We start from the raw sequence: 113,686 nt of genomic DNA, 5'->3' as shown, positions 1-113,686 counted from the left end.
CGACGCGCTGGCGGTTTTCCTCGACATAGGCCTGTGCGACCTGATTCGAGCTGTCGAGCACGGTCTTGACACGGTCGGAGAACCAGAACTGGACGCCGAACTGGAACAGCAACGACGCGAAGATGACGACGAGGATGGTGGGGACGGCGGCGATGCCGGCGAATAGCGCGACCATGCGGACATGGAGCTGGGCGCCGGCAAGGCCGTTGCGGCGATTGGCGAGCAGGATGGCGACACGGCGAGCGATGAGCACGACGAGGACCATGACCGGGAGCAGATTGGCGACGAGGAGCAGCGTCACTAGCGGCGGCGAAACGCCATTTGCCGGCGCGGCCTGGCCGGTAAGGAGCGCATAGCTCGACCAGCCAAGGACGATGGTCAGGACTGCTGCGATGATTTCGAGCCGGGGATAAAGATCGACGCGCTTGACCCAGCGGCTGTAGCGTCGGCGCAGCACTCGCCACCGCATGGACGGCGATGCGTCGGCGACGTGCAAGGCGGTGGTATCGAGCATCAACAGCACATCCTATGCCATAATAGTGGCAGAAGGAACACAGGCGTTGCGGCGATGTGACAGATTTGGGCGGTAATTAGACGCGGCGGGATTCGACCGCGAGATCGGTCAGTTTCTTGCGCAGGGTGTTGCGATTAATGCCGAGCAGCTTGGCGGCTTTGAGCTGGTTGCCGCCGGTGGCATCGAGGCAGGCGGCGATCAGCGGCCGTTCGACTTCGGCGAGCAGGCGATCATAGACCCCATCGGGGGGCAGATTGCCGGCAAAATCGGCGAAATAGCGCGCGATATGGACAGCGGCCGCCTCGCCGAGACTGGAACTTTCAGCGGCGGGGGCCGGCGGCGGGGTCCGCTGGCCGATACCGGCGCTGACGGCCGTGGCGGTTATGGTGTCGCCGCGCTCGAGGACGGCGAGGCGGCGCATGAGATTTTCGAGCTCGCGAACATTGCCGGGCCAGGCATGGGCACGGAGCGCGTCGATCGCGAGCGGGTCGAGCTGTTTGCGGGGCAGGCCTTCGGAAGCAGCGATTTCGAGAAAATGCCGGGCGAGCGCAGCGACGTCCTCGATGCGGGCGCGCAAGGGGGGGAGTTGCAGCGGGACGACGTTCAGCCGGTAATACAGGTCCTCGCGGAAGCGCCCGGCTTGGGTCAGCGCGTGGAGATCCTGGTTGGTTGCCGTCAGGATGCGGACATCGGCGCGCTGGGTCCGGGTGCCGCCGACGGTGGTAAATTCGCCGGTCTGCAGGACGCGGAGCAGCCGCGTCTGGGCTTCCAGCGGCATGTCGCCGATCTCGTCGAGGAACAATGTGCCGCCCTGTGCCTGTTCGAACTTGCCCGAAGCTCGCGCGGCGGCACCGGTAAAGGCGCCGCGTTCATGGCCGAACAGCTCGCTTTCGATGAGTTCGCGCGGGATGGCGGCCATGTTGAGGGCGATGAACGGCCGGTTTGCGCGCGGGCCCATGTCGTGGATGGCGCGGGCAACCAGCTCCTTGCCAGTGCCGCTTTCACCAAGGATCATCACCGTCAGGTCGTTCGGGACGACGCGGGCGATGAGGCGATAGACCTCCTGCATGGCCGGCGAGCGGCCGATGAGCGGGGTGTCGTCGCCGCCGAATTCGCCGGTGTCGGTCTGGGCGCGACCTTCGAGTGCGGCGGCAACGGAACGCGTCAATTCTTTGAGATCGAACGGTTTTGGCAAATAGTCGAAGGCGCCTTGCTCAGTCGCGCGGACGGCGGTGGACAGGGTGTTCTGCGCGCTCATCACGATCACGCGCAGGCCCGGGCGCAAGGCGAGCAGCTTGGGGATGGTATCGAGGCCATTGGCGTCAGGAAGGATAACATCGGTGACGACAACGTCGCCGCGGCCCTCGCTGACCAGCTTGACGAGGCCGGCGGCGGTTTCCGTCAGGCGAACCTGGTAGCCGGCGCGGGTCAATGCCTGGCGAACAACGGTGCGGATGGCGGCGTCGTCGTCGGCGACGATCACGGTTGCGGTCATGCGGCCCTTCCCGAGGTGCGTGCGACCGGCAGGCGGACGCGGAAGACGGTTTCCGCAACTTCGCTGGTGCGTTCATATTCGACTACGCCGCCATGATCGGCGATGATCTTGGCGACCAGCGCGAGCCCCAGGCCCGTACCTCCGCGCTTGGTGGTCACGAACGGTTCGAAGACATGGTCGACAAGGTCGTCGTCGACGCCGGGGCCATTGTCGATGATGCGGACTTCAAGGGGGAGCGAGATCGGCGGGCCGCCGCCTTCGGGACGGAATTTGAGGCCCGGGCGGAACGCGGTGGTGATGCGAATACGGCCGGTGTTGCCAGTCGCTTCGGCGGCATTCTTGAAAAGATTCAGGAAGACCTGGACGAGCGCGTCGCGGTTGGCGGCGACGAGGGGCAGCGACGGGTCGTAGCTTTCGGTGATGGCGATGCCGCTGCCGAAACCCTGTTCCGAAAGCTTGCGGACATGGCCGAGGATCTCGTGGATGTTTTCGGGACGCAGCGTCATCGGGCGGGTGTCGGTGAAGCTCTCCATCCGGTCGACAAGCTTGGCGATGCGGTCGACCTCGGCGACTATGAGGTCGGTTAGCTCGCGCCGATCCTCGAGGCTGTTGGCGCTGTCGGAGCCGCTGGCGAGGAGCTGCGCGGCGCCGCGGATGCCCGACAGCGGGTTCTTGATTTCATGCGCGAGCATGGCGGCGACGCCGACGGCCGACCGCGCCGCGCCCTGTTGGTGGACCTGGCGATCCACGAGCGTCGCGACCGAGCGGGTCTGGAAGGCGACGGTCAGCCAGTCGGGGGCCTCGCCGACAGGCGATACCAGCACGTCGGCGCGGGCAATACGGCCGCCTGCGAAATGTAGCGGCAGGTCATACGCCGCGCAGCCGCTGCCGTCGGCCCGGGCGCGGAGGACAAGGTCGTCGACGACGCTGTCATGGCCGAAGGCAGCACTCCAACCGCGCTCGGCTAGCGCCTGCTGGCTGGCGTTGAGGAAGATTTCGGCAGCGAGGTTGGCCTGGACCGGAATGCCGCCGGGATCGATGAGGACCGCCGGAACCGCAAGGCCGGCAAGCAGCTCGGCGGCGCCGGCCATCAGGCCGCGATCGCTTCCAGCTGCATCTGCTCGTCGTAAAAGCGGTCAATCATTGCCGTAACCTGCGCCGGGTCGGCCAACTGGTTGACGGCGTTACGGAACTGCCCTGAGTCATGGAGGCCCTTGGTGTACCACCCGAGATGCTTGCGCGCGAGATTGACGCCGATGACGGTGCCGTAGAGATCGAGCATCGCAGCGTAGTGTTCGCGAACGAGCGCATGCTGCTGGACAAGCGACGGGTCGCCGGGGACCGGGCGGCCGGTGAGCGCCGCCATGACCTGTGCGATCAGCCATGGCTTGCCATAAGCGCCGCGGCCGATCATCACGCCGTCGGCGCCCGATTGGTCGAGCGCAGTCTCGGCATCGGCAATCGAGCAGATATCGCCATTAACGATTACAGGGACTTTGACGGCATCCTTGACTGACCGCACAAAGGCCCAGTCGGCCGTGCCCGAATAGAGCTGGCAGCGCGTTCGACCGTGGATGGTGATCAGCTGGATACCGAGGTCCTCGGCGACGCGCGCCAGTTCGGGGGCGTTGAGGCTGGCATGATCCCAGCCCATCCGCATCTTGAGCGTTACCGGGACCTTGACCGCCTTGACCGTCGCCGCGATCAACCGGGCCGCCAGTTCTGGTTCGCGCATCAACGCCGACCCGGCATGGCCGTTGACGACCTTCTTCACCGGGCAGCCCATGTTGATGTCGATGATCGCGGCGCCCATGCCTTCGTTGAGCTTGGCGGCTTCGGCCATGCGATCGGGGTCGCAACCGGCAAGCTGCATCGATACCGGGTCCTCGCTCGGGTCCCAGGCGGCCTTTTGCAGCGACTGGCGCGTCTCGCGGATCATCGCCTCGCTGGCGATCATCTCGGTAACGGTCAAACCGGCACCGAAGCGCTTGACGAGGGTGCGGAATGGCCGATCGGTGACGCCCGTCATCGGCGCCAGGATAACCGGCATTTCGAGCCTGACAGGGCCGATTGAGATGGGATGGATGCGCGACACGATTATGCCCAAAAAACAGGCACGGCCCATATCGGCTTTCCCCCTGTTCGGCAAGCTTGCGGCGCGCTAGACGGCGATGGTGAACGTTCATGCCCTTATCGTCGCTGCTGGTCAGGGCTTCCGCGCTGGCGGCGATGTGCCCAAGCAATATCAGCTTGTGGGCGGCCAGATGCTGCTACGCCATGCGATCGAGGGATTGCTGGCGCACCCCGCGATCGACGCGGTGACGGTCGTGATCAATCCGGCGGACCGGCTGCTTTATGACGCCGCTGTCGCTGGTCTGGCGCTTCCCGAGCCGGTGGCGGGCGGGCCAACACGGCAGGTTTCGGTTCGCAATGGGCTGGAGGCACTGGCAGGCACCCCCCCTGCCCTTGTGCTTGTCCATGACGCGGCGCGCGCTTTCTTGCCCAGCGCTGTGATCGACGGCCTGCTCGCGGCGCTTGCCATCCCGGCCAACGACGGAGCGGTGCCGGCGCTTGCGGTCATCGACAGCTTGCGCCGTGGCAACGACCATTATGACGCGGCCGTCGATCGCGACGGCCTGTGGCGCGTCCAGACCCCGCAAGCGTTCCGGTACACGCCACTGCTCGCCGCGCACCGCAATGCTCCCGACGGCGCTACCGACGAACTGGCCATCGCCATGGCCGCCGGGCTGCGCGTCGCCATCACGCCGGGCGACGAACGCGCTTTCAAGGTGACCGGGCCACAGGATTTTGCCAAGGCTGCAGCGATGATCGTCATCCCCCTCACCTCGCGCACCGCCAGCGGCTTCGATGTTCATCGTTTTGGACCCGGCGACCATGTCTGGCTGTGCGGCGTGCAGATCCCCCACAGCCACGGCCTGGTCGGCCATAGCGACGCCGACGCGGGGCTCCATGCCCTGACCGACGCGCTGCTCGGCACGATATCGGCGGGCGATATCGGCGATCATTTCCCGCCCAGCGATCCGCGGTGGAAAGGCGCCGCGTCGGACATTTTCCTCGCCCACGCAGCGAAATTCGTGCGCGAGGCCGGCGGGGTCATCGACCATGTCGACGTGACACTGATCTGCGAGCGGCCAAAGGTGGGCCCGCACCGCCTGACCATGCGCGAGCGTATCGCCGCGATCCTCGAAATCCCGGTGGCGCAGGTCAGCGTCAAGGCGACGACGACCGAGTTGCTGGGCTTTACCGGGCGCAGCGAAGGTATTGCCGCACAGGCCATCGCCAGCGTGCGACTTCCGGCGTAAGGCGGGCGCCATGGACCCTGAACTCCTCGCCGTCGCCGAACGCGTCCTCGACGCAAACCGCATCGCCGGACGGATGCTCGTGGTTGCCGAAAGCTGCACCGGCGGGCTGGTCAGCGCCGCCCTCACCGAGATTGCGGGCGCATCTGACGTCTTCGATCGCGGCTTCGTGACCTATTCGAACGAGGCCAAGCTGGACGCCATCGGGGTCAACCAGGACATTCTCGAAACCTTCGGCGCGGTCTCGATCGCGGTGGCCTGGGCGATGGCACAAGGCGCACTGAAGCACAGCGTCGCCGATACGGCAGTCGCCATCACCGGCATCGCCGGGCCGGGCGGCGGCACGGCCAAAAAGCCGGTCGGCACGGTAGTGTTCGCGCGCGCCATTCGCGGCGGCGATCCCGACCGGGTGACCGCCGACGTCCGCCATTTCGGCGACCTCGGCCGCAGCGAAATCCGCCGTCAGGCGGCGCTGGTGGCGCTCGAACTGCTGATGCCCGAGCCCGACACAGCAGCGACCGCGGGGCCATAGACCGCGGCGGCGCGGGTTTCGAACGAAGCGACCATGCGGCGGAAGGCCTCGGCGAAGAACATGCCGGCGAGACGCTCGAACATCTTGTTCTTGAATTCGAAATCGACGCTGAAATCGATATCGCAGCCACCGCCGGGTGCGGGGCGGAAAATCCAGTCGTTGGTCAGGTATTTCAGCGGCCCCGAGATATAATCGACATCGACGCGGCGCGGCCGATCGAGCGTCACCCGGCTGGTGAAGCGCTCGCGGACCATCTTGAAGCCGACAACCATGTCCGCGGTGACGACATTGCCCTCGATGCTGCGTATCCGCATCGCCTGCACCCATGGCAGGAATTCGTGATATTTCCCGATGTCGGCGACAAGGTCGAACATCTGTTCCTGCGACCAGGACAAATGCCGGGTTTCGGAATGGCGCGGCATCAGGCTGGCGTCACAGCAGCGAATTTAGCGCTGTCTGCCGTGCTCGCCTTCGCTCGGCGCTTCGCCTGCATCTCGGCGAAATCCTTGCCGGCATGATACGACGAGCGCGTCAGGGGCGACGCCGCCACCTGGAGAAAGCCCTTCGACCGCGCCACCGAGCCATAGGCCGCAAATGCCGCCGGGGTGACGAAATCGATGACCTTGGCGTGGCGCGGCGTCGGCTGGAGATACTGGCCGACGGTGAGGAAATCGACGCCGGCCGAGCGCATGTCGTCCCAGACCTGGTGAAGCTCCTGCGCGGTTTCGCCGAGGCCGACCATGACGCCGGACTTGGTAAAGACCTGGTCGTTCAACGACTTGACCTGGTCGAGCAGGCGCAACGAGTGGTAATAACGCGCGCCGGGGCGGATCGTCGGGTAGAGCCGCGGCACGGTTTCGAGGTTGTGGTTGTAGACATCGGGCCCGGCGGCGACGATCATCTCGACCGCGAGCTTGGCCTTGTTGCGAAAATCGGGGGTCAGGATCTCGATCGTCGTGCGCGGTGCGTGCTTGCGCAGTTCCTCGATGACGCGGACGAACTGGCGCGCGCCGCCATCGGGCAGGTCGTCACGGTCGACCGAGGTGATGACAATATGTTCGAGGCCAAGGGCGCCGGCGGCTTCGGCGACGTGCATCGGTTCCAGCATGTCGACGGGGCCGGGCATGCCGGTCTTGACGTTGCAAAAGGCGCAGGCGCGGGTGCAGGTGTCGCCGAGAATCATCACCGTAGCGTGCTTCTGGCTCCAGCATTCGCCGATGTTCGGGCAGGCGGCTTCCTCGCAGACGGTATTGAGGTTGAGCCGGCGCATCAGCGCGCGGGTTTCGGCGAACGTCGGCGAGGTTGGGGCGCGGACGCGGAGCCAGTCGGGCTTGCGGGCGCGGACTTCGGGGAGGGTAACGATCGGGGTCGCGATCGGACTGGCGGCAAATTCACTCATGATGTGCAGATAGCCTTTGCTGGGCGCGATGCCAATGCGGCACGGGGCGCATGCGACCTATGCGGGGACGGCATGAGGTCATTCGCGGGCCGCGTCGAAAATGCGGCCGCGAGGGTCCCTGGCGCCGGCGCGTTGTTCGACCCAGGATTTGTGACGCTTGAAGCCGCAGCCCGACTGGCCGGCCGAACCCGCTGTCGAGCAGCTGTGCATGCCGCCGGCGTCATGGTCGAACAGCGCGTTGCGTTCGCGCGAGATGCTGATCGAATTGCGGCTTTCGGGGTCGGGTTCGAGGGGGAGCGGCAGGCGGTAGGGTGACTTGGGGCGCTCGACATCGGCGCAGACGACGATCTCGCCGGGCGCGGCCTTCGGGCACAAGGCGCTAAGCGACGGCGGGACCGCCGCAAACCTGGGCGCCGGGATTTGTGCGGACGCGATTTGCGCGAACACGGCGATGGCCCACAGGCTAGAAATGCAGCGCGCGGCCGTACGCACCAAGGACGCTTTCGTGCATCATTTCGCTCAGCGTCGGGTGGGCGAATATTGTGTTGATCAGCTCCTGTTCGGTGGTTTCGAGCTGCCGCGCGATGACATAGCCCTGGATGAGCTCGGTGACTTCGGCACCGACCATATGGGCGCCGAGAAGCTCGCCGGTGGCGGCGTCGAAGACGGTCTTCACGAAGCCTTCGGCCTCGCCGAGTGCGATCGCCTTGCCGTTGCCGATGAAGGGAAATTTGCCGACCTTGACGTCGTAGCCCGCCGCCCTGGCATTGGCTTCGGTCATGCCGACGCTGGCAACTTGCGGCCGCGAATAGGTGCAGCCGGGGATGGCGGCCTTGTCCAGCGGGTGAACATGGTGCCCGGCAATGGTCTCGACGGCGATGATGCCTTCGTGGCTAGCCTTCTGCGCCAGCCAGGGGGCGCCGGTGACGTCGCCGATCGCCCACAGGCCGGGGACGTTGGTGCGGCCGAAGCCATCGTTGACGATATGACCGCGATCGGTGGCGACACCGAGCGCCTCGAGGCCGATGTTTTCCGTGTTGGGGACGATGCCGATGGCGACGATGACGTGGGAAAAGCTTTCGATGGTGGCCTTGCCGTCGACGGTGGTGATGGTGGCTTTCACTTCGGTGGCGCCGGGGGTCACGTCGCTGACCTTGGCAGCGGTGATCAGCCGCATTTTCTGCTTGGTTAGCGCCTTTTGCATGAAGGCGGAGACCTCCTCGTCCTCGACCGGCAGGACGCGATCGAGCATTTCGACGATGGTCACCTCGGCGCCCATGTCGGAGTAGAAACTGGCGAATTCGACGCCGATCGCGCCCGAACCGATGACCAGCAGTTTCGTCGGCATTTCGGGGGGGACCATGGCGTGGCGGTAGGTCCAGATGCGCTTGCCGTCGGCGACGAGGCCGGGCAGATCGCGCGCGCGGGCGCCGGTGGCGACGATGACGTTCTTGCCATCGAGAACGCGGGTCTGGCCGGTGGTAACGGTGACCTGGGTGGCGGCAGTGAGCGTGCCGTTGCCCTCGACGACGGTGATCCTGTTCTTCTTCATCAGCGATTTGACGCCGGAATTGAGCTGGCCGGCGACCTTGCGGCTGCGTTCGGTGACTTTGGCGAGGTCGAAGGAAATGCCGGTGGCGGACAGGCCATAGGCGTCGGCGTTCTGCATGTAATGGTAGATTTCGCTGGTGCGGAGCAGGGCCTTGGTCGGGATGCAACCCCAGTTCAGGCAGATGCCGCCGAGGCGCTCGCGCTCGACGATGGCGACGCTGAAGCCGAGTTGTGCAGCGCGGATGGCGGCGACATAGCCGCCGGGGCCGGAACCGAGGATCACGAGGTCGAAGGATTCAGCGGTCATGGTGCGCGACTTTCTTCCCTCTCCCCTTGCGGGAGAGGGCGACTCGGCAACGCCGAGCGGGGTGAGGGGTCGGCCAGCGCGGCATGAAGCGTATCGAGGACCGTGCGGCGCTGGGTCAGAATCTGACTGTTCCAAAATCGAAGAACGCGAAAGTCCTGCGCTTCAAGCCATAAGGTTCGGCTTTCGTCGTAGGCGCTTTCCGCGTGCTGGCCGCCGTCGGCTTCAACGATCAGGCGCGCCGAGTAACACATGAAATCTGCAATGAAGCGGCCGACCGGGACCTGGCGGCGGAACTTGTATTCCGAGAAACGGCGGTCTCGCAGGATCGACCAAAGCAATCGTTCGGCGACTGTCATTTCCTTGCGCATTGAGCGGGCGTGCAATTGCAGGGGTGAGCCCCCCTCACCCCGCTCGCCAAGTGGCGAGTCGCCCTCTCCCGCGGGGGGAGAGGGGCGGGTCACGCCACGAGCCCAAGCGGGCTCTCGATCAACGCTTTCACCGCGCTCATCAATTCCGCGCCGTCGGCGCCATCGATCGCCCGGTGATCAAAACTCCCCGTAACCGTCATCACCGTCGCAATCGCCAGCGCATCATCCACGAGATACGGCCGCTTCTCACCCGCCCCAACCGCCAGGATCATGCCCTGCGGCGGATTGATCACCGCATCGAACTGCTTGATCCCATACATGCCGAGATTGGAGACACTCGCCGTCCCGCCCTGGTATTCATGCGGTTGCAGCTTGCCTTCGCGAGCCTTGGCAGCGAGCGCCTGCATCTCGGTGGCGATGACCGACATCGGCTTCAAGTCGGCGCCGACGATGATCGGCGTGATCAGGCCCGACGGTGCCGCCACGGCGACGGAAATGTCGGCGCGCGAGTAGCTGATCAGCGTGTCACCGGCGAACGAGACATTGGCCTTGGGGACCTGGCGCAGCGCGAGGGCGAGCGCCTTGATGACCATGTCGTTGACCGACAGCTTGATCTTGCGCGGTTCGAGCGCCTTGTTGAGCTCGCCGCGCAGCTTGAGCAGCGCGTCGATGCGGATGTCGCTGGTCAGGTAGAAATGCGGAACGGTCTGCTTGGCCTCGGTCAGGCGGCGGGCGATGACCTTGCGGACATTGCCGAGCTTTTCGGATGTTTGCGGGATGTCGGCAAAGCCGGGAGCCGGCGTTGCGGCGGGCTTGGGCGCCGGGGCTTCGGCGATGACGGTTGCTGGCGCTGCAGCGGCAGCAACCTGAGCGGCGGCGGCGGGCTTGCCGGCAGCAGCGTCGACATCGGCGCGGACGATGCGGCCATTGGGTCCCGTCCCGGTGACGCCGGCGAGCGCGATGCCCTGCGCCTCGGCGATCCGGCGCGCCAGCGGCGAGGCGTTGACGCGGGCTCCCGTATCGGGAACTGCGGCGGGCTGGGCTGCAGCAGCGGGCGGCGCCGCAGGCGCGGCGGCGGCCGGGGCAGCCGGCGCAACAGGCGCGGCCGGAGTTGTCGGCGCGGCGGCTGGCGGCGTCTCGGCTGTCACCAGCGAAAGCTTCGGCGCTTCCAGAGCAACCGGGGTTGCCTTGGCCGCGGGAGCAACATCCTCCCCTTCCCCGGCAAGGCGCATGATCACCTGCCCGACGGGAACGCCCTCGGTGCCGGCGGCGACCACGAGTTCAGCGACGGTACCTTCGTCGATGCTCTCGACTTCCATCGTCGCCTTGTCGGTCTCGATTTCGGCAAGCACGTCGCCCGACTTGACCACGTCACCGACAGCGACAAGCCATTTCGACAGGGTGCCGGTCTCCATGGTCGGAGACAGGGCCGGCATGTTGATGTCGATCATTTGTAGCAGACCTTTTTGGCTGCCGCGACGACATCCTCGACCTTGAGCAGCGCCAGCTTCTCGAGGTTCGCGGCATAGGGCAGCGGCACGTCGATGTTGGTCACGCGCAGTACCGGGGCGTCGAGGTCGTCGAAACCCTGTTCCATCGCCACCGCGATGATCTCCGACGAGATCGAGCAAGTCGGCCAGCCCTCCTCGACGACGACCATGCGGTTGGTCTTCTTGAGCGAGGCGAGCACGGTGGCGGTATCGAGTGGCCGCAAGGTGCGCAGATCGATGATCTCGGCTTCAATGCCTTCCTCCGCCAGCGTTTTCGCCGCTTCGAGCGCAACGCCGACGCCGATCGAGTAGCTGACCAACGTCACGTCCTTGCCCTCGCGAACGATCGACGCCTTGCCGATCGGCACGACGACATCGTCACCTTCGGGAACGTCGAAGCTCTGGCCGTAGAGCAGCTCGTTTTCGAGAAACACCACCGGATCCGGCGAGCGGATTGCCGCCTTGAGCAGCCCCTTGGCGTCGGCGGCGCTGTACGGTGCGATGACGATCAGGCCGGGCACGCTGGCGTACCAGGGGCCATAATTCTGGCTGTGCTGGGCGCCGACCCGCGAGGCAGCGCCGTTGGGGCCGCGGAAGACGATCGGGCAGCGCATCTGGCCGCCGCTCATGTAATTGGTCTTGGCCGCCGAATTAATGATGTGGTCGATCGCCTGCATGGCGAAGTTGAAGGTCATGAACTCGACGATCGGCTTCAATCCGCCCATCGCCGCGCCGGCGCCAAGCCCGGCAAAGCCATATTCGGTGATCGGCGTATCGACGACGCGCTGCGGGCCGAATTCTTCGAGCAACCCTTGCGTGACCTTGTAGGCGCCTTGGTATTCGGCGACTTCCTCACCCATCACGAACACTTCGGACGTGGTGCGCATTTCCTCGGCCATGGCATCGCGAAGCGCCTCGCGGACGGTCTGCCGCTTGGTCGGCCCGGCGGCGACGGCGACGACGGGCACGCCTTCGGCCGGGACCAGCGGGCTCACCTTGGGCGGCGCCTGTGGTGGTTCGGGAGCGGGCGGCGCGGCGGCGGTAATTGCTTGCGCCTGCTCCGGTTCGGCGGCTTTTGCCGGTGCGGCTGGTTCCGCAGGCTTCTCCGCCGGCATTTCCTCGCCTTCGCCCAAAATGGTCGCGATCAGCGTGCCGACCTTGACGCCTTCCGACCCCGCCGCGACGTGCAGCTTCGCCACCACCCCGCCGTCATCGACCTCGAGTTCCATCGTCGCCTTGTCGGTCTCGATTTCCGCCAGCACGTCGCCCGGCTTGACGGTATCGCCCTCGGCGACCAGCCATTTGGCCAGCGTGCCTTCTTCCATCGTCGGCGACATGGCGGGGAGCTTGATCTCGGGCATCAGTATTTTCCCACCAGGACGTCGGTGTAAAGCTCGGCGGCATCGGGCTCGGGCGCGCCTTCGGCGAAATCGGCAGCGGCGGTGACGATCTCGCGGACTTCCTTGTCGATCTGCTTGAGCGAGGCCTCGTCGCCGTAACCGGCCTCGATGATCTCGCGCTTAGCGTGCTCGATCGGGTCGGACTTCTCGCGCATCGCGGCGACTTCCTCGCGGCTGCGATACTTTGCCGGGTCGGACATCGAGTGGCCGCGATACCGATACGTCTTCATTTCGAGCAGCAATGGCCCCTTGCCGGCGCGAACCCATTCGACCGCGGTCTGGGCGGCACCGCGAACGGCGAGCACGTCCATGCCGTCGACCTGGAGGCCCGGCACCCGGAAGCTTTCGCCGCGGCGATAGAGTTGGTCCTCGCTCGACGAGCGATTGACGCTCGTACCCATGGCATACTGGTTGTTCTCGATCACGAAAATAACCGGCAGCTTCCACAGCTCGGCCATGTTGAAGCTTTCATAGACTTGGCCCTGGTTCGACGCGCCATCGCCGAAATAGGTCACCGCAAGCCCGCCATCGCCGCGATATTTATGCGCGAACGCCAAACCCGTCCCCAGCGGCACCTGCGCCGCGACGATGCCATGACCGCCGTAAAAGCCATGCTCGACGCTGAACATGTGCATCGAGCCGCCCTTGCCCTTGGAGATGCCGGCGGCGCGGCCGGTCAACTCGGCCATAACCGCATTGGCTGGAATACCTGCCGCCAGCATATGGCCATGGTCACGGTAACCGGTGATAACCGAATCGGTTGCCTGTAGCGCCGCTTGGATGCCGACGACAACAGCTTCCTGGCCGATATAAAGATGGCAGAAACCACCGATCATCCCCATGCCGTAAAGCTGTCCGGCCCGTTCCTCGAACCGCCGGATCAGCAGCATCTGGCGATAATAATCGAGCAGCTCGGTGCGGGTCGGCTTGTGCCGTATAGGTTCCCCGGGGCGTGGCCAGTTGGTCACGGGAACCGTATTGGACGGCGCGGGCGCCTTAGTCGAAGCGGGACGAGCCAATTGAACACCTCCGGAAACCGGTTTCCCGTATAGGAGCCTGACCCCCGCCGCTTCAAGCGCTAGTTCGGGGCTACTTGGTATCGAGCGGGATTATGACCTCGTCGGGCTTTACGACATTCAGGTTCTTGCGGACCAGTTCGTCGGCGAGATCGGGGTCGACCTTGCGCGGATCGAGCAATTGCACCTGCCGATCGAGCGCGGCCTTGGCGTCGGCGCTCTGCTCGGCCTGCTTGGCCAGGGCCGCACGCTGCGCCTTATAGTCCTTCCAGGCGATGACGCCGGTCGGACCGGTGATGGCGTGCGAGACGAAATAGCCGATCAACAGGATGCAGATCGCCGGCAGCGCGGCGCGGCGCAGATAGTTCATCAGGCTGGCGCGATTTTCCATATCTCAGCATTAGCCCCCCTCCCCCTCGCATTCAAGAGAGGGCCTCGCCTGTTCCCTCCTGCCGCCAGCCTGCTATGACCGTCCCAAACAACAGCCTTGGGAGAGCGAGCATGACCGCCATCAATAGTGTCGTCGACCTGCGCAAGGATGGCGACATCGCCATCGTCACGATCGACTCGCCGCCGGTGAATGCGCTGTCGGCGGATGTCCGCGACGGGCTCGACGGCGCGTTCAAGGCATTGGCGACCGATGCGTCGGTCAAGGCCGTCGTGCTCGTCTGCGCCGGGCGGACCTTCATCGCCGGCGCCGACATCTCCGAATTCGGCAAACCGCCGCGCGGTGCCTCGCTCCACGGCGTCCAGGATGCGATGGAAGCCTCGCCGGTGCCGGTCGTCGCCGCCATCCACGGCACCGCACTCGGTGGCGGGCTCGAAGTGGCATTGTGCGCGCACTACCGCGTTGCCGATGCCAAGGCGCGGCTTGGCTTGCCCGAGGTCAAATTGGGTCTGCTCCCCGGCGCCGGCGGCACCCAGCGGCTGCCGCGAATCGTCGGCGCCGCCAAAGCCGTCCAGATGACCACGAGCGGCGACCCGATGCCGGCCAAGGCCGCACTCGCCGCCGGGCTGGTCGACGCCATCGTCGAGGGCGATTTGACGGAAGGCGCGGTGGCATTCGCGCGGAAGGTCGTTGCCGAGGGCCGGCCGCTGACCAAGGTTCGCGACGACAGCTCGCGGCTCGGCGGTGATGCAGCATCGCTGGCGCCGATGTTCGCCGAATTCCGCAAGGCCAACGCCCGCAAGTTTGCCGGGTTCGAGGCCCCCGAGGCCAATATCAAGTGCATCGAGGCCGCGGTTGCGCTGCCGTTCGAGGAAGGCATGCGCGTCGAGCGCAGCGAATTCATGAAGCTGATGGGCGGGCTGCAATCGGCGGCCCAGCGTCACGTCTTCTTCGCCGAGCGCCAGGCTGCCAAGATCGACGGGCTCGACCCCAAGGCCGCGCTGTTGCCGGTCAAGTCGGTCGGCATCATCGGCGCCGGTACGATGGGCGGCGGCATCGCGATGAACTTCCTGTCGGTCGGCATCCCGGTGACGATCGTCGAGACCAAGCAGGAAGCGCTCGACAAGGGCGTCGCGGTCATCCGCCGCAATTACGAAAACAGCGCCAAGAAGGGCCGCTTCAGCATGGAGGAAGTCGAAGCCCGCATGGGCCGGCTGACGTCGACGCTGGCGCTCGAGGACCTCAAGGACGCCGATATGATCGTCGAGGCGATCTTCGAGAACATGGAGATCAAGAAGCAGATCTTCGGGCGGCTCGACACCATCGCCAAGCCCGGCGCGATCCTGGCGTCGAACACCAGCTATCTCAACGTCGACGAGATCGCGGCGAGCACGTCGCGGCCCGAAAGCGTCGTCGGCATGCACTTCTTCTCGCCGGCGAATGTCATGAAGCTGCTGGAGGTCGTGCGCGGGGCGAAGACGGCACCCGAAGTGCTGGCCACGGCGATGGCGACCGGCAAGGCGATCGGCAAGATCGGCGTCGTCTCGGGCGTCTGCCATGGCTTTATCGGCAACCGCATGCTCGGCAAACGGCAGGAACAGGCCAACAAGCTGATCCTCGAGGGTGCACGGCCTTCGGACGTCGACCGCGTGCTGACGGATTTCGGCTTCCCGATGGGGCCGTTCCAGATGAGCGACCTGGCCGGGCTCGATATCGGCTGGTCGGCGGAGACGTCGAAGGGCCTGACCGTGCGCGACCGGCTGTGCGAGGCCGGGCTGCGCGGCCAGAAGAACGGCAAGGGCTTCTACGACTATGACGCGGAGCGCAACCGCACACCGTCGCCGGTCGCCGAGCAGATCATCCTCGATTATGCCGCCGAACAGGGCATCAACCGCCGCGAGATCGGCGACGAGGAAATCCTCGAGCGCTGCCTGTACCCGATGGTCAACGAAGGCGCCAAGATCCTCGACGAGGGCATGGCGCAGCGCGCGAGCGACATCGATATTGTCTGGATCAACGGCTATGGCTGGCCGGTGTACCGCGGCGGGCCGATGTTCTGGGCCGAAAACGACGCCGGCCGCGAGAAGATCGCCGCCGGGTTGGAGCGGATGGGGATGGATGTGTCACCGCGGTTGAAGGCGGGGTTCTAGCGCCGCGCCGCGAGCGCGCAACGCCGCGCGTTGCTCGCCGACAGGCGCAAGCTCGGCCAGCGGGGCGGTCGGCGTAAAGCCGACCGAACCCGTCTGACGTCAGCCGCGGCTTTGCCGCGGCCTTCACCTGGCATACTGCGACATGCTGCCGATCCTCTTGTAACCGCAGCGCATCTCCACACGTATATGCAGTCATGAACAACCGCCGCACACTCCTCATCGCCGGTCTTGGTGCCGCCGCCGCCCTGCCCTTAGCGCGCAGCTTTGCTGCCGCGCCGGTCCCCAAGGGCAAGTTCCCCTACACCCTGACCGATGCCCAGTGGCGCGCGAAGCTGCCGGGCAGGTCCTACGACGTGCTCCGCCACGAAGCGACCGAGCGGCCGTTCTCTTCGCCGCTCAACGACGAGCACCGCGCCGGGACGTTCACCTGCAAGGGCTGCGCGCTGCTGCTGTTCGCATCGAAGACCAAGTTCGACAGCGGCACCGGCTGGCCGAGTTTCTACGCACCGCTGCCGAAAGCCGTCGGCACCACGACCGACACGGCGTTGATGATGGAGCGCACCGAGGTCCATTGCAGCCGCTGCGGCGGGCATCTCGGGCATGTGTTCGAGGATGGCCCCAAGCCGACGGGGCTGCGATATTGCATGAACGGCGTCTCGCTCAATTTTATTCCTGCAAAGGCATAGATCGATGATCGTTCGCAGTTTGATCGCCGCCGTCTTGCTCGGCACTGCCGGCTGCTCGCTCGCTGCCGAACGCATGGTGAGCGCCCCTGCACCCGCCGCCGATACTTCGCTCAAGGCCGGCCCGGTGCAGACCGCCGTGTTCGCCGGCGGCTGTTTCTGGGGCCTCGAAGGCGTCTTCGAGCGCATCAAGGGCGTGCAATCGGTGCGCTCGGGCTATGCCGGCGGCGATAGGCGCACGGCGTCGTACGCAATCGTCGGGTCGGGAATGACCGGCCATGCCGAGGCCATCGAGGTTCGCTACGATCCGGCCCGCGTCAGCTATGGCACGTTGCTGCGGATACTGTTTTCGGTGGCGCACGACCCGACGCAGCTCAATCGCCAGGGTCCCGACAGCGGCACGCAATATCGCAGCGCCATCTTCCCGCAGACGCCCGAGCAGGCGCGGCTGGCGAAGGCGTATGTGGCGCAGCTGACGACGGCGAAGACCTGGCCGGGCAAGATCGTCACGACGCTTGAGCCGGGGAAATCCTTTTACGCGGCCGAGACCTACCACCAGAATTACCTGCGGGCGCATCCGAACGAGCCCTATATCGCGATCAACGATGTGCCCAAGGTCGAGGGGCTGAAGGCGCGGTTTCCGCAATTGTGGAGCGACAAGCCGGCGGTTTGAACCCTTAAGGATTCGTCATGCTGAACTTGTTTCAGCATCCGTCGCGGGGTCGGCACAGGCTGACTTTGCTGAGGGGTGGATGCTGAAACAAGTTCAGCATGACAATCGAATTTCCCAAGTTCAGCGCGCGATATTCGCCCAGCATTCGAGCTCGACCGCAGCGCCGCGCGCCAGCCCATTCGTCCCGAACGCACTCCGCGACGGAAACCGCCCCGGCTTGAAATATGTCACATAGATCCGGTTGAACGCATCCCACTGCTTCATGTCGGCAAGCATGACTGTGCACTTGAACAGATCGTCGTAGGTCAGGCCACGCTTGGCCAGCACCGCGCCGATGTTGGCCATGACCTGCCGGGTTTCAGGCTCCAGACCGCCGGAAACGACCTTGTCTGCCCCCGGTTCGGCGCCGATCTGGCCCGACAGATAAAGCACCCCGCCGACCTCGGTTGCATCCGAAAACGGCCGGTTGAGCGCGATCGATTCAGGCGACGTGACGTGCACCGTCGGCGCAGCCGTTGCCGACGTGGCGACCAGCAGCGCGAGCGCAGACGCTCGGATCAATGCGCCAGGGCTTTCACGATGTTCTCAACCATCTTCTTGGCGTCGGCGAGCAACATCATGGTGTTGTCCATGTAGAACACCTCGTTGTCGACCCCGGCATAACCGACGCCGCCCATCGAGCGCTTGATGAACAACACGGTCTTGGCCTTTTCGACGTCGAGCACCGGCATCCCGTAAATCGGCGAAGTCTTGTCGGTCTTGGCCGCCGGATTGGTGACGTCGTTGGCGCCGATGACGAACGCCACGTCGGCCTGGGCGAATTCGCCGTTGATGTCCTCGAGCTCGAAAACCTCGTCATACGGCACATTGGCTTCGGCGAGCAGGACGTTCATGTGTCCCGGCATGCGCCCGGCGACCGGGTGGATGGCGTATTTGACCGAGACGCCTTCCTTGCGCAGCAGGTCGCCCATTTCGCGGAGCGCGTGCTGCGCCTGCGACACCGCCATGCCGTAACCCGGAATGATGATGACGCTTTCGGCGTTCTTCATGATGAATGCGGCGTCCTCGGCCGACCCGGCTTTGTAAGCCTTGGCGACGCCGCCAGCCTTGGCTCCGCCGGCGTCGGACTCGGCGCCAAACCCGCCGGCGATGACGCTGATGAAGCTGCGGTTCATCGCCTTGCACATGATGTACGACAAGATGGCGCCCGACGAACCGACCAGCGCGCCGGTGATGATCATCGCGGTGTTCTGCAGCGTGAAGCCCATCGCCGCCGCCGCCCAACCCGAATAGCTGTTGAGCATCGAGATGACGACCGGCATGTCAGCGCCGCCGATCGGCACGATCAGCAGGAAGCCGATGATGAAGGCGAGCACCATCACCGTCCAGAAGATCCACTCGGCCTGGTCGGTGACAAAATAAGCGATCAGCCCGATGATGCCGGCGAGCAGCCCGAGGTTGATGACATGGCGGCCCGGCAGCAGGATCGGCGATCCGCTCATCCGGCCCGAGAGCTTGAGGAACGCGATGATCGACCCCGAGAAGGTGATCGCACCGATGGCGACGCCAAGGCCGAGCTCGATGCGGCTGACCGGGTGAATAAGCCCGGTGACGCCGTCCACGATGCCGAAGGCGTCGGGGTTGAGGAACGCCGACGCGCCGACAAGCACCGCCGCGAGGCCGACGAGGCTGTGGAAACCGGCGACAAGCTCGGGCATCGCCGTCATCTTGATCTTCTGCGCGATGAACCAGCCGATGCTGCCACCGATGGCGATCGCGGCGATGATCAATGGCAGCCCAACCGGGTGGACGATCAGCGTCGTCACGACCGCGATGGCCATGCCGACCATGCCATATTGATTGCCGCGCTGGCTCGATTCAGGCGACGAAAGCCCGCGGAGCGACAGGATGAAGAGGACGCCCGCGACGAGGTAGAGCAGTTCGGCCCAGGCGGGGGTGGCGGCGACGGCGTGTTCCATGGTGATGCTTGCCCCTTACTTCGCCGCGGCCGTGACCGGCTTCTTGTCTTTTTTCTTGTACATCGCGAGCATCCGGCGCGTCACCGCGAAGCCGCCAAAGATGTTGATGCTGGCCAGCACCACCGCGAGCAGGCCGAGCCACTTCGAGATCTCGGAGCCGCCAACCGCCGCCGACGACGCGATCAGCGCGCCGACGATAATCACCGACGAAATCGCGTTGGTCACCGCCATCAGCGGCGTGTGCAACGCCGGCGTGACGCTCCAGACGACGTAGTAGCCGACAAAGCAGGCCATCACGAAGATGGAAAGGATCGAGATGAAACCCATGGTCCTGCTCCTAAGCCGTCGCTGCGGTCGTGGCCGGGGCGGCCAGCAGCCGTTCGTGGACGATCTTGCCACCCTCGGTCAGCTTGATGCCGATGACGATTTCGTCATCGGCGGGAAAAGCGACAGTCTTCGCGTCCTTGTCCCAGAAAGCATTGATCAGGTTGAACAAATTGCGCGAGTAAAGCGCCGAAGCATCCGCTGCCAACCGCGCCGCGGCGTTCTTGTGGCCGATGATCTTGACGCCGTGGACGACCGCCGTCTCGCCGACCCGCGAGCCCTCGACATTGCCACCGCTTTCGACCGCAAGATCGACGATGACACTGCCAGGCCGCATCGAGGCGATCTGGGCATCGGTTATCAGTCGCGGTGCCGGGCGGCCGGGAATCAGCGCCGTCGTGATGACCACGTCCTGCTTGGCGATGTGGCTACTGACCAGTTCCGCCTGGGCCGCCTTGTATTCGTCGGACATTTCGGTGGCATAGCCGCCGCTGCCCTCGCCCTCGATGCCCTTCACGTCGGCAACGAAAATCGCCTTTGCGCCCAGTGATTCGATCTGCTCCTTCGTCGCCGAACGCACGTCGGTCGCCGATACCAGCGCCCCCAGCCGCCGCGCCGTCGCGATCGCCTGCAGGCCGGCGACACCGACGCCCATGACAAACACCCGCGCCGCCGAAATCGTCCCGGCCGCCGTCATCATCATCGGAAAAGCCCGGCCATAAGCCTCCGCCGCGTCGATCACCGATTTGTAGCCGGCGAGGTTCGATTGCGATGACAACACGTCCATCGACTGCGCGCGGCTGATGCGCGGCATGAATTCCATCGACAACGCGGTCAAATTCGCCGCCGCATAGCCGTCGATCCGCGCCCGATCAGCCAACGGCGACAGGATCGCCGCGAGCATCGCGCCGGCCTTGGTGCCGGGCAAATCGGCCGCAACCGGCCCCTGAACGCCCAGGATCAGATCCGCATCACCAAGAATGGCACCGCGATCTGCAACCCTCGCGCCGGCATCGCCATAGGCGGCGTCCGAGATATTCGCACCGACCCCGGCCCCTGCCTCGACCGAAACCTCGGCACCAAGGCCGATCAGTTTCTTGATCGTTTCCGGCGTGGCGGCAACGCGATATTCAGCGTCCGCGGTCTCGCGAAGCACGGCGATTTTCATGTGCCCATCCCCAAATCGTAATCTTGCGTCTTCAGGCGAAACTATCGCCCCGATTCGTCTTCAGGCGAGAAAGATCGCCATCAGGATCAGCACGACCGAAACCCCCGCGACGCCCCATTTCGTCACCGACATGAAATTGTCATAGGTCGAGCGGTGGTCGGTCTTGACCGTTTCTATATCGCCGTTCGGCTTGTCGTTCGCCATTGTCGATCCATTAGTCATGAAACCGCGCCCCGTTGCGCCAACGCCTGATAGCAGATGCAACACTGGTGTGAAGATGTCACGCGGCAACGCATAGCTGACGATTTTGGGTCAATTCTGAGCCGCCCGCCACACCGTCAGCGCCTGCACCGTTTCCGGCACATCATGGACGCGCACGATCTGCACCCCGCAAGCCGCCGCGTGCAACGCCAGCGCCAGGCTGCCGGGCAGACGCTGATCCGGCGGCGCGTCCCCTGCAATCCGGGCGATCAGCGCCTTGCGGCTCGCCCCCAGCAGCAGCGGCACACCGAGCCCGTGGAACAGCGTCAACCCGCGCAGCAGCGCCAGGTTGTGCGCCAGCGTCTTGCCGAAACCGATCCCCGGATCGGCGATGATCCGCCCCCGATCGATCCCCGCAGCCTCGCAGTCGGCAATCCGCGCCGCCAGCCAGTCATACACATCGGTCAGCGCGTCCACATAGGTCGGCGCGTCCTGCATCGTCTCCGGCGACCCCTGCGCGTGCATCAGCACGATTGGGCAACCCCGCGCCGCGACCAGCCCCAGTGCCGCCGGATCATGCCCCAAAGCCGAGACATCGTTGACCAGCGCCGCGCCGCCGTCCAGCGCCTGCCGCATCACCGTCGCCTTGCGGCTGTCGATGCTCCAGTTGAGCCCGACCAGCCCCGGCAGCACCGCCGCCAGCCGCGCCGTCTCGGTTTGGAGGTCCACCGTCGCCGCCCTTGGCCGCGTCGATTCCGCGCCGACGTCGATGATGTCGGCCCCTGCCCTCACCATCGCCTGCGTCGCCGCCATCGCAACAGCGGGTGCCGCGTGCCGGCCGCCATCCGAAAAACTGTCGGGCGTCACGTTCAAGATGCCCATTATCGCAGTGCGATCGCCCGGCAGCCCGGCCACGCCCAGCCGCGCCCGCGTCAACGGCCCCAGCACCGCGTCGCCAAGGCTTTCTGCCGGCACCGTGCGCGGCGGCTCGCCCCGCGCCAGTATCTCCACCCGCGCAAAGCGCAGCGGGCCGCCGGCAAGCGGCAGCCCGTCGCCCAGCCCGGTGGGACGATACCAGGCGCCTACCAGAGCTTCAGCCGATCGGCCGGGGCAAGGTACAGCTTCTCGCCGGGCTTGGCACCGAACGCGGCGTACCAGGTGTCGAAATTGCGTGCGACATAGGGGCGATAATTGCCCGGCGTATGCGGATCGGTGGTCAGCCCGCGCAGCATCGCGGCATCGCGGTACTTCTGCCGCCAGATCTGCGAGGCGCCGAGGTAGAAGCGCTGGTCGCCGGTAAAGCCGTCGATAACCTTGTCGGGCTTGCCGCCCAATGATCGCTGATAGGCGTCATAGGCGATGGTGATCCCGGCGAGATCGGCGATGTTCTCGCCCAGTGTCAGCTCGCCGTTGACCTTGGATCCCGGCAGCGGCTCATAGGCGCCATATTGCGCGACGACCTTGTCGGTCAACGCTTTGAAACGCGTGATATCGGCGGGCGTCCACCAGTCCGCCAGACGCCCGCGCTTGTCGAACTTGCGGCCCTGGTCGTCGAAATGGTGGGTGATCTCGTGGCCGATGACCATGCCGATGCCGCCGTAATTGACCGCGGCGTCGGCATTCGCATCGAAGAACGGCGGCTGCAGGATGGCGGCCGGAAAGACGATCTCGTTCCACAGCGGGTTGGCATAGGCGTTCACCGTCATCGGCGTCATGCCCCATTCGGTGCGGTCGACGGGCTTGCCGATCTTGGCGAGCTGGCGGTCGTATTCGAACCGCCGGTACCGCATGGCATTGCCGACCGAATCGCCGCGAACGACCTCGAGCTTCGAATAGTCGAGCCACTTTTCCGGATAGCCGATCTTGGGCGTGAACGCCGCCAGCTTCTCGCGCGCCGCGACGCGGGTCTTGGGGTCCATCCATTCGAGCTTCGACAGCCGCTCGTCCATCGCCGCGATGATGTTCTTGACGAGTTCGTCGGCCTTCACCTTGGCCTCGGGCGGGAAATACTGCGCGACGTACAGGCTGCCGACCGCCTCCCCGAGCGCGTTGGACGTCGCATCGGTGGCGCGTTTCCAGCGCGGCTGGTTCTCGGGCTGGCCGCCCAACACCGTGCCGTTGAAGGCGAAATTCTCGTCGACAAAGGCCTTCGACAGCAGCGGCGCGGTCGACTCCAGCGTCCGCATCGTCAGATAATCCTTCCACACCGGCAGCGGCTCGGAGGCGATCAATTTCGCGATGCCCGTCACCGCGCTCGGCTGGGCGACGATCAGCTCCTTCTGCGCCGACAGCCCCAGCGACGCCAGCAGCGGCGCCCAGTCGACGCCCGGATACGTCGTGGCAATGGCGCTGCTCGCCACCGGATTATACAGTTTCTCGACCTGGCGCTGCTCGACCTGGCTCCAATGCACCTGGGCAATCTTGCGCTCGAGGTCGTACACCGCCTGAGCGCGCGCCGGTGCATTCGTGAGCCCCGCCAGCGCCAGCATGCGGCCGATATGCTCGACATATTTCGTGCGAACTTCGGCGAACTTGGGGTTCTTGGTGTCGAGGTAATAGTCGCGATCGGGCAAGCCCAGCCCGCCCTGCCCGACATAGGCGGTAATGACATCGGGGTTCTTCAGGTCGCCCATGACCTGCGCGCCGATCGGCATGTCGATGCCATCGCGCCCGAGCGTGCCCATTTCCGCCGCCAGCGCCTTGCGGTCCTTGATCGCATCGATACCGCTCAGGATCGGCTTGATCGGGGTAATGCCCTTCGTTTCCGCAGCAGCCTCGTCCATGAAGCTGGCATAATAATCGCCGACTTTCTGGGTTTCGGTGCCCTTGGCGGCGGTGCTGGCCGCGGTCGCCGAGCCCTCGATGATCTTGCGGGTCCGCTCCTGGCTGAGATCGCGCAGCTTGGTGAACATGCCGAAGTTGGTGCGATCGGCGGGGATGACGAGCTTGTCGGTATAGCCGCCGTTGGTGAAGCGTACCCAGTCGTCACCGGGCTTGACGCTGCGGTCCATGCCGGCGGTGTCGAAGCCGAAACTGCCCAGTTCGGGCTTGGCGGATGCGGCAAAGGCCGGCGCCGCGGCGGCCAGCAGCGCCATTGCCGATGCGCACAGTAGAATGGAACGAGACATTACGACTCCCCGGGATATTTCACTGGAGGCGTGTTATCCGGTCAATACGGTTGGTGTAAAGGCTGTCTGCTGCCTTAAATGTTGGTCACACGGTCCCGACGCTGGCGCGATAGACGTCGCGCTTGGCATCGAGCGGGACCAGCTTGCCGGCTTCCTCGATGTGCCAGAACGTCCAGCCGTTGCAGCTCGGCAGGCCCTGCGCCGCGGCGCCGAGCTGGTGGATCGATCCGGTCTTGGTGCCCATGCTCAGCGAGCCATCGGCGCGGACTTCGGCCTGGTGGCGGCGCTGCGGATCGATAAGCCGGGTGCCCGGACGGACCAGCCCCGATTCGACCAGCGAGCCGAACGGGATGCGTGTTTCGCCGCGCTTGCCCTGCGTCACGGTCATGTCACCGCCCGACAAGGGCAGCAGCGACGCGATCCGCACCTCGGCGACCTTGACGTACTTCTCCTCGCGCTCGATGCCGATGTAATGCCGGCCGAGCAGCTTGGCGACAGCGCCGGTGGTGCCGGTGCCGAAGAACGGATCGACAATCAGGTCGCCCGGCTCGGTGCATGCCAGCAGCACACGATACAGCAGCGCCTCGGGCTTTTGCGTCGGGTGTGCCTTGACGCCATCGGTCTTCAGCCGCTCACCGCCCGTGCAGATCGGGATCAGCCAATCCGACCGCATCTGCAGCTCTTCGTTCATCGCCTTCATCGCGTGATAGTTGAACTTGTACTTGGAATTCTCCGATTTCGACGCCCAGATCAGCGTCTCGTGCGCGTTGGTAAAGCGCGTGCCCTTGAAGTTCGGCATCGGGTTGGCCTTGCGCCAGACGATGTCATTGAGGATCCAGTAGCCGGCATCCTGCAGCGCCGCCCCGACGCGGAAAATGTTGTGATAGCTGCCGATCGTCCAGATCGCCCCGTCGGGCTTGAGGATGCGCCGCGCCGCCGTCAGCCAGGCGCGGGTGAACTCGTCATAGGTCGCATAGCTGGCGAACTTGTCCCAATCGTCGTCGACCGCGGCGACCTTGCCGCCTTCGGGGCGGTGGAGGTTGTGCGCCAGCTGCAGATTATACGGCGGATCGGCAAAGACGAGGTCGGCACAGCCCTCGGGCATGGCGTTCATGGCTGCGATGCAGTCCCCCATGATGATGCGATCGATCTGCAAGGCGCGTTCCCGGGTTGCCACGTAGAATCGCCATGAATCACAAGTGATTCGCCGTCAAGAGTCCATCGAATCAACCGATTGTAGCGATCGGGTACGAAACGACTGGAAACCGCTAGGGGTTGAGTCTCGGTCTCTACCGACCCCCCAGCGTTGGCGTGTTGCCGAAAAGACTCTAGCCGATCGAAAGTCGGGCACGCACCGGTGCGAAGCTGCGGCGGTGATGCGGCGTAACCCCCAACGCCGCCAATGCTGCCTGGTGTTCGGGCGTGCCATAGCCCTTGTTGGTGCGCCAGCCATAGCCGGGATGCTCGGGGCAAAGCCCCTCCATGATCGCGTCGCGGACGGTCTTGGCGATGATCGACGCCGCCGCGATCGACAAGCACAGCGCATCGCCGCCGACGATCGCCGTCGCCGGATGCGACCAGCGCGGCAGGCGATTTCCATCCACCAGCGCATGACCGCACGGCTTCGGCAACGCCGCGATGGCACGCTCCATCGCCAGCATCGTCGCCCAGTGAATGTTGAGCGTGTCGATCTCCTCGACCGACGCCATGCCGACACCGATCTCGGCACAATCCTCGAGCAGCAGTCGCAACGCCGCGCGCCGTTCGGGGGTCAGCAGCTTGGAATCGTTAAGCCCGTCAGGATAGCAGTCCGGATCGAGCACGACCGCCGCAGCGACAACCGGCCCCGCCAAAGGCCCACGCCCGGCCTCGTCGACGCCAGCAACCCGCCCGCCAATCCGGATCTCATGCCGAAAACTGATCCCCTCTCCTGCGGGAGAGGGCGACTCGGCGCCCTTGCGGCGAGCGGGGTGAGGGGCAACTTTCTTGATCACAGCGGAAAAAACCCCAGCGGCCCATGCCCCCCGCCCAGCCCCGGCGCCCGCGCAATCGCCTGCATGACGAACGCTCGTGCCCGCACCACCGCCTCCTCCAGCGTCATCCCCTGCCCCAGCCCGCACGCCAGCGCCGACGCCAGCGTACACCCGGTGCCATGCGTATGCCGCGTCACCACCCGCGGGCCAGTAAATGCCACATGCCCACCGCGCGTCACTAGCCAGTCGGTGATGACATCGCCCTCGAGATGACCACCCTTGGCCAGCACCGCCCCCGGCCCCTGCAACAACAATTCCTGCGCCGCGAGCAGCGCATCGGCAACATCCTCGATCTCGGTCCCCGCCAGCGCCATCAATTCGGGCGTATTCGGCGTCACCACCGCCGCCAACGGCAACAGGCACTCGATCAACGCCGCGATCGCATCGTCCTCGAGCAGATTGGCACCGCCCTTGGCCACCATCACCGGATCGAGCACGATCGGCACCCGCACCTCGGCCAGCACCCCCGCCACCGCGCGCACCGTCTCCGCCGACCCGATCATGCCGATCTTGACGACATCGATGCCGATATCCTCGATGCACGCCCGCATCTGCGCCGCGACAATTTCGGCCGGCACCGCATGAATACCCGTCACGCCGAGCGTATTCTGCACCGTCACGGCCGTAACCGCCGTCATCGCATAGCCCCCAAGGCAGGTGATCGTCTTGATATCGGCCTGGATACCCGCCCCGCCCCCCGAATCCGACCCGGCAATAATCAGCACCCGCGCCACTTTATCCACGAAACCGCCTCGCCGAAGACGCCGGGTTCCGCGCCAATGCCGCACCCACCCGCAGCGGCCGCGCCTCGAAGCCACCGCCGCAGTTCGGACAAACACCCTCCAACGGCCCCGTCACGCAAGCGGCGCAGAAGGTGCACTCGAACGAACAGATCATCGCCCCCGCCGCATCCGCCGGCAGATCAATCCCGCACCGCTCGCAATCCGGGCGCATATCGAGGCTCATGCAGCCACCACCGCCGCGCAGATGTCGTCGACCACCGCCTTGACCAGCCGCTTGTCCTCGCCCTCGGCCATGACCCGGATTACCGGCTCGGTTCCCGATTTGCGGATCAGCAACCGCCCGCTACCATTCAGCCGCGCCTCGCCGTCGGCGATCACCGCCTTGACGCGGTCGCTATCGAGCGGCGCGCCGGCAAAACGCACACTCCGCAGCACTTGCGGCAGCGGGTCGAACAAATGCAGCACCTCGCTCGCCGGACGGCCACTCGCCACCAGCGCCGCCAGCACCTGCAACGCCGCCACCAACCCGTCGCCGGTCGTCGAATGATCGGCCAGGATCAGATGCCCCGACTGCTCGCCGCCGATATTGAAGCCGCCGGCCTTCATCGCCTCGAGCACATAGCGATCGCCCACGCCCGCCCGGTGCAGCGCCAACCCGCGCCCGCCAAGCCAGCGCTCAAGCCCCAAATTCGACATCACCGTCGCCACCAGCCCACCGCCCTTGAGCGTGCCGGCCTCCTGCGCCCGCCCGGTAACCAGCGCCATCAGCTGGTCGCCATCGACGATCTGGCCCTTTTCATCGACGACGATCAACCGGTCGGCGTCGCCATCGAGCGCAATGCCGATATCGGCGCCGGTCTCCAGCACGCGCATCTGCAGCGCCTTGGGATAGGTCGATCCGCACTGGTCGTTGATGTTGAAACCGTTGGGCGTAACGCTGATCGCATCGACTTCGGCGCCGAGCTCCCACAGCGCCTCGGGCGCCACCGCATAGGCCGCGCCATTGGCGCAATCGATGACCACCTTCAGCCCGTCGAGCCGCAGATCCTCGGGGAACGTCGCCTTGGCAAAATGGATATACCGCCCGCGCGCATCCTCGATCCGCCGGGCCCGCCCGATCGATTGCGGCTCCGCCAGCGCCACCTCGGCATCGATCATCGCCTCGATCTCGGCCTCGTCGGCATCCGACAATTTGAAGCCATCCGGCCCGAACAACTTGATGCCATTGTCCTGATAGGCGTTGTGGCTCGCAGAAATCATCACCCCCAGGTCGGCCCGCAGCGACCGCGTCAGCAGCGCCACCGCCGGTGTCGGGATCGGACCGGCCTGGATGACGTCCATGCCCACCGAGGTAAACCCCGCCGTCAGCGCCGATTCCATCATGTAGCCCGACAGCCGCGTGTCCTTGGCGATCACCACCCGGTGCTTGTGGCTGCCGCGCAGGAACTTGGTCCCCGCCGCCTGCCCGACCTTCATCGCGATCGCCGCGGTCATCGGGGCACTGTTGGTCAGCCCGCGAATGCCATCGGTACCGAAATATCTGCGTGTCATGCTGGCTTTGCCCTCTTCATGCGTTGCTGTTTACGCCAGCAGGATTAGCTTGTCGAAGGGCTCGTTGACCCGCCGAGGAGGAGAAATACACATGCAGACACGCAAACTCGGCACCCAGGGCCTCACCGTTTCGGCGCTTGGCCTCGGCTGCATGGGCATGGCCGGCACCGCGGGCCAGGCGGCGATGTACGGTATCGTCGATACCGATGAAGCCGTCGCCACCATCCACCGCGCGCTCGAGAACGGCGTCAACTTCTTCGACACCGCAGAGGTTTACGGGCCTTTCCTCAACGAGGAACTCATCGGCCGCGCCCTCGCCGGCCGCCGCGAACAAGCCATCATCGCCACAAAATTCGGCTTCCGCATCAAAGACGGCAAGGTCGCGGGCACCGATTCAACCCCGGCCAACGTCCGCGCCGTCGCCGAAGCCAGCCTCAAGCGCCTCGGCACCGACCATATCGACTTGTTCTACCAGCACCGCGTCGATCCCGCCGTGCCGATCGAGGATACCGTCGGCGCGATGGCCGACCTCGTCCGCGAAGGCAAGGTCCGCTATCTCGGCCTGTCCGAGGCCGGCCCCGGCACTATCGCCCGCGCCCACGCCGTCCACCCGATCAGCGCACTGCAAAGCGAATGGTCGCTGTGGGAGCGCGGCGTCGAAGCGGAAATCTGGCCGCTGTGCCAGCAGCTCGGCATCGGCTTCGTGCCCTATTCACCGCTCGGACGCGGCTTCCTGACCGGCAATCAACCCCGCGCCGAAGACCTCCCCGAAACCGACTATCGCAAGCGCGATCCCCGCTACCAGGGCACCAACTACGACGCCAACATGGCCGCCGTTGCCATCGTCAAATCCATCGCCGACATCCACGCCGCGACCGCCGCCCAGGTCGCGCTGGCGTGGCTGCTCGCCAAGGGCGACGGCGTCGTGCCAATCCCCGGCTCCAAGCGCCGCGTCACCCTCGACGACAACGCCGGCGCCGCCGCGCTCGCTCTCACCGCCAACGACCTCGCCCGCCTCGACGCCGCCCTCCCCCCCGGCACGACAGCCGGCGACCGCTACGGCTCCCCAGCCATGATGGCGATGGTAAGGCTCTAACCTTGTCCTCCCCCTCAAGGGGGGAGGCGACTCGCACCCCTTGGTGCGGCGGGTGGGGGTGTTCCCCCTCCCCGATTGACTCCCCCTCTCCGCCCCAGCACCTTGCCGCCAAAGGGGACCCCATCATGCCAATCGATCGCCGCCTGTTCCTGACAGCCGCCACCGCCCTCGCCGTCCCCACCGCCGCCCGCGCCGCAATCACCGCCACCAACGCCACCCCCGTCCAACAGGTCGCCCTAAAAGCCATCTCAGCCTACCTAGAAGCCCACCGCACCTGGTTCGCCCTCCCCGCAATCGGCATGGTCGTCACCGACGGCGACTTCACCGCAATCATCCAGTCCGGCACCACCTATCACGAGCAACACCCCCTGACCGGCAAGGAGCTCTGGCAAATCGGCTCGATCAGCAAGTCCTTCGTCGCGTTGGTCTGCCTGCAACTCGCCAGCGAAGGAAAACTCGACCTCGAAGCCGATATCCGCACCATCCTGCCCGAAGCGCCGCTCCCTCCCGGCGCCCCCTTCACCATCCGCGACCTTCTCGACCACACCACCGGCCTGCCCGATTTCGCACCGGTTTTCGCCATCGATGGCAGCCCGCTCTGGCGCGGCTTCGAACCCGGAACCCATTGGTCGTACAGCAATGTCGGCTACAATCTCGTCGGCCAGGCCATCGAGCGCATCGAAGGCAAACCCCTGCGCCAATCGATCATCGCGCGCATCATGAAGCCGCTCGGCATGGCCGACAGCGACGGCGCCATCCGCTGGCCGGATCGCAGCCGCTATCCGGCCCGCTTCGGCACGCTACGCCCCGACCTCCCTGTCCTCCGCCAGAACCGCCTCGTCCCCGCCGCCTGGGTCGACGCCAACCTCGCCGCCGGATCAGTCGCCGCGACGCTGCCCGACATGGCGCGCTACCTGCGCTTCCTGATCGGTGTCGGCACCGGCGCCGGCAAACCCCTGATCTCGGACGCAATGGCAAAACTCTGGCTGGCCCGGCCCGCCCGCCAGGACCCCGAGGCACCCACCGAAACCTATGGCCTCGGCCTGATGCACCGCGTCGACGACGGCCGCGCCCTGCTCCACCACACGGGCGGCATGGTCAGTTTCTCCTCATCCTTCCACGTCGACCCGGCCGCCGGCACCGGCGCCTTCGCCAGCTGCGCCATCGGCGGCACCGGCTATCGCCCGCGCCTGCTCACCCGCTTCGCCGTCCAGGCGCTGCGCCTGGCGCGCGAGGGCAAGCCCATCCCGGTGCCGCCGGCGCTCGGCCCCAAGCCGCTCGAAAAGCCCGCCGATTTCGCCGGTCGCTATGCAGGACCGGCAGGAACACTGACCATCGGTGGCAGTCCCGCGCTCGGCGTCACCAGCGCCGGCACGACCGCGGCGCTGGAAAGCCAGGGCACCGACCAGTTCGCCACCTCCCACCCGGCCTTCGCCGATTTCGCGCTGCTATTCGTCCGCAGCAACGCCCAGGTCGTCGCCATCGACCACGGGCTACACCGTTTCGTCCGCGACGGCGCCAGCGCCCCCCTCGCCGCCACCCCGGCGCATATCGCCGCCCGCGCCGGCTGCTATCGAAGCGACGACCCATGGCTCGGCGGTCTCACGCTCGTCGCGCGCGGCGACCGGCTGATATTCGGCGGCACCGACCCGCTCATCGACATCGGCAACGACGTCTGGCGGCTGGAGGCGCCGGACTGGAATCCCGAGCGCCTCGGGTTCGGCGGCTTTGTGGGCGGCCGCCCGCAGATCGCGATATTCTCGGGCCGTACCTATGAGCGGCGCGACGCCTGACGCAGCACCACGCAGCGGTCACGCCCGGCAAGGTCGCGGCGCACCTCGCCGGCCAGCCCGGCATCGGCGACCAGCGCCAGCACCGCCGCCGCCTGCTTCCAGCCGATCTCGATGATGGCGGTCCCGCCCGGCGCAAGCAGCCCCGGCAGTTGCGGGATCAAGCGCCGATAATCTTCGAGGCCATCGGGTCCGGCGAACAGTGCCTCGCCCGGCTCATGATCACGAACATCAAGCGATAGTTCAGCGTCATACTCGACATACGGCGGATTGCTCAGGACAAGATCGAACTGCCGATCGATCCCTTGCCCCCAGTCACCCACCAGGAAATCTGCCCGCCCTCCGAACCCCAGCCGCTCGGCGTTACCCTGCGCCACTGCCAGCGCTGCCGCCGACCTGTCGACGCCTAACCCCCGCGCAGCAGGCCATTCACTCAACGCTGCCAGCAGCAGCGCCCCGCTCCCGGTCCCCAGATCGAGTATCGTTGCCGGTGCTGCGCAGACCGCCAGCGCCGCCTCTATCAACGTCTCCGTATCCGGGCGCGGGATCAGCACATCGGGCGTCACCACCAGGTCGAGCGACCAGAATTCGCGCCGCCCGGTGATATACGCCACCGGCTCACCAACCTCACGCCGCGCCACAAGTAGGTCATAGGCTTGCGGGTCGATGCTGCGATCGCCGCTCAACAGCAATGCCCCGCGGTCGACCCCGAGCAGATACCCAAGCAGCACCTCGGCATCGAAGCGGTCGATCCGCAGCGCCGCCGCTCGCAGCGCTTCGGCAACAATCACCCCAGTTCCGCCAACCGCGCCGCCTCATCCTCCGAAATCAGCGCCGAAATCATTTCGTCGAGCGCCGGCCCCTCAAGAATTTCGGGCAGCCGGTGCAGCGTCAAATTGATCCGGTGGTCGGTCACCCGCCCCTGCGGGAAATTATACGTCCGGATCCGCTCCGACCGATCGCCACTGCCGACCATGGCCTTGCGATCCGCCGACCGCGCCTGGTCGACCTTGCTGCGCTCGAGATCATAAAGCCGCGAGCGCAGCACCTTCATCGCCTTGGCCTTGTTCTTGTGCTGCGATTTTTCGTCCTGCTGCTGGACCATCAGCCCCGTCGGAATATGGACGATCCGCACCGCGCTATCGGTCGTATTGACCGATTGCCCACCCGGACCAGAAGAACGAAAAATGTCGATCCGCAAATCCTTGTCCTCGATCTGGACATCGACTTCCTCGGCTTCGGGCAGCACCGCGACCGTCGCCGCGCTGGTATGGATGCGGCCCTGCTGCTCGGTCGCCGGCACGCGCTGCACCCTGTGTACGCCGCTTTCGAACTTCAGCTTGGCGAACACACCTTCGCCGTTCACATTGGCGATGATCTCCTTGAAACCGCCCATTTCGCCCGCCGACATCGAGATCGCCTCGACCCGCCAGCCCTGGCTGACCGCATAACGCTCGTACATCCGGTACAGGTCGCCGGCGAACAGCGCCGCCTCATCGCCGCCAGTCCCGGCCCGAATTTCAAGCATCGCCGGCTTGGCATCGGCACGATCGCGCGGCAGCAATTTCAGCGCCAGCGCACGCTCGGCGGCGGGCAATTTGTCCTCGATCGCGGACAATTCCTCCTGCGCCATCTCGTACATCTCGTCGCCGGCCGGAATCCCGCGCAAGTCAGCGGCCTCCTCGCGCAAAGCTCGCAGCGCCCCAGCCGCCTCGACCACCGGGCTCAACTCGGCATAATCCTTCGAAAGCTGGACAAATTTGTCCGCCGCCAAATCCGGGTTGCCCATCTGCGCCGCCAGATCGGCATGCCGCCGCTCCAACTGCCCAATCCGCTCAGCAGAAATAATCACGCGTCATCACCCGAAAGTTCACGATAAGGCCCAGGAAGCCATTCAAGAACCTTGAGCAACAACATGGATGCTGCTTCGGTGCCACCAATATGGGTCAAATGTAGTCGATCTTTCGCACGCGATCCTTCACGAACAAAAAGAATTGCATCGTATCCCGACTTTTTCGCCAGTTCGACGCGTCGTTTAGCATTGCCTTTGTATGCAATATCAATCGTAGTGCTGAGTTTACCGCGCCGTAAATTGTAGGCAATAGCAGTAGCTTCCTCCAACATACTTGGAGAATCCGGCACAACGACTATCCGCGCGAAATCTGGAGCCAAGTCAGGGATAAGCATCGCCAGCCGCTCAATTCCCCCGGCCCAGCCCACCGCCGGCGTCTCCGGCCCACCCATCGCCCCAATCAACCCGTCATACCGCCCGCCGCCGATCACCGTCCCCTGCGCCCCCAGCGCATCGGTCACAAATTCGAACGCCGTATGCCGGTAATAATCGAACCCGCGCACGAGCGATGCTGCCCGCACGAATCCAACCCCCGAAGCCTGCAACCCCTTCTGCACAGCCTCGAAAAACGCCCCAGCTTCCGAGGTCATAAACGCATCGATCCGCGGCGCATCCGCAACCAGCGCCCGATCGCTCTCCGCCTTGGAATCCAAAATCCGCAGCGGGTTCTTCTCCAACCGCTCCCGGCTTTCCGCCGACAGCACATCGAGATGCCCCGAAAAATGCGCCACCAGCGCCTCACGCCAGGCCCCGCGCGTCTCCGCATCCCCCAGCGTATTCAATTGCAAAACCACCCGGTCATCGACCCCAAGCTCGGCCAGCACCTGCGCCGCCAGCGCGATCACCTCGACATCCGCCGCCGGTTCCGCTGCGCCAATCACCTCGGCATCCAACTGGTGAAACTGCCGGAACCGCCCCTTCTGCGGGCGCTCATAACGAAACAGCGGCCCCCAGGTCGTCACCTTCAATGGCGCCAACTGCTGCCAGCCATTCTCGATATACGCCCGCGCAATCCCCGCGGTGAATTCCGGTCGCAGCGTCAGCGAGTCGCCGCCGCGATCCTCGAACGAATACATTTCCTTCGAAACCACATCGGTGGTCTCACCCAGCGACCGCGCAAACACCGACGTCGCCTCGAACACCGGCACTTCGATCCGCCCAAAGCCATAAAGCTTGCGAACGCGATTGAACGTCTCGACGACGTGATCGAACCGAGCCGCCTGCTCGCCGATCATGTCCTGGGTACCGCGTGGTCGTTGTTGTTTCGTCATACTCCGGCGCGGATAGGCGACACACGCGCGCTTGTCATCAGCGCACGCCGACGATTATCAAGGGTCCAAAGGGGATTCCATGCTCAAGTCGTTTCTGCTCGCCGGCCTCCTCGCCACGTCCGCGCACGCCGCCGAACTTTCCCGGCCCACGCCGCTGCCGTTCACCAACACCATCCCGGTCGCAAAAGACCTGCCCTTCCCCGGCACCATGACCCTGAAAGTCGACGCCACCGACAACCTCCGCGGCGTCTTCAAGGTGCGCCAGACCATCCCCGTCCCGGCATCCGGCCCGATGACGCTGTTGTTCCCCAAATGGCTCCCCGGCAACCACAGCCCACGCGGTGAAATCTCCAAGCTCGCCGGCCTCGTCATCACCGCCGGCGGCAAGGAACTGACCTGGAAGCGCGACGAGATCGACGTCTACGCCTTTCACATCGATGTCCCCGCCGGCGCCCGCGCCCTCGATGTGCGCTTCGACTTCCTGTCGCCGACCGCCATCAACCAGGGGCGTATCGTCGCGACCTCCGACATGATCAGCCTGCAACCCAACCAGGTCTCGCTCTACCCCGCCGGTTGGTTCACCCGCCAGATACCCGTGGCCACCACCATCACTTGGCCATCCAACTGGCAGGCCGGCGGCGCGCTCCGCATCAAGTCACGCGCCGGCAACGCCATCACATACGAAACCACCGACTACGAAACCCTCGTCGACAGCCCCTTCCTCGCCGGCCGCTGGTTCAAGCAATGGGATCTCGGCCACAACGTCATGCTCGATGTCGTCGCCGACGCCCCGCGCTACCTCGAGGCCAAGCCGGCCCAGATCGAGGCCCATCGCAAGCTCGTCGACCAGGCCATAAAGCTGTTCGGCACCCGCCAGTTCGACCATTACGACTTCCTGCTGTCGCTGACCGAGAACCTCGGCGGCATCGGTCTCGAACATCATCGCAGCAGCGAAAACGGCGTCAACGCGGCGTATTTCACCGAATGGGACAAGGGTCCCGGCCGCCGCAACCTGCTGCCGCATGAATTCACCCATAGCTGGAACGGCAAGCACCGCCGCGGCGCCGATTCGATCGTTCCGAATTTCAACACCCCGCTGCGCAACTCGCTGCTCTGGGTCTATGAGGGCCAGACCCAGTTCTGGGGCTTCGTCCTCGGCGCGCGCTCGGGGCTGTTCAGCAAGCAGGAGACCCTCGACAGCTTCGCCGCCACCGCCGCCAGCCTCGACAATCGCCCGGCGCGCGGCTGGCGCTCGCTCGACGACACCACCAACGACCCGGTCATCGCCGCCCGCGCCCCCAAGGCCTGGCTCAGTCAGCAGCGCAGCGAGGACTATTACGCCGAAGGCATGCTGATCTGGCTCGAGGCCGACAACATCATCCGCACCGCTACCCGCGGCGCCAAGGGCATGGACGACTTCGCCCGCAGCTTCTTTGGCACCGGCGAAGGCGACTGGGGCGTCGTTCCCTATGATTTCAACACGCTCGTGGCCGGCCTTAACGCGGTAACTCCATACGACTGGGCCAGCTTCCTCACCAAACGCCTGACCGAAAAGGCCGCCGGCGCACCGCTCGCGGGCTTCACCACTTCGGGCTACAAGCTCATCTACACCGACACGCCCACTGCCACCTTCGCCGACGGTATGCGAACCGGCAAGAACAACAACCTCAGCTATTCGGGTGGCATCTTGATCGGCAAGGAAGGCCAGATCGACCAAATCATCTGGAACAGCGCCGCCTTCGAGGCCGGGCTCACCGTGAGCGACACCATCATCGCGGTCAACGACAAGCCCTTCACCGACGACCTCATCAAGGCCGAAATCGCCGACGCCAAGGGCCAAAAAGCCCCGATCCGCCTGCTGGTAAAAACCGGCGACCGCCTGCGCACCGTCGACCTCGCCTGGAACGGCGGCCTCCGCTACCCGCGCTTCGAAAAGACCGGCAGCACCGACACCTCGCTCGACAAACTACTGATGCCAAGGCCCTGACTTCGCTTCCCCCCTCCCTTCTTCAAGGGAGGGGTCGGGGGCGGGTCGCTTTCTCCCTACCCCTTCAACAGCTTCAACCCCACGATACACCCGATCAACCCGATCAGCAGCAGCCCCCGCACCAGCCCCGCCGCTTCCCCGAAAAACACGATCCCTACCACCGCGGTCCCGGCCGCCCCGATCCCCGCCCAGATCGCATAAGCCGTCCCCAGCGGGATCGTCCGCCCGGCATATTCCAGCAATCCCATGCTCAGCGTCACCGAGACCAGGAACGCCGCCACCCAAGGCCAATTTCGAAACCCGTCGACGAACCGCAGCGACGTGGTGAACCCCACTTCGAACAACCCGCCGAGTACCAATGCGGCCCAGCCCATAACCTCATCCTTCCCATAGACGAATCGCAGGGGGTCGCTTACCCCGCACCGCGGAACAGGAGACTATGAATGCGGATCGATCAAATCCCCATCGGCGTGAACGTGCCCTACGACGTCAATGTCGTCATCGAATGCCCGCTCGGCGGAGAACCCGTCAAATACGAACTCGACAAGGCCTCGGGCGCGCTCTTCGTCGACCGCATCCTCCACACCGCCATGCGCTATCCAACCAACTACGGCTTCATCCCGCACACGCTCGCCGAGGACGGCGACCCCATCGACGCCCTCGTCGTCGCGCGCACGCCATTCGTGCCCGGCTGCATCAGCCGCGTCCGTCCGGTCGGCGTCATGATGATGGAAGACGATGCCGGCGGCGATGCCAAGCTGCTCTGCGTGTCGGTGAACAAGGTCCACCCCTACTACAACAACGTCAGCGAATACACCGACTTGCCCGACATTCTTCTCAACCAGATCGAGCATTTCTTCACCCACTACAAGGATCTGGAGCCCGGCAAGTGGACCAAGTTCCTCGGCTGGCAAGGCAAGGCCACCGCCGAGCGCCTGATCCTCGAATCGATCGATCGCTACAACAACGCCGAGCAGGGCCACGACGTCCCCGCCCCCCGCGAGCACCCCGGCGCCCCGCGCGCCTGATATCCCCGTCATCCCGGGCTCGACCCGGGACCCAGCTGCTTCTCCGCCGCGAAAGCAGCCGGGTCCCGGACCAAGCCCGCTAATCCAGCCCCAACAACCACCCCCGCAGCACCGCCAGATACGCTTCCGGATTGTCGTTCATAACTGAATGCGCCGCGTCCGCGATCTCGGCAAAATCCGCCCCGCCCGGCACATCCCGCGCAAAGCCCGCAACCGTCCCCGGCCGCGCCTCGTCATGCTGCCCCGCGACGAACAGCGTCCGCCGCCCATCCAGCCGCTTCAACAACGCCCGTCCATCATAGTCCTTCAGCGTCCCCGAGGCGGTGAACTCCGCCCGCCCCCACATATGATGATAAATATCGTCACTGAAACTGCGCGGCAGCGCCGACTTGTACGCAGCGATATCCGCCGTCGGCTCGGCCATCCGCACATGCCGCGCATAAAAGGCCGCCGTCGCCGCATCGCAATCCGCTTGCGGCGCCGCCCCCGCCACGTCGCATTTGTCGAGCAGTTCCCGCACCCCGGCCGGCATCGCGTCCTTCAACGCCCGGGCATCCGCCAGCCACGCCGCCGTCGACACCAGCGGCGACTGCAGCACCAGTCCGGCCAATTCCCTGGGCCTTCGCGCCGCATACTCCAGCGCCACGGTCGCCCCCCAGCTCGCCCCCAGCACATGCCACCGCGCAACCCCCAACGCCGCCCGCACCGACTCCAGTTCCGCCACAAACCTCGGCACCACCCAGTTCGCCGCATCGCCAGGCGCTTCCGATCGCCCGCTATCAAGCTGGTCATACAGGATCACCGCCCGCTCATCCGCCAACGCCGTCGCATTGAGGAAATACCAGTGCGAACTCCCCGGCCCGCCATGCAGCATCACGATCGGCGGCCGCGGTCCCTTCAGGTCACCATTGACCCGCACATAGACCCTGCCCCCCGGCACCGGCACCATCATCTCGAAATCGGGCCTGATCCGCACGCCGCCGGGCGCCGCGGCCCCGAGCAGCCCGGCTCCCAACAGCCCTGCTCCCGCCGCCATCACGGACCTCCGCGTAAACGTCGCACTAACCCCCGGCCAGCCGCTTGAACGTCGAATACCGCGGATTATCCACCGCCACCTTCGCCAGCACAGCCGTCGTCAGCGCTTCGAGCAAGCCCGGCGTTTCCGGCGTCAACTGCCCCATCCGCAACCGCCCGCACAGTTCCGCGCGCAGTGCATCGAGCCCCGATTCATGCCCCAGGAACCCACCCAGCGCCGCCGCCTCGGCCTCGCGCGGCTTCAGCGTCAACTCGCGCGCCACGATCGCCATCGCATTGCTCGCCACCTTGGCATGAAACGCCTGCTGCCCGGTCAATGCCGGCTCGATCGACTTGAGGAAATCCGCCACTACGGCCACCAGCGCCGCCGCTTCGATCTGCTCGGCCATCAGATTTCCCCAAACCGGATCAAATGCACCAGGTCGAGCTCGACCTCCGAAACCCGCCGGCCGATCGCCGCCCTCTCGACCGAGATCACCCGCCCCGAAACATGGTCATGCCCAAGCTGCAGGCACGACAGCCCCCAGCGCAGCGTCCCCCAAACCTCCCACATATGCGCCCGCGCCCGGTCGATCCGCGCGCCGCCCGCCGCCGCATAGGCGTCGTACAGCTCCTCGCGCTCGCCGAAGCCGCCGACCGGCTTCTGCCAATTGCCGAACCGCCAGGCGTTGGCGCACAACCAGCCCAGATCCTCGGCCCCCTCCCCCAGATGCGCCAGCTCCCAATCGAGCACCGCCGCCAGTCCCTGCTCATCGACGATGAAATTGCCGCTGCGAAAATCGCCGTGGACCACCGACGTCGGCTCGGCATCGCCGCAACGCTCCGCCAGCCAGGCAAACGCCATGTCGAACACCGGCGATTCGACCCCATAGGCCCGATATCGCTCAAACATCTGCTCCCGCGCCGCCGCCGTCCGTCCACCCGCCAGCGCCAGTCCGGCAACCTCCGCCAGCGGCACCGAATGCAGCGTCGCCAGCACCGCCGCGCATTGCCCGGTCATCGCCGCGCGTGCCGCTGCGTATTTCTCGTCGCGCAGATACCGCGGCGCCAACGCCTCGCCCGCCACCCGCGTCATCACGAACCCGTGCCCCAGCCCGTCCTCGGGCGTCAGCACCGCGACCACATCGGCAACCGGGATGCCCCGCCGCCCCGCCAGCATCTGCAACGCCGCCTGGTCGGCCTTGGGAAAGCCGCCGGCCACAACTTCGCCCGCCGCCGCGCGTTGCAGGATCAGCGGCCACGCCGCGCCATCCCGCACCGCGTCCACCGCATAGGTCGCCGACGACGCCCCGCCGGTCAGCACGGTCACCGTCTCGACGGAAACCCCGACGCCACCGGCCCGAACGAGAACCGCCGTCAGCCGCTGGACATCATCTTCATTCATGCCGCCAGCCTATGACAGCGTATCCGGCGCCGCCAATCGAAAACCGGCACCCCTGTTCAATCCCGCAGTCAGTCCCGGATTACTCGCGCAGCCGGGCGTAGCAGAATTCATCGAACCATTCGTCGCCGTCCTGCCAGCTCCGCACGAAATGTCCCTCACGCCGAAACCGCAGCCGCTCGAGCAGCCGCTGCGCCGCCAGGTTGCGCGCATCGGTCAACGCCGTCACCCGCGCCCGCCCGCTGGCGAACAATGCCGCCATCATCGCCGTGCACGCCTCGACCGCCAGGCCTTCGCTCCGCCGCACCGGGTCGAGCGCAAAGCCGATCTCCGCCTGCCGCACCCGCGGCGTGTCGAAATTGACCCCGATGTCGCCGACAAAGCTGCCGTCGGATTTGTCGATGATGGCGAACTGTCCCCAGCCCTCGGCATCGACTGCCGGCCGCGTCACCATCGCCGCCACCAGCGCGCGGCTTTCATCGAGGCTGCGGTTCTGCGGGTCGAACGGCATCAGGCCACGCACCCGGTGATAGGCATCGGCGTCGGACACCCGGATCGGCCGCACCCAAAGCCTTGCCGTTTCCAGGTTCCAGACAAAATCGGTCGGGAGATCGTTGCGCATCGTAGCCATTCGGACGGCATAGAACTTTTCGGCTTCGAATGTCTTCATTTCACGTGCCGAGCGGCGGCATTCCGGCACATTCGTGCAAATTCGCGGTAAACCGGTTGCATTTTCAACGCATCGCCCGCCGCCCGTGCCGGACAGCTTGCCACTCCCCGATTTTCCGTGCAGACGCCGCATCACCGTGCTCGTGTCGTTCGGGAAATTTGCGTTCCGCCTCACGACTCACCGACGCTTTATAGCAAACGACGGGGATTCGCCCCGGACCGTCACCCGACCAACAGCGCATGCGACCGGATAAACCGGCGCCTGCATCGTGACTGCGAAACCATCGCGGCATCCATCTCGCTCCTTGGAGGACAAACGCATGCGTATTGCCACGCCAAAGCTGAAGACTATCCTGCTCGCATCGATCGCCGCCACATCGTTCACCGGCTTTGCCGCGGCTCAGACCGCCCCGGCCACGCCCGAAGCCGCAGCTCCCAAAGCCGCCGCTCCCGAAGCCGTAGCCGCTGGTTCGGCCCAGGATGACGAAGGCCTGATCATCGTCACCGCTTCCAAGCGTGCCGCCACCCTCCAGGACACGCCGATCTCGGTTGCCGTCACCACCGGCGCCGTCATCGAGCAGGCGCAGGTCCGCGATCTCCTCGACCTGCAGACGTTGGTCCCCTCGCTCCGCGTCTCGCAGCTGCAAAGCTCGGCGAACACCAACTTCATCATCCGCGGCTTCGGCAACGGCGCCAATAACCCTGGCATCGAGCCATCGGTCGGCGTCTTCATCGACGGCGTCTACCGGTCGCGCTCGGCTGCCCAGATCGGCGACCTGCCCAACCTCGAGCGGGTCGAAGTCCTGCGCGGTCCGCAGTCGACCCTGTTCGGCAAGAACGCGTCGGCCGGCATCATCGCGATCGTCACCCGCGAGCCGCAGTTCGAATTCGGCGGCCAGGCCGAAGTTTCCTACGGAAACTACAACGCCATCATCGCCCGCGCCGACGTCACCGGCCCGATCACCGACAAGATCGCCTTCAGCCTCGCCGGCAACATCAACAAGCGCGACGGCTATGCCACCGACCTCGTCACCGGCTCCGAATTCAACGAGCGCGACCGCTGGGGCGTCCGCGGCTCGCTGCTGTTCAGGCCCAGCGACGACTTCAAGATCCGCTTCATCGCCGACTATGACAAGCTCGACGAAAATTGCTGCGCCGTCGTCAACGTCGTCGATGGCCGGACCGGCGCCATCGTCCGCGGCCTCGGCGGCCGGATCGATTCGAACAAGTTGCTCGCGCTCAGCAGCACGACCAATTTCGATTCCGAGAACAAGATCGAAAACTTCGGCGTCTCGGCACAGGCCGACTGGAACGTCAGCGATTTCGACGTCACCCTGATCGGTTCGTATCGCGGCGTGCGCAGCTTCACTAACCAGGACTCGGACTTCACCAGCGCCGACCTGATCAGCGCCAACCGCGCCGATACCGACATCGATACCTTCACCGGCGAAGCGCGGGTCGCCTCCAACTTCGACGGCTTCTTCAACTTCCTGCTCGGTGCCTATTATTTCAACGAGAAGATCGACTACCGCCCCACGCTGACGACCGGCGCCGATTTCCGCAACTATGCCAACGCCCTCACCGGCGGCGCCTTCCTCAACGTCGAGCGCCTCCTGGGCTTCCCGACCGGCACGTTCGGCCGCAGCGGCCAGGGCATCTTCGAACAATATGACTACAGGAACCAGGCAATCTCGGCCTTCGGCCAGGGCGATTTCGCCATCACCGATCAACTGACCTTCACCGCCGGGTTCAACTACACCCGCGATCGCAAGGATGTCGGCGCGAACGTCGTCAGCACCGATGTCTTCTCGGGTCTCGACCTGATCGCCCTCGGTACGCGCATCGGCGTGCCGCCGACGCTTGCTGCCAACCCGCAGTTCAACCCGCTGCTGGCGCTGCGGCCGTTGCAGTTCCTGCCGCCGTTCCTCAACTTCCCGAACGCGGTCGAAGACGGCAAGACCAGCGACGACGACCTGTCGTACACCCTGCGCCTTGCCTACAAGGTCAGCGAAAACCTCAGCACCTATGCAACCTATGCGACCGGCTTCAAGGCATCGTCGTGGAACCTGTCGCGCGACAGCCGGCCCACTCCTGCCAACTTCATCCCCGGCTCGCCGGCACAGGTCCCCGCGCCCGCCGGTTCGCCGATCCGTGACGCCGGCCTCGCCGTCAACAACCTGTCCACCGGCACGCGCTTCGCCGGCCCTGAAAACGCCGAAGTCTATGAAATCGGCCTCAAGGGCCAATTCCCCGGCTTCGGCTTCAACCTCGCGGTCTTCCAGCAGGCGCTCGAGGGCTTCCAGGGCAATATCTTCACCGGCACCGGCTTCGTCCTCGCCAACGCCGAAAAGCAATCGACCTTCGGCTTCGAGATCGACACGTCGTTCACCCCGATCCGGGCGCTCAACGTCACCGCGTCGCTGACCTACCTCGATCCAAAGTTCGACAGCTTCACCGGCGGCTCGGCCCTCAACCCCGGCTTCACCACGTCGCCGACCGATCTCAGCGGCCAGCGTCCGGCAGGCATCCCGGAGTTCTCGATCGCGGTCGGCGCCACCTACACGGCCGCCATCACCGAAGCCGCGAAGATGATCTTCCACGTCGATTTCAACCACGAAAGCAACGTCGCCATCGCGCAGGGCTCGAACATCAGCCGCGAAGTCGAATCGCTCAACGCCGCCGTCACGCTGGCGCTCGGCAACGGCCTCGAAGTCACCGCATGGGGCCGCAACCTGACCGACGCCGCCTATCTGACCACCATCTTCCCATCGGTCGTCCAGGCCGGTAGCCTGTCGGGATATCGTAACCAGCCACGCACCTATGGCGGCAGCCTCCGCTACCGTTTCTGATGATCACGCCCCTCGTGCCAACCGGCGCGAGGGGCACGCCAGGCTCCAGAAAGGCCCCGGTCCACCGCGACGATGTCCCTTCTCGAGCTTTTCGCTGCCGGCTTCGGCCTGGTAAATCTCGTGCTGGTCGCGCGGCGCACGGTGTGGAACTTTCCCTTTGGCATCATCATGGTGTGCCTGTATTTCGGCGTCTTCCTCGATGCCCGTCTCTACAGCGCCGCCGCGCTCCAGGTGTTTTTCCTTGGCGCCAATATCTATGGCTGGTGGTACTGGCGCCAATCGGCGACCGGCACCGACATCGTGCCCGTCGCCCCGATGTCCCCCACCGGCCGCGCCATCGCCCTCGCCGCCGGCATCTTCGCCACTCTCGGCCTCGGCCTCGTCATGAGCCGCTTTACCGACGCCGCCGCACCCTGGTGGGATGCCACCAACGCCGGCTGGAGCATGGTCGCCCAATTCCTCACCGCCCGCCGCCACACCGAAAGCTGGCCGCTCTGGATCGGCATCAACATCCTCTCGGTCTGGCTCTATGCCTCGCAAGGCCTGCTCGCCACCGCCGGCCTCTACGCAATTTTCCTGTGCATCGCCTGCTGGGGCTGGGACCAATGGCGCCGCGCTGCTACCAGCCGCTGATGAGCTTTCCCGAATGATCCGAATCTGCCTCACCGGCGTCGAAAGCACCGGCAAATCGACCTTGTCATGGGAGCTCGCCAAGCACTTCGGCGCGGGCGGTGCCGGCGCCGGCGACAGCCAGCGCGTCGCGGTCGTGATGACCGAGCTCGGCCGCAGCTGGGCCGAACTCCACGGCACCGATTTCAACATCGCCGCGCTCCGCGAAATCGCCGCCGGGCATATCGTCGCCCGCGACGAGCTCATCGCGACCGGCCCCGACCTGCTGATCGAGGACACCGACATCGTCATGACCAGCGCCTGGGCCCAGATGCTCCACGGCACTCGCGACCCGTTGCTGACCGCCGTCCCGGCCACCGCCAATCTTTATCTGCTGTTCGCCCCCGACACCCCGTGGATCGACGACGGCACCCGCATGTTCGCTGGCCCCAAGCGCGCGCGCTTCCACGCCATCGTCGCCGACGAACTCGCCCTGCGCGGTATCCGCCCGGTCAACATCTCCGGCCCCTGGCAGCAACGCTTCGACACCGCCGTCGCCGCCATCGCGCCCCTGCTTCGCTCACGAGGATCGCTCGCCTGATGGCCAATATCCTGCTCACCGGCGCCTCGCGCGGCATCGGCGCCGCCGCCCGCACCGCGCTCACCGCCGCCGGCCACAACGTCATCGGCCATTCCACCGCCGGCGGCGACGGGCTCCTCGCCGCCGATTTCGCCCTCCCCAACGCCGCCGACGCGCTCTGGGAACAGGCCCTGTCCCTTGCGGGCGGCCGCATCGACGTGCTCGTCAACAACGCCGGCGTCTTCGAGCCCGTCGACATCGCCGACCCCGCCGCCTTCGCCGCGACCTGGGCGCGCAGCCACGCCATCAACCTCCAATCCGCCGCCGACCTCTGCCGCCACGCCGTCCTGCATTTCCAGCAATCGGGTGGAGGCCGCATAATCAACGTCGCCAGCCGCGCCGGGCACCGCGGCGACAGTCCCGCGCACTGGCACTACGCCGCCGCAAAAGGCGGCATGCTCGCCATGACCAAGTCGATCGCCCGCGCCTACGCCAGCCAGAACATCCTCGCCTTCGCCATCGCCCCCGGCTTCACCATGACCGGCATGGCCGAGGAATACCTCTCCTCCCGCGGCGGCGACAAACTCCTCGCCGACATCCCCCTCGGCCGCGTCGCCGACCCCTGCGAAGTCGCCGAAACCATCCGCTGGCTCGCGGCCGTTGCCCCCGCCTCCCTCACCGGCACCACCCTCGACATCAACGGCGCCAGCTACGTCCGCTAGAACTCCCCCCTCCCTACTTCTAGGGAGGGGTCGGGGGCGGGTTCCTTACTTCCTACTTCCAAGGCAATCATGACCCCTCACGCCCTAACCTTCGCCTGCAACCGCGCCGACGCCGAAGCCATGCCCGAAATCGGCGACATCTTCCCCGACCTCCTCGATCCCCCCACCCTCAACGTCGAGGAACCCGACCCAGGTCATCCCGATGCCTGGCTTCTCACCGCCTATTTCAACGAATACCCCACTCCCGATCTCGTCACCCGCATCACCGCCCTTTTCCCCTCGGCGACCGAAATCACCCTCGCCCCCCTCCCCGACGAAGACTGGACCATTCTCAGCCAGCGCAACCTCGACCCCGTCCGCGCCGGCCGCTTCCTCGTCCACACCGCCGCCCACGCAAACGCCATCCGCATCGGCGACATCGCCATCGCCATCGAAGCCGGCCTCGCCTTCGGCACCGGGCAGCACGCCACCACTCACGGCTGCCTCCAGGCCCTCGACGCCCTCGCCAAACGCCGGCAATTCCACAAGATCGCCGATCTCGGCACCGGCACTGGAGTCCTCGCCCTCGCCGCCGCCAAACGCTGGAAAAAGGCCGCCACCATCGCCACCGACATCGACCCGATCTCGGTCGCCGTCACCCGCAGCAATTTGCGCGACAACCACGTCCCCGAAGGCCGCGCCGCCGGCCACATCGAGCTCGCCGAGGCCACCGGCATGAGCCACCTCCGCCTCGCCGCCCGCGCCCCCTACGACCTTATCATCGCCAACATCCTCGCCGCCCCGCTCATCGCCATCAGCCGCGACGTCGCGCGCGCACTCGCGCCCGGCGGAACCTTGGTCCTCGCCGGGTTGCTGCAGTCCCAGGCGCGCCGCGTGCGCGCCGCCTATCGAAATCATGGATTGGTGCCGCTCGGTCAACACCGGCGGAGCGAATGGCCCCACCTGGTGTTGACACGGCCTCTACGCTCACCGCGCAGGCCTCAACACGTTAGCGCCTAAAGCGCGTGAAACAGTCGGAGTTCCGACTTCACCGGGTTGAAGCGCAGGCGCGACTTGCGAACCACAGGCTTGACGACGGCTTCACCGATCGCCCGAACCTGAGGCTCATAGTCCTGAAGAATAACCTTCATCGCTGCTCTCCTCACAAGCCACCGGGTCAATCCCCAGCGACGAAGTAGGATATATGACAATCCTGTGAAATTGTGCACTGCACAAAAAATAACACCAGCCATGCAAAAACCGCATGGCGAAACGATTACAGAACCTTCCGGTCCGTCTTCTCAGAATGGCGTCGGCTGAACCCCGCCAACTCAGTTCGCGCCATTCCCCACCGTCCCACGCACCCGCTCTTCGATCCGCCCGGTCCCCGCCACATCCCAAATTGTCAGCGTTTCGCCGGTTGCCGCATTCTCGATCGCCACTTCATCGAACGTCGCCAGCACAATGCAGATCGGCCGTTGTTCCGCGCCGCCTGGCTGCCGGCAGGCGACCAGGCTTCCGTCCGGCGCGGCCGCAATGCGCCCACTCAATCGCACGCGAAAGCCCTGCTCGCCGCGAACTGCATCCGCGGTCATGCGGAGAACACTCGTGTATGCCCGTCCGTCGCGGCGACCCTGGCGAACATCCTCGCTGCCGAAAAACTCGCCGATGGCGAGCGTTTGCCCCGGCAACAGCACCGGATAAACACCGCTGGCGGCCACCGGGTCATTTGTCGGGCAGGCCTCGCTGTTTGCCCAGGGCCTGGCGATCCAGAAACCTTCAATGGTTTCGCCATCTGTTACCGGACCTGCCGCCAACCATTCGCCCGGTGACCAGGCAATCGGGGCCACATGCAGGCGGAGCGCGCCAGCCTTCTCGTCGTATCGCCAACGCATCGCCGCATCGCTGTCGGCAGTCGACGGCCCCCCACATCCAAACGGCAACTCTATCGAAAATCGCCTGCCCACGGCAACACCGGCTTCTGCCGGCCCAGTCCCGCGCGTCGCGGCATCGATAGCAGTCCCGCCCGTCGCGGCACCGATAGCGACCCCGCGCGCCTTGGCATCGGCGGCTTTTGCTGCCAGCATCACCACGTCCTGACGGCCCAGCACGCGACTGACGGTTTCGGGAGGCGACGACATCGGCACAGGTGCGGGCGCACTCGCCGGCGCCTCCGCCGTCACAGCCAAGCGGTCCGTTGCTGCGCGCTGTCCAAGCGTAAAGCCGACGCCGCCGATCGCGATCGCCACACCAAAACCGGCGGTGAGGATGAGTCGACTTGTGCGTGGGCTCGGGTCTTGCATGGACAAGACATAGCAAATTCCGGCAATAGCTCCATCATGAAGCCGCCAGGCACCTGCTTTCACACCCCGATACCCGGGTGAACGTCGACCAGATACTGACGCTCATCGTCCTCGTTACCGTCGTGGCGGCGCTGATCTGGGACAAGGTAAGGTCCGACGTCGTCGCGCTCAGCGGCGCCGCAGTGCTGCTGATGACCGGCGTCGTCCAGCCGGTCGAGGTCCAGGGCGCCTTCGCCAGTCCGGCGATCATTGCACTCGCCTCGCTGTTCGTCATTGCCTATGCGCTCGAGCTTTCGGGTCTGCTTGATCGCGCCATCGCCGCTGCCGTCACGATGTGCCAGCGCATGGGCGCGGCCGGCCTGTGGCTGTTACTGGCAATTATCGGGGTATTTTCCTGTTTCCTGAACAGCACGCCGATGGTCGTGCTGGGCGCGCCCGTCGTCCGCGATGTGGCGACCGCGCTAAAGCTGCCGCCCAAACGCTATCTGATGCCGCTGTCCTACATCACGGTGCTGGCCGGCTGCTGCACCCTCATCGGCACCTCGACCAACCTGCTCGTCGACGACATGGCGCGCGTTGCCGGCCAACCGCGGTTTGGCATGTTCGAAATAACGCCGGTCGGCGTGCCGCTGGCGCTCGCGGGCGGACTGTATCTGTTCCTGTTCAGCGGCAAGCTGTTGGGCCGCGCGGCCGCCGAGCCAGGACCAAAGGTTCTTGACGGCAATATCCAGGGCCGCGGAATCCAGATCGGCGACGCCGCGCTGTTCGCCGAGCCACGCCCGTTCCAGCCGGTCAAGGCGGCGCTGGCGGCTGCGGTCTTCATCGGCGCCATCGCCATGGCCGCCCTCAACATCGCGCCGATCGCGGCATCGGCCTTTGCCGGCGCCGTGCTGCTGATCCTGCTCCGCGTCGTCACCGCCGATGAAGCCTATGGCGGGCTGCGGCCGCAAATCCTCATCCTCATCGCCGGCATGGTCGTCATCGGCATCGCCATGGAGGTGAGCGGACTGGCCGCGACCGCCACCACGGCGCTTGTCGGTTCGCTCCATGATTTCGCGCCCCTGACGGCTCTTATCGTCCTCTACGCCCTAACGATGATCCTCACCGAGTTGCTGTCTAACGCGACGGTCGCCGTGCTGGTCACGCCTATAGCGGTCGCCCTGGCCGACAGCCTCGGTGTCAGCCCGCGCCCCTTCCTTGTCGCCGTGATGATGGCAGGCAGCGCAGCCTTCGCAACGCCGTTCGGCTACCAGACCAACGTCATCGTCTATCAGATGGGCAACTATCGCTACATGGACTTCGTGCGCGTCGGCCTTCCGCTAAACCTGATCACCTTCGCGGTCGCGATCCTGGCCATCCAGAGGTTCTTTCCGTTCTAAAGCCCTCGGCAGCGATGGCCCCGTGGCACCCCTACCTTGTTGTCATCCCGGGCTTGACCAGGGACCCAGTTGCTTCTCTGCGACCAAATGAACGACTTTCCCGGATCAGCCAGCCTCCCCCAAAATCGCCGCCCACCCCGCCTCATCCACCACCCGCACTCCCAGCGCCTCAGCCTTCGCCCGCTTCGACCCCGCATCCGCCCCCGCCACCACCAAATCCGTCCGCGCCGACACCGACCCCGCCACCTTCGCCCCCAGCGCCTCCGCCTGCGCCCGAGCCTCATCCCGCGTCAGCCCCGCCAGCCCCCCGGTAAACACCACCGTTTTCCCCGTCAGCGCCGTCTGCCGCGCCGCCGCCAGCGCCTCGGGCTTCACCTCGCCCAGCAAATCCGCAAACGCCTCCAGATTGTGCGGCTCCCCGAAAAAATCGACCAAGGCTTCCGCCACAATCGGCCCGATGCCGTTGATGTCGGTCAACCGCCCCAACGCCTCGGTATCCCCCACCGCCGCCACCGCCGCATCGCGCAGCGCCGCCGCCGACCCGAACGCTCGCGCCAGGTCACGCCCCGTCACCTCCCCGACATGCCGGATCCCCAGCGCATACAAAAACCGATCGAGCCCAACCGATCGCCGCGCCTCGATCGCCGCCAGCAACTTATCGACCGAAACCGGCTTGAATCCCCGCCACCCCAGAATCGTCTCGCGGTGCGCCTTCAACCGGAAAATATCCCCCGGCGTCCGGATCAACCCCTCGCGCGCAAACAGCTCGATCCGTTCCGATCCCATGCCCTCGATATCGAACGCCAGCCGCGACACGAAATGCCGCAACCGCTCGTCCCGCTGCGCCGCGCACGTCAGCCCACCGGTGCAGCGCTTGATGACGCCGCCCTCCTCGCGCACCGCCGACGACTCGCACACCGGACACACATCCGGGAACACGAACGCCGCCCCGCGCGGCGCATCGCCAGTTACATCCGATGCCACCACTCCCAAAATCTGCGGAATCACATCCCCGGCGCGCTGCACCCGCACCCGGTCGCCGACCCGCACATCCAGCCGCCCGATTTCGTCCTCATTGTGCAGCGTCGCATTGGTCACCACGACCCCGCCCACCGTCACAGGAGCCAACCGCGCCACCGGCGTCAGCGATCCCGTCCGCCCGACCTGGATATCGATCGCCAGCAGCGTTGTCTCGGCCTGTTCCGCCGCAAATTTATGCGCCGTCGCCCACCGCGGCGAGCGCGCCACCTGCCCCAGCCGCGCCTGCCAATCGAGCCGCTCGACCTTGTAGACCACCCCGTCGATATCGAACGGCAAATCCGCCCGCCGCGCCTCGATCCCCCGCGTAAACGCCAGCGCCGCCTCGATATCCGCGCAAGACGCCCGCAAATCGCCGATATCGAACCCCCATCCGGCAATCGCCGCCATCACGTCGGACTGGGTTTTGCCATTCTTTTGGTCGCCTCCGCTCCGGGGAACCGCACTCATCTCCCCCCACCCATGCGCCAGGAACGCCAAAGGCCGGCTTGCCGTGATCCCCGCATCGAGCTGCCGCAAAGACCCCGCCGCCGCATTGCGCGGATTGGCAAAAATCTTTCCCCCCGCTGCCCCCTGCGCAACATTCAACGCCGCAAACGCCGCCTTGGTCATGTAAACCTCGCCGCGCACCTCGGCGACTTCCGGCGCTCCCGTCGGCAACTCCCTGGCCAGCCCCGACACATACCGCACATTCGCCGTGACATTCTCGCCGACAGCCCCGTCCCCGCGCGTCGCCGCCGTCACCAGCCGGCCCTTTTCATACCGCAGGCTCGCCGACAGCCCATCGATCTTGGCCTCCGCCAACAACGCCACCGGCTCCTCGACCGACAGCCCCAAGAACCGCCGCACCCGCCCGACGAACTCCCGCGCCTCGTCATCGGAAAACACATTGTCCAAGCTCAACATCGGCTTCGAGTGCACGACCTTGCCGAACCCCGCCGCCACCGGCGCCCCCACCCGCCAGCTCGGCGAATCCTCGCGCACCAGATGCGGAAACCGCGCCTCGATCGCAGCATTTTCCTTCACCAGCGCATCATAATCCGCGTCCGAGATCACCGGCGCATCGTCGGTATGATAAAGCCCGCCATGCCCGGCAATCACCGCCGCCAACCGCGCCAGTTCAGCCCGCGCCTCGTCCTCGGAAAACTCGATCTCTGCCATGCCGGGTCGATAGCAGCCCCGCCGAGCAATTGGTATCGGTCCTCTCCACCCCGTCACCCCCTCTCTACCCCGCCACCCTCTCTTCCACGTCACCCCTCTCTACCCCGTCACCCCGGCGAAGGCCGGGGCCCATCTCCCGCCCTCTCAATCAAAATCCCAACCTTGACACCCCCAACAACCAAACCCCCTATCCCTCCATGAACCCCCTCTACACCACCCTTCCCACCACCATCTTCGAAACCATGTCCGCCCGAGCCCGCGCCACTGGCGCCATCAACCTCGGCCAAGGCTTCCCCGACAGCGGCTGGCCGCAGGACGTCCTCGAAACCGCCGCCACCGCGCTGCTCACCGCGTCCAACCAATACCCCCCGATGCCCGGCACCCCCGAGCTCCGCCGCGCCATCGCCGACCACTACCGTGCCCATCAAAACATCGACCTGGATTGGCAAACCGAAGTCACCGTCACCTCCGGCGCCACCGAGGCCCTCGCCGCCGCGCTCCTCGCCCTCATCACCCCCGGCGACGAAGTCGTCCTTTTCCAGCCGCTATACGACGCCTACCTGCCGCTCGTCCGCCGCGCCGGCGGCATCCCCCGCCTCGTTCCCCTCGCCCCGCCGCACTGGCAATTCGACGACGCCATGCTCGCCGCCGCCTTCACGCCAAAAACCCGCGTCGTCCTCATCAACAACCCGCTCAATCCCAGCGCCAGCATCTTCGACCGAGCCAGCCTCGAACTGCTGGCGACCTACGCCAACCGCCACGACGCCATCGTCATCAGCGACGAGGTCTGGGAACACGTCATCTTCGACGGTGCCCAGCACACTAGCGTCCTCGCCATCCCGGCCTTGCGCAATCGCAGCGTAAAGATCGGCTCGGCCGGCAAGATCTTCGCCCTCACCGGCTGGAAAGTCGGCTGGATGTGCGCCGCCCCCGAACTCACCGCGGCACTCGCACGGTCGCACCAGTTCCTGACTTTCACCACCCCGCCCAACCTCCAGGCCGGCGTCGCCCATGGCCTCGCCAAGCCCGCCGCCTGGTTCACCGATATGCGCGCCGGCTTCCAGAATTCCCGCGACAACCTCGTCACCGGGCTCACGGCCGCCGGCTACAAGATGCTCCCCAGCGCCGGCACCTGGTTCGTCTCGATCGACCTCGCCGCCTCAGGCATCCGCCACACGGACACCGTCGTCGCCGACCGCCTCCTCGATGCCGGCGTCGCCACCATCCCGGTCAGCGCTTTCTACGCCGAAGCCCCCGTCACCACGACGCTCCGCCTCTGCTTCGCCAAGCACGACGAAACCCTCGACGCCGCGATCACCCGCCTCGCCGAAGCATTGCCGGCCTTGAAATCCCAGCACCCACTTTGAATCGTCACCCCGGCGAAGGCCGGGTCCCATCTCCAAAACGTCGACGAAAAACCAAATCCCCGCCGAAATACCGCTGACAACCCCGCCATCCCCGCTCCCGCGGTCGAGACGGCCCCCGGACCACCCGGCAACAGCCCCGCCACACCCCCAAAAACGACCCAAAATCGCCCCCTAGAACCGGAACCCTACAGTCCCGCTCCACGTCCTCGGATCACCATAATAGACCGTCTGAATATTCCCCACCGACGAGAATTCCTGCCCATCGGTCCGATACCGCGCATCTCCCAAATTCTTGACCCCGCCACGAACATAGTAGCTCCCGCCCGGCGCATCATACTGAATATAGGCGTTGGCGAGCCAATAACCCGGCTCCATCAGCCCAGCCCGATTGTCGACCGACAGGAAATGCTTGTCGACGAAGCGCGCATCGCCGCCAACCGTCACCGATCCTGCATTCCCGAGCGGAATAGCATAGTCCGTCCCCACCGAAAGGGTGAGAGGCGGTGTGAACGCCGGCTCGCAAGTCACTTTGTTTCCAGTAGGATTACACGAGAACGTCGGCGGCCGCCGGCCATCGTTGAACTCCTTGTATTCCGCATTCAGATAACCTGCCGCAACCCGCAGGTTCCACGCATCGACAGGGCGGACAGTCGCCTCCAGTTCGACACCCCAGATCCGCAGCTTGCCGGCATTAAGCACCGGGAACGCCGCCACGGTGCCGCCACCGACCCGCGCCTGGAAATCCTTGTAATCGCTAAGGAACGCCGTTCCCGACAACCGCACCCGGCCATCCAAGAAGCTGCCCTTGGCGCCGCCCTCATATGTCCACACCGTCTCGGGCTCGAACTCGGTCAGCAACGTCGGCACGCCATTGACCACGAAGGTCAAGTCATTGATCGAATTGGCCCGGCCATTGAAACCGCCCGATTTGAACCCGCGGCTCGCCGAGGCATAAACCAGCGTATCCGGCGTCGGCTTGTATCCAAGCGTCACCATCGGCGTCCAGGCGTCGAAACTCGCTGTGTTATCAAGGTTGAAAGGCGCCGGCAGGCTACCCGGAAAGGCAAAGCGGCCATTCAATGCCGGAAGGTTCGATACCGTCGTCGTCAACCGGTCATAACGGCGATTTTCCTTGGTGTACCGGAGCCCCGCAGTCAGCGACAACTTGTCGGTGAAATCATATGTGCCCTGTGTAAAAGCCGCATAGGATTTGGTGTTCTGCGCGTCGTCGATGAACCGTGTGAACGTTACCGGACCGCCAAGGAACGTAAACAAATCATCGGCATAGGCTTCCTGGCGCGAAGCGATCGTCTCGTTGAGATAGTAGAGCCCGAACACGCCCTTGAACTTGTCCATGTCCCATTTCAGCTGCACTTCCTGGCTGAATTGATGCTGGTCGATACCGACGAATACATCGCCCAGTTCGAACTGCGTCGCATCGATGTCGATAAACAAATCAGGCCGCAGCTTGCGATACGCGGTGATCGACGTCAGCGTAAATGCATCCGATAAATCCCAGTTGGCGGTCAGCGAAACGCCCCAGTGATCGAGCCGCTGGCCCTCATCGCCCTTGAAGCTCGTCGACGCCTTGAAGTCATACTTCCCATAGGGTTGCGCCGGCACAAGCGTCTTGACGCCCGCTGGAAACAGGCTCGTCTGCAACAGCGGCGCCGTCGCATAGCCTAGAGTCAGAGCATTGCGCTGGCGCGTATAATCGCCCGACAGGATCAGTTCGACCGCCTCGGTCGGTTTGGCGCGCAAAATCGCCCGCCCGGTCAGCGAATCCCGGTCGTTATACGCGCGCCCGGTGCGCGGATCGGTAACCAGCCCGTCGCGCTTGTCGTACTGCGCCGCCAGCGATAGCGCGACCTTGTCGGCAACGATCGGCGCCGACAGATAACCGTTCAAAAGGATCTGGTTATAGCTGCCATACAGCGCCGAGCCGGCCGCCTTGAGCACGCCGAGATCGGGCTTCTTCGAAACGATGCTGACCGCGCCGCCGATGGTATTCTTGCCATACAGCGTCCCCTGCGGCCCGCGCAGCACCTCGATTCGCTCGACATCGCCAAGGCTCAGCAGCGCGCCCTGGATGCGGCTGAGATAGACGCCATCGACATAGACGCCGACGGCCGGATCGAAAGTCTGCAAGGCATCGGGCTGGCCGATGCCGCGAATGAAAATGTTGGCGCTCGCCGCCGAACCGCGGCCCTGGACGATATTGACGTTGGGCGCCGTGCCTTGCAGCCCAGACAGGTCAACCGCCTGCAAACGCTGCAAATCTGCTGCAGAATACGCCGAAACCGCGACCGGCACATCGATCAGCCGCTCGTCGCGCCGCCGCGCCGAAACGATGATTTCGGAATCCTCGGACACCGACGTCTCCGCTGCAACCTGGGCCATGACCGGCGTCATCGGCACCAGCGCGCCCATGGCGACACCCAGCACCAGGGTTTTCCGAAACATCGAAACAGTCGTATCCACCGGCAATCTCCCAAGGGGCAGCGCGCTAGTTGCGCGTCGTTGACCGATGCAATACTGAAACCTGAACCACTATTCAACTAGGCGGCAGAAACTGCGCATGAATGTGACCCAAAAGACGCAAGGCCTTACCAAGACTCCAAAGACCGCACGCGGCCACAAGACATTGCGGTTGCTGCTCGATGCGGCCGCCGGGGAGTTCGGCGAACGCGGCTTCCACGAGGCTGCCATCGCCCGCATCGCCCAGCGCGCCGGCGTCGCCATCGGCAGCTTTTACACCTATTTCGAATCGAAGGAGGCGGTCTTCCGGGCGCTTGTCGGCGACATGAGCGCCCAGGTCCGCGAAACCGTCGCGCCGGTCATCCTCGCCGCTCCCGACCGCCTGTCGGGCGAACGCGCCGGCATCGCCGCCTTTGTCGCCTTCGTCCGCCAGAACAAGGCGCTGTACCGCATCATCGACGAAAGCGCCTTTGTCGCCGAAGACGCATACCGCAAGCATTACAACGACATCGCCGAAGGCTATGCAGCCTCACTGACCGCCGCATTCGGCCGCGGCGAGATCAGTGACAGTGACATGACCATCCGCGCCTGGGCCATCATGGGCATGAACGTCTTCCTCGGCCTGCGCTTCGGCGTCTGGGACGAAACCCTCACCCCCGAAGCCGTCGCCAAAGTCGCCGCCGACCTGATCACCAACGGCCTACGCTAACCTTCATCCTCCCCCTAGAGGGGGGAGGCGAGAGACGCGCCCTTGCGCGGCCCGGGTGGGGGTGTCCCCCCGTCGAAACAAAAGCCATCAGCGAACCCCTCAAGCTAATCCCGAACCCGTCCAAACGGCCAATCCACCACCCCGCCAGCAAACAGCGCCCACCAAACAAACACCGGCTGAAACAGCAGTCGCGGCGCATGATATCCCCATCCCAGCACTTCACCCCCAATGGCAACACTATTCATCGCGTGCTTGATATTGGCCGGAAAAACCCCAACAGCATAAGCCGCCAGCGCCGCCCCCGCGAACCAGCGCAACTTCGGAACCATCAGCCCAACAGCGCCCATTATCTCACAAACCCCCGTAAACAGCACGACGTTGCGCGGCGACGGTACCCACCCCGGCATGATCGCCAGGAACGAATCCGGCGACCGCAAATGGATGACCCCGACAGTGAAATACAGCACCGCCAGCACCCACCGCAGCCCGGCGCGGACCAGTTCGCGGCGGCGCAAAGTCACGCCACATCCCGATTGATCGCCGCCTGCAGTTCCTTGCCGAGCGGAAACCGCTGCTGCGGCAGATATTGCAGCATCACGATCACCGCCATCTGCCGCACCCGGTCGACCTGGAACAACGTCCCCGCCGCTCCCCCCCACCCATAGGTGCCGACCGCATTACCTTCCGGCAGCTTTGCCACCGTATCGAACAACGTCACGCGCCCGCCGGCGCCGAAGCCGTTGGTGCCGTCCTGGAACACGCCGACCGGCAACAGGTTCGACGTCGCCAGCCGGGCAACCCCGCGCGGCATCACCTGCCGCCCCTCGAACAGCCCCTCGTTGAGCAACATCTGCCCGAAGCGTGCATAGTCCCGCGCCGACGACAGCAGCCCCGCGCCGCCCGCCAACAGCTTCGGCGGCCCGATCCAGTCGCTCCGAAGCGGGCCATCGATCAGCACCGGCGCATTCAGCGGCGTCAGATCGGGCTTCACCCAGGCATAGTTCGACGACAGTTTCGGCAACTGCCCTGGCCGCACCTGGAAGCCGGTATTGGCCATTCCCAAAGGCCGAAACAGCTGCTCATCAAGCACCGCGTCGAAGCTCTTGCCCGTCAGCCGCTCGAGCATTCCGCCTGCAAGATCGAGCGCCACCGAATAGCGCCAGCTCTTGCCCGGCTCGCCATACAGCGGCAGGCTCGCCAACCCGGCGACAAAACCCTGCAAGTTCGGCACCTTGCCATCCCCCGGCTGGGTGCCCGACGTGGCACTGCCGGGAAACAGCCCGAGCCGGCGGTATTCCTTCTCCAATGGCCCGTTGCCAACAATCGTATACGTCAGCCCCGCCGTGTGGGTCAGCAGGTGCCGCACCGTGATCGGCCCCGCCGCCGGCCGCGATTCGAGCCCCTTCGCCGGATCGACCAGCACCCGCATGTTGGCAAATTCCGGCATCACCGCGGAAATCGGCATGTCGAGCGCCAGCCTGCCCGCCGCGACTTGCTGCATCACCGCCATCGCCGTGACCGGCTTGGTCATCGAATATATCCGCCACAGCGTATCCGGCGACACCGGCGCGCCACCCCCTTTAGAATCGGCGCCGAACGCCGCCTTGCCCGCCATCAGATATTCCGGCCGAAACGCCCCCGGCCGCACGATCGCCACCACCGCGCCAGGCACCTTGCCCGACGTGACATAGCTCTCGATCAGCGTCTGCACCGCGCCAAACCCAGTCTTCGCGCGCGCCAGCGCCGGCGCTGCAAACGCCGTCGCCGCGATCGTGCCCAGCATCCCGCGCCGGCTCAATTCCATCGTCATCCCCAGTCTCCCCTAATGCGCCAGCAGGACCGCCGCTTGTGCCCGCGCCTCGTCCGTAACATCCGCGCCCGACAACATCCGGGCAATCTCTTCGCGGCGCTCGTTCGCCGACAGCGGCACCACCGCCGTCCGCGTCACCGCGCCGTCGCTCGCCTTGGCAATCCGCCACTGGTGCGCGCCGCGCGCCGCCACCTGTGGACTGTGGGTCACCACCAGCACCTGCGTGCCCCCCGCCAGCCGCGCCAGCCGTTCACCGATCGCGCTTGCCACCGCGCCGCCGACGCCGCGGTCGATCTCGTCGAATATGATCGTGCCCGCGCTCCCGGTTTCGGCCAGCGCCACCTTCAACGCCAGCACGAACCGCGACAGCTCGCCGCCCGACGCGATCTTGATCAGCGGCGCAAACGGCGCTCCCGGATTGGTCGAAATCTCGAACTCGACGCGCTCGGCGCCCTCGGGTCCCCAGCCACTTTCCGCCTGCGCCGCCACCACCGTCCGGAACTTCGCCGCATCGAGCTTCAACGGTGCCAATTCCCCCGCCACCGCCTTGTCGAGCCGCACCGCTGCCGCCAGCCGATCCTTGCCCAGCACCGTCGCCGCGGTCCTATACGCACTCCGCGCCGCCGTCGTCGCCGCCGCCAGGGCCTTCAAACTGCTCGTCCCCGCCACCAGCGCCTCGGCCCGCGCCTGCAATGTCTCGGCAAGCTCCGCCAGCGCATCCGCCTCGACACGGTGCTTGCGCGCCATCGCCCGCAATTCGAACAACCGCGTCTCGGTCGCCTCCAGCCGCGCCGGATCGGCATCGAGTGCCTGTACCGCTGCCAGAAGGCGATCCTCCGCCTCACCGGCTTCGACCAGCGCGCGATCGAGGCTCTCCAGCGCCTCGCCCAGCAACGGATGCTCGGCGCCGATCCGGTCGAGCCGCCGCGCCGCCTGCGCCAACTGGCTGACCCCGCCATCCTTGCCGGTCAACAACACCTCTATCGCCGACAGGTCATCGGTCAGCCGTGCGCCTTTCTGCATCGACGCCCGGTCTTCGGCGAGCTCGGCCTCCTCGCCCGGCTTGGCGTTCAGCGCTTCAAGCTCCTTGACCGCATGCTCGAGCCATTCGCGATCGCGCGCATCGGCCTCCAGCTGCGCCGCTGCAATCGTCTCCGCCGCTGCCGCCGCCTGCCACGCACTCCACGCCGCGCGTACGCCCGCGACCTGCCCCGTCAGCCCGCCAAAGCCATCGAGCAGCGCCCGGTGCCCCCGCGCCGCCAGCAAGCCGCGATCGTCGGACTGGCCGTGGATCTCGACCAGCGCCGCGCCGGCCTCGCGCAGCAGCACCGCCGAAACCGGCTGGTCGTTGATAAAGGCGCGGCTGCCGCCATCGGCCTTGACCTGGCGCCGCAGGATGATGTCGCCATCGGCCTCGATGTCGTTTGCCGCCAGCAACGCCCGCGCCGGATGCGCCGGACCGACGTCGAACTGCGCCGTCACCCGCGCCGAATCGGCCCCGTGCCGCACCAGCGCCGCATCGCCGCGCGCTCCCATCGCCAACCCGAGCGCGTCGAGCAGGATCGACTTGCCGGCGCCGGTCTCGCCGGTCAGCACCGACAGCCCATCGGCGAAATCGAGTGCCAGCGCTTCGATGAGCACCACGTTGCGGATATCGAGCAGGGTCAGCACAGCGCATCCTTACAACCGCTTTTGCGAAAGGTCTCCCCCGCTGCGCAGCGATCCATCCTGCCCTTTCCACTTGCGCGAAACCCAAAAATCCCTATACGCCGCTCCTTCACTCAACCCGGGGCGTGCCGCGGCAAGAAATTGCCGGAATACGCAGGCTCAGCCTCAATGCGCTAAGCTTAAACCGCAAGCCAAGATGACAGGTGCCGCATGGCCGTTCCTAAACGCAAGACTTCGCCTTCACGCCGCAATATGCGTCGCAGCCACCACGCGCTTTCGCCGACGCCGTTCCAGGAATGCCCTAATTGCGGCGAACTGAAGCAGCCCCACCATCTGTGCGGCGGTTGCGGCCACTACAACGGCCGCGAAGTCGTCGAAATTCAGGCCTGAGCCAGGCCTGCATTCGATTGACTGAACAGGCTTCCGGGGGGCAGGCGACGACATCATGACCGTCAGGCCCCTCGCTATAAAGCCCAGGCTGGATTCCCCGACCATCGCGCTCGACGTGATGGGCGGCGATGCCGGGCTGGCCGACGTGATGGCTGCCGCCGAAGTCGCGTCCGAACGCTATCCCCGGCTAGTCTTCCGCCTTCATGGCCCCGAGGATCGCATCCGGGCCGAACTGCCACATTGTCCGCGCCTCGCAGCGACGGCAACCGTCGTCCACACCGACGAAGTCGTCCTCGGCACCGACAAGCCCAGCCAGGCGCTGCGCCGCTCGCGTACCTCGTCGATGGGTATGGCGATCCAGTCGGTAAAGGACGGCCTCGCCCATGCCGCGGTCTCCGCCGGCAATACCGGCGCGCTGATGGCGATGGCGCTGTTCGCGCTGCGCACCATGCCCGGCATCGACCGCCCTGCCCTCGCCGCGCTGCTGCCCACCCTCAAGAACGACTCGGTCGTCCTCGATCTTGGCGCCAACACCGAATGCGACGCCGAAAATCTCGTCCAGTTCGCCGTCATGGGTGCCGCCTTTGCGCGCACCGTGCTGGGCCTCGAACGCCCCCGCGTCGCCTTGCTCAACATCGGCGTCGAGGAGCTCAAAGGCACCGACGAGCTCAAGGAGGCCGCCGCCCTGCTGCGCGGTGCAAACCTGCCGATGATCTTCGAAGGCTTCGTCGAAGGCGACAAGATCGGCCAGGGCAATGTCGACGTCATCGTCACCGACGGTTTCTCGGGCAATATCGCGCTCAAGACCGCCGAAGGCACTGGCCGCCTCGTCGTCGGCCTGCTCACCGCCGCCTTCAAGTCATCGTGGCTGACGCAGCTCGGCTATCTCCTGTCGCGTGGTGCTCTGCGGGCTTTGCGCGCCCACCTCGATCCCAACGCCCACAACGGCGCCGTCTTTCTCGGTCTCAACGGCATCGTCGTCAAAAGCCATGGTTCGGCCAATGTCCGCGGTATCGCCAATGCCATCGGTGTCGCCCACGACCTGATCGCCGATAATGTCGGCGAACGCATTCTCCACGATCTCGCCAATTTTCGGGCACACCGGCCCGATACGTCGGCCGTCGAAGTCGCCAAGTGATCCGCGCCCGCATCATCGGCACCGGCAGCTATCTGCCCGCCCACATCCTCAGCAACGCCGAGCTTGCCGCCCGCGTCGATACCAGCGACGAATGGATCATCGAGCGCACCGGCATCCGCCAGCGCCACATCGCCGCCGAAGGTGAATTCACCTCCGACCTCGGCCTCGCCGCCGCCCAGCGCGCCCTCGACGCGGCCGGCATCACCGCGACCGACGTCGACCTCATCATCGTCGCCACCGCCACCCCGGACCAGACCTTCCCCGCCTGTGCCACGGTCATCCAGCACAAGCTCGGCATGATCCACGGCGTCGCCTTCGATGTGGCCGCGGTCTGCTCGGGCTTCCTCTATGCACTGTCGGTCGCCGACGCGATGCTGACCTCGGGCGCCCACCGCACCGCGCTTGTCATCGGCGCCGAGACCTTCTCGCGTATCCTCGACTGGGAAGACCGCGGCACCTGCGTCCTGTTCGGCGATGGCGCCGGCGCCGTCGTCCTGCGCGCCGAAACCGGCACCGGCTCGCCCGCCGATCGCGGCATCCTTGCCCACCGCCTGCACAGCGACGGCCGCTACAACGACCTTCTCTATGTCGATGGCGGCCCCGGCTCGACCGGCACCACCGGCAAGCTGCGCATGAAGGGCCGCGAGGTCTTCCGCCACGCCGTCACGAATCTCGCCAGCGTGATGACCGAGACTCTCGCCGTTGCCGGCCTCGCACCCACCGATGTCGACTGGGTCATTCCCCACCAGGCCAACCTTCGCATACTCGAGGGCACTGCCCGCAAGCTTGGCCTTTCGATGGACCGCATCGTCGTCACCGTCGATCGCCACGCCAACACCTCGGCGGCATCGGTCCCCCTCGCTCTCGATGTCGCCGTCCGCGACGGACGTATCAAATCCAATGATTTAGTGCTATTGGAGGCCATGGGCGGCGGCTTCACCTGGGGCGCTGCCGCAGTTCGCTGGTAGTCTTTCCCGATACATTTGGTAGTGGCATACCTAATGCCGATGGCGGCCTGCCGACAGTAACCGTAAGGTAGCGTATTAGTTGCAGCTGCGTTAACGTACGCCGACTCGCCGCACGGGCGAATATCATTCAAGAGGGGAAGAACATGGCAAAGACGGAAAGCATCGCCGCCGGCAGTCTTACTCGGGCAGACCTTGCGGATGCGGTACACGGCGAGATCGGGCTTTCACGCGCCGAATCGGCCGCCCTTGTCGAAACCGTGCTCGATCGGATCGGCGATGCCCTGCTGGCCGGCGATAACGTCAAGATTTCCTCGTTCGGCAGCTTCGTCCTGCGCAAGAAGGGCCTGCGCATCGGTCGCAATCCCAAGACCGGCGTCGAAGTCCCCATCGAACCGCGCACCGTGCTGACCTTCCGCCCGAGCCAACTGCTCCGCGAAGCCATCAACCGGCCGTCAAAGGCCTGACCATGGCACCGCAGGCACCTTCGACCGAGAAATCCGAACGCGCTTTTCGCACGATCAGCGAAGCGGCCGAAGTCGTCGGCGTGCCCCAGCATGTGCTCCGCTTCTGGGAGACCCGCTTTACCCAACTGCAACCCCTCAAGCGGGGCGGCAATCGCCGTTATTACCGTCCTGCCGACATGGCGCTGCTCGAAACCATCCGCGCCATGCTCCACGACGAAGGGCTGACCATCCGCGGTGCCCAGCTTGCGCTCGCCGGCGGCCGCGAACGGGTCCGCGCCAAGGACCCCGAAGTCACAGCGCCGGCCCCGGCCCCAACGCCACCAACGCCGCCGATGGCCAGCATCCCGCGCGAACCGTCATCGCCGACTGCGCAAATCGTCGACCTTGCCGCCCTGATCCAGATTCGCGACCGGCTGCGCACCGCCCTGGCGGCTTGACCATGCGCAGCCTGGCGGTCTTCAGCGTCAAAGGCGGCGTCGGCAAGACGGCTCTGGCGGTCAATCTCGCCCATGCCGCAGCGACACTATCGGCACGCCGGACATTGCTCTGGGATCTCGATACCCAGGGTGCCGCGACCTACACGCTGCGCCTCGCCGCCAGCCCGCGCCTGTCGGCGCGCAAGGGCATCGCCGAAGGCGAGCTATCGACGCTCATCCAGGCTTCCGACTTTCCCAATCTCGACGTGCTCGCCGCCGACAAATCGCTGCGCCAGCTCGAAAAACAGCTCGTCGAAAGCGACAAGGCCAAGCTGCTCAAAAAGCTCATCAAGTCGCTCGACAAGGACTACGACCGCGTCATCCTCGATTGCCCCCCCGGCCTGACCGAACTCGCCGACCAGGTCTTTCGCGCCGTCGATCTGCTCGTCGTCCCGATGCTCCCGTCGCCGCTCAGCATGCGCGCCTTCGATCAGTTGATCGATCATCTCGCCCGCCACCACAAGGGCAACACCCCCGTCGTCCTGCCGGTCTTCACCATGGTCGATCGCCGCAAAGCGCTGCACCGCGTCACCATCGCCGCCGCCCTCGATCGCCCCTCGATCCCCTACGCCGCCGCGATCGAAGCCATGGCCACCACCCGCCTCCCGGTCCTCGTCAAGGCCCCAAAATCGCCGGCCGCCAAGGCCCTGTCGTCGCTCTGGACCGATGTCGAACGCGCCCTGACCCGGCTTCCGTAAGAGCGGTTCCTAAAAAGGGTTCGTCATGCTGAACTCGTTTCAGCATCCACCGCGCCGCAAGGCCCTCCCAGCCCGACGCCTAAACTACTCCGCCGCAACCCGCTCGGCCTCACCGGCAGCCACCGGCAAATCCCGCACCTCCGCCGCCCCGCGCCGCTGCCGAACCCGTGCACTCAACCCCTCGATCCCCAGGTAAACCACTGGCGTGATAAACAACGTCAGCACCTGGCTGACCATCAATCCGCCAAGCACCGCAATACCCAAAGGCTGGCGCAACTCCGCTCCCGCGCCAATCCCCAGCGCCAGCGGCGCCGCTGCCGCCATCGCCGCAAACGTCGTCATCATGATCGGCCGAAACCGCTTCGACGCCGCCTCGCGGATCGCATAAACCGGCGTCCAGCCATGCTTTCTTTGCCCGGCCAAAGCGAAATCGATCATCATGATGGCGTTCTTCTTGACGATGCCGATCAGCAGCACGACGCCAATGATGCCAATGACATCGAGCGGCATGTTGAACAACCACAGGAACGCCACCGCCCCGATCCCCGCCGCCGGCAGCCCCGACAGGATGGTCACCGGATGGACGAAACTCTCGTACAGCACCCCGAGCACGATATAGATCACGATGATCGCCGCGATGAACAACAGCGGCATCGATTCAGTCGATGATTCGAACTGCTGGGCATTGCCGCCGAATGCCCCGCTGATAGTTGCCGGCTGCCCGAGTTCGGCCGCTGCCGCATCGATCATCGGCTTGGCCTGCGACAGCGCCACGCCCTTGCCCAGGTTGAACGAGATCGTCACCGCCGGCAGCTGGCTCTGGTGCGCGACCACGCTCGGCGCGCCCCCGATCGCTATCCGCGTAACCGCCGACAACGGCACCATCCGGCCGACTTCGCCCCCGGCGGCGCTGCCGCGCACCATCAACTGTCCGATGCCGTCAGGCGTCATCTGCTGGTCCGGCGAAATCTCGAGGATGACCTGGTAACTGTCGACATCGGTATAGACCGTCGACACCTGCTGGTTGCCATAGGCCGCGTACAGCGTCTGGCGGATCGCCGCGACCGGCACGCCCAACCGGCTCGCCGCATCACGATCGACTTCGATCATCGCCTGCCGCGCGCCGCGCTGGTAATCCGACGTCACGTCCTCGAACCCCGGCGTCGACCGCAGCCGCGCCTCGAGCTGCGGCGCGAACGCATAAAGCTGGTCCTTGTCGACCGCCGAAATCGTATATTGGTAATTCGACGACGACGCCCGGCCGCCCAGGGTCAGGTTCTGCGGCACGTTCGGCACCGCCTGGATGCCGGGCACCTGCGCTAGTTTCTTGCGTAACCGCGCCTGCACCACGTCCGCGGCGTCGCGCTCCGAACGCGGCTTCAACGGCGCAAACATCCGCCCGATGTTCGACCCGCCCCCGCCCAGGAAGCTGTTGACCCGCTCCACCGCCGGATCGTCGCGCACGATCTGTGCCACCGCGTCCTGCTTGGCGAGCATCTGCTCATAGCCGATATCCGGCGCTGCCTCGGTGCCGACGAAGATCGCGCCGTTGTCCTCGATCGGAAAGAATCCCTTGGGAACAACGGTAAAGCCCCAGATCGCCACACCTACCGACAGGATTGTCAGCAGACCGACGAGCTTGCGATGCCGCAACGTCGCATCGAACGCCCGCATATAGCCGTCCTGCATCTTGCCGAATGCCCGCGTTGACGCCCGCGCCACCCGGCTGTTCGGCTCCTGGTGCCCCGGCTTGAGCACCCGCGCCGCGATCATCGGGATTAGCGTCAGCGACAGCACCGCCGAAATGCCGATCGCGATCGTCATCGTCACCGCAAACTCGAAGAACAGCCGCCCGATCACACCCCCCATGAACAGCAGCGGGATGAACACCGCGACCAGCGACACCGAGATCGACATCACGGTAAAGGCAATCTCGTTGGCCCCGGTCACCGCCGCCTCGCGCGGCGGCTCGCCGTCCTCGATATGCCGCACGATATTCTCGAGCACGACGATCGCATCGTCGACGACGAACCCCGTCGCCAGCGTCAACGCCAGCAGCGAAAGATTATCGAGGTTGAACCCGAACAAGTGCATGCCCGCGAACGTGCCCACCGCCGCCAGCGGCAGCACGACCGCCGGGATGATCGTCGCGCGCGCATCGCCGAGCACCAGGTAGATCACCAAAATGACCAGCAACGCCGTCCCGACCAGCGTATATTGCGCGTCCGCCACCGATTCCCGCACCGATTCGGACCGGTCGACGATGATCTCGATCTCGGCCGAGGGCGGCAGCGACTCGCGGATCGCCGGCAGCATCGCCGTCACGTCGTCGACCAGCTTGACCACATTGGCGCCCGGCTGGCGCGTGATCGCCACCGTCAGCGACGGTTCGCCGTTGAACTTCGCCCCGCCGCGCAATTGTTCATAGCTGCTGATGACCTTCGCCACGTCGCCCAGCCGCACCGGCAGGCCGCCCCGCGACGCCACGATGATCTGCGCAAAATCCTCGGGACGTTGCAAATTGCCACTGGCGTCGAGGATATAGCTGCGCTCGCCGCCGGTGATCGCCCCCACCGCGACATTGCTGTTCGCCGCCGCCACCGCCTCGCGAATATCGCCCGGCGTCAGGCTGCGTGCCGTCAACGCCGCCGGGTCGAACTGGATACGAATGGCATAGCGCCGGCTGCCATAGGTCACGACCTCGCCGACCCCCGACATGGTCGAGATCCGCGGGATCATCAGCGTGTCGACAATCGTCTGCAACTCGTTTGCCGGCCGTGTCTTGTCGCGCACCGAAAGGATCATCACCGCCTGGTCGGCCGGATTGACCTTCTTGAACGTTGGCGGCGACGGCATCTCGACCGGCAACCGCCGCGCCACCGCCGACAGCGCCGATTGCACGTCGAGCGCCGCTGCATCGATGTTGCGATCGAGCGCAAACTGCACCGTGACGTTTGTCGAACCCGTCGACGACGTCGAGGTGATCTGGTCGATCCCCGAAATCGTCGCCAGCTGCCGCTCGATCGGCGTTGCCACCGACGACGCCATCGTTGCGGGGTTGGCGCCCGGCAAATTCGCACTCACCTGGATCGTCGGCAAATCGACTTCGGGCAGCGCCGACACCGGCAGCAACCGATAACCAAAAATGCCGGCAAAGATGATCGCCAGGCTCAGCAACATCGTCGCCACCGGCCGCTCGACCGCGAGGCGCACGACCGACATCAGCCGGCAACTGCCGGTGCAGCAGACGCCACCCGCGGCGCGCCGGCCCGTGTCCTGACCTTGTCGCCCGGCTTCAGTTTCGACAGCGCATCGACAACGATGGTCTCGCCCGGCTTGACTCCGCTGGCGAGGAACACCCTGCCATCCGCTCGCCCGGCCACCGTCACGTCGCGCATGACGACCTTGCCGTCGCCGCCCACCGCCCAGACGAACGGCGCATCCCGGCCGGTCTGCACAGCCGATTCCGGCAGCGCGATCCGCGGCGCCGACGCCCCCAGCGGCAACTGCACGTTGACGATCGCACCCGGCCACAACACATCGCCGACATTGACGAACTCGGCCTTCGCCGTGACCGATCCATTGCCCGGATCGACGTTGTTATCGAGGAACGCCAGCCGCCCCGTGGCAATCGGTGGCCCGCCGCCCTGCTGCGGCAGTGCCGTCACCGTCAGGCCCGGCCCCGCCATCGCCGCCCGCACATGCTGGATCTGCTCGGGCGGCACCAGGAACCGCACCTGGATCGGCGACAGCTGGTTCACCGTCACCAACGACACGGCGTCGCTCGACCGCACCGTCGCGCCTAGCCGAAAGCCGATCTCGCCCGTCCGCCCGCTTACCGGCGCACGGATCGTCAAATAATCGAGCGCGGTCTCGGCGCTCTTGACTTGCGCCAGCGCCCCGCTGATCGCCGCCTCGGCCGACCCCGCCAACGCCCGCCGCTGGTCGAGCACCGCCGCCGACACGAATCCCTTGCCGACCAACTGTTCCGCGCGCGTGAAATCACCCCGCGCCTGCACCGCCGACGCCTGCGCGCTCGCCACATTGGCCCGCGCCTGCGCGAGTTCCGCCCGCGCCGCCCGGTCGTCGAGCCTGAACAATTGCTGCCCACTGCGAACATTATCGCCTTCGCGGAACAGGATCGCGGTGATCTGCCCGTCGGTTCGCGGCCGCACCGCCACCGACTGCAGCGGCGTCACCGTGCCCAGTGCCGTCAACCGCGGCGCGAAATCGGCATTCGCCGCCGCCATCGCGCCCACCAGCGCCGGCGGGCGCGCCTTGCCCGCCTTGTCCTCATCGCGGCCGCACCCGGCCAGCGCCAGCACCAGCACGGCGGCACCCATCAGGCGCGAACGGGAATCAGGTCTCATAAATGCATCTTAATCCGCATACGCCTGGAACGACGACCATCACCCGGTCGCTCTTGATAATAACGTTACGCCTTCAGTCGCCACCCGGTGCGCAACACGCGGTAACAGACCAGCCACAGCACGACATCGACCACCAGCAGCACGACCGCGCCCTGCACGAGCAATCCGTCCGACACACCGATAAAGCCGCTGCGAAATCCGTCGATGACGTAAAAGAACGGGTTCGCATGGCTGATCGTCGCCATCACCGGGTTGATCTTGTCGATGGCATAGAATGTCCCCGACAGCAGCGTCAGTGGTTGAATGACGAAGTTGGTCACCGCCGCGGCGTGATCGAACTTGTCGGCCCAGATCCCGGTCAGCACCCCGAGCAGTGAGAGCATGATCGACCCCATCGTACCGAAATACAGCACCAGGAAGATGTTATCGATCGGCACATCCACACCCGGCGCAATCGCCATCACCAGCCACACCGCGATCCCGACCAGCCACGCCCGCGTCAGCGCGCCGCCGACGAACGCCACCAGCAACTCGCCCGCCGACAGTGGCGGCATCAGCACGTCGATGATCGATCCCTGCACCTTCGCCACCAGCAGCGACGACGACGAATTGGCAAAGGCGTTCTGGATCATGCCCATCACGATCAGCCCCGGCCCGAGGAAATCGGCGTACGGCACACCGAGCACATCACCCTTCTGCCCGCCCAGCGCGATCGAAAAAATGACAAGGAACAACAGCGTGGTGATCGCCGGCGCCCAGATCGTCTGCAACTGCACCTTGAAAAACCGGCGCACCTCCTTCAGATACAGTGTCTTCAACCCTTGCCAGTTGACTGAGGCGATCACCACCACACCGGGTTCGGGGTGGCGGGCTTCAGGATTTGGGGGGGACAGCATATGACGGCTTTAATGCCGCGACCCCGCGGACTGCAACCCGCCGCGGCAACAGGGACGAAAAACGATGGCCTGGACCGACGAACGCATTGCCCAGCTCAAAGCCGGATGGGAAGGCGGCATGACCGCCAGCCAGATCGCCGAACAACTCGGCGAAGGCGTCACCCGCAACGCTGTCATTGGCAAGGCCCATCGTCTCGGGCTCGAGGCACGTCCCTCCCCCGTCAAAGGCAGCGAGGACCCCGGCGTCGTCGCACCTCCGGCCGCAGTCGCCGCGCCCCCGGTCGCGCCCCCGCCCAACAGCCCGCCCGCCGCGGTCGCCGCGACCCTCGCGCCGCGCCCGATTGTCGCCAAAAAGCCCGTCCGCACCGGCAAGGCCGCCCGCACCACGCTCCTCGATCTTAACGAGAAAATCTGCAAATGGCCGCTCGGCCACCCTGGCGACGCTGACTTCCACTTCTGCGGCAAGGCTTCGCAAGCCGGTTTCCCTTATTGCACCGAACATTGCCTCCTCGCCTACCAGGCCCAGCTACCCCGCCGCGACCGCGACCGCCGCCCTCCCCCCCAGATGCCAGGCATGCCGCGCCGCTAACGCTCCTTGTCCTCCCCCTAGAGGGGGGGAGGCGACTCGCCCTTCGGCGAGCGGGTGGGGGTGTCCCCCCTCGCCCGCAACAGCACACCTATCACCCCAACCCATTGCGCTCCCCCTCCCCAAACCTTAACCTGCCCATCAATCGCTGGGGAGGCGAGTCATGACCCAAGATCATTTCGACGTGCTGATTGTCGGCGCCGGCCTGTCCGGCATTGGCGCCGCCATCCACCTGCAGAACGACGCCCCGGATCGCAGCTTTGCCATTCTCGAGGGCCGAGACGCCATCGGCGGCACCTGGGACCTGTTCCGCTACCCCGGCATCCGTTCCGACAGCGACATGTATACTCTCGGCTACAAGTTCAAACCCTGGACCGCCGCCAAGGCCATCGCCGATGGCCCCAGCATCCGCAGCTACATCCACGAAGCGGCCGCCGAGCATGATATCGAGCGCCACATCCGCTTCGGCCACCAAGTCCGCGCCGCCGCCTGGTCTTCCGAGACCGCCAGCTGGACCGTAACCGCCGAGAAGTCCGACGGCACCAGCACTGAAATCACCTGCAACTTCCTCTACATGTGTAGCGGCTACTACAGTTACGCCGAGGGCCACACCCCCGATTTCGCCGGCCAGGCAGACTTCGCCGGCCAGGTCATCCACCCACAATTCTGGCCCGAAAACCTCGACCTCACCGGCAAGCAGGTCGTCATCATCGGCAGCGGCGCCACCGCCGTAACCCTCGTCCCCGTCCTCGCCAAGACCGCCGCGCACGTGACCATGCTGCAACGCTCGCCGACCTATGTCGTCAGCCGCCCCGGCCACGACGCCATCGCCGACAAGCTCCGCAACATCCTGCCGGCCAAGCTCGCCTACAGCCTGATCCGCTTCAAGAACGTCAGCCTCGGCATGTTGTTCTACCATTTGACCCGCACCCGGCCCGCCAAGATCAAGGCCCAGATTATTGACGGTGTCCGCGCCGAGCTCGGCCCCGACTACGACGTCGAGAAACACTTCACCCCCAGCTATAACCCCTGGGACCAGCGCCTCTGCCTCGTTCCCGATGCCGACCTGTTCGCCTCGATCAAGTCCGGCAGCGCTTCGGTCGAAACCGACGTGATCGACCGTTTCGACGCGTCGGGCATCCAGCTCAAATCCGGCAAGCACCTCCCCGCCGATGTCATCATCACCGCGACCGGTCTCAAGCTGATCGCGCTGGGCGGCATGAAGGTCAGCGTCGACGGCACGCCCGTCAATCCTGGCGACTGCCTGTCCTACAAGGGCATGATGTTCTCCAACATCCCCAACCTCGCCGTGTCGTTCGGCTATATCAACGCCTCGTGGACGCTGCGTTCGGACCTCATCGCCTATTACGTCGGCCGCATCCTCAACCACATGAAATCGACCGGCACCGTTATCGCCACCCCCGTCCCCGGCCCTGACGTCGTCTCCGAACGCCTGTCGATGGACCTGTCCTCCGGCTACGTCCAACGCGGCGCCGACGCCCTGCCAAATTCGGGCAACCGCGCGCCGTGGAAGGTCACCGCCAACTACGCCCTCGACACAATGGAGCTCCGCTTCGGCAAGGTCGACGACGGCGAACTCAAATTCACCCGCGCCGCGCCAGCCATCGCTGCACAGGCCCCCTTGCTCGCCGAAGCCGCCGAATAACCTAGGCCATCGGCCGATCGATCAGCACCGCCAGCAACAAAGCCGGACCACCATGCGCCACCCACGCATGGTTGGTGCCGCGCTGGATGACCACCTGGCCCGGCTTGATCCGCGTCTCGCCGCCCTCGAGCACCAGCGACGCATCACCCTGCAGCAGGCAGATCACGTCGATCGAATGCGTCTCGTGCATCGCCGGATGCCGCGTCTGGTCGATGATGTGCCGCTCGCCATCGAACCCGGCAAACACCCCCCGCACCACGGCATCGAGCTGCGGTTTCGGCACGCCTTCCGGCAACGGCGCCACCACGAACCAGCGCACCTGCACATTGCCCGGCCGCGGCCCCAAGACCGCGCGCGTCGTCCCCAGATCGTCATGCACCCGCGGGTCGAGCGTCGCCGTCGTCGAATCCTCCCAGATCTCGAACAGCCCACCCAGTTCCGGATCGCCGCTGAACACCGAAGGCCCGCCGTCGAGGATGACCACGGACTGCCCACCGGCATCGTCCCCGGTCACCACCCGCCGCATCGCCTCGCGAAACACAGTCACCCTCTACTCCCTGCCCCTTGCGGGGAGGGCGACTCGGCCCCAGCCGAGCGGGGTGGGGGTCTCCATCTTCCCGTAAAAAGCACTAGATCCGCTCTTTCACATACCGCCCCGGCGCATCCTCGATCGCCGCATATTTGCCCTGCGCCCGGCCCTCGCCCGGCAGCCGCGGCGCGGTCATCCCGCCCGATCGCGGCGTCAACCACGCAATCCAGTCCGGCCACCAGCTACCCTTGGTCTCCAAAGCCCCGGCCACGAAATCATCGAACCGCGCCGGCAGCGTCTCGCTCGTCCAATACTGGTACTTCTTCAGCGACGGCGGATTGACCACCCCGGCGATATGCCCCGACCCCGCCAGCACGAACCGCTTGTCGCCGGTAAAATGGCTCGTCAATTTATAGGCAGACCGCGCCGGCGCGATGTGATCCTCCTTGCCGCCCTGGATATACGACGGCGTCGAAACCGTCCCAAGGTCGATCGGCACGCCGAGCACGGTGATCCCGCCCGGCACCACCAGCAGATTGTCGCGGTAGATGTCCTCGAGATACGACCGGTGCCAAAGCGCCGGCACATTGGTCGCGTCGCTGTTCCAGTACAGCAAATCGAACGGGAAATAGTCCCTGCCCATCAAATAGTTATTAACCACATAGCTCCAGATCAAATCGTTCGACCGCAGCATGTTGAAGGTCATCGCCATGTTGCGCCCGTCGAGCCAGGGCTTGTCCGCCGTGAGCTTGGCCAACGTGCTCATCGTCGCATCATCGACGAACACGCCCAAATCACCGCACTCGCTCATGTCGACCTGTGCCGTGAAGAAGGTCGCCGTCGCCACCTTGCCCGCCTGGCCGCGCGCCTGCAGCACCGCCAGCGTCGCCGCCAGCGTCGTCCCCGCCACGCAATACCCAATCGTGTGCGCGCTCGGCGTCCCGCAGATCTCGAGCACCGCATCGAGTGCCGTCAACTGGCCCTCGCCGACATAATGGTCGAGCGTCACATCGGCAGTCGTCGCATCGGCGCTTTTCCACGACACCACGAACACCGTCAGTCCCTGCTCGACCGCCCAGCGAATGAAGCTCTTTTCCGCCGTCAAATCGAGAATATAGAATTTGTTGATCCACGGCGGAAAGATCAGCAGCGGCGTCGTCAACACGGTTTCGGTCGTCGGCGCATACTGGATCAACTGGAACAGCCGGTTCTCGAACACCACCTTGCCCGGCGTGATCGCGACGTTGCGCCCGACCTCGAAGGCGTCCTCGTCGGTCATCCGCATCCGCCCGGCCTTCAGATCGTCGAGCAGATGCTCCAGCCCCTTCAACAGGTTGGACCCACCACTCTCGGCCGTCTTTTTGAGCACCTCGGGGTTGGTCAGCGCAAAGTTCGATGGCGACATCGCATCGACGAACTGCTTCACCAGGAAATTCGCCCGCGCCTTTTCCTTGGCATCGAGCCCATCGATCCCGGCCGTCGCCTCGAGCACATAGCTCGATGTCAGCAGATAAGACTGGCGCAGGAAATCGAACGCCGGCGCCTGCTGCCAGCCTTCGCCGGCGAACCTTTTGTCCTTCACCTCGGCAACCGGGCTTTTCGCCGTCCCCGGCGTCACGAACGACTGCCACAGCGCCATCGCATCGGTCATGTAGCGCGCCTGCAGATCGAGCAGCTTCTTCGGATCCGCCAACGCCGCCGCCGTCGCCCGCTGCCACGTCGCCATCATGCCGAGCGGATCGGTCGCCGGCATCGTGTCATGCTCCTTCGCCCAGAATTCCATCATCAGCTGCTGGCTCCGCCCCGCCAGGTCGGTCCATTGCTGGAACTGCTGGAGCGCCTGCGGCTCCGGAGCTTTCGACTCTGGCGCTTTCGGCTCTGTCGGCATTTCGGCCATCACGATTTCCCAAGACTATTCGTTACCGCCATTCTGGACGCGAAGCCGCCACGTTCCAACGTCTTTTGCATTCCGCCGACGCAACATCTTTTCATACGCCTCTTTCGGATGCGCGGGGCTTTGGCTAATGTGCCCCGGCCGGTATCGTCCGGGACCACACGGAGATTCAATATGATCAAGAAGTTTATGATCATCGCCGCCGCCCTGATCGCGGCCCCGGTGCTGGCGCAGGACGCTGCTGCCCCCGTTGCCCCTGCCCCTGCTGCCGTTGCCCCTGCTGCCGCTGCCGCCGCCGCTCCTGCTGCCGCTCCGACCCTGCCGCCGTGCAGCGCGACCGTAACCGACGGCTGCCAGCAGACGGCCAGGCAGGAAGCGCGCGCCATGACCGGTGCCCAGGTCGACAAGCGCGACGCCGCCGGCGTCTGGACCCCCGATATCGCGCGGGCTCCCGCGGCCGCCGCCAGAAAGAAAAAATAAAGTCGCCCGCTTCGCCGGGTCCGGCGAGCGGGAAGGACGAGGCCCGCTTGCCCAACCGCATCTCGCGGTGGTCCAGTGGACCTCGTCCTTTTTCGTTTCTGATGGTAAGACTTGAATATGAACGACGATTTCTATCGCATCCGCCGCCTGCCGCCCTATGTGATCGCGGAAGTCAATTCGATGCGCGCCGCCGCCCGCGCCCGCGGCGACGACATCATCGATCTCGGCATGGGCAACCCCGATTTGCCCCCACCGGCGCACGTCATCGCCAAGCTCGCCGAAGTCGCCGCCAAGCCCGACGCGCACGGCTATTCGGCTTCCAAGGGCATCCCCGGCCTGCGCAAGGCCCAGGCCAACTATTACGGGCGTCGCTTCGGCGTCGACGTCGATCCCGAAACCGAAGTCGTCGTCACCCTCGGCTCGAAGGAAGGCCTCGCCAACCTCGCCCAAGCCATCACCGCCCCCGGCGACGTCGTGCTCGCCCCCAACCCGAGCTACCCGATCCACACCTTCGGCTTCATCATCGCCGGCGCCACCATCCGCAGCGTGCCAACGACTCCGGACGAACGCTATTTCGAATCGCTCGAGCGCGCGATGAAGTTCACCGTGCCCAAGCCCTCGGTGCTGGTCATGGGCTACCCATCCAACCCGACCGCCGAGACCGTCGACCTTGCCTTCTACGAACGCGTCGTCGAATTCGCCAAGAAGCATCAACTCTGGGTGCTGTCCGACCTCGCCTATTCGGAGATCTACTTCGACGGCAAGCCGACCCCGTCGATCCTCCAGGTGCCCGGCGCCAAGGACGTCGCCATCGAATTCACCTCGATGTCGAAAACCTATTCGATGGCCGGCTGGCGCATCGGCTTCGCGGTCGGCAACAAGACGCTCATCGCCGCCCTCACCCGCGTCAAATCCTACCTCGACTACGGCGCCTTCACCCCGATCCAGGCTGCTGCCGTCGCCGCCATCAACGGCCCGCAGGACTGCGTCGAAAGCAATCGCCAGCTCTACCACCGCCGCCGCGACGTCCTCGTCGAAAGCTTCGGCCGTTCGGGCTGGGAAATCCCCCCGCCGCGCGCCTCCATGTTTGCCTGGGCGCCCCTGCCCCCCTCTCTCGAGCACCTCGGCAGCCTCGAATTCTCCAAGCAGCTCCTCACCCACGCCGGCGTCGCCGTCGCCCCGGGTGTCGGCTATGGCGAGGACGGCGAAGGCTTCGTCCGCATCGCCCTTGTCGAAAACGAGCACCGCATCCGCCAGGCCGCCCGCAATGTCCGCAAATACCTGCAATCGATGGGCGTCAACACCCCCGCAAAAGCTGCAAACTAGCCACTCTTAACCTCTCCCCTCGAGGGAGAGGTCGGACTCGCGCCTTCGCGAGCCGGGAGAGGGGAAGCTCCGCAAGCTTGACCAATTTAACCAAACAGGTTACAACAGGTCATCAAGCTAAACAACGCGGATCGAGCCTCGCGTCCCAGTGAACTTCTCGTGGTCAACCTACTCTAAACGCAGGATATTCCAAAAAACACCCCGACGCCAAAAAACATTCGCGCGCCACGTCCCCCGCCCCCGGACGGAGCGGGCGAATCGCGTCTTTACGAACGGGGTGAGGGGTCCCCCTTGCACTTTCGCGCCGGCCCCGCGAAGAACCTCGCATATTCGGCCGGAGTCCAGAATGCCAGAACCCCTCAATATCGGCCTCGCCGGTCTCGGCAACGTCGGTGCCGGCGTCGTCAAGCTCCTCGCCCGGAACGCCGATCTCATCGCCCGCCGCGCCGGCCGCCCGATCACCATCACCGCCGTCTCCGCCCGCGACCGCAACCGTGACCGCGGCGCCGACCTGTCGTCTTACACCTGGGTCGACGACGCTGCCGAGCTCAGCCAGCGCGACGATGTCGATGTCGTCGTCGAACTCGTCGGCGGCTCCGACGGCCCCGCCCTGACCTTGGCGCGGCACACCCTCCAGGCCGGCAAATCCTTCGTCACCGCCAACAAGGCCATGCTCGCCCATCACGGCCTCGACCTCGCGCAGCTCGCCGAAACCAAAGGCGCCGCGCTCAAATACGAAGCCGCAGTCGCCGGCGGCATCCCGGTCATCAAGGCGCTCAGCGAAGGCATGGCCGCCAACAGCATCAACCGCGTCTATGGCCTGCTCAACGGCACCTGCAACTACATCCTGACCCGCATGGAAACCGAACGCCTCGACTTTGCCGTCGTCCTCGCCGAGGCCCAGGCCGCCGGCTATGCCGAATCCGACCCCAGCTTCGACATCGACGGCATCGACACCGCCCACAAGCTGTCGATCCTCGCCGCGCTAGCATTCGGCGCCCGCATCGACTTCGCCGCCGTTGCCGTCCAGGGCATCCGCGCCGTCGAGCTCGCCGACATCGACCAGGCCGCCGCCCTCGGCTTCCGCATCAAGCTCGTCGGCCTCGCCGAACATGACGGCGCCACCCTGTTCCAGCGCGTCCACCCCGCCCTCGTCCCGCACGGTCACCCACTTGCCGCCGCATCCGGCGCTCTCAACGCGGTTGCTGCCGAGGGCGATTTCGTCGGCCGGCTATTCTTCCAGGGTCGCGGTGCCGGCGAAGGCCCCACCGCCAGCGCCGTCGTCGCAGATTTGATCGATATCGCGCGCGGCATACAGGGCCCGGCCTTCGGCATGCCGGTCGCATCGCTCACCGCCCTGCCGCCCGCCGACGCCGCCACCCGCCGCGGCCGTTATTATTTGCGCCTTACCGTCGCCGACCGCCCCGGCGTCCTCGCCGAACTGACCGCCGCGCTGCGCGATCACGGCGTCTCGATCGAAAGCCTGCTCCAGCGCGGCCACTCGTCGGCCGGCGACGCCCTTGTCGTCATGGTCACCCACACCGCCACCGAAGCCCAGGTCCTCGCCAGCCTCGCCCAGATGGAGCGCAGCGACGCCGTCACCGACGCCCCCGTAATGATGCACATCCTGGACTTTTGAGCCCCCTCTCCCCCTGCGGGAGAGGGTGACTCGCGCCCTTGCGCGAGGGGGGTGAGGGGTTGCACTCCTGCCCGGTAAGGCCCTACACCCCGGCCAAACCGCCACCCCGGAGCCCTCATGTCCAGCACACCCCCAAGCGCCACGCCGCGCAGCTCCGTCCTCGATCGCGTGCTCGTCCTCGAAATGGTCCGGGTCACTGAAAACGCCGCCATCGCCTGCTCCAAGCTGATCGGCCGCGGAGACGAAAAAGCCGCCGACGCCGCTGCCGTCGAAGCCATGCGCGACGCCCTCAACCAGCTCGATTTCGACGGCACCGTCGTTATCGGCGAAGGCGAGCGTGACGAAGCCCCGATGCTCTTCATCGGCGAAAAGGTCGGCCGTGGCTTCGCCGAGACCGGCGTCGGCACCGGCCCGCGCATCGACATCGCCCTCGATCCGCTCGAAGGCACCACCATCACCGCAAAGGCCGGCCCCAACGCCCTCGCCGTGCTCGCCATTTCCGAGGAAGGCGGCCTGCTCAACGCCCCGGACGTCTATATGGACAAGATCGCCGTCGGCCCCGGCTTCCCCGCCGGCGTCATCGACCTGTCGAAATCCGCCACCGACAACATCAACTCCGTCGCCGCCGCCAAGGGCGTCCGCGCCGACGAACTGATGGTCTGTGTCCTTGATCGCCCCCGCCACGAAGCCCTGATCTCCGAGCTGCGTAGCCTCGGCTGCGGCATCATGCTGATCCCCGACGGCGACGTCGCCGGCGTCATCGCCACCGCCGATCCCGATACCGGCATCGATGTCTACATGGGCTCGGGCGGCGCGCCCGAGGGCGTCCTCGCCGCTGCCGCGCTGCGCTGCGTCGGTGGCCAGCTCCAGGGCAAGCTCATCTTCCGCAACGACGACGAACGCGCCCGCGCCAGGCGCTGGGGAATCGCCGATCTCGACCGCATCTACGACCTCCACGACCTCGCCAGCGGCGACGTCATCTTCGCCGCAACGGGCGTCACCGACGGCTCGCTTCTCAAGGGCGTCAAGCGCCGCCGCGACGGCGTCATCACCACCCAGTCGGTCGTCATGCGCGCCTCCTCCGGCACCGTCCGCTGGGTCGACGGCGAACACCGCGCCCACAATCATGCATAATCTTCTTCCCTCTCCCCTCGAGGGAGAGGGCGACTCGCACCCTTGTGCGAGCAGGGAGAGGGGTACTACCTCCTTAAAATGACCCACGTCTTCAACGTAACCACCTCCATCCTCGGCCAACCCTGGCGCTGGCGCGGCAACGTCACGCCCGGCGGCGATCTCGACGGCCGCGGCGAAGACGAACTCCTCCACCATCTGTTCCGCGCCCGCGGCGCCAACCCCGACGACTTCGCGCGGTTGAAGGCCCCAACCCTGCGCGACTGGCTTCCCGACCCATCGATCTTCCAGGACATGGACGTCGCCGCCACCCGCCTCGCCGACGCCATCGCCGCACAGGAAACCATCGTCATCTTCGGCGATTACGACGTCGACGGCGCCACCTCCGCCGCCGTCCTCATCCGCTACCTCCGCAGCGTCGGCGCGACAGTCGGCCACTACATCCCCGACCGCCTGCTCGAAGGCTATGGCCCCAGCGCCGGCGCCCTCGTCGCGCTCAAATCGAGCGGTGCCGACCTCGTCGTCACCGTCGACTGCGGCACGCAAGGCTATGAGGCTCTTGCCGCCGCCCGCGCCGCCGCGCTCGACGTCATCGTCGTCGATCACCACAAGGCCGCCACACAGCTTCCCCTCGCTCTTGCGCTGGTCAACCCCAACCGCCTCGACGAAACCGACGAAGCCGCCGCCCACGGCCATCTCGCAGCCGTCGGCGTCGCCTTCCTCCTTGCCGTTGCACTCAACCGCACGCTGCGCACCCGCGGGCACTTCGCCGACCGCCCTGAACCCAAGCTCACCCACCTGCTCGACCTCGTCGCGCTCGGCACCGTCGCCGATGTCGTCCCGCTCACCGGCCTCAACCGCGCCTTCGTCACCCAGGGCCTCAAGGTCATGCGCGCCCGCCGCAACATCGGCCTGACCGCGCTCATCGACGTCGCCGGCCTCTTTCGGCCCCCTGCCTGCCGCGATCTCGGCTTCGCGCTCGGACCTCGCGTCAACGCCGGCGGCCGCGTCGGCAAATCCGATCTCGGCGTCCGCCTGCTGACCACCGAGGATCCCGCCGAAGCGCTGGCGCTGGCGCAGGAACTCGATCGCCTCAACGTCGATCGCCGCGCCATCGAGGCCGAAGTCACCGAGGACGCCCTCACCAAGGCCAATCCCGACAGCAACATGGCCGTCGCCGTCATCGCCGGCGAAGGCTGGCACCCCGGCGTCATCGGCATCGTCGCCTCGCGCCTCAAGGAACGCCTGCACCGCCCGACAATCGTCATCGCGCTCCAGGAAGACGGGACCGGCAAAGGCTCGGGCCGCTCGATGCCCGGCGTTGATCTCGGCGCTGCCGTCCTCGCTGCCAAGGACGCCGGACTGCTCATCGCCGGCGGCGGTCACGCGATGGCGGCTGGGCTCACGGTGGCCGCCGACAAGCTCGAAGCCCTGACCCTGTTCCTCAACGACAATCTGTCGGGCGCCGTCGACACCGCCAGCACCGTCCGCGCACTCCACTTCGACGCTGCCGTCGCGCCGCGCGGCGTCTGCCTCATGCTCGCCGAAACCCTCGAAGTCGCCGGCCCCTACGGCCAAGGCTGGTCACAACCCCGCGTCGCCTCGGGTCCGTGGACCGCGGTCGATTGCCGCATCGTCGGCGAACACCATGTCAAGCTGGTCCTGTCCGGTGCCGACGGCGCGCGCTGCAAGGCCATCGCCTTCCGCCACGCCGATACCGCGTTGGGTGCCGCCCTCGCGGGTGCTCGCGGCCGCGCCTTCTACCTCGCCGGCCGCGTCAAGCGCGACGACTGGAAAGGCGAACCCAGCGCCGAAATCGAAGTCGACGATCTCGCCTGGGCCTGAGGCCCCGCTCGATCAGGCCGTAACCGATCCTTGCTAGATCAGGCCGTGACCGGCCGGCGCTGCCAACGCATCGCACCGCCAACGACACCGAAACCGATGATCGACATCGCCCATACAGCCGGCTCGGGCGTCGGGCTTGATTCGGGCAGGGCAGGAACGCCCGGCGCGCCCGGAGGAGGCGGCGATACGATCGGCTGGCCCGGCGTACCAGGCTGAAACCCGACATTGCCAAAACCGCCGCCGCCTCCACCCGAGCCGCCATCGAAGCCGCCACCGCGCCCGCCGCTGATGCCACCACCGCCCATGCCATTGTCGCCCGGCGTCGCGAGGAACACGCTACCCGCATCCCCCAGCCCGACCGCGCCGCCGCCGGCGCCGCCGGGAACGCCCGCAACCTGCACGCAAGGCACCCCTATGGCTGCTGCAACGGGCCCAGGGTTCGACACGATACGATGCACCGCCGGCCGCGGCTTCATCGCCGAACGCACCTTCTGCGCAGCCGGCACGACTGCCGCTCCGGTCGATCCGGCACATACACACATGAGCAATTTGGCGGCAGCAGGCGTCACGGCAAATTCCTTAACCGATGGTTAAAGACGGTTCGTAACCTATTAGAAAGCTTCTGTCGCGCGTGAAGTCACTCGATTAACCATGAATGACAATTCCAACCCTGCCGTCGCATCAAATTGCCCTATCCTGCAAGCAATGCCTTGACGCCGCGAGCCCACACCTCTAGCAGCCCCTCTCCGACCGGTCCCTTCGTCTAGCGGTCTAGGACGTCGCCCTTTCACGGCGAAAACACGGGTTCGATTCCCGTAGGGATCACCAGCCTTCAAATCATGGCAACGGCAGCTAGCGCGGCGGCATGCGCAGCCCGCCATCAAGCCGCAGCGCCTGTGCATTGAAATAGCTGTTGCGGATCAGTTCGAGCACCAGGCTGCCGAATTCGCTCGGCTTGCCCGGCCGCTTGGGAAACGGCACCGAAGCCGACAGCACATCGAGCACCTTGGCCGGGACCCCCAACATCGGCGGCGTCGCAAAAATCCCCGGCATGATCGAATTGACCCGGATGCCCAGCTCCATCAGGTCGCGCGCCATCGGCAACACCAGACCGTTGACCCCGGCCTTGCCCGATCCGTAACCTACCTGCCCGACCTGCGCGTCCTGCGCCGCCGCTGACGCCGTCAGCGTGATGACGCCGCGCTCGCCGTCCTCGAGCGGCTCCAGCCCCGCCATGCCCAGCGCCGACAGCGATGCCAGTCGATAGCTCGCCACTAGGATCCCCAGGATCGAATATTCATAGTCCACCGTCGAAAATCGCTTGAACCCGCCATTCTCGCGGTCGCGCCCCACCGTCTTGCCGCCACGCGACGTCTGCGCGCAATGCACCAGGATTCGCTCCTGTCCATGCGTCGCCCGCGCTGCTTCAAAGCCGGCAACCACGCTGTCCTCGTCGGTTACGTTGACCTTGCAAAAGAGCCCTTCGATCTCGGCCGCGATCGCCGCCCCCTTGTCCGCATTCAGGTCGAAAATCGTCACCCGCGCCCCTGCCGCCGCCAAGGCCCGCGCGCTCGCCTCGCCCAACCCCGACGCGCCGCCGGTCACGACAGCGGCGGTATCTCTGGTGATGTCCATGCGGAATCCTGTGCGGTTATCGACGTGAAAGCGTCGATTCCTACCCCCCGCCACCATCCCCCGCGAGATGCAAATGTCGCAGCTTGGCAAACACGATAAACGGCTCCCTGCACCGCCCGAGTTTCAACTTCCTGTTTTGTCGAATTCAATGCTAGGTAAACAGTCAGGGACAGGTACTTGCCCGGCCTGGCACATGAAAGCGCGAGACCTATGCTGATACGGGCTGGCTACGATATCGGTTTCTCGACCAATTACAGCGTCCCGATGCTGGCCAACCTCAGCGTCCATCCCTCGCGCAACAAGGATCTGCGCACCGCCCAGCGCATCATGACGACTCCCGACGTGCCGATGTACGACTACCTCGACAGCTTCGGCAACATCTGCACCCGCCTCACCATTCCGGCCGGCGGCATCACCATCTCCACCGGCTTCGTCATCGAGGACCCCTTCCTCCCCGACGACGTCGACACATCGGCGCAGCAGGTCCCCATCGAGGACCTCCCCGACGAGGCCATGCTCTACCTGCTCAGCAGCCGCTTCTGCGAGACCGATCGCCTGTCCGACATCGCCTGGTCACTGTTCGGCGGCGTCGCCAAGGGCTGGCCCCTCGTCCAGGCCATCGTCACCTATGCCCACGAGCGCATCACCTTCGATTATCAACAGGCGCGCCCCACCAAATCGGCATGGGACGCTCACGAGGAGCGCGTCGGCGTCTGCCGCGACTATGCGCACCTCGCCGTCGCGCTCTGCCGCTGCATGAACGTGCCCGCGCGCTACTGCACCGGCTACATGGGCGACATGGACCTGCCCGCCATCGTCGGCGACATGGATTTCTCGGCCTGGTTCGAAGCCTATCTCGGCGGCCGCTGGTACACGTTCGACGCCCGCCATAACTACCCCCGCAAGGGCCGCATCCTGATGGCCCGGGGCCGCGACGCCGTCGACGTCGCGCTCACCAACACTTTCGGCCAAGTCCAACTGGCGCGCTTCAACGTCTACACCGACGAAGACCGCCTCGGCATGATTGCCAGCCGCAACTAACCCCACAAACGATCGTCATGCTGAACTCGTTTCAGCATCCACCGCGCCGCCAAGCCAACCCTACGAAACAGCGCCACCCCGCCCTTAATAATCCAGCTCCCCCCGGTGCTTCTCGATAAAGTCCGCCCACCGCACCGGTTGCCGCCCGGCAATCCCCGGAAAATTGTCAAACACATCGTCGGCGCCCGGGATCGTCCCCGCCGCATAGCGTTTCCAATGCTCGTACACACAGCCCATGTACGCCATCTCCGCCCCGGCATCGATCATCGACTGCAGGAACACCTCTGGCGCCAGTGGCTCATACCGGAACGGCTTGCCGATGATCGCCGTCATCATTGCCGCAATCTCGCCAAATCCCTTGGCGTCATAACCCAGCCGGTACGTCTTGCCGCCGTGCAGCTCGGGATGCGCCAGCGCCAGTGCCGCAACCTGCGCCACGTCTTCGACATCGACCCAGCTCAGCCGCGCATCCGCCACGAACGCGTTGATGACGCCATCGTTGACCGCCTTCTTGCCGCCGTAGCTCAGCAAATTCTGCATGAAGGTCTCGGGCCGCAAATGCGTCCAGGTAAATCCCGACCACTCGATATAGCGCTCGACCAGCTGGTGCCACGCCCAATGCGCCACCGTCGTATCGTCACGCCCGCACGCTCCCAAATGCACGACATGGCTCACCCCGGCCTTTTTGGCATTGTCGAGCAACGCCTTGCTCTGGCGCAACATGTCGACCGTATATCCCGTCACCACGAACAGCCGCTCGACACCCTCCAGCGCCGGCAAATGCGTCGCCTCGTCGTCGAGATCGAAGATCACAGTGGCGATCCCCCGCGCCGACAGCGGCGCCGCTTTTGCCGCCGATCGCACCGCCGCTACAATCTCGACATCCGCGCGCCCGGCGAGATGATCGAGCGTCCTGCTGCCCACCTGCCCCGTCGCACCGGTGATGAGGATCCTCGGTCGTCCGTTTGCCATCGTCATTTCACCACAAAGCAGTACCCCGTCCTAGGCAGCGCGGCACCACCCGTCCAGACGCACGCGCGTCACGACACCGGCTTTACGCAATAAGGTTCGTCGTCTAAGCATTCCAGAGGGAGACAGGAATGCAGCACGACAAACAAGATGCCAGGCTGGATGGCCCTCTCGACGGCATCCGTGTCGTCGAGCTCGGCCAGCTCATCGCGGGGCCGTTCTGCGGCCAACTCCTCGGCGATCTCGGCGCCGAAGTCGTCAAGATCGAGCCGCCCGTCACCGGTGACCCCATGCGTCAATGGGGCCAGGGCGACCGCCCGAGCTGGTGGCGCGTCATCGCCCGCAACAAATATTCGGTCGCGCTCGACCTGCGCGCCGCCGAAGGGCAGGACATCGCCCGCGCCATGATCGCCAAGGCCGACATCCTCATAGAGAACTTTCGCCCCGGCACCCTCGAAAAATGGAACCTCGATCCCGCCGACCTGCGCGCTGCCAACCCCGGTCTCATCGTCGTCCGCGTCTCGGGCTATGGCCAGACCGGCCCTTATGCCGCGCGGGCCGGCTTCGGCGGCATCGGCGAGGCCATGGGCGGCTGGCGCAGCATCGTCGGCGACCCAGGCAGCGCTCCGGCCCGGATGGGCGTCTCGATCGGCGATACTCTCGCCGCCACCTATGGCTGTCTCGGCGCCCTCGCCGCGCTCCACCACCGCAATCGCACCGGCGAAGGCCAGGTCGTCGATTCCGCCCTGTACGAAGCCGTCCTTCAGGTCATGGAATCGAGCGTCGCCGACTATTCCGCCAGCGGCCACAAGCGCACCCGCACCGGCTCGGTCCTGCCGGGCATCGCGCCCTCCAACGTCTATGCCTGCAGCGACGGCGAATATCTCATCGGCGCCAATCAGGACGCCGTCTTCGCCCGCCTCGCCGCCGCAATGGGCCGCCCCGAACTCGCCGCCGACCCGCGCTACGCCACCCACCTCGCCCGCGGCGCGCATCAGGCCGAACTCGACGCGCTTATCAACGCCTGGACGCAAACCCTCACCGTCGCCGAACTCGAGGCCCAGATGATCGAGGCCGCCGTGCCCGCCGGCCGCCTGTTCGATCCCGGCGACATGATGGCCGACCCGCATTTCGCCGCCCGCGAGGCACTCGTCACCCTCGACGATATCGAACTCGGCCCGGTCACCATGCAGGGCGTATTCCCCAAATTGTCGGGCACCCCCGGCAGCATCCGCCGCCCGGCACCGCGCACCGTCGGCGAAGACAGCGAAGCCATTCTCGAACGCTGGCTCGGCCCGGCAAAAGGTGAGCCGGCATGATCATCCTCCACGGCGGCCCGACCCCCAACGCCCGCAAGATCGCCATCGCGCTCCTCGAAATGGAGCTGCCGTGGCGGCTCGAGCCCGTCGACATCCTCGCCGGCGACCAGCTGACCCCGGCCTTCCTCGCGCTCAACCCCAACAACAAGACGCCGGTCATCGTCGACGAAGACGGCCCGGGCGGCGGCGAGTTCATCCTCTGGGAAACTGGCGCCACCCTGCTCTACCTCGCTGAAAGGACCGGCAAATTCACGCCCGCCGATCCCGCCGCCCGCGCCATCTGCTGGCAATGGCTGATGTTCCAGGTCTCTGGCATCGGCCCGATGTTCGGCCAGGAAGCGCACTTCACCCACTACGCCGCCGATCGCCACGAATATTCGATCCAGCGCTATTCTCGCGAAGTCGACCGCCTGATGCGCGTCCTCGACGGCCGCCTAGCTGTCGCCGAATGGCTCGCCGGCGACACCTACACCATCGCCGACATGGCCACCCTGCCCTATCTCCGCCGCCAGCTCATCGACAATGCCGGCAGCTTCCCCAACGTCGAACGCTGGGCCACCGCCATGCTCGCCCGCCCCGCCGTCGCCAAAGGCATGACCGTCGGCGTCGCCCGCGCCGAAACCATCGAAGGCGGCTTCACCGGCTTCACCGGCTTCACCGAAGAACACCGCTCGATCCTCTGGGGCAACCGCCAGCACAACAGGTAGGAATCCGTCATGCTGAACTCGTTTCCATCGCGCCCCACGCGAGCTTTCGCCGGCCATACCCCGAACGCCGGCGGGCCCTAAAACCCTCGCACCGCCCCATGCATCGCATCGCCAAACATGTTCGACCACTCACGCGCACTCAGCACCTGCTGCCGCCCCGTATACTTCGCCGGCGGCACCAGGTCCGCCCGCGTCATCGCCCGCACCACCGCCGGCCGCGCCCGCACCCGCTCCATCCAGTCCCGCGTCGCCGGAAAATCCCCGCCGCCGACTCCGATCGACCCCGACACCGCCGTCCCGGAAAAATCGCCATGTCGGCAATGCTGTATTCTGCCCCACCGACATACAGGCTCTCGGCCAGTCGCCGTTCGAGCACCGCCAGCAACCGCGCCAGCTCACGCGTATAGCGCTCCACGGCATAATCCTGCCCGGCAGGTGCATAGCGCAGGAAGTGGCTCGCTTGTCCCCCCATCGGACCCAGTCCCGCCACCTGCCAGGTCAGCCACGACAGCACAGATGCCCGCGCCGATCCCGAAACCGGCAAAAACTGCCCCGCTTTTTCCGCCAGATACTGCAGGATCGCCCCCGACTCGAAAACCGCAACACCCCCATCGACGATCGCCGGCAGCTTGTGATTGGGATTGATCCGGCCGAATGCCGCCGTCAGCTGGTCACCATCGAATATATCGTACGGAATCACCCGGTACGCCAATCCGGTTTCCTCGAGCATGATGGCGATCTTCTGCCCGTTCGGCGTCGCGCAATAATGCAGGTCGATCATCACGACACCTTGAAAAGCTGGTGCCGCACGCCCGCCGCGGTGCGTTCGCCCATGCCGACCGCCAGCACCCCATTGAGCCAGCCATGCACGCTGCTCGCCGTCTCGAACACCACCGCGATCCGCAGGTAATACAGCGCCGGATCGACCACCGGCGCCGCCGGATCGGCGAACGCCCGCCGCACCGCATCCGGCACCACGCTGCGCCCGGAATAGGTCAGGTAGATCAGGCTGTCGTCATCGGTTCGCCACACCGCCCGCGCATCGAACGTCCCCACCGAATCGCCGTTTTCCAGCACCCCCAATTGCGACCAGTTGCCTCCGCCCGGCAGCACGATGCCCGACAATCCCGGCCCCAAAAACCGCCCGCCGCTGATATAGCCGACGCGCCGGCTGCCCCACGGCGACCGGCCCAGGTCCATGATGCCGCCGCCGACCTCAAAGTCGACCGTCGCCAGGAATTCCCCCGACAGGCCCGGCAAGCTGGCGAAAGCGCGATCATCGTTCACAGGCAGTTTCCCTCGCTCGGCTGTAGACAACCCTGAATATCATTCGTATACTAAGGGTCAATAAAATTGACGGTTAGCAAACCCGGACAAACGATCCGGAGCAGCCGACGACACATGGGGGGATACAATATGCGGCCAATCAACAACATAATGGTGTCGACCGCGGCACTCGCCGTCGCGATCGCGGCAGCCGGCACGGCAACAGCGCAGCAAGCCCCCGCAGCCGGCGCGCCGGCACCAGCTTCCTCGCTGTCGGCAGCCGCCGACGACAACACGACGACAATGGCCGAAATCGTCGTCACCGCGCAAAAGCGCGAGCAGCGTCTGCAAGACGTGCCAATCTCGATCTCCGTCGTCTCCGGCAAGCAGTTGAGCGATTTCCAGGTCAACGACATCAAGGGCGCGATGAACCTCATCCCCAACGTCTTTGTCCAATCGACCGCCGGCAACGACGTCATCTACATCCGCGGCTTCGGCTCCCCACCCGCCAACTTCGCCTTCGACCAGTCGGTCTCGCTCTATGTCGACGGCATCTACGCCGGCCGTTCGCGCCAGGCCCAGGCGCCCTTCTTCGATCTCGCCCGCGTCGAGGTCCTGCGCGGGCCACAAGGCGCGCTGTTCGGCAAGAACACCGCCGCCGGTGCCATCAACATTGTCTCGGCCGGCCCGACCAAGACCTTCCAGGCCGAAGTCAACGGCCTCTACAATTTCGATTTCAAGGGCCCCGACGTCTGGGGCTGGGTCGCCGGCCCGCTTACCGACACCCTCGGCGTGCGGCTTGCCTTCAAGTTCCTCGACCAGGACGGCTATATCTACAACCGCGCCACCGAACAGGACGAACCCCAGACCAAGCAACAGGTCGGCCGCCTCACTATGGCATGGGCGCCCTCCGACAACTTCGATTTCACCGCCCGCGTCGAATATGCCAACCGCGACATCGTCGGCGGCATCACCGTCTCGAGCCCCATCAACACCGAGCAGAAGCCCGGCACGACACGCTTCCTCCAGGAGTCGGCCCTCGGACCCGAAGGCACCCAGAACGAGTCGGTCATTGTCTCGGGCACCGGCAACCTGGCGCTCGGCGAATTCACCCTGACCTCGGTCACCGGCTATTCCTGGTTCAGCGCCAACACCGTCAATGGCTTCGACCAGACAATTCCCGGCGGCGGCGGCACCGTTACCAACAATTCGGTTTACAACTCATTCCCCGAACGCTTCGACCAGTTCTCGCAGGAGATCCGGCTGTTGTCGCCGACCGGCAAGACGCTCGAATATATCGTCGGCGCCTATTACGACAAATCAAACTACACCCTCGACCAGCTCCAGGGCTTCAATATCCTCAACCTGTTCGGCAGCCCCTATTTCGGCCGCATCGACAGCCGCTTCAACCAGGAAGCCGAATCCTATTCGTTCTTCGGCCAGGCCACCGTCCATGTCAGCGACCAGCTGCGCCTGATCGGGAGCCTGCGCTACACCCACACCCACAAGGACGGCGATTTCGCTTCGCGGCTGGTGTATGGCCCCTTCGCCATCCGCCCGATCTCGAGCGCTGTCGGCACCATCGATGAGAGCAACACCGATCCGTCGGCAACCATCCAGTACGACATCAACGACCGCATCATGGTCTATGCAACCTACGGCCGCGGCTCGAAATCGGGCGGGTTCGTGAGCAACACGCTCGGCACCACCAACGCCACCTTCACCTTCCGTCCGGAGCGTTCGCGCAACTACGAAGCCGGCATAAAATCGACTTTTGCCGACGGCAATGTCGTTGCCAATGTCTCGATCTACAACACCCAGTTCGAGGACCTGCAGGTCTCGGTGTATCAACCCGCCAGCTCGACCTACCTGACCGGCAACGCCGCCAGCGCCACGTCGAAGGGCATCGAAGGCACGCTCAGTGTCTTCCCCGCCCCCAATTTCGATATCACCGCCTCGGCGTCGTACCAGGACATCAAGTACGACGATTATCCCGGCGCCGCCTGCCTCGCCAGCCAGCCGGCGACCTGCCGGCCAGCCACCAACAATCTCGCCGGCGTCGCCCCTGCCTATTCGTCGAAGTTCACCGGCAACCTCCAGGCGCACGGCCGCTTCGACCTGTCGGAAACCCTCCGCTTCGACGCCACCGGCATCGTCGCCGGCCGCTCGAAATTCTATAATTCGGACAATCAAAGCCCCGTCTTCGGCATCCAGCAAGGCTTTGCCAAAGTCGATCTGCGCTTGCAGCTGGCGGCGCAAGACAACAGCTGGCACGTCGCCCTGGTCGGCAAGAACCTGACCAACCAGCGCACCACCGGCAGCGCCTTCAACCTGCCGGCGCCGATCACCGCCGTACCGCGCGTCATCCTCTACCTCGAACCGACCCGGAACATCGCCATCGAAGCCGGCTTCAAGTTCTGACCATGGACGCCGCCGCGATCGCCGCCTTCCTCGACAGGCAGGCAGCGATCGCGGTCGTCGCCGGCTACGCAACCGCGCTCGACGCCCGCGACTGGCCCGGCTACCGCGCGCTGTTCGCCGACACCATCGCCATCGACTATGCCGCCATCGGCTCGATCACGGCGACGATCTCCGCCGACGACTGGACCGATCGCTGCCGCACCCTCGAAGGCTTTAACGCCACCGCGCATCAACTCCACAACCTCGACGCCGTGATCACCGGCGACACCGCCGTCGTCACCAGCATCGTTGACGCCCAGCATTTCGTCGCCGGCACCCCGTCCGCGCAACTGATCGGCCGCTACCGCCACGACCTCAGGCGCTCCGCCGACGCCTGGCTGATCACCGGCGTCACCCTGGCCGTTATCGGCTACCCGACCGGGCGCCCCGCATTCGACGCCTGTTTCGCCGCGGCCCGCGCCATCTTCGCCGAAAGACATCCCGCATGATCCACGTCTATTTCACCCCGACCCCCAACGGCCACAAGGTCTCGATGATGCTCGCCGAAATCGGCCTCGACCATCAGCTCATTGCCATGGACATGTTGAAGGGCGATCACCTCACCCCCGCCTACCGGATGATAAACCCCAACGGCCGGCTGCCCGCCATCGTCGACACCGATCCCATCGGCGGCGGTGAACCCCTCGCGGTCTTCGAATCCGGCGCCATCCTCCTCTACCTCGCCGAGAAATCCGGGCAACTCCTCCCCACCGACGCCCGCCGCCGCAGCCAGGCCCAGCAATGGCTGATGTGGCAGATGGCGAGCTTTGGCCCGATGCAGGGCCAGGCCCACCACTTCATCCGCTACGCCCCGGAAGGCCAGGCCTACCCCATCGAGCGCTACCGCAACGAGACCATCCGGCTCCTCCACGTCCTCGAAGGCCGCCTCCGCGAAGCCGAATATCTCGCCGAGGAATACTCGATCGCCGATATCGCCGTCTGGCCCTGGACCCGCGCCATCCGCGCCATCGGCCTCAACCTCGATGAATACCCGTCAATCCGCCGCTGGTTCGACACCATCGCCGCCCGCCCTGCCGTCCAGGCCGGCACCGGCGTCACCAACACCGCCAACCTCTCGAGCGCCCGCCCCATGCTCACCCCCGAACAATGGTCCAACCTGTTCGGCGACAACATGCTCCGCGCCCCAACGCTCTCATAAATACCTGTCATCCCGGGCTCGACCCGGGACCCAGTTACTCCCTGCTATAGCGAGTCATGCGTCCCCCACTGCCGCTCTACCACACCCCCGATCCGCCGCACCGCCAGCCACGCCCCGCCGCCCAGCCCATCGTCCTCGACCAGGTCGATCACCCCCTCCGCGATATCCTCCGCCGAGCACCGCTCATTGTTCGCCAGCACCGGCGCCATCCAGTCGGCCGCCCCATCCGCCCCCGTCTTGAACAGGATCGGCGTATCGGTCAGCCCCGGCAGCACCGCCGCCACGCGCACGTTCCAATCGTCCTTGAGGGGCGCACAGCAGCGCGTGAACATCATCACCCCCGCTTTGGTCGTCGCATACATCGCATCACGAAACCCCGTCCCCAGCGCCACCGTCGACACCGTATTGACGATCACCCCGCCACCATTGTCCCGCATCGCCTGCGCCATGATCTGCGTCGCCGTCACCAGCGAGGTCAAATTGACGTCGATGATCCAGTGCAACCGCAAGGCATCGGCATCCGGAAACTGCGGCGCGCCCGAGACCACGCCGGCATTATTGTGCAGGATATCGACCGCCCCCTGCCCCGCAAACCAGTCCGCCGTCGCTCCGATATCGGCAAGATCGAGCACCACCTGCTCCACCACCGCGCTATGTCTCGCCATAGCCGCCGCCGTCCCGGCCAGCCCCGCCGCATCGACATCGACCAGCACGATCCGCGCCGCCCCGCGCGCCGCCAACGCCACCGCGCTTGCTCGCCCAATCCCCGAAGCCGCCCCGGTGACGATCGCGCTCTTGCCCGGAATGTTCATCCAGCCTCTCCCCGTTACCGTTCAACCGTAAACCACGTTGACAGTAATACTTAAAGACCTAAGGTTTTTCTGAGCCGGACAACCGGCCATTGGGGAAAGCCAGAAACATGCCGACGACGACGGACGCCTTTGCCCCACCAACCGCCTCCGGTAACGCCCGCCGCACCGTCGCGCTCTGGATGCTGTTCGCCGTCGGCACCATAAACTTCGTCGATCGCCAACTGCTCTCGGTCCTCGTCGAGCCGAACCGCACCGAAATGCACTTCACCGACACCCAGTTCGGCCTGCTCACCGGCCTCGCCTTCGCACTGTTCTACGCCGCCATGGGCATCCCGGCCGCGATGATCGCCGACCGCTGGAACCGCGTCCGGCTGATCGGCGCCGCCTGCCTCGTCTGGAGCGTCTTCACCGCCGCCTGCGGCCTCGCTACCTCGTTCACTCAGCTCGCCATGCTGCGCTTCGGCGTCGGCGTCGGCGAAGCCGGCGGAACCGCCCCGTCCGTCTCGGTCCTCGCCGACTATTATCCGCCCGAGCGCCGCGCCCTGGTCATCGGCCTGTTCACCCTCAACGGCCCGCTCGGCGTCTTCATCGGCGCCGCCTTCGGTGGCTGGGCCGCTGCCCAGTTCGGCTGGCGCGGCGCCTTCATAGCTATCGGCCTCGTCGGCGTCGTCCTGGCGCCCTTGCTAATCCTCGTCGTCCGCGAACCCGCCCGCGGCCAGATGGACAAGGCCCAGCCTTCCGAAACCGCCCTCCCCCTCGGCGCCGTATTCACCACCTTCCTGCGCACCCCGTCCCTGCGCCTTCTGATGGTAGCCAGCGGCCTCGCCGCTTTTGTGAGCTATGGCATGCTAAACTGGATCCCGGCCTTCCTGATGCGGACCCAGCACATGCCGCTTTCGGCCATGGCGACCTGGTTCGCCCCCGCCGCCGGCATCACCTTCGGCATCGGCATCTTCGGCGGCGGCGCCCTCGTCAGCCGCGGCGCGCTGAAGTCGCCGCGTAGCTACGCCATCGTCCCCGGCATCGCCACCCTCATCCTCATACCCACCCTCATCGCAGCGCTCTGGGTCGAGGACTGGCGCCTGTCGCTCCTCCTCCTCCTCATCCCGATGGCCGCCTGCACCATCTATGTCGCCCCCGCCCTCGCCCTCGTCCAGAACCTCACCGCCCCCCGCGCCCGCGCCACTGCCACCGCTATCCTGCTGCTTATGTTCAACATTATCGGCCTCGGCGGCGGGCCGCTGTTCATCGGCATGATCAGCGACGCGCTGCAACCCGTCCACGGCACCGACAGCCTGCGCTGGGCCTTACTCGCTCTCGTCCCCGTCGCCGCCGCAGCCGCCGCCGCGCAACTCGCCATGTCGCGCCACCTCGACCGCGATTTCGCCGCATGAACGTCACCGGCCAGACCGCCTTCATCACCGGCGGCGCCAGCGGGCTTGGTTTTGCCACGGCGCAAGCCCTCACCGCCGCCGGCGCCCGCGTCATCATCGCCGACATCGACACGGCCCGCGTCGAATCCGCCGCCGCCGACCTCCGCGCATCCGGCGCCGAAGCCCTCGCCATCACCCTCGACGTCACCGACGAAGCCAATTGGGCCACCGCCGGCGCGCAGGCGACCGCCTTCGGCCCGGTCTCGATCCTGTTCAGCAACGCCGGCGTCGGCGGCGGCTCGGGTCCGTTCGAGGAATACGACACCGAAGTCTGGCGCTGGAACTACGCCGTCAACGCCCATGCCCACCTTTATGCCTGCCGGACCTTCCTCGGCGCCATGAAGGCCGCCGCCAAGCCCGCGCACCTCGTCATCACCTCGTCGATGGTCGCCATCGTCCCGCCGCCGATCTCGGTCGCCTATATCAGCTCGAAATACGCCACTCTCGGCATCGCCATGGCACTGCGCAACGAGCTCGCTGGCACCAATGTTGGCCTCTCGGTGCTCATGCCCGGCATGTCCGCCACCCGCATCGTCGAAACCACTCGAGACCTCCGCCCGGTCGCCATCGAAGCCGGTCAAGCCGCCACCACCAGCGCCGCCATGCAGAACGTCCTCGCGGGCGGCATGCCCCCCGCCCGCGTCGGCGAGCGCGTCGTCCAGGCCATCGAGAACGACGAATTCTGGATCTTCACCCATCCTGAATGGAAAGCCATGGCCGAGCTCGTCACCGCCGACATGCTCGCCGCGTTCGGCGCCTCCGCCGACGCATCCTACCGCGGCGACGACATCGACGGCCTCATCGCCGCCAACAAAGGGCGCATGTTCGGCGCCCCTCAGGAGTGAATATGGACACCGACGCCAGCATCCGCGCCCTCGCCATCCGCTTCTTCGACGCCATCGAGGCGGGCGATATCGCCGTGATGGAAGCCAGCTTCACCTCCGACGCGGCGATCTGGCACAACACCGACGAAAAGATCGTCACCCCAGCCCAGACCGCCCAGTCCCTCACCGGCATGGTCGCGCGCATCAAAGACCGCGTCTATGCCCACCGTCGCTTGCAGACCTTTCCCGGCGGCTTCGTCCAGCAGCACGTCCTCGAGGGCAAGCGTGTCCACGACGACGCCGCGGTCCGCCTTCCCTGCGCCATCATCTGCCAGGTCTCGGGCGGCAAGATCACTCGCCTCGACGAATATTTCGATTCCGCCCACGTCACCGAATTCCGCAAATTCGCCGCCGTCTGAAAAGGATCTCCCATGCCCGTCCTGCGCCAAGTGCCCCGCGCCGAAGTCACCAACGACACCGTCCTCGCCTATTACAACCGCCTGTTCGGGGACCGCGATCCCGTCGCACAGCCCGGCACCGCAACCGGCACCCCCGGCGACTGGTGGACCGTCTTCGCGCTCGCCCCCGACATCTTCAAGCACGCCGTCGACGGTTTCGCTGTCTATCGCCATCCCGATCGCAAGATCGACCCGGTCCTGCGCGAACTCGGCCAGACCCGCGCCGGCTGGGTAAAGGGCAGCCAGTTCGTCTTCTCGCAGCACTGCAAGTCACTCCGCGGCCTCGGGGTCAGCAAGGAAAAGATCGCCGCCGTCCCGCACTGGACCGTCGCGGACTGCTACAACGACACCGAACGCGCCGTCCTCGCCTATGCCGATTGCCTGTCGCAAGCCGGCGGCCGCGTCCCCACGGCGGTCTTCGACAAGCTCAAGACCTTCTGGACCGACGAGGAAATCTTCGAATTCACCTACATCACCTGCCTTTACGACATGCACGCCGTCATCACCCGCGCCCTGCGCATGGAATTCGATGACCGCGCCGACCCCATCACCGAAGTCGCGGCCCCCGAAGGCTTCGTCGCCGCCGACTTCCTCAGCGCCCCCAAACCCAAGCAGTAAAGCGTCAAGCAAATTGACAATCGTTGCCGCCAGGCATATTTTCGAACTGTCATCCCGGGCTTGACCCGGGACCCAGTTTCTTCAGCGCCAGCATGCGCAATTAAGACAGGAGAACCCCAGTGTCGAACAACAAGGAATTCCAGTTCTGCGGCGTCAACCACCTGGCGCTGGTCTGCAAAGACATGGCCAAGACCGTCGAATTCTACCGCGACGTCCTCGGCATGCCGCTGGTGAAAACCCTCGATCTCCCCGGTGGCCGCGGCCAGCATTTCTTCTTCGACATGGGCAACGGCGACAGCCTTGCCTTCTTCTGGTTCCCCCAAGCGCCCGAGGCCGCACCCGGCATCTCCGCCCCCGCATTCCTGCCTACCAAGGGCAGTTTCATGTCGGCGCACGGCTCGATGAATCACATCGCCCTCAACGTCCCCGCCGACAAGTTCGACGAATATTATGATCGCCTCGTCGCCAAGGGCATCGAAGTCACCCAGATTCTCAACCACGACAATTCGCCGACCCAGTCCTCCGACCACATGCACGACGGCGTCTTCGTCCGCTCGGTGTATTTCTTCGATCCCGACGGCGTCTGCCTCGAATTCGCCGCCTGGACCAAGGTCTTCGACGCCAGCGACATCGCCCACGACCCGGTCATGGCCGATGGCAACAAGAAACTCGGCCTCGTCGTCCGCCAGACCCTCGCCGAAAACGACGCCAGCCTGGTCGATACGATGGTTCCCGCCGAATAAAGCTGGATAAACTTAGGATACTAACTATCCTTTTCGCCAGCAACGAGAAGGCCCGCCATGTTCGACCATCAAATCCTGCCGACGACGATCGTCGGCAGCTACCCCCAACCTGACTGGCTCATCGACCGCGAGCGATTGAAGGCCAGCCTGCCACCCCGGGTCCGCGCCGCCGAGCTCTGGCGCATTCCCGAACCCTGGCTCGCCGACGCGCAGGAAGCCGCCACGCTGATGGCGATCCGCGACCAGGAGGACCTCGGCATCGACATCGTCGGCGACGGCGAAATGCGCCGCGAAAGCTACTCCAACCGCCTCGCCACCGCACTCTCGGGCATCGACCGCGACCGCGACGGCACCGCGATGGACCGCACCGGAAAAGCCAATCCGGCGCCGCTGGTCTCCAGCCCGATCCGCCGCACCGGCCCGATCGAGGTCCAGGACGCCGCCTTCCTCAAGCGCCACACCGTCCGCCCGGTAAAACTCACCCTCCCCGGCCCCTTCACCATGACCCAGCAAGCCGACAACGGTTTCTACCCGACCCCCCGCGCCCTCGCGATGGACTATGCCGACGCCGTAAACGCCGAAATCCGCGACCTGTTCGCCGCCGGCATCGACGTCGTCCAGCTCGACGAACCCTATCTCCAGGCCCGCGCCGACGCCGCACAGGATTATGCCATCGAGGCGATCAACCGCGCCCTCGACGGCGTCAACGGCACCACCGCGCTCCACATCTGCTTCGGATACGCACTGGTCCACGGCAACCAGGCCACAAAGCCCGACGCCTACGCCTTCCTGGCCGAGCTCGAAGCCTCGAACATCGACATCATCTCTATCGAGGCTGCCCAGCCCAACCTCGACCCGGTCATCCTCGAAAAACTGCCGACCAAAACCATCATGTACGGCGTCCTCGATCTGTCGACCCCCATCGTCGAAACCCCCGAAATCGTCGCCGACCGCATCCGCCGCGCGCTACGCCACATCGACCCCCACCGCCTCTGGATCGCCCCCGACTGCGGCATGAAATACCACAACCGCCCCCACGCCCAGGCCAAGCTAAAAGCCATGATAGACGGCGCCGCGATCGTAAGAGCCGAACTAGCCTGACCACCGGGCGTCTTCTCTAAATCGTTACCCCGGCGAAGGCCGGGGCCCATCTCCCAATCCCTCCGAAAACACCCTCTACGCGGCCAAAAACCCCTCGACCGCCCCAGCAACCACCCCCACCTCCTCAACCATCGTCAAATGCCCAGCCCCCGGCACCACAACCAACCGCGACCCGGCAATCCCGCCCAGCAATTCCCCCTGCTGCTCCCGAGAAACAATCCCATCCCCATCCCCCCACAAAACCAGCGTCTTCACCCCAATCCCGCCAAGCGACCCCCGGCTATCCACCCGCCCCATGATCGCTCGCTGTTGCCGCAAAAACACCTCGGCCCCAGTCTCCGCCGCCATATCCCGCGCCAGCCCAAGCAACCGAGCATCCCCCCGCTTCCCCACCGGAAACAGGATCGGAATCCTCTCTTCGACCACGTCCTTAAACCGCCCCGCCTCGACCAGGTCGATATACCCCTGCCGCCGCGCCGTCTGCGCCGGACCATCAGCGTTCGCCAAAGTCGACATCAGCACCAGCTTGCCCACCCGCTCCGGCGCCCGCCGCATCACCTCAAACGCGACAAACCCGCCCATCGCATGCGCCACCAGGTCGAACCGCGCCGGCGCCCCCGCCAGCAACCGCTCCGCCATCCCGCCGATGCTATCGTCGCTAGCATGATCCGCCAGCACCACCTCGCGCGCCGCCATAACCCCCAGCATCGGCGCCCAAATAGCATTGGTCAGCAACTGACCCGTAATCAGCACAACCGGATTCATCTCAAACCACCCGATGCAAAAGCGCGTCGCCAGCTCCAAGCCGCCGACAATTCTCGAATGCCACCACCAAACTCTGCCGCAGCGTCTCCGGCGTCAGCCAGGCAATATGCGGGCTGAGCACAACATTCGGCAGCACCAGCAACGGATTGTCCAACCCCAAAGGCTCCGCAGCAAACACATCCAGCCCCGCCCCCCGCAACCGGCCCGACCGCAACGCCGTCACCAGCGCGCCCTCATCCACCAGCTCACCCCGCGCCGTATTCACCAGCACCGCCCCCGCCTTCATCGCCCCAGGATCGATCATCCCCCGCGTCTCCTCCGTCAGCGGCGCATGCAGCGAAACAACATCCGCCTCCGCCAGCAACCGCTCCAACGATACATATTCAAACGGCACATCCCGCGCCCCGCGCGCCGTATAAATCACCCGCGCCCCCAACGCCTGCAGCACCCCCGCCAACCGCTGCGCCGAATTCCCGAACCCCACCAGCCCGACAGTCCGCCCGGCAATCTCCCCAACGCTGTCATGCTCGGCGGGATCAACCGTCCACCCTTCCCCGCCCCGCACCTGCGCATCGGAAAAACACGTCCGCCGCAACACCGCAAACATCAGCGAAAGCGCCATCTCTGCCACCGCCTGGCTATTCGTCCCCGGCATATTGCAAACCGCCACTCCGGCCTCCCGCGCCGCCGCCAAAGCAATCGTATTGACCCCAACCCCCAACTTCTGGATCAGCCGCAACCGCGGCGCTCTCCCGATATGCGCCCCCGTCACCGGCGTCAGCACATGCAGCAACACGGTCATCTCCGGCAGCACGTCATCCAGCGACGCCGCCTCGTCGACATGCACCACGACCCCCGCCCCGAACACTCGATCGACCTCAGCGCGAAACCCCGGCGAAGGCCGCGCCTCCAGGACGATCACAATCCCGCCGCCACCGCGGCCGCAAAGCACGACGCCCCGGCAAACACCGCCTCGCCGCCCATCGCCTCCTCGATCCGCAGCACCTCGTTCCACTTCGCCATCCGCTCGGACCGCGTAAAGCTCCCCACCTTCAACTGCCCCGCATCCCACCCAACGGCCAAATGCGCGATCGTGACATCCTCGCTCTCCCCCGACCGCGCCGACACGATCGTCCCCCAACCCAGCGTCGCCGCCGCATCGAGCGCCGCTTTCGCCTCGGTCACCGTCCCGACCTGGTTGACCTTGATCAACGCCGCATTGCACGCCCCCGCCGCGGCCGCCGCCGCAACCCGCGCCGCATTTGTCACCAGCACATCGTCGCCAATAATCTGCACCCGCCCCCCTATCGCCGCCGTCACCGCCGCCATCGTCGCAAAATCGTCCTGCCCCGCCGGATCCTCGATCGACAAAATCGGATAACGGTTCGCCCAGCCGATCACCCGCTCGGCCATCTCCGCCCCCGACAGCCGCAACTCATCGAGCGCCAGCTCATACCCTGAAGCATCCCCCAGCTCGTTCGCCGCAACATCGAGCGAGATCCACACATCCTCCGCCGGCCGATGCCCGCTCGTCTCGATCGCCTGGGTCAGCACATCGAGCGCATCTTCATTCGACACGAAATCGGGCCACCAGCCGCCCTCATCGGCAACCCCCGACAATGGCCCGCGCGCCTCCATCAACCGCCCCGCCGTCCGATAGACATCCGACGTAATCTCCAGTGCCCGCCGAAACGACCCCGCCTTGGGGCACATCACCATGAAATCCTGGATATCGGTCCGCCTGCCCGCATGCGCCCCGCCACCGAAAATCTGGATCTCGGGCAAGGGCACCCGCACCTTCCGCCCGCCGGTCAAGTACCGCCACAACGGCTCTCCCACATCCGCCGCCGCCGCATGCAACACCGCCATCGACACCGCCACCACCGCATTAGCTCCCAACCGCGACTTGTCCGCCGTCCCATCGAGCGCCACCAAAGCCCGATCGATCGCCGCCTGGTCGCCAATGTCGCGCCCTACCAACGCCGGCGCGATCTCCGCCGCTACGCCAGCCACCGCCCGCGAAACCCCAAATCCCCCGAACAGCGCCCCGTCATCACGCAGATCGACCGCTTCATGCGCCCCCCGCGACGCCCCCGCCGGCGCAATCGCCCGCCCGACAGCGCCACTAGCCAAGGTCACCTCGGCCTCAACCGTCGGCCGCCCCCGCGAATCCCACAATTGCCGAGCCACGACCGCCGCAATAACACTCATGCCTCAGCTCTCCAGTCCGCAACCATTCCACCCAACGATCGCGGCGCATTGATCAAATCCCGCGCGCGGAACCGCACAACCTCGCGATCCCCTGCCTCGGTCAAATACGGCGCCGGCGACTTGCCATCGACCCGCGCCAGCAGGATCGCTGCCGTCAACGCCCCCGCCCGCTCCATCAACCCCGACACTGGCTCCCAGCCAACCTTGGCCGCATACGCCGCAACCAGCGCTCCCGCCGCCGCCCGATATCGGTCATCGCGCTTCCACACCGCCTTCAACAACAAATGCGCCGTACAAAACGCCAAGTCGAAGGCCGGATCGCCAAAGACCGCACATTCCGCATCAAGAAACACCGGCCCCTCCGCCGTCACGAGGATGTTCTTCGGGCTAACGTCCCCATGCACCAGCGCAATCCGCGCCCCCGCCAGCCGATCGGCAATCGCCCCCAGCGCCTCGGCCACCCCGGCATCGCGCTCCGCCACATACCGCAGGAAAGGCGCAATCCGCAGCGCCTCGAACATCGCTCCGGTCTGGAACGCCGCCGCATCCGCCACATTCCCCGCCGTCGCGGCATGGATCCGCACCAACTCACGCCCGACTGCCGCCGCAAATTCAACATTGACCCGCCCTGCAACCAGCTCGTCCTTCCAGACCGGCGCATCCTCGACGAACGCCATCGCAAAACTGTGCAATTCCGGCAGTTCAACCAGCACCTCGGGCACCAGCCGCGCCTCGATCCCCCGCGCCCGCCGCAACCACCGCACCTCGCTCGCCACCCGGTCCACGGGCGCAAACCAGTCCGCCGCCACCCGCAATTTCGGCAACGCCCGCTTCACCACAATCATCCGCGAGCCTGTCTCGACCCGCCACACATCGCACGAAACCCCGCCCGCCAGCGCCGTCACCACCGGTGCCTCGCCGACCAGCCCCGCCGCCCGCAACCCGCCAAGGATCGCCGCATCGATCACAGTTTCTCGCGAATCCAGCTCGTCACCAGATCCGCCGCATTCTCGCGATTGATCGCCAAATCCTCGAAATAATGCGCCCCGGCAATCAGCTCGATCCGCTTGTCGACCGACCCGATGAACTCGAAGATCGCCCGCGCATCGCTCGGAAAGACCCCGGTATCGCCCATCCCCTGCACCACCAGTGCCGGCGTATCGAACTTCGCCAGATGCGGCGCCCCCCGGCACGGCGACGTCTCCAAACTCCACATATTCAGCCACGTCTTGATCGTATTCACCCGCCCGATCGACGGCGTCCGGTTGGCAATCCGCGGATCACCCCGATAACATTGCCCCGGCGCCCGGTCCGACGGATCAATCACCGGGTCGATGCAGCGAATATCCCCCCAGCATCGGAACATCGGAAACAGCCGGTCCGGAATCCCCGCTGCATTCAACCGCTGCAACTCCACCTTCGCCCAATCGGTAATCCGCTGGTTCCGGGCCCGCTGCGCCGCGCGATACGTCGCCTGAAATTCCGCCGAATAAGGCGGGCCATTATCGGGATTGAACGGATCGAGCGCCGGATCGGTCGCCACCGGATCAGTCTCGTCGGTAACGCTGGCATCCATCCAGTCGGTCAAAACCTCGGGCCGCCCCTGGTGCGCATTGAACGACACATACAAATCGCCCTTGCGCAGCGCCCCCAGCGCATCCTGTGCAGCAGCTGGCAAGCGGTCGGTCAGCGTCGGCGCAATCGCCTCGGCTTGGTACGCCCCCATCAAAGACCCGCCCCCCGAATTGCCGAGAATGACGATCGCCTCGACCCCCGCCTCCGCGCGCAGCCAGTCCATCCCGACCCCGATGTCGATCACCGCATGCTCGAGCAGGAACTGGTCCTCGAACCCCCGATACCGCGTGTTCCAGCCCAAGAACCCGATCCCGCGCCGGGCAAAATAAGGCGCCAGGTAATGCTCCGAAAAATCGACGTTATAATGCGTCGCGATCACCGCGATCTTCGGCCGCGTGCCGCTTTTCGTCCAATAAATGCCTTGGCAAGGATGCCCGCCAGCCTGGATCCGCGGCGCCGTCGGCGAAACTCGCCCGATAAACTGCGCATCCAGTCCGTCTATCGAATTCCCGTCCATACATCCCCCAAAGGCATATTCTTAGTATTCGAACCTTTATACCTCCCGCGCGCTTTCGATCAAGTCACGCGCCACTTCAAACGGCAGCTCATACCCTTGCAAACTCGCCCGGATCGCCCGCTTGTCGATCTTCCCCGTCGGCCCGAGCGGTATCACTTCGACGAACAGCACATCATCCGGCATCCACCACCCGGCAATCCGCCCTTTCAAATACCCCAGCACGTCACCCGCCACCGCACTTGCCCCCGGCTCGAGCTGGCACAGCAAAATCGGCCGCTCGTCCCATCTCGGATGCGCCACTCCGACCACCGCCGCAATCGCCACCGCCGGATGCCCCATCGCCGCATTCTCGATCTCGATCGAGCTGATCCACTCACCGCCCGACTTGATGACGTCCTTGGCGCGGTCGGTAACCTGCATGTAACCCTGCCCGTCGATCGTCGAAACGTCACCGGTATCGAAATAGCCCTCGTCGTCGAGCACATCACCGCCATCGCCGCCGAAATATCCCGACGCGATCGTCGGCCCCTTGATCATCAGCCGCCCCGGCGTCTTACCGTCATGCGGCAACCGCGCGCCGGCATCGTCGACCAGCTTCATCTGCAAGCCACAGATCAGCCGGCCCTGCTTCAGCTTGTACGCCACCTGGACATCGTCCGAAGCCGCCGCGATCTCGGCATTCGGCACCGAAATCGTCGCCAGCGGCGATGTCTCGGTCATCCCCCAGCCCTGGATGACATCGATCCCATAATCGTCGCAAAACGCCCGCACGATCGATTCCGGGCACGCCGACCCGCCGATCGTCACCCGTTGCAATGTCGAAAACCGCCCGCCGATTTCGCGCACATGCTGAAGCAACATCTGCCACACCGTCGGCACCGCGGCGGAGTAGGTTACCCCCTCGCTCTCGATCAGGTCATAGATCGATTTTCCATCCATCCGCTGCCCCGGCAGCACCAGCTTTGCCCCCACCGCCGGCGCCGAATAAACGACTCCCCACGCATTGGCATGGTACATCGGCACCACCAGCAGCACCGTGTCGCGCGCCGACAATGCCAGCGCATCGGCCTGCAACGTCATCATCGAATGCAGCGTGTTCGACCGGTGCGAATACAGCACCCCCTTGGGATTGCCCGTCGTCCCCGACGTATAGCAAAGCCCGCAAGCCGACCGCTCGTCGAACCCGCCCCAGGCATATTCCGCCGGCTGCCCGGCGATCCAGTCGTCGAACGCCGTCGCCGCATATTCGGTCGTCGGCATGCCCGCCGCATCGCAGAAAAAGATCACCCGCTCGATCGACGGCACCTGCGCCAGCAGCTCCGCAACGATCCCCGCCGCCGCCGGATCAGCCAGCAAGATCCGATCGCCCGCATGCCGTGCGATATAGACGATCTGCTCCAGAAACAGCCGCGGGTTGAGCGTGTGCAGCACCGCGCCCATGCCGGCCGTCCCGTACCAGGCCGCCATATGCCGAGCGCTGTTCCACCCAAGCGTCGCCACCCGCTCACCCATCCCGATCCCCGCCGCCGCCAGCGCCCCCGAAACCTGCTTGGCGACACCGCGCATCGCCACATAATCGGTTCGCGTCACCAGCCCCTCGGCATCGCGCGACACGATTTCACGCGACCCATGCCATTCGGCGGCATGGTCGATAATCTTGTCGACCGTCAGCGCCGCGTCCTGCATCAACCCAAGCATATCCGGCCCTTTCGGCATTCATTCTTGAAAAAGGATAGTATTCTAAGCTAAAAGTCCACGCAACGGGGCCGTCCGCAAGCCCCCGCTTCCCAGCGACACGCGCTTGGCCTAGCACTTTGGCAATAGCGCAGCAGGAACACCACCGCTTCATGCAAACCCACCAGCTCATCATTGCGCTTTTCCAGCGCTTCTGCTGGCTGGACGAGGGACTGCAAGCGCGCCTCCACAATGCCGGCTGGCCCGATGTCAGCCGCGCGCAATCGATGGTGATGACCAACATCGTCACCGGCGTCGCCCGCCCCTCCGATATCGCCCGCAACCTCGGCTTTTCGCGCCAGGCCATCCACACCACCATCGGCCAGATGACCCAGCTTGGCATGGTAATGCTTACCGACGACCCCGACGACCGCCGCCACAAGATCGTCTCGCTCACCCCCGCCGGCGAACAGATGCGCCACGATGCCCAGGTCGCCATGGATGCCCTCGGCGCCCAGGTCGCCGGCCGCCTCGGCCGCCGCCGCTTCGACGCCCTGCTCGCAACTCTCGAAGCCGACTGGGGCGAAAACATAGAACCGCCAGTTCCCGAATCCACTACATCGCGCTGAAGTTCACCCTGTCATCCCGGGCTCGACCCGGGACCCAGTTTCTTCTTTGAGGACAAAACGCCCCCCTAAGCCTGCACATCCGAAAGCACCGAAAGCGTCCGCGTCTCGTCGGCCAAATTCTCGACCACCCGCCGCAGCATTGCCTGCAGCGTCGCCACCTCGGCATCGGTCATCCCACGCGTCGCGATCTCGTGGATCTCGGCGTTCATCGGCGCCAGCACCAGTTCAAGCCGTTTCGCGTGCGGCGTCAGATAGATATACGTCTTGCGCTTGTCGGTGTCGGTCTTCTCGCGGCGGATGAATCCTGCCGCCTCCAGGCTCTTCAACGCCACCACCGTCGTCGGCTCGCGCATCCCGACCCGCTCGCTCAATTCGCGCTGGGTGATCCCGTCCTGCCGCCACAATTGCCGCAAAAACCGCCACTGCCCCGCCGACACGTCATGGGTCAGCGTGCCGCGCTCGAGCAACCGCGAAAACGACCGGAACACCACCCGCGCCAGATAGCCGATGCTGTTCTCGGGATCGGTGTAATATTCGGCCGGATGTCTGAACCGTTGTGCCATGCCCACCCCCAAGCCAGCGGAGGTACAATCCGCAAAGGATAGATAGCTTAGGATGTTCACCACCGAACGGCAATCACTTGCCGCCGCTCACGTCCTTAGAATACTATCCTTTCCGAAAGGACGCCCATTTGATCGAGATCATCGCCGACCGCCTCGCCGCCGCGCGCCGCACCGCCGTGCCAATCCCGCCCATACGCAGCGAAATCGCGACCCTTGCCGACGCCTACGCCGTCCAGCGCCTCAACGCCGACCGCCGCCGCGCCGCCGGCACCCCCAGCGCCGGCCGCAAGATCGGCCTGACCTCGGCGGCCGTCCAACGCCAGCTCGGCGTCACCGCCCCCGACAGCGGATGGCTCTGGACCGACACCCGTTTCGCCAACGGCGCCGAAGTCCCCACCACCAACCTCATCGCTCCCCGCGTCGAGGCCGAAATCGCCTTCATCCTCGCCCGCGACATCACCGACCCCGACGCCCCGCTCGAACCCGCCATCGCCGCGGTCGTCCCCGCCATCGAGATCGTTGACAGCGCCATCGCCGACTGGAACATCGTCCTCATCGACACCGTCGCCGACAACGCCTCGGCCTGGGGCTTCGTCATCGGAGGGCCTCATCTTCGCCTCGCCGACCTCGACCTGCCCAACCTGAAAATGACCCTCGCCCGCAACGGCCACATCGGATCCACCGGCCTCGGCAGCGCGACAATGGGCAACCCCCTCACCGCCCTCGCCTGGCTCGCCCGCCACGCCATCGACAGCGGCGAGCCTCTCCGCGCCGGCGAAATCATCCTCGCCGGCGCCCTCGGCCCCGTCCTCCCCGCCGCTCCCGGCGACCATTTCGAGGCCCGCATCGAAGGCTTCGCACCGCTCTCGCTCCACTTCACCTGACCACCCTGCCGCGGTCGCCCCTGCCGCGATATTATGGCAAGACTGCGAAATGCCCCATGACACGCCCCTGATTGCCATGATCGCCGCCGGCATCGGGCTTGCCTTCCTGCTCGGCCTTGTTGCCCACCGCTTCCGCCTGTCGCCGCTTGTCGGCTACCTCGTCGCGGGCATCGCCGTCGGCCCGTTCACGCCCGGCTTCGTCGCCGACCAGTCGATCGCCAACCCGCTCGCCGAGATCGGCGTCATCCTGCTCATGTTCGGCGTTGGCCTGCATTTCTCATTGAAAGACCTGCTCTCGGTCCGCGCCATCGCCATCCCCGGCGCCATCGTCCAGATGGTCAGCGCGACGCTGATGGGCATGGGTCTCGCCTGGTTGTTCGGCTGGCCGTGGCCGGCGGGGCTGGTCTTCGGCCTCGCATTGTCCGTAGCCAGCACCGTGGTCCTCCTGCGCAGCCTCCAGGACCGCCGCATCACCGAAACCGAGCGCGGCCGCATCGCCGTCGGCTGGCTCATCGTCGAGGACCTCGCCATGGTCCTCGCCCTCGTCCTCCTCCCCGTCCTCGCCCAGGCGCTCGATCCGCAAGCTGCCGGCACCACCAGCCCCTGGTCGGTCCTCGCCCTCACCTTTGCCAAGGTCGCCGGCTTCGTCGCCTTCATGCTCGTCGTCGGCAAGCGCCTCATCCCCTGGGTGCTCCACTATGTCGCCCACACCGGCTCGCGCGAGCTCTTCCGCCTCGCCGTCCTCGCCATCGCCCTCGGTGTAGCCTTCGGCGCCGCAACGCTGTTCGGCGTCTCCTTCGCGCTCGGCGCCTTCTTCGCCGGCATGATCCTCGCCGAGTCCCCGCTCAGCCAGCGCGCCGCCGAGGAAACCCTGCCGCTCCGCGATGCCTTTGCCGTGCTGTTCTTCGTCTCGGTCGGCATGCTCTTCAACCCGGCCGTCATCACCGAGCAGCCGCTGCAACTGCTAGGCACCATCACCGTCATCATCATCGGCAAGTCGATCGCCGCCTATGTCATCATCCGGGCGTTCGGCCACACCGACAAGACCGCCCTAACCGTCTCCGCCAGCCTCGCCCAGATCGGCGAGTTCTCGTTCATCCTCGCAGCGCTCGGCGTCGGCCTCGGCCTGCTTCCGCCCGAAGGCCGCGACCTCATCCTCGCCGGTAGCATCTTCTCGATCATTCTCAATCCCGCCGTCTTCGCGCTACTCACTCCGCTCATCGCCGCTCCGGCCGTCACCATCCCGCAAGGCAAGGCCGAAACCCCCGACATCGATCTCGTGCCGACGCGCAAATCGGGCCATTCCATCGTCATCGGCCATGGCCGCGTCGGCCGAGCCCTCGTCGCCGGGCTGACCGCCGCCGGCGAGCAAATCCTCGTCATCGACGAATCCCCCGACCGCATCCGCGAAGTCCTTGCGCTGGGTCACGAAGGCCTGGTCGGAAACGCCTCGTCGGCTGCCATGCTCACCGCCGCCGGCATCACCGCCGCGCGCCACCTGTTCGTCGCCATTCCGGGCAGCTTCGAAGCCGGCCAGGTCGTGCAACAGGCTCGCGCCGCAAACCCCGAGATCGACATCGTCGCCCGCGGCATGCTCGATCACGCCCTGCAACCCGGCCAAGGCTAAGTTCTTCGAGCAGACTGGCCGCAGTCGCCGCTGCGCCGTCATGCGCGTCTAAAAGGCATTCTTCGGCAGCAGGACAGATCCGATCGTCCTGAATAGAATGTAAAAGTCGAAACCCAGCGACCAATTCTCGATATAGTGGAGGTCATGGTCGAAGCGCTTCAACAGCTTGTCCTCGGTGTCGGTCTCGCCGCGCCAACCGCAAACCTGCGCCCATCCGGTAATTCCCGGCTTGACCTTGTGGCGTGCCGCGTAAGACGCCACCACTTCCGAGAACAACCGCCCGCCGGCGCGCGTGTGCGGCGCATGCGGCCGTGGCCCAACCAGCGACATGTCGCCCATCAGGACGTTGAAAAGCTGAGGAAGCTCGTCGATGCTGGTCCGCCGCAGGATACGCCCGACCCGCGTTATGCGAGGATCCTCGCGGCTGGCCTGGTTGATCGCATGGACCTCGGCGCGGTCATGGTACATCGACCGGAACTTGAGCACATGGAAATGCTTGTTGTTGAACCCTTCGCGCGGCTGTCGAAAGAACACCGGGCCCGCTGAATCGAGCTTCACCGCAATCGCGGCGATCAATAATATAGGCCAGATTACGGCCAGGATGCACAGCGTCAGCACCTTGTCCTCGATCGATTTGACCGCTGCATCCATCCCTGAAATCGGCCTCTCGAACAGCGTCATCACCGGCATTTCGCCAAGCATCACCAACGGCCGGCGGGCAAATGCAAAACTTGCCAGGTCGGGCGCCAGGCGGATTTTCACCGGTGTCAGCGCCAACCGGCTGACAACCTGCTGCAGCCGCGTTTCCGCCGACCATGGCAACGCCACCACGACCTGGTCGACATGGCCATCGCGGATCATCGACACCAAAGCCGACAAGTTGCCCAGCACCGGCACGTTCGACGCTTCCGCCGGCACCCGCCCGTCACGGCGATCGTCGAAAAACCCGACCAGTGAAATGGTCAGGCGGTCGTGCGACTGGACGTAATCGGCAAAGCGCGCGCCCTGTGCCCCGGCGCCGAATATCGCCACCCGTTGGTTGAACGTGCCGCGATTCTTCAGACGCCGCACCCATATCGTCGAGATCGCGCGCAGCATCAGCAGCGTCAGGCCACCGGCGACGAACCAGCCCAGCGCCCAACCGCGCGACACGACGTCCGACGACTTCAACAAGAAGCCCAGCGTGATCATGAACAGCGCGACCGTCACCCATGTCGTCGCCACCCGCTGCCAGGCCCGGCGCAGCGAAAACTGCGCGTCGATGTCATAACAGCCAAGGCTTTCGGCGAGCACCCCATAGGCGATCGCCGCCACGAATACGACCCGGCCATAGCTCGACACGGCTTCGACCGACAGGCTGTCACGCACCAGGAAGGTTGCCAGCGCACCACTGGCAAGGACGGTCAGGAATTCGAGGACACGAACGCCAAAGATCGCCAGGTCGAGCGGAACGCCCGGCTTGCTGGTCTTCGGAGCTTCAAGAGGCGGTTGCAGCCGAACGTCCTTCATCATCGTGGCCCGGCACCGAAAGCAGTTGCCGCAAACTCGTATGCGACGAAAATCGAAGTTGTACCAATGGCAGTGGCCCCGGGGGCAAGAACTGTTGTAGGGACACGTATCGCATCAGGGGAAACAGCATGGAAACACCCTATGATTGGGTCACAATCATCATATTTGCCGGGCTTATCGTGCTCTTCCTGCAACGTTCGCAAGGTGTCGCTCGCGATCACCTGTGGCAATATCTCGTCGCCGCGGTCGGCTGCGCCACCACCAACTATCTCGGCAACGAGGCCCTCAAGCTCGATTCCACGGCTTACCACATGGCTGCCATCGCCCTTGGCGCCGCAACCTTGGGCTTTATCTGGTTTGCCCTGCGGCCGTTCAGCGAACCCAGCGACTAGGGCAGCGATTGGGGCAGCGAACGGCACGCCTGGCCGGGCAACGGTGCCGCACACAGGCGCCGACCCGGTCATCAGGCAATCATGGCCGCGGCCAATGGCCGTCCGATCAGGATATCGCGATCGCCCGGCGCCATCGCCTTGATCAACGCCGTCGCAAAATTCGATAGCTCGGCGAAGACCTCCGGCGACGTTTCCGCAACCGTCGAGATCCGCACCAGGATGCCATCGGCCAGATACCCGCGCATCTGCTGGCGCAGCTTCACCCGGCGCTGTTCGGCGCCATCGGTTGGCAGGTCGTCGCCGATCCGCGTCCAATAGGTAATCTGCTCGATCCGTGCGTTGCTGGTCGCGGTCAGTTCGCGGACCGGCAACTTCTGGCCATCGCCGAGCGGCACGAATGCCGTTCGCGATTCGGAAATCGTGAACCCGACCGCGGAATAGCAAGCCTCGGGGCGATGCAACTGCAGCGAATCGTTCTGGACCGCGCCATAGGCAATGACGACCATCATTGGCAGCCTGCCCTCGGCCACGTACAGTCGCGACATGGTCTGGCTGTAAAGCCGGTCCGCGAGGCTGCCGGGTGACTTTGGCATCACGAACTGGCTCGACGGATAATGTTTCCACTCGCCGATCTTCGCCGGAATGACATCGTCGATTTTGCGGTCGCCAAGCAAGACCAGCCGCGTCCGCGGGGTCAGTGCAAAGGCGCCGCCCGCGGCCGACAGCATCGCTGCGCCCATCAACAGGTCACGCCGGTTCATGCTCCAGCCTCCGCCGGCTGGGCCAGCCAGTTGCGCACCGGCGACAGGATCTTGTCGACCAGGAAAATGAACAGCAGCGCCGTCGTGAAGGTCACCATGCCGGCGAAATTATGCAGATACCCCTGCGCCGCGGCGTCGCCGAAATGGAAGGTGATCAGCACCAGCGCCGCCACCCGCACCATGTTCGCGGCAATGGCGATCGGCACCACGAGCATCAGCAACAGGATAGAATAACGCCAGTTACTGCCGCGCAGCATGTAGACATAGAACAACCCGATCGCCGAAAGACTGACCAGCGAATTGAGCCCCGCACAGGCATCCTCGACCAGCAGCTGGTAATTCGCGACATAGATCGTCACGCCGACACGGCCGATCGGATAGCCGAAATATGCCAGCACCTGGGTAACAACCTCGGACACCAGCAGCTTCAACGGCTGCGTCACTGCATCGAGCACCCAGCCCGGCACCGGGATCATGAACCCCAGGTAAAAGATCGGAAACCACAGCGACAGGATGACCCGCGCCCCGACATAGGCATGGCCAACCGACAACATCACCAACAGCAGCGCGGCGACTTCGATACTGACGAAATCGAACGCCCGGCCAAAGATATAAAGCGGCACGCCGATCGCCAGCCCGAGCGCGGTCAACAACACATTGCCCGGCACCATCTGCTCGCGGATCTCGGGCAGGCGCCGGAAGATCAGCCACAGCCCGGTCGCCAGCACGATCGGGCCATGCACGCCCGATTCGAGCGACCACGGCCCCCGTGCCAGCGACACCAGCGTCGGCACCGCCATGGCGAGCACGCCAAGAATAAGCGGCCAGTGGTGCAAGGTTACCTGCCGCCAGGCGACCCGGGGTTGTGAAACTATGGTTGCCACGATCAATATTCGTTGAGAACCGAGCCGATAACCGGACAGCGCGCTGCCGCCAATTGGCTGACAAGCGTCTGGACGTCGCTGAAATAGCTGTGGTCGCGGCGCGCCACCAGCAAGGCGTAGCCTGCCGCAGCACCGATCGTCAGCGCATCGGCGTTCGTGCTCGACGGCGGCGTATCGAAGATCACCAGGTCATATTCCCGCAACAGCATGTTGGCGCCGTCGCGGAAGCGATTGCCCGAAAGCAGCTCCTGCGGCCTCGTCACCGGCGGTCCCGCCGTCATCACCGACAGGCTGGGCAGCACGTTGGCATTCACCACCCGCTCCGGCCGCGCCACCTGCAACGACAAGAAGCTCGACAGCCCCGCAGCGCCGGGTTCGAGCCCGAAGAACTGGTCGATCCGCGGCGCCCGCATATTGGCGTCGATCAACAGCGTCTTGATGCCGACCTGCGACAGCGATGCCGCCAGATTGGCCGCCAGGAAACTGCAACCCGTGCCATCGACCGCCGACACGAATGCCAGCCCGCGGCGCCCCGAACGGATATGCTGGGCGATGATTTGGGTCCGCAGCAAACGGATAGACTCCGCCCGCACGCTCGACGGATCGCTCAGCACCACCAGTTCGGCCGAAACCGCACGGCGCCGCACATCCTGCAACGCCATGCTGTTGATCAGCTGGTCGCGCGCCTGGTCGAGATCATCCGTCGTAATGAACCCCAGTTCGAGCGCCGCCTGGTCGAAATCCAGGCCTCGCTCCGCCTGGTGTGCCGCGACCCGCGCCGTCTGGTCTTCCGACAGATAGCCCAGCCGCAGCAGCGCATCCCTGATCGGTGCATCGAAAATGTCCCGGCCATCGTCCACGCGTGATGATGCCCGATCGGCGAGGGAGGGATTGTCCATCAAATAATCACTCACTCGGCAGGTTGAAGATCGCCGCCCGCTGAACCGCCCCGGCTGAGCAGCTTGCGAATGCGTTCGCGGAGCGGCGACGGTCCGGCGTCGGTAATGACAGCCAGCACCGGCGCCTTGGCGGCAAAGTGCAGGTCCTCGGTGCCGCGAACCCGGCGCGCCAGGAGCTCGGTCACGATCGCCAGCACCAAGCCAAGCGCCAGCCCGAATGCCACCGAAAGACCGGTGATCTGCGGCCAGTTCGGAAACGACGGTGCCGTCGAACCGATGGCATCGCCCAGAATGACGAGCCCGGACTCCGAAACATTCGATTCAAGCCGCAGATCGGCCGTCCGTGCCGCCGATTTCTCATACTGCGACTGGCGCAGATCGACTTCGCGCTGCAGCTGGGCCAGCTGGTCGAGCTGGTCCTTCATGCCAAGCACGACATTCTTCTGCGCATTATAGGCCGACTGCAGCTGGGCAATCGATTGGCGCGACGATCCACTCTGCGCCGCTCCGGCCGCCCGCGCTGCGCCCTCTTCCTTCGACAGCTGCTCATTCAGCAACCGGCGCCGCGAGATCATCGCCTTGTAGGTCGGATGCTCGGTGCCCAGCTTCTCGGCCGCCTGCTCCATCTGGTCGTTGAGCGTCGCCACCTGCAGCTTCAATTGGTCGACAACCGCCGACGTCGTCGCCCGCATCGTCGCCTGGAACTGCTGGGAGCCCTCGGCCCCCTGCGCCGACAGCAAAGCACCCTGCAGGCCGGCAAGCTTGGTGCTCTCGGCCTCGGTGCCGCCCGGCGTGATGACGATGCCGTTTTCCTGCACGAATTTCGATTTGGCCCGCTCGGCCGCGGCCAGCGCCTTCTGCGCCCGCTCGGCCTGGTCGAGATACCAGTCCGCGGTCCGTCCAGCGCTATCGGTGCGAAAGCGCAGGCTGGCATCGATATACGAGGACCGCAGCAGCCCGACCACCGCCTTGGCGGTATCCGGATTCGGCGCCTCGAACTTGATCTCCATGATATTGGAGCCGTCGATGATGCTGACTTCGGTCGAATTGATGATGCGCTGGGCGCCCCAGCGCCGCAGATCGCCGGCACCGCCGGTTTCGGCCTGCCATGCCGCGACGATCGCCGGGTTTTCCGCCCAACCAAGCTTGTCGACGACTTCACCGGCAACCCGGTAGTCCTGGATGAGCTCCATCTGGGTCTTGATGTAACCCCGCGTCGCCCCGCCCGAGATCAACTGCCCGGTCACCGGATCGGGCTTGACGATATCGAGCAGCACGCGCGCGCTCGCCGGGTAACGCTCGGGCAACAGGCTCGCCACCGTCAGCGCCACGACGACGCAGGTTATCAGCGATGCGGCGATGATCCACCGGCGCGCGATCAGGATGCGCAGGAACTGCACGATACTCATTGCATCAACACTCCAGGCAAGCGACCAGCAATCATCAAAACAGCCGTTCCTTTACCACAATCACGTCGCCCTTACGGATTGTCTGCAAAAGATCGGCGTCGACTTCCTTGGCGCCGTCGCGGATCAGCCCGACCTTGTTGGACTGGCCCGTCGGCGTCACGCCGCCGCCGATCGCAATCGCCTGCCGGACCGACATCCCGGGCAGCACCGGGAACGCCCCGGCGCGGTTGATCTGGCCATAGATATAATACTGGTCAGCATCGGGTACGAACAGCGTGTCGCCATCCCGCACCAACGGATTCCGGTCGGTCTCGCCGCGTACCAGGCTCTCGGCCTCGAGGCGGACCTCGGGGCTACCCGGCCGGCGAAGATAGACATAGGACGCACCGTTTTCGCGGATCCAGCCCGACTTGAGCAGCACGTCGAGCACGCGGTACTGGCGGTCGAGCGCCACGATGCCGGGGCTGGTGACCTTGCCGGCAACATTAGCCGACTTGCTGACATAGGCGCCGATCTCGACGTTGACGACCGGGTCCTTCAGGAACCCGCCCTGCGTCAGCCGATCGGTGATCAGCTTGGCAAGGCCGATGTTGGTCAGCCCCGACGCTTTGACGTTACCAATCAACGGCATCACGATGCTGCCGTCGGACTTGATCCGGGTGGTGATCCCGGCCTCGGGCTGACCGTACACAATGACCTGCACCGTATCGTCGGCACCAAGTATATAACCACCATCGGTCGGGTCGGCCGCCATCGCCGCCGTACCGAAGGATACCATGCCGGCGATCGCTGCGACTCGAAGCAGCGTTGTGAAAAGCCGGCGAACGAATGCCAAGGACATCAAGATTGCCTCCCAAAGTTCAGGCGCAAGGACAAAAGAGCGGAAAAGCTGTTGAACGACAAATCTTCCGGATTGGATTGCCGATCCTGATACGCAAGCAGCAGGTTGACGGAATACAGCTTCACCGGGGCATAGCCAATACTTGCATATACGCGATTGATTTTGTCTTCGATGCGGCGCCGGCCTTCATCGCCAACGTTAATGAAACTATTATAATATTGTCGGCGATTATGCGTGGCACCGGCACCGACCGTCATCGATGATCCCAGCCGATAATCGACGTCGACGCCAAAATTGCTCTGCACCTGGAATTGCGCCCCGACGTTGGCAC

General features: G+C 65.5%; 111 protein-coding genes and 1 tRNA gene (2 of these 112 only partly in view). 47 read left to right on the top strand and 65 right to left on the bottom strand.

Translation table 11 applies throughout. The annotated features are described in order from the left end of the window. The 4 genes from IEW98_RS04270 to dusB all read right to left on the bottom strand — a co-directional run. Window positions 1–514, bottom strand: the beginning of a protein-coding gene (locus IEW98_RS04270) for a sensor histidine kinase NtrY-like (protein WP_188761682.1). Its footprint begins 1,784 nt before the window's first position; 514 of the gene's 2,298 nt are visible here — the first part of the coding sequence; the start codon lies at window positions 512–514; the stop codon falls past the left edge of the window. 76 nt (window positions 515–590) lie between these two features. Further along, window positions 591–2,009, bottom strand: coding sequence for a nitrogen regulation protein NR(I) (ntrC, locus tag IEW98_RS04265; protein WP_188761681.1), 1,419 nt, complete (start codon window positions 2,007–2,009; stop codon window positions 591–593). Continuing rightward, window positions 2,006–3,100 (bottom strand): two-component system sensor histidine kinase NtrB, encoded by a 1,095-nt coding sequence (locus tag IEW98_RS04260; RefSeq protein WP_188761680.1) that lies wholly within the window; start codon window positions 3,098–3,100, stop codon window positions 2,006–2,008. The genes ntrC and IEW98_RS04260 overlap by 4 nt, the downstream gene beginning before the upstream one ends. Beyond that, complete coding sequence (dusB, locus tag IEW98_RS04255) at window positions 3,100–4,134, bottom strand: tRNA dihydrouridine synthase DusB (RefSeq protein ID WP_371870747.1); 1,035 nt, start codon at window positions 4,132–4,134, stop codon at window positions 3,100–3,102. Before dusB ends, IEW98_RS04260 begins: the two co-directional genes overlap by 1 nt. Window positions 4,135–4,180: 46 nt before the next feature. Here dusB and IEW98_RS04250 point away from each other — a divergent pair, with 46 nt between their 5' ends. Both IEW98_RS04250 and IEW98_RS04245 read left to right on the top strand, forming a co-directional pair. Continuing rightward, a complete protein-coding gene (locus IEW98_RS04250) occupies window positions 4,181–5,332 on the top strand; it encodes a bifunctional 2-C-methyl-D-erythritol 4-phosphate cytidylyltransferase/2-C-methyl-D-erythritol 2,4-cyclodiphosphate synthase (protein WP_188761678.1) in 1,152 nt (383 codons plus the stop codon). 10 nt (window positions 5,333–5,342) lie between these two features. Then, window positions 5,343–5,861, top strand: coding sequence for a CinA family protein (locus IEW98_RS04245; protein ID WP_188761677.1), 519 nt, complete (start codon window positions 5,343–5,345; stop codon window positions 5,859–5,861). On the opposite strand, the gene IEW98_RS04240 is transcribed toward IEW98_RS04245, so the two are convergent. The 9 genes from IEW98_RS04240 to IEW98_RS04200 form a co-directional block, all read right to left on the bottom strand. Next, window positions 5,792–6,283 (bottom strand): type II toxin-antitoxin system RatA family toxin, encoded by a 492-nt coding sequence (locus IEW98_RS04240; protein ID WP_188761676.1) that lies wholly within the window; start codon window positions 6,281–6,283, stop codon window positions 5,792–5,794. The two genes, IEW98_RS04245 and IEW98_RS04240, sit on opposite strands and share 70 nt — an antisense overlap. Further along, on the bottom strand, window positions 6,283–7,260 hold the full coding sequence (gene lipA, locus IEW98_RS04235) for a lipoyl synthase (protein ID WP_188761675.1): 978 nt from the start codon (window positions 7,258–7,260) through the stop codon (window positions 6,283–6,285). Before lipA ends, IEW98_RS04240 begins: the two co-directional genes overlap by 1 nt. Before the next feature lie 78 nt (window positions 7,261–7,338). Continuing rightward, the gene (locus IEW98_RS04230) at window positions 7,339–7,635 is read right to left on the bottom strand and encodes a hypothetical protein (protein ID WP_188761674.1); all 297 of its coding nucleotides are present in this window, start codon (window positions 7,633–7,635) and stop codon (window positions 7,339–7,341) included. 88 nt (window positions 7,636–7,723) lie between these two features. Next, window positions 7,724–9,118, bottom strand: coding sequence for a dihydrolipoyl dehydrogenase (gene lpdA, locus IEW98_RS04225; protein ID WP_188761673.1), 1,395 nt, complete (start codon window positions 9,116–9,118; stop codon window positions 7,724–7,726). Then, on the bottom strand, window positions 9,115–9,579 hold the full coding sequence (locus IEW98_RS04220) for an endonuclease domain-containing protein (protein ID WP_279380341.1): 465 nt from the start codon (window positions 9,577–9,579) through the stop codon (window positions 9,115–9,117). Before IEW98_RS04220 ends, lpdA begins: the two co-directional genes overlap by 4 nt. Further along, a complete protein-coding gene (locus IEW98_RS04215) occupies window positions 9,576–10,937 on the bottom strand; it encodes a pyruvate dehydrogenase complex dihydrolipoamide acetyltransferase (protein WP_243450545.1) in 1,362 nt (453 codons plus the stop codon). Before IEW98_RS04215 ends, IEW98_RS04220 begins: the two co-directional genes overlap by 4 nt. Next, entirely contained in the window at window positions 10,934–12,337 is a 1,404-nt protein-coding gene (locus tag IEW98_RS04210) for a pyruvate dehydrogenase complex E1 component subunit beta (protein WP_371870746.1), read from the bottom strand. Before IEW98_RS04210 ends, IEW98_RS04215 begins: the two co-directional genes overlap by 4 nt. Further along, window positions 12,337–13,344 (bottom strand): pyruvate dehydrogenase (acetyl-transferring) E1 component subunit alpha, encoded by a 1,008-nt coding sequence (pdhA, locus tag IEW98_RS04205; RefSeq protein ID WP_243450544.1) that lies wholly within the window; start codon window positions 13,342–13,344, stop codon window positions 12,337–12,339. The genes IEW98_RS04210 and pdhA overlap by 1 nt, the downstream gene beginning before the upstream one ends. Before the next feature lie 121 nt (window positions 13,345–13,465). Then, on the bottom strand, window positions 13,466–13,783 hold the full coding sequence (locus tag IEW98_RS04200; RefSeq protein ID WP_243450543.1) for an FtsB family cell division protein: 318 nt from the start codon (window positions 13,781–13,783) through the stop codon (window positions 13,466–13,468). 110 nt (window positions 13,784–13,893) lie between these two features. On the opposite strand from IEW98_RS04200, the gene IEW98_RS04195 reads away from it, so the two are divergent. The 3 genes from IEW98_RS04195 (at window position 13,894) to msrA (ending at window position 17,286) form a co-directional block, all read left to right on the top strand. Then, window positions 13,894–15,930, top strand: coding sequence for a 3-hydroxyacyl-CoA dehydrogenase NAD-binding domain-containing protein (locus tag IEW98_RS04195; RefSeq protein WP_188761670.1), 2,037 nt, complete (start codon window positions 13,894–13,896; stop codon window positions 15,928–15,930). A 194-nt stretch (window positions 15,931–16,124) separates the two neighbouring features. Continuing rightward, complete coding sequence (msrB, locus tag IEW98_RS04190; protein ID WP_188761669.1) at window positions 16,125–16,616, top strand: peptide-methionine (R)-S-oxide reductase MsrB; 492 nt, start codon at window positions 16,125–16,127, stop codon at window positions 16,614–16,616. A gap of 4 nt (window positions 16,617–16,620) precedes the next feature. Beyond that, window positions 16,621–17,286 (top strand): peptide-methionine (S)-S-oxide reductase MsrA, encoded by a 666-nt coding sequence (gene msrA / locus IEW98_RS04185; protein ID WP_188761668.1) that lies wholly within the window; start codon window positions 16,621–16,623, stop codon window positions 17,284–17,286. 120 nt (window positions 17,287–17,406) lie between these two features. Here msrA and IEW98_RS04180 read toward each other — a convergent pair whose 3' ends face one another. From IEW98_RS04180 to glmM, 12 genes are all read right to left on the bottom strand, one after another. Further along, a complete protein-coding gene (locus IEW98_RS04180) occupies window positions 17,407–17,847 on the bottom strand; it encodes a RidA family protein (protein WP_207792497.1) in 441 nt (146 codons plus the stop codon). Then, window positions 17,844–19,265 (bottom strand): NAD(P)(+) transhydrogenase (Re/Si-specific) subunit beta, encoded by a 1,422-nt coding sequence (locus IEW98_RS04175; protein ID WP_188761667.1) that lies wholly within the window; start codon window positions 19,263–19,265, stop codon window positions 17,844–17,846. Before IEW98_RS04175 ends, IEW98_RS04180 begins: the two co-directional genes overlap by 4 nt. Window positions 19,266–19,280: 15 nt before the next feature. Then, window positions 19,281–19,592, bottom strand: a complete 312-nt coding sequence (locus IEW98_RS04170; protein ID WP_188761666.1) for a proton-translocating transhydrogenase family protein — start codon at window positions 19,590–19,592, stop codon at window positions 19,281–19,283. Window positions 19,593–19,602: 10 nt separating this feature from the next. Next, window positions 19,603–20,757: a Re/Si-specific NAD(P)(+) transhydrogenase subunit alpha gene (locus IEW98_RS04165; protein ID WP_188761665.1), complete on the bottom strand. Its 1,155-nt coding sequence runs from the start codon at window positions 20,755–20,757 to the stop codon at window positions 19,603–19,605. Window positions 20,758–20,817: 60 nt separating this feature from the next. Next, complete coding sequence (locus IEW98_RS04160) at window positions 20,818–20,961, bottom strand: aa3-type cytochrome c oxidase subunit IV (RefSeq protein WP_188761664.1); 144 nt, start codon at window positions 20,959–20,961, stop codon at window positions 20,818–20,820. A 108-nt stretch (window positions 20,962–21,069) separates the two neighbouring features. Then, entirely contained in the window at window positions 21,070–21,933 is an 864-nt protein-coding gene (folP, locus tag IEW98_RS04155) for a dihydropteroate synthase (protein WP_243450542.1), read from the bottom strand. Window positions 21,934–22,040: 107 nt separating this feature from the next. Further along, complete coding sequence (locus IEW98_RS04150; RefSeq protein ID WP_188761663.1) at window positions 22,041–24,086, bottom strand: M13 family metallopeptidase; 2,046 nt, start codon at window positions 24,084–24,086, stop codon at window positions 22,041–22,043. A gap of 85 nt (window positions 24,087–24,171) precedes the next feature. Next, entirely contained in the window at window positions 24,172–25,221 is a 1,050-nt protein-coding gene (locus IEW98_RS04145; RefSeq protein WP_188761811.1) for a site-specific DNA-methyltransferase, read from the bottom strand. Between the two features lie 193 nt (window positions 25,222–25,414). Beyond that, window positions 25,415–26,008: a ribonuclease HII gene (rnhB, locus tag IEW98_RS04140; protein WP_188761810.1), complete on the bottom strand. Its 594-nt coding sequence runs from the start codon at window positions 26,006–26,008 to the stop codon at window positions 25,415–25,417. Between the two features lie 68 nt (window positions 26,009–26,076). Then, window positions 26,077–26,862: a bifunctional hydroxymethylpyrimidine kinase/phosphomethylpyrimidine kinase gene (gene thiD / locus IEW98_RS04135; RefSeq protein WP_243450541.1), complete on the bottom strand. Its 786-nt coding sequence runs from the start codon at window positions 26,860–26,862 to the stop codon at window positions 26,077–26,079. Further along, on the bottom strand, window positions 26,855–27,085 hold the full coding sequence (locus IEW98_RS04130; RefSeq protein ID WP_188761662.1) for a DUF1272 domain-containing protein: 231 nt from the start codon (window positions 27,083–27,085) through the stop codon (window positions 26,855–26,857). Before IEW98_RS04130 ends, thiD begins: the two co-directional genes overlap by 8 nt. Beyond that, window positions 27,082–28,413, bottom strand: coding sequence for a phosphoglucosamine mutase (gene glmM / locus IEW98_RS04125; RefSeq protein ID WP_188761661.1), 1,332 nt, complete (start codon window positions 28,411–28,413; stop codon window positions 27,082–27,084). The genes IEW98_RS04130 and glmM overlap by 4 nt, the downstream gene beginning before the upstream one ends. Before the next feature lie 91 nt (window positions 28,414–28,504). Here glmM and IEW98_RS04120 point away from each other — a divergent pair, with 91 nt between their 5' ends. Then, window positions 28,505–29,509 carry an aldo/keto reductase gene (locus tag IEW98_RS04120; protein WP_188761660.1) on the top strand — a complete coding sequence of 335 codons (1,005 nt, stop codon included), beginning with the start codon at window positions 28,505–28,507 and terminating at the stop codon, window positions 29,507–29,509. Between the two features lie 125 nt (window positions 29,510–29,634). Next, window positions 29,635–31,302: a serine hydrolase domain-containing protein gene (locus IEW98_RS04115; RefSeq protein WP_188761659.1), complete on the top strand. Its 1,668-nt coding sequence runs from the start codon at window positions 29,635–29,637 to the stop codon at window positions 31,300–31,302. Here IEW98_RS04115 and prmC read toward each other — a convergent pair. The 3 genes from prmC to hisS are packed head-to-tail and all read right to left on the bottom strand — an operon-like array spanning window position 31,281 to window position 34,422. Beyond that, window positions 31,281–32,090 (bottom strand): peptide chain release factor N(5)-glutamine methyltransferase, encoded by an 810-nt coding sequence (gene prmC / locus IEW98_RS04110; protein ID WP_188761658.1) that lies wholly within the window; start codon window positions 32,088–32,090, stop codon window positions 31,281–31,283. The two genes, IEW98_RS04115 and prmC, sit on opposite strands and share 22 nt — an antisense overlap. Beyond that, window positions 32,087–33,151, bottom strand: a complete 1,065-nt coding sequence (prfA, locus tag IEW98_RS04105) for a peptide chain release factor 1 (protein ID WP_188761657.1) — start codon at window positions 33,149–33,151, stop codon at window positions 32,087–32,089. The genes prmC and prfA overlap by 4 nt, the downstream gene beginning before the upstream one ends. Then, window positions 33,148–34,422: a histidine--tRNA ligase gene (gene hisS, locus IEW98_RS04100; RefSeq protein ID WP_188761656.1), complete on the bottom strand. Its 1,275-nt coding sequence runs from the start codon at window positions 34,420–34,422 to the stop codon at window positions 33,148–33,150. Before hisS ends, prfA begins: the two co-directional genes overlap by 4 nt. 79 nt (window positions 34,423–34,501) lie before the next feature. Here hisS and IEW98_RS04095 point away from each other — a divergent pair, with 79 nt between their 5' ends. Further along, window positions 34,502–36,409 carry a M61 family metallopeptidase gene (locus IEW98_RS04095; RefSeq protein WP_188761655.1) on the top strand — a complete coding sequence of 636 codons (1,908 nt, stop codon included), beginning with the start codon at window positions 34,502–34,504 and terminating at the stop codon, window positions 36,407–36,409. A gap of 56 nt (window positions 36,410–36,465) precedes the next feature. Here the strand turns inward: IEW98_RS04095 and IEW98_RS04090 are convergent, their stop codons facing one another. After that, window positions 36,466–36,783: a DMT family transporter gene (locus tag IEW98_RS04090; protein WP_188761654.1), complete on the bottom strand. Its 318-nt coding sequence runs from the start codon at window positions 36,781–36,783 to the stop codon at window positions 36,466–36,468. Between the two features lie 69 nt (window positions 36,784–36,852). Here IEW98_RS04090 and ppa point away from each other — a divergent pair, with 69 nt between their 5' ends. Further along, window positions 36,853–37,437, top strand: a complete 585-nt coding sequence (ppa, locus tag IEW98_RS04085; protein WP_188761653.1) for an inorganic diphosphatase — start codon at window positions 36,853–36,855, stop codon at window positions 37,435–37,437. A 79-nt stretch (window positions 37,438–37,516) separates the two neighbouring features. On the opposite strand, the gene IEW98_RS04080 is transcribed toward ppa, so the two are convergent. The 4 genes from IEW98_RS04080 to IEW98_RS04065 all read right to left on the bottom strand — a co-directional run bounded on the left by IEW98_RS04080 (window position 37,517) and on the right by IEW98_RS04065 (window position 40,523). Further along, window positions 37,517–38,473, bottom strand: coding sequence for a proline iminopeptidase-family hydrolase (locus tag IEW98_RS04080; RefSeq protein ID WP_188761652.1), 957 nt, complete (start codon window positions 38,471–38,473; stop codon window positions 37,517–37,519). A gap of 25 nt (window positions 38,474–38,498) precedes the next feature. Beyond that, window positions 38,499–38,861 (bottom strand): DUF6285 domain-containing protein, encoded by a 363-nt coding sequence (locus tag IEW98_RS04075; RefSeq protein WP_188761651.1) that lies wholly within the window; start codon window positions 38,859–38,861, stop codon window positions 38,499–38,501. After that, window positions 38,861–39,856: a phosphotransferase family protein gene (locus tag IEW98_RS04070; RefSeq protein ID WP_188761650.1), complete on the bottom strand. Its 996-nt coding sequence runs from the start codon at window positions 39,854–39,856 to the stop codon at window positions 38,861–38,863. Before IEW98_RS04070 ends, IEW98_RS04075 begins: the two co-directional genes overlap by 1 nt. A 79-nt stretch (window positions 39,857–39,935) precedes the next feature. Beyond that, on the bottom strand, window positions 39,936–40,523 hold the full coding sequence (locus IEW98_RS04065) for a GNAT family N-acetyltransferase (RefSeq protein WP_188761649.1): 588 nt from the start codon (window positions 40,521–40,523) through the stop codon (window positions 39,936–39,938). Between the two features lie 319 nt (window positions 40,524–40,842). Here IEW98_RS04065 and IEW98_RS04060 point away from each other — a divergent pair, with 319 nt between their 5' ends. The 5 genes from IEW98_RS04060 to IEW98_RS04040 all read left to right on the top strand — a co-directional run bounded on the left by IEW98_RS04060 (window position 40,843) and on the right by IEW98_RS04040 (window position 46,281). Continuing rightward, window positions 40,843–43,371, top strand: a complete 2,529-nt coding sequence (locus IEW98_RS04060; RefSeq protein WP_188761648.1) for a TonB-dependent receptor — start codon at window positions 40,843–40,845, stop codon at window positions 43,369–43,371. Window positions 43,372–43,443: 72 nt separating this feature from the next. Further along, window positions 43,444–44,004 carry a nicotinamide riboside transporter PnuC gene (pnuC, locus tag IEW98_RS04055; protein ID WP_188761647.1) on the top strand — a complete coding sequence of 187 codons (561 nt, stop codon included), beginning with the start codon at window positions 43,444–43,446 and terminating at the stop codon, window positions 44,002–44,004. 13 nt (window positions 44,005–44,017) lie between these two features. Next, a complete protein-coding gene (locus IEW98_RS04050; RefSeq protein WP_188761646.1) occupies window positions 44,018–44,581 on the top strand; it encodes an AAA family ATPase in 564 nt (187 codons plus the stop codon). Then, complete coding sequence (locus tag IEW98_RS04045; RefSeq protein ID WP_188761645.1) at window positions 44,581–45,282, top strand: SDR family NAD(P)-dependent oxidoreductase; 702 nt, start codon at window positions 44,581–44,583, stop codon at window positions 45,280–45,282. The genes IEW98_RS04050 and IEW98_RS04045 overlap by 1 nt, the downstream gene beginning before the upstream one ends. Before the next feature lie 69 nt (window positions 45,283–45,351). Next, window positions 45,352–46,281 carry a 50S ribosomal protein L11 methyltransferase gene (locus IEW98_RS04040; protein WP_188761644.1) on the top strand — a complete coding sequence of 310 codons (930 nt, stop codon included), beginning with the start codon at window positions 45,352–45,354 and terminating at the stop codon, window positions 46,279–46,281. Here IEW98_RS04040 and IEW98_RS16715 read toward each other — a convergent pair. Together IEW98_RS16715 and IEW98_RS04035 are read right to left on the bottom strand one after the other, a co-directional pair. Beyond that, window positions 46,278–46,412 carry a hypothetical protein gene (locus IEW98_RS16715; RefSeq protein ID WP_279380340.1) on the bottom strand — a complete coding sequence of 45 codons (135 nt, stop codon included), beginning with the start codon at window positions 46,410–46,412 and terminating at the stop codon, window positions 46,278–46,280. The genes IEW98_RS04040 and IEW98_RS16715 overlap by 4 nt on opposite strands. A 180-nt stretch (window positions 46,413–46,592) precedes the next feature. Then, window positions 46,593–47,564 (bottom strand): hypothetical protein, encoded by a 972-nt coding sequence (locus IEW98_RS04035; RefSeq protein WP_188761643.1) that lies wholly within the window; start codon window positions 47,562–47,564, stop codon window positions 46,593–46,595. A gap of 77 nt (window positions 47,565–47,641) precedes the next feature. On the opposite strand from IEW98_RS04035, the gene IEW98_RS04030 reads away from it, so the two are divergent. Continuing rightward, complete coding sequence (locus IEW98_RS04030; RefSeq protein ID WP_188761642.1) at window positions 47,642–48,943, top strand: SLC13 family permease; 1,302 nt, start codon at window positions 47,642–47,644, stop codon at window positions 48,941–48,943. Between the two features lie 105 nt (window positions 48,944–49,048). On the opposite strand, the gene ligA is transcribed toward IEW98_RS04030, so the two are convergent. After that, window positions 49,049–51,142 carry an NAD-dependent DNA ligase LigA gene (gene ligA / locus IEW98_RS04025; RefSeq protein WP_188761641.1) on the bottom strand — a complete coding sequence of 698 codons (2,094 nt, stop codon included), beginning with the start codon at window positions 51,140–51,142 and terminating at the stop codon, window positions 49,049–49,051. Window positions 51,143–51,339: 197 nt separating this feature from the next. Here ligA and IEW98_RS04020 point away from each other — a divergent pair, with 197 nt between their 5' ends. After that, window positions 51,340–52,509, top strand: coding sequence for an aminotransferase (locus IEW98_RS04020; protein ID WP_188761640.1), 1,170 nt, complete (start codon window positions 51,340–51,342; stop codon window positions 52,507–52,509). 171 nt (window positions 52,510–52,680) lie between these two features. Here IEW98_RS04020 and IEW98_RS04015 read toward each other — a convergent pair whose 3' ends face one another. Further along, window positions 52,681–54,972: a TonB-dependent receptor gene (locus IEW98_RS04015; RefSeq protein WP_188761808.1), complete on the bottom strand. Its 2,292-nt coding sequence runs from the start codon at window positions 54,970–54,972 to the stop codon at window positions 52,681–52,683. 115 nt (window positions 54,973–55,087) lie between these two features. On the opposite strand from IEW98_RS04015, the gene IEW98_RS04010 reads away from it, so the two are divergent. Further along, on the top strand, window positions 55,088–55,696 hold the full coding sequence (locus IEW98_RS04010; RefSeq protein WP_188761639.1) for a TetR/AcrR family transcriptional regulator: 609 nt from the start codon (window positions 55,088–55,090) through the stop codon (window positions 55,694–55,696). A gap of 104 nt (window positions 55,697–55,800) precedes the next feature. On the opposite strand, the gene IEW98_RS04005 is transcribed toward IEW98_RS04010, so the two are convergent. The 3 genes from IEW98_RS04005 to recN are packed head-to-tail and all read right to left on the bottom strand — an operon-like array spanning window position 55,801 to window position 59,177. Next, window positions 55,801–56,217, bottom strand: coding sequence for a DoxX family protein (locus IEW98_RS04005; RefSeq protein WP_371870741.1), 417 nt, complete (start codon window positions 56,215–56,217; stop codon window positions 55,801–55,803). Further along, complete coding sequence (locus IEW98_RS04000; protein WP_188761638.1) at window positions 56,214–57,506, bottom strand: serine hydrolase domain-containing protein; 1,293 nt, start codon at window positions 57,504–57,506, stop codon at window positions 56,214–56,216. The genes IEW98_RS04005 and IEW98_RS04000 overlap by 4 nt, the downstream gene beginning before the upstream one ends. Before the next feature lie 12 nt (window positions 57,507–57,518). Beyond that, a complete protein-coding gene (gene recN, locus IEW98_RS03995) occupies window positions 57,519–59,177 on the bottom strand; it encodes a DNA repair protein RecN (RefSeq protein WP_188761637.1) in 1,659 nt (552 codons plus the stop codon). A 207-nt stretch (window positions 59,178–59,384) separates the two neighbouring features. Here recN and rpmF point away from each other — a divergent pair, with 207 nt between their 5' ends. The 6 genes from rpmF to IEW98_RS03965 all read left to right on the top strand — a co-directional run bounded on the left by rpmF (window position 59,385) and on the right by IEW98_RS03965 (window position 63,308). Continuing rightward, window positions 59,385–59,564 (top strand): 50S ribosomal protein L32, encoded by a 180-nt coding sequence (gene rpmF, locus IEW98_RS03990; protein ID WP_188761636.1) that lies wholly within the window; start codon window positions 59,385–59,387, stop codon window positions 59,562–59,564. 55 nt (window positions 59,565–59,619) lie between these two features. After that, a complete protein-coding gene (plsX, locus tag IEW98_RS03985; RefSeq protein ID WP_188761635.1) occupies window positions 59,620–60,702 on the top strand; it encodes a phosphate acyltransferase PlsX in 1,083 nt (360 codons plus the stop codon). Then, window positions 60,699–61,670: a beta-ketoacyl-ACP synthase III gene (locus IEW98_RS03980; RefSeq protein ID WP_279380339.1), complete on the top strand. Its 972-nt coding sequence runs from the start codon at window positions 60,699–60,701 to the stop codon at window positions 61,668–61,670. Before plsX ends, IEW98_RS03980 begins: the two co-directional genes overlap by 4 nt. Window positions 61,671–61,795: 125 nt before the next feature. After that, window positions 61,796–62,134: an integration host factor subunit alpha gene (locus tag IEW98_RS03975; RefSeq protein WP_279380343.1), complete on the top strand. Its 339-nt coding sequence runs from the start codon at window positions 61,796–61,798 to the stop codon at window positions 62,132–62,134. Window positions 62,135–62,136: 2 nt separating this feature from the next. Next, the gene (locus tag IEW98_RS03970) at window positions 62,137–62,571 is read left to right on the top strand and encodes a MerR family transcriptional regulator (protein ID WP_188761633.1); all 435 of its coding nucleotides are present in this window, start codon (window positions 62,137–62,139) and stop codon (window positions 62,569–62,571) included. Between the two features lie 2 nt (window positions 62,572–62,573). Further along, window positions 62,574–63,308 (top strand): ParA family protein, encoded by a 735-nt coding sequence (locus tag IEW98_RS03965; protein WP_188761632.1) that lies wholly within the window; start codon window positions 62,574–62,576, stop codon window positions 63,306–63,308. A gap of 84 nt (window positions 63,309–63,392) precedes the next feature. On the opposite strand, the gene IEW98_RS03960 is transcribed toward IEW98_RS03965, so the two are convergent. From IEW98_RS03960 to IEW98_RS03950, 3 genes are all read right to left on the bottom strand, one after another. Continuing rightward, complete coding sequence (locus IEW98_RS03960; RefSeq protein ID WP_188761631.1) at window positions 63,393–66,530, bottom strand: efflux RND transporter permease subunit; 3,138 nt, start codon at window positions 66,528–66,530, stop codon at window positions 63,393–63,395. Further along, entirely contained in the window at window positions 66,530–67,678 is a 1,149-nt protein-coding gene (locus IEW98_RS03955; RefSeq protein ID WP_188761630.1) for an efflux RND transporter periplasmic adaptor subunit, read from the bottom strand. The genes IEW98_RS03960 and IEW98_RS03955 overlap by 1 nt, the downstream gene beginning before the upstream one ends. A gap of 65 nt (window positions 67,679–67,743) precedes the next feature. Continuing rightward, window positions 67,744–68,574 carry an ABC transporter permease gene (locus tag IEW98_RS03950; RefSeq protein WP_188761629.1) on the bottom strand — a complete coding sequence of 277 codons (831 nt, stop codon included), beginning with the start codon at window positions 68,572–68,574 and terminating at the stop codon, window positions 67,744–67,746. Between the two features lie 64 nt (window positions 68,575–68,638). Between IEW98_RS03950 and IEW98_RS03945 the strand changes: the two genes are divergently transcribed. Beyond that, the gene (locus tag IEW98_RS03945; RefSeq protein WP_188761628.1) at window positions 68,639–69,163 is read left to right on the top strand and encodes a GcrA family cell cycle regulator; all 525 of its coding nucleotides are present in this window, start codon (window positions 68,639–68,641) and stop codon (window positions 69,161–69,163) included. Window positions 69,164–69,323: 160 nt separating this feature from the next. After that, window positions 69,324–70,826 (top strand): flavin-containing monooxygenase, encoded by a 1,503-nt coding sequence (locus tag IEW98_RS03940; RefSeq protein ID WP_188761627.1) that lies wholly within the window; start codon window positions 69,324–69,326, stop codon window positions 70,824–70,826. A gap of 1 nt (window position 70,827) precedes the next feature. Here the strand turns inward: IEW98_RS03940 and IEW98_RS03935 are convergent, their stop codons facing one another. Next, entirely contained in the window at window positions 70,828–71,373 is a 546-nt protein-coding gene (locus IEW98_RS03935) for a cupin domain-containing protein (protein ID WP_188761626.1), read from the bottom strand. Window positions 71,374–71,455: 82 nt separating this feature from the next. Further along, window positions 71,456–73,243: a PHA/PHB synthase family protein gene (locus tag IEW98_RS03930; RefSeq protein WP_188761805.1), complete on the bottom strand. Its 1,788-nt coding sequence runs from the start codon at window positions 73,241–73,243 to the stop codon at window positions 71,456–71,458. A 180-nt stretch (window positions 73,244–73,423) separates the two neighbouring features. Between IEW98_RS03930 and IEW98_RS03925 the strand changes: the two genes are divergently transcribed. The 5 genes from IEW98_RS03925 (at window position 73,424) to recJ (ending at window position 79,670) form a co-directional block, all read left to right on the top strand. Beyond that, on the top strand, window positions 73,424–73,729 hold the full coding sequence (locus IEW98_RS03925; protein WP_188761625.1) for a hypothetical protein: 306 nt from the start codon (window positions 73,424–73,426) through the stop codon (window positions 73,727–73,729). 117 nt (window positions 73,730–73,846) lie between these two features. Then, a complete protein-coding gene (locus tag IEW98_RS03920) occupies window positions 73,847–75,055 on the top strand; it encodes an LL-diaminopimelate aminotransferase (protein ID WP_188761624.1) in 1,209 nt (402 codons plus the stop codon). A 346-nt stretch (window positions 75,056–75,401) separates the two neighbouring features. Further along, window positions 75,402–76,694, top strand: coding sequence for a homoserine dehydrogenase (locus IEW98_RS03915; protein WP_188761623.1), 1,293 nt, complete (start codon window positions 75,402–75,404; stop codon window positions 76,692–76,694). A gap of 117 nt (window positions 76,695–76,811) precedes the next feature. Then, window positions 76,812–77,828, top strand: coding sequence for a class II fructose-bisphosphatase (gene glpX / locus IEW98_RS03910; RefSeq protein ID WP_188761622.1), 1,017 nt, complete (start codon window positions 76,812–76,814; stop codon window positions 77,826–77,828). 78 nt (window positions 77,829–77,906) lie between these two features. Continuing rightward, window positions 77,907–79,670 (top strand): single-stranded-DNA-specific exonuclease RecJ, encoded by a 1,764-nt coding sequence (gene recJ, locus IEW98_RS03905; RefSeq protein ID WP_188761621.1) that lies wholly within the window; start codon window positions 77,907–77,909, stop codon window positions 79,668–79,670. A gap of 38 nt (window positions 79,671–79,708) precedes the next feature. Here recJ and IEW98_RS03900 read toward each other — a convergent pair whose 3' ends face one another. Further along, on the bottom strand, window positions 79,709–80,239 hold the full coding sequence (locus tag IEW98_RS03900; RefSeq protein ID WP_188761620.1) for a PEPxxWA-CTERM sorting domain-containing protein: 531 nt from the start codon (window positions 80,237–80,239) through the stop codon (window positions 79,709–79,711). A gap of 183 nt (window positions 80,240–80,422) precedes the next feature. Here IEW98_RS03900 and IEW98_RS03895 point away from each other — a divergent pair. Then, a tRNA-Glu gene (locus IEW98_RS03895) sits at window positions 80,423–80,498 on the top strand. Between the two features lie 24 nt (window positions 80,499–80,522). Here the strand turns inward: IEW98_RS03895 and IEW98_RS03890 are convergent. Further along, window positions 80,523–81,305, bottom strand: a complete 783-nt coding sequence (locus IEW98_RS03890; RefSeq protein ID WP_188761619.1) for an SDR family NAD(P)-dependent oxidoreductase — start codon at window positions 81,303–81,305, stop codon at window positions 80,523–80,525. 210 nt (window positions 81,306–81,515) lie between these two features. Here IEW98_RS03890 and IEW98_RS03885 point away from each other — a divergent pair, with 210 nt between their 5' ends. Next, window positions 81,516–82,346 carry a transglutaminase-like domain-containing protein gene (locus tag IEW98_RS03885; RefSeq protein ID WP_188761618.1) on the top strand — a complete coding sequence of 277 codons (831 nt, stop codon included), beginning with the start codon at window positions 81,516–81,518 and terminating at the stop codon, window positions 82,344–82,346. An 84-nt stretch (window positions 82,347–82,430) separates the two neighbouring features. Here IEW98_RS03885 and IEW98_RS03880 read toward each other — a convergent pair whose 3' ends face one another. Then, the gene (locus tag IEW98_RS03880) at window positions 82,431–83,318 is read right to left on the bottom strand and encodes an NmrA family NAD(P)-binding protein (protein WP_188761617.1); all 888 of its coding nucleotides are present in this window, start codon (window positions 83,316–83,318) and stop codon (window positions 82,431–82,433) included. A 128-nt stretch (window positions 83,319–83,446) separates the two neighbouring features. Here IEW98_RS03880 and IEW98_RS03875 point away from each other — a divergent pair, with 128 nt between their 5' ends. After that, complete coding sequence (locus IEW98_RS03875) at window positions 83,447–84,634, top strand: CaiB/BaiF CoA transferase family protein (protein ID WP_188761616.1); 1,188 nt, start codon at window positions 83,447–83,449, stop codon at window positions 84,632–84,634. After that, entirely contained in the window at window positions 84,631–85,341 is a 711-nt protein-coding gene (locus IEW98_RS03870) for a glutathione S-transferase family protein (RefSeq protein WP_188761615.1), read from the top strand. The genes IEW98_RS03875 and IEW98_RS03870 overlap by 4 nt, the downstream gene beginning before the upstream one ends. A 193-nt stretch (window positions 85,342–85,534) precedes the next feature. Here the strand turns inward: IEW98_RS03870 and IEW98_RS03865 are convergent, their stop codons facing one another. After that, on the bottom strand, window positions 85,535–86,122 hold the full coding sequence (locus tag IEW98_RS03865; RefSeq protein WP_188761614.1) for a glutathione S-transferase N-terminal domain-containing protein: 588 nt from the start codon (window positions 86,120–86,122) through the stop codon (window positions 85,535–85,537). Continuing rightward, complete coding sequence (locus IEW98_RS03860; protein WP_188761613.1) at window positions 86,122–86,628, bottom strand: DUF3237 domain-containing protein; 507 nt, start codon at window positions 86,626–86,628, stop codon at window positions 86,122–86,124. Before IEW98_RS03860 ends, IEW98_RS03865 begins: the two co-directional genes overlap by 1 nt. 129 nt (window positions 86,629–86,757) lie before the next feature. Here IEW98_RS03860 and IEW98_RS03855 point away from each other — a divergent pair, with 129 nt between their 5' ends. From IEW98_RS03855 to IEW98_RS03845, 3 genes are read left to right on the top strand one after another with little or no spacing between them, the layout of a single operon-like run. Next, window positions 86,758–89,028 carry a TonB-dependent receptor gene (locus IEW98_RS03855; RefSeq protein WP_188761612.1) on the top strand — a complete coding sequence of 757 codons (2,271 nt, stop codon included), beginning with the start codon at window positions 86,758–86,760 and terminating at the stop codon, window positions 89,026–89,028. A gap of 2 nt (window positions 89,029–89,030) precedes the next feature. Next, on the top strand, window positions 89,031–89,516 hold the full coding sequence (locus IEW98_RS03850) for a nuclear transport factor 2 family protein (RefSeq protein ID WP_188761611.1): 486 nt from the start codon (window positions 89,031–89,033) through the stop codon (window positions 89,514–89,516). Then, complete coding sequence (locus tag IEW98_RS03845) at window positions 89,513–90,226, top strand: glutathione binding-like protein (RefSeq protein ID WP_188761610.1); 714 nt, start codon at window positions 89,513–89,515, stop codon at window positions 90,224–90,226. Before IEW98_RS03850 ends, IEW98_RS03845 begins: the two co-directional genes overlap by 4 nt. Before the next feature lie 44 nt (window positions 90,227–90,270). Here the strand turns inward: IEW98_RS03845 and IEW98_RS03840 are convergent, their stop codons facing one another. Continuing rightward, on the bottom strand, window positions 90,271–91,038 hold the full coding sequence (locus IEW98_RS03840; RefSeq protein WP_188761609.1) for an SDR family NAD(P)-dependent oxidoreductase: 768 nt from the start codon (window positions 91,036–91,038) through the stop codon (window positions 90,271–90,273). Between the two features lie 107 nt (window positions 91,039–91,145). On the opposite strand from IEW98_RS03840, the gene IEW98_RS03835 reads away from it, so the two are divergent. The 6 genes from IEW98_RS03835 (at window position 91,146) to IEW98_RS03810 (ending at window position 96,215) form a co-directional block, all read left to right on the top strand. After that, a complete protein-coding gene (locus IEW98_RS03835) occupies window positions 91,146–92,432 on the top strand; it encodes a spinster family MFS transporter (RefSeq protein WP_188761608.1) in 1,287 nt (428 codons plus the stop codon). Continuing rightward, window positions 92,429–93,316 carry an SDR family NAD(P)-dependent oxidoreductase gene (locus tag IEW98_RS03830; protein ID WP_188761607.1) on the top strand — a complete coding sequence of 296 codons (888 nt, stop codon included), beginning with the start codon at window positions 92,429–92,431 and terminating at the stop codon, window positions 93,314–93,316. The genes IEW98_RS03835 and IEW98_RS03830 overlap by 4 nt, the downstream gene beginning before the upstream one ends. 2 nt (window positions 93,317–93,318) lie before the next feature. Next, window positions 93,319–93,714 carry a nuclear transport factor 2 family protein gene (locus tag IEW98_RS03825; protein ID WP_188761606.1) on the top strand — a complete coding sequence of 132 codons (396 nt, stop codon included), beginning with the start codon at window positions 93,319–93,321 and terminating at the stop codon, window positions 93,712–93,714. Window positions 93,715–93,726: 12 nt separating this feature from the next. After that, window positions 93,727–94,371, top strand: a complete 645-nt coding sequence (locus IEW98_RS03820; RefSeq protein ID WP_188761605.1) for a carboxymuconolactone decarboxylase family protein — start codon at window positions 93,727–93,729, stop codon at window positions 94,369–94,371. Window positions 94,372–94,490: 119 nt separating this feature from the next. Then, window positions 94,491–95,114, top strand: a complete 624-nt coding sequence (locus tag IEW98_RS03815; protein WP_188761604.1) for a VOC family protein — start codon at window positions 94,491–94,493, stop codon at window positions 95,112–95,114. Window positions 95,115–95,171: 57 nt separating this feature from the next. Next, a complete protein-coding gene (locus IEW98_RS03810) occupies window positions 95,172–96,215 on the top strand; it encodes a 5-methyltetrahydropteroyltriglutamate--homocysteine methyltransferase (protein WP_188761603.1) in 1,044 nt (347 codons plus the stop codon). Window positions 96,216–96,290: 75 nt separating this feature from the next. On the opposite strand, the gene IEW98_RS03805 is transcribed toward IEW98_RS03810, so the two are convergent. From IEW98_RS03805 to IEW98_RS03780, 6 genes are read right to left on the bottom strand one after another with little or no spacing between them, the layout of a single operon-like run. Continuing rightward, complete coding sequence (locus tag IEW98_RS03805; protein WP_188761602.1) at window positions 96,291–96,923, bottom strand: alpha/beta fold hydrolase; 633 nt, start codon at window positions 96,921–96,923, stop codon at window positions 96,291–96,293. A 58-nt stretch (window positions 96,924–96,981) separates the two neighbouring features. Then, window positions 96,982–97,902 (bottom strand): 2-hydroxyacid dehydrogenase, encoded by a 921-nt coding sequence (locus tag IEW98_RS03800; RefSeq protein WP_188761601.1) that lies wholly within the window; start codon window positions 97,900–97,902, stop codon window positions 96,982–96,984. After that, window positions 97,899–99,191, bottom strand: coding sequence for a phosphopyruvate hydratase (eno, locus tag IEW98_RS03795; RefSeq protein ID WP_188761600.1), 1,293 nt, complete (start codon window positions 99,189–99,191; stop codon window positions 97,899–97,901). The genes IEW98_RS03800 and eno overlap by 4 nt, the downstream gene beginning before the upstream one ends. Continuing rightward, window positions 99,188–100,159 (bottom strand): phosphotransferase family protein, encoded by a 972-nt coding sequence (locus IEW98_RS03790; RefSeq protein WP_188761599.1) that lies wholly within the window; start codon window positions 100,157–100,159, stop codon window positions 99,188–99,190. Before IEW98_RS03790 ends, eno begins: the two co-directional genes overlap by 4 nt. After that, window positions 100,156–101,283 (bottom strand): alpha/beta hydrolase, encoded by a 1,128-nt coding sequence (locus tag IEW98_RS03785; RefSeq protein WP_188761598.1) that lies wholly within the window; start codon window positions 101,281–101,283, stop codon window positions 100,156–100,158. Before IEW98_RS03785 ends, IEW98_RS03790 begins: the two co-directional genes overlap by 4 nt. A gap of 36 nt (window positions 101,284–101,319) precedes the next feature. Beyond that, complete coding sequence (locus IEW98_RS03780) at window positions 101,320–102,981, bottom strand: long-chain-fatty-acid--CoA ligase (protein ID WP_188761597.1); 1,662 nt, start codon at window positions 102,979–102,981, stop codon at window positions 101,320–101,322. Window positions 102,982–103,130: 149 nt separating this feature from the next. Here IEW98_RS03780 and IEW98_RS03775 point away from each other — a divergent pair, with 149 nt between their 5' ends. Next, window positions 103,131–103,586, top strand: coding sequence for a MarR family winged helix-turn-helix transcriptional regulator (locus tag IEW98_RS03775; protein ID WP_188761596.1), 456 nt, complete (start codon window positions 103,131–103,133; stop codon window positions 103,584–103,586). Between the two features lie 65 nt (window positions 103,587–103,651). Here the strand turns inward: IEW98_RS03775 and IEW98_RS03770 are convergent, their stop codons facing one another. Then, window positions 103,652–104,149 (bottom strand): MarR family winged helix-turn-helix transcriptional regulator, encoded by a 498-nt coding sequence (locus IEW98_RS03770; protein WP_188761595.1) that lies wholly within the window; start codon window positions 104,147–104,149, stop codon window positions 103,652–103,654. Window positions 104,150–104,277: 128 nt separating this feature from the next. Here IEW98_RS03770 and IEW98_RS03765 point away from each other — a divergent pair, with 128 nt between their 5' ends. After that, window positions 104,278–105,033 (top strand): 2-keto-4-pentenoate hydratase, encoded by a 756-nt coding sequence (locus IEW98_RS03765; protein WP_188761594.1) that lies wholly within the window; start codon window positions 104,278–104,280, stop codon window positions 105,031–105,033. 49 nt (window positions 105,034–105,082) lie between these two features. Continuing rightward, window positions 105,083–106,660, top strand: coding sequence for a cation:proton antiporter domain-containing protein (locus tag IEW98_RS03760; protein WP_188761593.1), 1,578 nt, complete (start codon window positions 105,083–105,085; stop codon window positions 106,658–106,660). Between the two features lie 48 nt (window positions 106,661–106,708). On the opposite strand, the gene IEW98_RS03755 is transcribed toward IEW98_RS03760, so the two are convergent. Beyond that, a complete protein-coding gene (locus IEW98_RS03755) occupies window positions 106,709–108,172 on the bottom strand; it encodes an undecaprenyl-phosphate glucose phosphotransferase (RefSeq protein WP_188761592.1) in 1,464 nt (487 codons plus the stop codon). A 125-nt stretch (window positions 108,173–108,297) separates the two neighbouring features. Here IEW98_RS03755 and IEW98_RS03750 point away from each other — a divergent pair, with 125 nt between their 5' ends. Next, a complete protein-coding gene (locus tag IEW98_RS03750) occupies window positions 108,298–108,561 on the top strand; it encodes an XrtV sorting system accessory protein (protein ID WP_188761591.1) in 264 nt (87 codons plus the stop codon). Window positions 108,562–108,632: 71 nt separating this feature from the next. On the opposite strand, the gene epsI is transcribed toward IEW98_RS03750, so the two are convergent. The 6 genes in view from epsI to IEW98_RS03720 are tightly spaced (at most 34 nt apart) and all read right to left on the bottom strand, a layout consistent with a single transcriptional unit that may run on beyond the window. Then, the gene (gene epsI, locus IEW98_RS03745; RefSeq protein ID WP_188761590.1) at window positions 108,633–109,322 is read right to left on the bottom strand and encodes an exosortase-associated protein EpsI, V-type; all 690 of its coding nucleotides are present in this window, start codon (window positions 109,320–109,322) and stop codon (window positions 108,633–108,635) included. Further along, window positions 109,319–110,206 (bottom strand): exosortase V, encoded by an 888-nt coding sequence (gene xrtV, locus IEW98_RS03740; protein ID WP_243450539.1) that lies wholly within the window; start codon window positions 110,204–110,206, stop codon window positions 109,319–109,321. Before xrtV ends, epsI begins: the two co-directional genes overlap by 4 nt. A gap of 2 nt (window positions 110,207–110,208) precedes the next feature. Further along, window positions 110,209–111,105, bottom strand: coding sequence for a diutan polysaccharide export protein (locus IEW98_RS03735; RefSeq protein ID WP_188761589.1), 897 nt, complete (start codon window positions 111,103–111,105; stop codon window positions 110,209–110,211). Between the two features lie 11 nt (window positions 111,106–111,116). Beyond that, complete coding sequence (locus tag IEW98_RS03730; protein ID WP_188761588.1) at window positions 111,117–112,514, bottom strand: Wzz/FepE/Etk N-terminal domain-containing protein; 1,398 nt, start codon at window positions 112,512–112,514, stop codon at window positions 111,117–111,119. 34 nt (window positions 112,515–112,548) lie between these two features. After that, complete coding sequence (locus IEW98_RS03725) at window positions 112,549–113,349, bottom strand: polysaccharide biosynthesis/export family protein (RefSeq protein WP_188761587.1); 801 nt, start codon at window positions 113,347–113,349, stop codon at window positions 112,549–112,551. Between the two features lie 5 nt (window positions 113,350–113,354). Continuing rightward, window positions 113,355–113,686, bottom strand: partial view of an outer membrane beta-barrel protein gene (locus IEW98_RS03720; protein ID WP_188761586.1) — the 3' portion only. It continues 991 nt past the right edge of the window; the window shows 332 of its 1,323 coding nt (coding positions 992–1,323); its start codon lies beyond the right edge, outside the window; its stop codon occupies window positions 113,355–113,357.

It is taken from the genome of Sandarakinorhabdus glacialis, from assembly GCF_014643455.1.
Taxonomy (GTDB): Bacteria; Pseudomonadota; Alphaproteobacteria; order Sphingomonadales; family Sphingomonadaceae; genus Sandarakinorhabdus; species Sandarakinorhabdus glacialis.
Note: the sequence above shows the minus strand (reverse complement) of the source record. Positions and strands in the feature narration are given on the sequence as shown.

Excerpts from the sequence above, each read along its gene's own strand:
- ntrC (WP_188761681.1), bottom strand. The coding sequence starts at position 2,009 with ATGACCGCAACCGTGATCGTCGCCGACGACGACGCCGCCATCCGCACC.
- IEW98_RS04260 (WP_188761680.1), bottom strand. The coding sequence starts at position 3,100 with ATGGCCGGCGCCGCCGAGCTGCTTGCCGGCCTTGCGGTTCCGGCGGTC.
- dusB (WP_371870747.1), bottom strand. The coding sequence starts at position 4,134 with ATGGGCCGTGCCTGTTTTTTGGGCATAATCGTGTCGCGCATCCATCCC.
- IEW98_RS04250 (WP_188761678.1), top strand. The coding sequence starts at position 4,181 with ATGGTGAACGTTCATGCCCTTATCGTCGCTGCTGGTCAGGGCTTCCGC.
- IEW98_RS04245 (WP_188761677.1), top strand. The coding sequence starts at position 5,343 with ATGGACCCTGAACTCCTCGCCGTCGCCGAACGCGTCCTCGACGCAAAC.
- IEW98_RS04240 (WP_188761676.1), bottom strand. The coding sequence starts at position 6,283 with ATGCCGCGCCATTCCGAAACCCGGCATTTGTCCTGGTCGCAGGAACAG.
- lipA (WP_188761675.1), bottom strand. The coding sequence starts at position 7,260 with ATGAGTGAATTTGCCGCCAGTCCGATCGCGACCCCGATCGTTACCCTC.
- lpdA (WP_188761673.1), bottom strand. The coding sequence starts at position 9,118 with ATGACCGCTGAATCCTTCGACCTCGTGATCCTCGGTTCCGGCCCCGGC.
- IEW98_RS04215 (WP_243450545.1), bottom strand. The coding sequence starts at position 10,937 with ATGATCGACATCAACATGCCGGCCCTGTCTCCGACCATGGAGACCGGC.
- IEW98_RS04210 (WP_371870746.1), bottom strand. The coding sequence starts at position 12,337 with ATGCCCGAGATCAAGCTCCCCGCCATGTCGCCGACGATGGAAGAAGGC.
- IEW98_RS04200 (WP_243450543.1), bottom strand. The coding sequence starts at position 13,783 with ATGGAAAATCGCGCCAGCCTGATGAACTATCTGCGCCGCGCCGCGCTG.
- IEW98_RS04195 (WP_188761670.1), top strand. The coding sequence starts at position 13,894 with ATGACCGCCATCAATAGTGTCGTCGACCTGCGCAAGGATGGCGACATC.
- msrB (WP_188761669.1), top strand. The coding sequence starts at position 16,125 with ATGAACAACCGCCGCACACTCCTCATCGCCGGTCTTGGTGCCGCCGCC.
- msrA (WP_188761668.1), top strand. The coding sequence starts at position 16,621 with ATGATCGTTCGCAGTTTGATCGCCGCCGTCTTGCTCGGCACTGCCGGC.
- IEW98_RS04175 (WP_188761667.1), bottom strand. The coding sequence starts at position 19,265 with ATGGAACACGCCGTCGCCGCCACCCCCGCCTGGGCCGAACTGCTCTAC.
- IEW98_RS04170 (WP_188761666.1), bottom strand. The coding sequence starts at position 19,592 with ATGGGTTTCATCTCGATCCTTTCCATCTTCGTGATGGCCTGCTTTGTC.
- IEW98_RS04165 (WP_188761665.1), bottom strand. The coding sequence starts at position 20,757 with ATGAAAATCGCCGTGCTTCGCGAGACCGCGGACGCTGAATATCGCGTT.
- IEW98_RS04160 (WP_188761664.1), bottom strand. The coding sequence starts at position 20,961 with ATGGCGAACGACAAGCCGAACGGCGATATAGAAACGGTCAAGACCGAC.
- IEW98_RS04150 (WP_188761663.1), bottom strand. The coding sequence starts at position 24,086 with ATGTCTCGTTCCATTCTACTGTGCGCATCGGCAATGGCGCTGCTGGCC.
- IEW98_RS04145 (WP_188761811.1), bottom strand. The coding sequence starts at position 25,221 with ATGGGGGACTGCATCGCAGCCATGAACGCCATGCCCGAGGGCTGTGCC.
- IEW98_RS04130 (WP_188761662.1), bottom strand. The coding sequence starts at position 27,085 with ATGAGCCTCGATATGCGCCCGGATTGCGAGCGGTGCGGGATTGATCTG.
- glmM (WP_188761661.1), bottom strand. The coding sequence starts at position 28,413 with ATGACACGCAGATATTTCGGTACCGATGGCATTCGCGGGCTGACCAAC.
- IEW98_RS04120 (WP_188761660.1), top strand. The coding sequence starts at position 28,505 with ATGCAGACACGCAAACTCGGCACCCAGGGCCTCACCGTTTCGGCGCTT.
- IEW98_RS04115 (WP_188761659.1), top strand. The coding sequence starts at position 29,635 with ATGCCAATCGATCGCCGCCTGTTCCTGACAGCCGCCACCGCCCTCGCC.
- hisS (WP_188761656.1), bottom strand. The coding sequence starts at position 34,422 with ATGACGAAACAACAACGACCACGCGGTACCCAGGACATGATCGGCGAG.
- IEW98_RS04095 (WP_188761655.1), top strand. The coding sequence starts at position 34,502 with ATGCTCAAGTCGTTTCTGCTCGCCGGCCTCCTCGCCACGTCCGCGCAC.
- IEW98_RS04090 (WP_188761654.1), bottom strand. The coding sequence starts at position 36,783 with ATGGGCTGGGCCGCATTGGTACTCGGCGGGTTGTTCGAAGTGGGGTTC.
- ppa (WP_188761653.1), top strand. The coding sequence starts at position 36,853 with ATGCGGATCGATCAAATCCCCATCGGCGTGAACGTGCCCTACGACGTC.
- IEW98_RS04080 (WP_188761652.1), bottom strand. The coding sequence starts at position 38,473 with ATGGCGGCGGGAGCAGGGCTGTTGGGAGCCGGGCTGCTCGGGGCCGCG.
- IEW98_RS04075 (WP_188761651.1), bottom strand. The coding sequence starts at position 38,861 with ATGGCCGAGCAGATCGAAGCGGCGGCGCTGGTGGCCGTAGTGGCGGAT.
- IEW98_RS04070 (WP_188761650.1), bottom strand. The coding sequence starts at position 39,856 with ATGAATGAAGATGATGTCCAGCGGCTGACGGCGGTTCTCGTTCGGGCC.
- IEW98_RS04065 (WP_188761649.1), bottom strand. The coding sequence starts at position 40,523 with ATGAAGACATTCGAAGCCGAAAAGTTCTATGCCGTCCGAATGGCTACG.
- IEW98_RS04060 (WP_188761648.1), top strand. The coding sequence starts at position 40,843 with ATGCGTATTGCCACGCCAAAGCTGAAGACTATCCTGCTCGCATCGATC.
- pnuC (WP_188761647.1), top strand. The coding sequence starts at position 43,444 with ATGTCCCTTCTCGAGCTTTTCGCTGCCGGCTTCGGCCTGGTAAATCTC.
- IEW98_RS04050 (WP_188761646.1), top strand. The coding sequence starts at position 44,018 with ATGATCCGAATCTGCCTCACCGGCGTCGAAAGCACCGGCAAATCGACC.
- IEW98_RS04045 (WP_188761645.1), top strand. The coding sequence starts at position 44,581 with ATGGCCAATATCCTGCTCACCGGCGCCTCGCGCGGCATCGGCGCCGCC.
- IEW98_RS04040 (WP_188761644.1), top strand. The coding sequence starts at position 45,352 with ATGACCCCTCACGCCCTAACCTTCGCCTGCAACCGCGCCGACGCCGAA.
- IEW98_RS16715 (WP_279380340.1), bottom strand. The coding sequence starts at position 46,412 with ATGAAGGTTATTCTTCAGGACTATGAGCCTCAGGTTCGGGCGATCGGT.
- IEW98_RS04035 (WP_188761643.1), bottom strand. The coding sequence starts at position 47,564 with ATGCAAGACCCGAGCCCACGCACAAGTCGACTCATCCTCACCGCCGGT.
- ligA (WP_188761641.1), bottom strand. The coding sequence starts at position 51,142 with ATGGCAGAGATCGAGTTTTCCGAGGACGAGGCGCGGGCTGAACTGGCG.
- IEW98_RS04020 (WP_188761640.1), top strand. The coding sequence starts at position 51,340 with ATGAACCCCCTCTACACCACCCTTCCCACCACCATCTTCGAAACCATG.
- IEW98_RS04015 (WP_188761808.1), bottom strand. The coding sequence starts at position 54,972 with ATGTTTCGGAAAACCCTGGTGCTGGGTGTCGCCATGGGCGCGCTGGTG.
- IEW98_RS04010 (WP_188761639.1), top strand. The coding sequence starts at position 55,088 with ATGAATGTGACCCAAAAGACGCAAGGCCTTACCAAGACTCCAAAGACC.
- IEW98_RS04000 (WP_188761638.1), bottom strand. The coding sequence starts at position 57,506 with ATGACGATGGAATTGAGCCGGCGCGGGATGCTGGGCACGATCGCGGCG.
- rpmF (WP_188761636.1), top strand. The coding sequence starts at position 59,385 with ATGGCCGTTCCTAAACGCAAGACTTCGCCTTCACGCCGCAATATGCGT.
- plsX (WP_188761635.1), top strand. The coding sequence starts at position 59,620 with ATGACCGTCAGGCCCCTCGCTATAAAGCCCAGGCTGGATTCCCCGACC.
- IEW98_RS03970 (WP_188761633.1), top strand. The coding sequence starts at position 62,137 with ATGGCACCGCAGGCACCTTCGACCGAGAAATCCGAACGCGCTTTTCGC.
- IEW98_RS03965 (WP_188761632.1), top strand. The coding sequence starts at position 62,574 with ATGCGCAGCCTGGCGGTCTTCAGCGTCAAAGGCGGCGTCGGCAAGACG.
- IEW98_RS03960 (WP_188761631.1), bottom strand. The coding sequence starts at position 66,530 with ATGTCGGTCGTGCGCCTCGCGGTCGAGCGGCCGGTGGCGACGATGTTG.
- IEW98_RS03955 (WP_188761630.1), bottom strand. The coding sequence starts at position 67,678 with ATGAGACCTGATTCCCGTTCGCGCCTGATGGGTGCCGCCGTGCTGGTG.
- IEW98_RS03950 (WP_188761629.1), bottom strand. The coding sequence starts at position 68,574 with ATGCTGTCCCCCCCAAATCCTGAAGCCCGCCACCCCGAACCCGGTGTG.
- IEW98_RS03945 (WP_188761628.1), top strand. The coding sequence starts at position 68,639 with ATGGCCTGGACCGACGAACGCATTGCCCAGCTCAAAGCCGGATGGGAA.
- IEW98_RS03940 (WP_188761627.1), top strand. The coding sequence starts at position 69,324 with ATGACCCAAGATCATTTCGACGTGCTGATTGTCGGCGCCGGCCTGTCC.
- IEW98_RS03930 (WP_188761805.1), bottom strand. The coding sequence starts at position 73,243 with ATGCCGACAGAGCCGAAAGCGCCAGAGTCGAAAGCTCCGGAGCCGCAG.
- IEW98_RS03925 (WP_188761625.1), top strand. The coding sequence starts at position 73,424 with ATGATCAAGAAGTTTATGATCATCGCCGCCGCCCTGATCGCGGCCCCG.
- IEW98_RS03920 (WP_188761624.1), top strand. The coding sequence starts at position 73,847 with ATGAACGACGATTTCTATCGCATCCGCCGCCTGCCGCCCTATGTGATC.
- IEW98_RS03915 (WP_188761623.1), top strand. The coding sequence starts at position 75,402 with ATGCCAGAACCCCTCAATATCGGCCTCGCCGGTCTCGGCAACGTCGGT.
- glpX (WP_188761622.1), top strand. The coding sequence starts at position 76,812 with ATGTCCAGCACACCCCCAAGCGCCACGCCGCGCAGCTCCGTCCTCGAT.
- recJ (WP_188761621.1), top strand. The coding sequence starts at position 77,907 with ATGACCCACGTCTTCAACGTAACCACCTCCATCCTCGGCCAACCCTGG.
- IEW98_RS03890 (WP_188761619.1), bottom strand. The coding sequence starts at position 81,305 with ATGGACATCACCAGAGATACCGCCGCTGTCGTGACCGGCGGCGCGTCG.
- IEW98_RS03885 (WP_188761618.1), top strand. The coding sequence starts at position 81,516 with ATGCTGATACGGGCTGGCTACGATATCGGTTTCTCGACCAATTACAGC.
- IEW98_RS03880 (WP_188761617.1), bottom strand. The coding sequence starts at position 83,318 with ATGGCAAACGGACGACCGAGGATCCTCATCACCGGTGCGACGGGGCAG.
- IEW98_RS03875 (WP_188761616.1), top strand. The coding sequence starts at position 83,447 with ATGCAGCACGACAAACAAGATGCCAGGCTGGATGGCCCTCTCGACGGC.
- IEW98_RS03870 (WP_188761615.1), top strand. The coding sequence starts at position 84,631 with ATGATCATCCTCCACGGCGGCCCGACCCCCAACGCCCGCAAGATCGCC.
- IEW98_RS03865 (WP_188761614.1), bottom strand. The coding sequence starts at position 86,122 with ATGATCGACCTGCATTATTGCGCGACGCCGAACGGGCAGAAGATCGCC.
- IEW98_RS03855 (WP_188761612.1), top strand. The coding sequence starts at position 86,758 with ATGCGGCCAATCAACAACATAATGGTGTCGACCGCGGCACTCGCCGTC.
- IEW98_RS03850 (WP_188761611.1), top strand. The coding sequence starts at position 89,031 with ATGGACGCCGCCGCGATCGCCGCCTTCCTCGACAGGCAGGCAGCGATC.
- IEW98_RS03845 (WP_188761610.1), top strand. The coding sequence starts at position 89,513 with ATGATCCACGTCTATTTCACCCCGACCCCCAACGGCCACAAGGTCTCG.
- IEW98_RS03840 (WP_188761609.1), bottom strand. The coding sequence starts at position 91,038 with ATGAACATTCCGGGCAAGAGCGCGATCGTCACCGGGGCGGCTTCGGGG.
- IEW98_RS03835 (WP_188761608.1), top strand. The coding sequence starts at position 91,146 with ATGCCGACGACGACGGACGCCTTTGCCCCACCAACCGCCTCCGGTAAC.
- IEW98_RS03830 (WP_188761607.1), top strand. The coding sequence starts at position 92,429 with ATGAACGTCACCGGCCAGACCGCCTTCATCACCGGCGGCGCCAGCGGG.
- IEW98_RS03825 (WP_188761606.1), top strand. The coding sequence starts at position 93,319 with ATGGACACCGACGCCAGCATCCGCGCCCTCGCCATCCGCTTCTTCGAC.
- IEW98_RS03820 (WP_188761605.1), top strand. The coding sequence starts at position 93,727 with ATGCCCGTCCTGCGCCAAGTGCCCCGCGCCGAAGTCACCAACGACACC.
- IEW98_RS03810 (WP_188761603.1), top strand. The coding sequence starts at position 95,172 with ATGTTCGACCATCAAATCCTGCCGACGACGATCGTCGGCAGCTACCCC.
- IEW98_RS03805 (WP_188761602.1), bottom strand. The coding sequence starts at position 96,923 with ATGCTGGGGGTTATGGCGGCGCGCGAGGTGGTGCTGGCGGATCATGCT.
- eno (WP_188761600.1), bottom strand. The coding sequence starts at position 99,191 with ATGAGTGTTATTGCGGCGGTCGTGGCTCGGCAATTGTGGGATTCGCGG.
- IEW98_RS03785 (WP_188761598.1), bottom strand. The coding sequence starts at position 101,283 with ATGGACGGGAATTCGATAGACGGACTGGATGCGCAGTTTATCGGGCGA.
- IEW98_RS03780 (WP_188761597.1), bottom strand. The coding sequence starts at position 102,981 with ATGCTTGGGTTGATGCAGGACGCGGCGCTGACGGTCGACAAGATTATC.
- IEW98_RS03775 (WP_188761596.1), top strand. The coding sequence starts at position 103,131 with ATGCAAACCCACCAGCTCATCATTGCGCTTTTCCAGCGCTTCTGCTGG.
- IEW98_RS03770 (WP_188761595.1), bottom strand. The coding sequence starts at position 104,149 with ATGGCACAACGGTTCAGACATCCGGCCGAATATTACACCGATCCCGAG.
- IEW98_RS03760 (WP_188761593.1), top strand. The coding sequence starts at position 105,083 with ATGCCCCATGACACGCCCCTGATTGCCATGATCGCCGCCGGCATCGGG.
- IEW98_RS03755 (WP_188761592.1), bottom strand. The coding sequence starts at position 108,172 with ATGATGAAGGACGTTCGGCTGCAACCGCCTCTTGAAGCTCCGAAGACC.
- IEW98_RS03750 (WP_188761591.1), top strand. The coding sequence starts at position 108,298 with ATGGAAACACCCTATGATTGGGTCACAATCATCATATTTGCCGGGCTT.
- epsI (WP_188761590.1), bottom strand. The coding sequence starts at position 109,322 with ATGAACCGGCGTGACCTGTTGATGGGCGCAGCGATGCTGTCGGCCGCG.
- IEW98_RS03735 (WP_188761589.1), bottom strand. The coding sequence starts at position 111,105 with ATGGACAATCCCTCCCTCGCCGATCGGGCATCATCACGCGTGGACGAT.
- IEW98_RS03730 (WP_188761588.1), bottom strand. The coding sequence starts at position 112,514 with ATGAGTATCGTGCAGTTCCTGCGCATCCTGATCGCGCGCCGGTGGATC.